This window comes from Pseudomonas sp. LBUM1657, assembly GCF_059716075.1.
In genome coordinates this window covers 4,027,293-4,140,105 of sequence record NZ_CP166799.1, presented here as the reverse complement: position 1 = coordinate 4,140,105, position 112,813 = coordinate 4,027,293, and the positions used below count along the sequence as shown (strand labels likewise).

Sequence of the window (112,813 nt, the reverse complement as noted above, 5' to 3'; positions counted from 1 at the left end):
AATCAGACGTTTGATGTCGGTTTGTGCGAAAGCCAGGAACGCACCGTAGAAAATCCCGATCAGACCCAGGGTCATGGCGATCGGCGCAAACTCGGCCGAAGCGTTCGGGAACAGCGGCAGGGCGAATCGCAGCAGACCGTAGGCAGCCGTTTTCAACAAGATACCGGCCAGGTCGACGGAACCCGCGGTCGGCGCCTGGGCGTGGGCGTCAGGCAGCCAGGAGTGGAACGGCACCACTGGCAGCTTCACCGCGAAGGCGATGAAGAAGCCGAGCATCAGGATGTACTCGGTGGTCAGCGACATCTTGGTTTTCAACAGGTCGGCGTAGTTGAACGTAATCACGCCGGTGTCGTTGAAGTTGACCAGTACCAGGCCCAGGATCGCCACCAGCATGATCAGGCCGGAAGCCTGAGTGAAGATGAAGAACTTGGTCGCCGCGTAGATCCGGGTTTTCTTGCCATCCGAAGAACTGTGACCCCAGAGCGCGATGAGGAAGTACATCGGCACCAGCATCATTTCCCAGAAGAAGAAGAACATGAACAGGTCGAGGGCAAGGAACACGCCGACGACACCGCCCAGGATCCACATCAGGTTCAAGTGGAAGAAGCCAACGTGACGTTGGATCTCTTTCCACGAGCAGAGTACCGAGAGGACACCCAGCAGACCGGTCAGCATGATCATCAGCAGCGACAGGCCGTCGAGGGCCAGGTGCACGCTGATGCCGAAGCGCTCGATCCAGATGTGCTTGAACTCCCGCACCCAGGTCGGATCGGCGCCAGGCGCCGGGGCGAATGAATAATCACCGTTGGCCCACAGCCAGAGGCCGAGAGCGAGCAACAGGGACATGGTGATCAGCGCAATCCAGCGGGGGAGGGTAGCGCCGAAGCGCTCACCCATCCAGCACAGCAGGCCGCCGATGAAGGGGATCAGGATTAGCCAAGGCAGAATCATGACGGGCTCAATTCCTTTCGCAAGTTCGCAAGGTTCATATCAGACCGCTACCAGCACGATGGCGCCGATGACCAGCACGGAGCCGGCAGCCATGGAGGCCGCGTACCAACGCAGTTGACCGGTTTCGGTACGGCTCAGGGCGGAGTGACCGCCTTTGGCCATACGCGGGATCAGACCGATGGTCTGGTCGAGCGGGTCTTTGCGCAGTACGTGGCTGATCGCAAGGTAGGGCTTGACGAACAGTTTGTCGTAGATCCAGTCGAAGCCCCAGGCAGCGAACCACCAGGCCGAAAGGAAGCGGCCGATGCCGCTGTTGGCGATAGCAGTGACGAAACGACGCTTGCCGAGGAACAGCATCGCGGCCAGCAGGATACCGGCCAGGGTGATGGCGCCCGAAGCGATTTCCAGACTGTGCTTGGCGTCGCCGCCGGCATGGCCGACGCTTTCCGGCAGCACGCCATGCAGTGGCGGAACGATCATCGCGCCGATGGCGGTGGACAATACGATCAGCACCGACAGTGGCAGCCAGTGAGCGATACCGTGGCCTGCGTGCGCTTCGGTCTTCGCTTCACCGTGGAACGCGATGAAGATCAGGCGGAAGGTGTACAGCGACGTCATGAACGCACCGACCAGACCTGCGTACAGCAGACCGTGGTTACCGCTGGCAAACGCTTCCCAGAGGATTTCGTCCTTGGAGTAGAAGCCCGCGGTCACCAGTGGCAGGGCCGCCAGGGCCGCGCCGCCGACGATGAAGCTGGCGTAGGCCAGTGGCAATTTCTTCCACAGGCCGCCCATCTTGAAGATGTTCTGCTCGTGGTGGCAGGCAACGATCACCGCACCGGAAGCAAGGAACAACAGCGCCTTGAAGAAGGCGTGGGTCATCAGGTGGAAGATCGCGCCATCAAACGCGCCCACACCCAAGGCCAGGAACATGTAGCCGATCTGGCTCATGGTCGAGTAGGCGAGGATACGCTTGATGTCGGTCTGAACCAGTGCCGCAAAACCGGCCAGCACCAGGGTCACACCGCCGACGATGCCAACCAGTTGCAGGATGTCCGGCGCCAGGGCGAACAGGCCGTGGGTACGGGCGATCAGGTAGACACCAGCGGTCACCATGGTTGCGGCATGGATCAGTGCCGAAACCGGGGTAGGACCGGCCATCGCGTCCGCAAGCCAGGTTTGCAGTGGCAGTTGCGCGGATTTACCGACAGCGCCGCCCAGCAGCATCAGCGTCGCCATGACCATCCAGAAGTCACCCGCCTGGAACTTCTGCGGTGCCAGGACCAGCAGTTCCTGAATGTTCAGCGTGCCCAACTGTTGGAACAGGATGAACAGGCCGATAGCCATGAACACGTCACCGATACGGGTCACGATGAAGGCTTTCAGTGCGGCGTTACCGTTGTTGCGGTTGCTGTAGTAGAAACCGATCAACAGGTACGAGCACAAGCCCACGCCTTCCCAACCGAAGTACAGGAACAACAGGTTATCGCCCAGGACCAGGAACAGCATGCTGGCGATAAACAGGTTGGTGTAGGCGAAGAAGCGCGAGTAACCGGCTTCACCGCGCATGTACCAGGACGCGAACAGGTGGATCAGGAAGCCGACGCCGACCACCACACCAAGCATGGTCAGGGACAGACCATCCAGGTACAGCGCGAAGTTCGGCGTGAAGCCTTCCACCGCCATCCACTGCCACAACACCTGGGTGTAGTGGCCGCCTTCCGGCGGGGCGACGTTGAATTGCCAGATCACATAAGCAGTGACGATGGCAGACAGGCCAATGGAACCGACGCCGATCAGCGCGGCCAGGTTTTCCGAGATGCGTCCACGGGAGAACGACAACAGCAGGAAACCAATGAGAGGGAATACGAAAGTCAGATAGAGAAGATTCATCCGCGCATCTCGCTGGCAGCGTCGATATCGAGAGTGTGGAAGCGGCGATACAGCTGCAACAGAATCGCCAGGCCAATACTGGCCTCGGCGGCTGCCAGGCTGATCACCAGGATGAACATGATCTGTCCATCCGGCTGCCCCCAGCGGCTACCGGCAACGATGAATGCCAGTGCGGAGGCATTCATCATGACCTCCAGGCTCATCAGCACGAAGAGAATGTTGCGGCGGACCATCAGGCCGACCAGACCGAGGCAGAACAGGATGCCGGCAACGGCCAAACCATGTTCGAGAGGGATAGCAGGCATGAGTTACTCCTTCGCCTCGTTACGGCCCAAATGGAACGCCGTGACGGCTGCGGCAAGCAGCAGCATCGAGGCGAGTTCGACCACCAGCAGATAAGGACCGAACAGGCTGATGCCCACGGCCTTGGCGTCTACGGTGGTGTGACCGATGGCCTGACCGCTGGCGTCGCTGAACAGCACGTACAGCAGTTCGATCAGCAGCAGGGTGCCGAGGGCGACCGGGCCGAGCCAGATGCCGGGCTTGAGCCAGACGCGCTCTTGCTGAACCGAGGCCGGGCCCAGGTTCAGCATCATCACCACGAACACGAACAGCACCATGATGGCGCCGGCGTAGGCGATCACTTCCAGCACACCGGCGAACGGTGCGCCGAGGGCGAAGAACGTCATGGCCACGGCGATCAGCGAAATGATCAGGTAGAGCAGGGCGTGCACAGGGTTGGTGTTGGTGATCACGCGAAGCGTGGACACAACAGCGATACCCGATGCGAAATAGAAAGCGAATTCCATCTTTCTTCCTTAAGGCAGCAAGCTCTTCACGTTGATCGGTTCGGCTTCATTCTGCGCGGCGCCTTTGGGCTTACCGGCAATCGCCATACCTGCAACACGATAGAAGTTGTAATCAGGGTTTTTGCCGGGGCCGGAGATCAGCAGATCTTCTTTCTCGTAAACCAGGTCCTGACGTTTGAACTCGGCCATTTCGAAATCCGGTGTCAGCTGGATCGCGGTGGTCGGGCAGGCTTCCTCGCAGAGGCCGCAGAAAATGCAGCGCGAGAAGTTGATGCGGAAGAAGTCCGGGTACCAGCGACCGTCTTCGGTTTCAGCTTTCTGCAGCGAGATGCAACCGACCGGGCACGCCACGGCGCACAGGTTGCAGGCTACACAACGCTCTTCGCCATCAGGGTCGCGGGTCAGGACGATACGCCCACGGTAGCGCGGCGGCAGGTACACGGCTTCTTCCGGGTACTGCAGCGTGTCGCGCTTGCGGAAGGCATGGCCGAAGATCATCACCAGGCTGCGAAGCTGAGTGAAGAAGCCATGCACGATGTCAAATATGTACTTCATGATTCTCTATCCTCACTGAGCCGCGACGGCGGGCGTGTTGAGCAACACGATCGCAGCGGTCACCAGCATGTTGACGAGGGTCAGCGGCAGGCAGAACTTCCAGCTGAAATCCATCACTTGGTCATACCGTGGGCGCGGAATCGAGGCGCGCAGCAGGATGAAGATCATGATGAAGAACGCGGTTTTCAGCGCGAACCAGATGAACGGGATCTGCGGCAGAATGCCGAACGGACCGTGCCAGCCACCGAAGAACAGGGTCACCAGCAGCGCCGAAATCAGCACGATGCCGATGTACTCTCCGACGAAGAACATGCCCCATTTCATGCCGGCGTATTCAATGTGGTAACCGTCGGCCAGTTCCTGTTCCGCTTCCGGTTGGTCGAATGGGTGACGGTGAGTCACGGCGACGCCAGCGATGAAGAAGGTCAGGAAACCGAAGATCTGCGGAATGATGAACCACAGGTTCTGGGCTTGATATTCAACGATGTCGCGCATGTTGAACGAGCCGACCTGGATCACGATGCCCATCAGCGACAGGCCCATGAACACTTCGTACGACACGGTTTGCGCAGAGGCCCGCAAGCTGCCCAACAGGGCGAACTTGTTGTTGCTCGACCAGCCGGCGAACAGCACCGCATAGACCGACAGACCGGCCATGGCGAAGAAGAACAGGATGCCGATGTTGATATCCGCCACGCCCCAGGTCGGGGTGATCGGGATGATCGCGAAGGCAATCAGCAAGGCGCTCATGGCCACGACCGGTGCCAAGGTGAAGATCATCTTGTCGGCGAACGGCGGGGTCCAGTCTTCCTTGAAGAACATCTTGATCATGTCGGCCGCGATCTGGAACGCGCCGAACGGGCCGACGCGGTTCGGACCGTAACGGTCCTGCCAGAGGGCGAGCAAACGACGCTCGACCCAGCTCAGCAGCGCACCGCAGACCACCACGGCGAGCAGAATCACCACGGCCTGGATGACCGCGATGATGATGTCGATCACTTCAGGAGTGAACCAGGTCATAGCGCTGCCTCCTGCAGACCGTCAACGGTTTTGCCAAAGATCGCAGGCGGAATGCCGGCGATACCGGCCGGCAATGCAACCAGGCCGGCACCCAACTCTTCGTTGATGCGCAGCGGCAGACGCAAGGTCTGACCCGCCACGCTCAAGCTCAGCAGGGCGCCGTCATTGACACCCAGGCGGTCGGCTTCGGATTTGGCCAGCGACACGTAAGCGGCCGGGATGCGTTCCTGAACCGGAGCGGCTTTGGAAGAGTTTTCTTCGCTGCCGAACAGGTGGAAGAACGGCACAACCTGCCAGGTGCCTTGAGCCGGGTTGAACGCACGCGGAACACTGGCGAACCAGTTCAGCGAGTCACCGGTGCTTTCGATCAGGCGGGTGCCCGGGTCGCCAGCGCGGATGTGACCACCGACTTCGTCCTGGAACTTGTTCCAGGCCTGCGGCGAGTTCCAGCCCGGCGACCAGGCGAATGGCACTTGTTGACGCGGCTCGACCGAGCCCGAGTAACCTTCCATGGAGAACGAGAACGCGGTGTCGTTATCCTGGGAGGTACGCGGTTCGTGCACGCTGATGTCGGCGCGCATGGCGGTACGACCGGAGTAACGCAGCGGTTCGCGCGCCAGTTTCAGGCCTTTGATACGGAACGCAGCGGACGGTGCGGCCTCGACGATGCGTGCCAGTTGCGGCGTGCTTGCAGCAACGGCAGCGGTGACGTGGTCCAGTTGGGTCCAGTCGATCGGCTGGTTCAGCAGGGTCGCGCGCAGGGCATGCAGCCAGCGCCAGCCTTCGTGAACCAGAATGCTCGCATCGAGGTAAGTCGGGTCAAACACCTGGAAGAAACGCTGGGCGCGGCCTTCCTGGCTGACCAGCGTACCGTCGCCTTCAGCGAAGCTGGCGGCTGGCAGAACCAGGTGCGCGCGATCGCTGGTGGCGGTCTTCTGATGGTCTGCAACGATTACCACTTTCGCGGCGGTCAGGGCAGCATCGACACGGGCTTTGTCGGTACGGGTGTACAGATCGTTTTCCAGCACGACGATAGCGTCGGCCTTGCCGTCAATCACCGCTTGCAACGCGGCATCAACGGAGTCGCCACCGAGCATGGCCAGGCCGAGGCTGTTGGCCTCAGGCACGATCAGGCTGATGGAACCGTTCTTCTCGCGCAGCTTAAGAGCTTTGGCAATGTTTGCAGCCGCTTCGATCAGTGCCTTGGAGCCCAGCGAGGTGCCGGCAATGATCAGCGGACGCTTGGCCGCGAGCAGGGCGTCGGCGATGCGCTTGGCCAGCTCCAAAGCTTCAGCGTCCAGGCCTTCAACAGCAGGTGCGCTGGCGTCGAGGGCGTGAGCCACGGCGAAACCGATGCGGGCCAGGTCGTCCGGTGCAGCGTGTACGCATTCTTCAGCGATGTCGTCGAGCTTGGTTTCAGCCAGGCTGGCGATGAACAGCGGGTTCAGCGCGTGCTGGCCGATGTTTTTCACCGCGGCGTCGAGCCAAGGCTGGACGCGCATGGCGTCGGCCATGTCTTCGGCCTTGCCTTTGACCGATTGACGCAGGGCCAGGGCCATGCGCGCAGCAGTCTGGGTCAGGTCTTCACCGAGGACGAAGATTGCGTCGTGGTCTTCGATGTCGCGCATGTTCGGGATCGGCAGCGGGCTGTCTTTGAGCACCTGCATGACCAGACGAATGCGTTCCAGCTCGGTCGCTTCGATACCGGAGTAGAAGTGCTCGGCGCCGACCAGTTCGCGCAACGCGTAGTTGCTTTCGAGGCTGGCACGGGGCGAGCCGATACCGACGATATTGCGACCGCGCAGCAAATCAGCGGCTTTATCCAGCGCTTCGTCGAGCGTCAGCTTGGCGCCATTGGCCAGCAGTGGCTGACGTGGGCGATCCTTGCGGTTGACGTAGCCATAGCCGAAACGGCCACGGTCGCACAGGAAATACTGGTTCACCGAACCGTTGAAACGGTTTTCGATGCGACGCAGTTCACCGTAACGCTCGCCCGGGGAAATGTTGCAACCGCTGGAGCAGCCATGGCAGATGCTCGGCGAGAACTGCATGTCCCACTTGCGGTTGTAGCGCTCGGAGTGAGTCTTGTCGGTGAACACACCGGTCGGGCAGACCTCGGTGAGGTTGCCGGAGAACTCGCTTTCCAGGGTGCCGTCTTCAACGCGACCGAAGTACACGTTGTCGTGGGCGCCGAATACACCGAGGTCGGTGCCGCCGGCGTAGTCCTTATAGAAGCGCACGCAGCGGTAGCAAGCGATGCAGCGGTTCATTTCGTGGGAAATGAACGGGCCCAGTTGCTGGTTCTGGTGGGTACGCTTGGTGAAGCGATAACGGCGCTCGTTGTGGCCGGTCATCACCGTCATGTCTTGCAGGTGGCAGTGACCGCCTTCCTCACAGACCGGGCAGTCGTGGGGGTGGTTGGTCATCAGCCATTCAACGACGCTGGCACGAAACACTTTCGCTTCTTCGTCGTCGATGGAGATCCAGCTGCCGTCGGTGGCGGGGGTCATGCAGGACATGACGATCCGACCACGCTTGTCGTTCTCATCGGTGTACTGCTTGACCGCGCACTGGCGGCAAGCGCCAACACTGCCAAGGGCGGGGTGCCAGCAGAAATAAGGGATATCGAGGCCTAGCGACAGACATGCCTGTAACAGGTTGTCTGCCCCATCGACTTCGAGCTCTTTGCCGTCTACGTGGATAGTGGCCATGGTTCAAAGTTCTTCGTTGGCCCGGTGTCAGCGGGCGTGGCTAATGGAATCTTGTTGTTCGTCCGAATCCAAACAGCCCATAAAAGGCGTCATCGAACGAAAGGCGAAGGGCACGGACCCTTCGCCTTTTTAAAGCGTTAAGCGCCGACTACGATCGGCCTTGCCAGAGGCGGGACGACGGCGCTGGTAGGCGCGATGCCGGCTTCGAACTCATGGCGGAAGTATTTGATTGCGCTGCCCAACGGCTCCACGGCGCCCGGTGCGTGAGCACAGAACGTCTTGCCCGGGCCGAGGAAACCGACCAGACCCAGCAGGGTCTCGATATCACCGGCTTGCCCTTCACCGTTCTCGATCGCGCGCAGAAGCTTGACGCTCCATGGCAGACCGTCACGGCACGGGGTGCAGAAGCCGCAGGATTCGCGGGAGAAGAACTCTTCCATGTTGCGCAGCAAGGACACCATGTTGACGCTGTCGTCCACCGCCATGGCCAGGCCGGTACCCATGCGGGTGCCCACTTTGGCGATGCCGCCGGCGTACATTTGTGCGTCCAGGTGTTCCGGCAACAGGAAGCCGGTACCGGCGCCGCCTGGCTGCCAGCACTTGAGCTTGTAACCGTCGCGCATGCCGCCGGCGTAGTCTTCGAACAACTCGCGACCGGTGACGCCGAATGGCAATTCCCACAGGCCGGGGTTCTTGACCTTGCCGGAGAAGCCCATGAGCTTGGTGCCCATGTCTTCGCTGCCTTCGCGGGCCAACGATTTGTACCAGTCCACGCCGTCGGCAATGATCGCCGGCACGTTGCACAGGGTTTCAACGTTGTTCACGCAGGTCGGCTTGCCCCACACGCCAACGGCGGCAGGGAAGGGTGGCTTGGAGCGCGGGTTGGCGCGGCGGCCTTCGAGGGAGTTGATCAGTGCGGTTTCTTCACCGCAGATGTAACGCCCGGCGCCGGTGTGGACGAACAGCTCGAAATCGAAGCCGCTGCCCAGGATGTTCTTGCCCAACAGGCCCGCGGCCTTGGCTTCTTCCACGGCACGGTTCAGGTGCTTGGCGGCGGTGGTGTATTCGCCACGCAGGAAGATGTAGCCACGGTAGGTTTTCAGCGCGCGAGCACTGATCAGCATGCCTTCGATCAGCAGATGGGGCAGTTGCTCCATCAGCATGCGGTCTTTCCAGGTGTTCGGCTCCATTTCATCCGCGTTGCACAGCAGGTAGCGGATGTTGATGGATTCGTCCTTGGGCATCAGGCCCCACTTCACGCCCGTGGGGAAGCCTGCACCGCCGCGACCTTTGAGGCCGGCGTCTTTCACGGTCTGGACGATGTCGTCCTGCGCCATGTCGGCGAAGGCCTTGCGCGCAGCGGCGTAACCGTTCTTGGCCTGGTACTCGTCGAGCCAGACGGCTTCGCCATCGTCACGCAGACGCCAGGTGAGCGGGTGAGTCTCGGCCGAACGCTTGATGCGGTTGGCAGGACCGAAGGAAGTCAGGGTCATACGTAGCCCTCGAGCAATTTGGCAACGCCGGCAGGCTGCACATCACCGAATGTGTCGTCGTCGATCATCAACGCCGGCGCCTTGTCGCAGTTGCCGAGGCAGCAGACCGGCAGCAGGGTGAAACGACCGTCGGCGGTGGTCTGACCCAGGCCGATGCCCAGATTGCTCTGGATCTCGCTGACCACGGATTCATGGCCGCCGATGTAGCAGACCATGCTGTCGCAGACGCGAATGATGTGGCGGCCGACGGGTTGACGGAAGATCTGGCTGTAGAACGTGGCCACACCTTCAACGTCGCTCGCCGGGATGCCGAGAATCTCGCCGATGGCGTAGAGCGCGCCGTCAGGCACCCAACCACGTTCCTTCTGGACGATCTTCAAGGCTTCGATCGACGCCGCGCGCGGGTCTTCGTAGTGATGCAGCTCGTGCTCGATGGCCGAGCGCTCGGTTTCGCTCAGGGCGAAACGGTCTGTCTGGATAAGCGTGCTGTTCATGCTTAGCGGTCCACGTCGGCCATAACGAAATCGATACTACCCAGGTACGCAATCAAGTCCGCGACCATGCTGCCTTTGATCACCGAAGGGATCTGCTGCAAGTGCGGGAAGCTTGGGGTACGAATCCGGGTGCGGTAGCTCATGGTGCCGCCATCGCTCGTCAGGTAATAACTGTTGATGCCCTTGGTCGCTTCGATCATCTGGAAGGATTCGTTGGCCGGCATGACCGGGCCCCACGAAACTTGCAGGAAGTGCGTGATCAGGGTCTCGATGTGCTGCAGCGTGCGCTCTTTCGGCGGCGGCGTGGTCAGCGGGTGATCCGCCTTGTACGGGCCTTCCGGCATGTTGCGCATGCACTGCTCGATGATCTTGATGCTCTGGCGCATTTCTTCGACGCGCACGATGCAACGGTCGTAGGCATCGCCGTTGGCCGCCAGCGGCACTTCGAACTCGAAGTTCTCGTAGCCGGAGTATGGACGGGCTTTACGCAGGTCGAAATCGCAACCGGTCGAACGCAAGCCTGCACCGGTGACGCCCCATTCGAAGGCTTCTTTGGTGTTATAGGCGGCAACGCCGATGGTCCGGCCTTTGAGGATGCTGTTGTCCAGGGCGGCTTTCTGGTATTCGTCCAGACGCTTTGGCATCCACTCGACGAAGTCTTTCACCAGTTTTTCCCAGCCGCGCGGCAGGTCGTGAGCGACGCCACCGATGCGATACCACGCCGGGTGCAGACGGAAACCGGTAATGGCTTCGATCACCGTGTACGCCTTCTGGCGGTCGGTGAAGGTGAAGAACACCGGAGTCATGGCGCCGACGTCCTGGATGTAGGTGCCCAGGAACAGCAGGTGGCTGGTGATCCGGAAGAACTCGGCCATCATGATGCGGATGACGTCGACCTTCTCGGGCACCTTGATGCCGGCCAGCTTCTCGACCGAGAGCACGTACGGCAGGTTGTTCATCACGCCGCCGAGGTAATCGATACGGTCGGTGTACGGGATGAAGCTGTGCCAGGACTGACGCTCAGCCATCTTCTCGGCACCACGGTGGTGGTAGCCGACGTCCGGTACGCAGTCGACGATCTCTTCACCGTCCAGCTGCAGAATGATGCGGAACGCACCGTGCGCCGAAGGGTGGTTTGGGCCGAGGTTGAGGAACATGTAGTCCTCGTTCGGACCGGAACGCTTCATGCCCCAGTCTTCAGGCTTGAAGCGCGCGGCTTCTTCCTCGAGCTGTTGCTTGGCCAGGTTCAGGGTGAACGGGTCGAACTCGGTGGCGCGGGCCGGGAAGTCCTTGCGCAGCGGGTGACCTTCCCAGGTCGGCGGCATCATGATACGGGTCAGGTGCGGGTGACCGGCAAAGTTGATGCCGTACATGTCCCACACTTCACGCTCGTACCAGTTGGCGTTCGGCCAGATGCCGGTAACGGTCGGCACGCTAAGGTCGCTCTCGGACAAGGCGACCTTGATCATTACGTCACTATTACGTTCGATCGACATCAAGTGATAGAACACAGTGAAGTCGGCGCCGCTTGGCAGGCCTTGACGCTTGGTGCGCAGACGCTCGTCCACGCCGTGCAGGTCATAGAGCATGACGTACGGCTTGGGCAGGTTGCGCAGGAACGTCAGGACTTCGACGAGTTTGGCACGGGCAACCCAAAGCACCGGCATGCCGGTGCGGGTAGGCTGGGCGGTGAACGCCTCGGGGCCAAAACGGTTGTTCAGTTCGACGACCACATCCTGGTCGTCTGCCTTATAAGGCGGGATGTACAGAGCACTGCCTGTAGTCATGGTTATTTATCGCTTTCGGTCAACGTAAAGAATGAAGCCAGTGTCTCGTTCTATAAAAGAAGCAGATCTGGATCAGACTTCGTCGGGGCTGCGCAGGTTGGTGACTGCGATTCGCTGTTCGCGGCGCTTTTCCTTTTCGGAAGGCATCTCGGCGCGATACACGCCTTGATCACCAACGACCCAGGAAAGCGGACGACGCTCCTGTCCAATCGACTCCTGCAACAGCATCAAGCCTTGCAGGAAAGCCTCAGGGCGGGGCGGGCAGCCAGGCACGTAGACGTCCACGGGCAGGAACTTGTCCACCCCTTGAACGACGGAGTAGATGTCGTACATGCCACCGGAGTTGGCGCACGAACCCATGGAGATGACCCATTTAGGTTCGAGCATTTGCTCGTAGAGACGCTGAATGATCGGCGCCATCTTGATGAAGCAGGTACCGGCGATAACCATGAAGTCCGCCTGACGCGGCGATGCCCGGATAACCTCGGCGCCAAAGCGCGCGATGTCGTGGGGCGCCGTGAAGGCGGTGGTCATTTCCACGTAGCAGCACGAAAGACCGAAGTTATACGGCCACAGGGAGTTCTTGCGCCCCCAGTTGATCGTGCCGTTAAGCACGTCTTCGAGCTTGCCCATGAAAATGTTTTTGTGGACTTGATCTTCTAACGGATCGGAAACGGTTTCCCGTTCGCCAATCGGATACTGCTCGTTAGGAGCATCGGGGTCGATCCTGGTGAGATTGTATTGCATTGCCAAAGCCTCATTGTTTCAGCTTCGCCTGCCGCTTGCGACGAGCTTCCGGAGCCCAGTCAAGGGCGCCCACTCGGAACAGGTAGACAAGACCTGCCAACAGAATTGCTATGAAAACGAGAGCTTCGACGAATCCGGTCCAGCCGCTTTCGCGGACGGACACAGACCAGGCAAAGAGAAAAAGGGCTTCGATATCGAAGATCACGAAGAGCATCGCGACCAGATAGAATTTGGCTGAGAGCCGCAAGCGGGCGCCACCTGTAGGTAGCATGCCGGACTCGAACGGTTCGTTTTTGCTGCGGCCCCAGGCTTTTGACCCAAGGAGGCTGGAGACGCCAAGCATGAAGGCGCAAAGGCCGACGACGCCCAGAAGGAAAATGGCAAAGCCCCAGTTGTGGGCCATGAGTCCTGTCGCTTCGGGCATGCTGGTAATCCTTAACAGAGAGCAAAGGTCTCTGAGCTTGAAAAAGAAACAAAGCAGTGACGATATGTCGCAGCAATCAATCCCGCTGATTTTATGGCTAAACACCGTGCAAGTAAAATTCCTATAGCGAAATTATTTATAGGAATAAGGACATAACGCCTCTTCAAAGCCCCGCAGCCCATGCGTTGCGGGCATTAGCCGGGATTTCATCAATAATGTTTTGTAGGGAATGTAACGAACATAGTTGCGGCTAAATGATAATCAATATTGTTTGCGGTGGTTTTGAAACTGTTTAACGGGTTTATGGTTGGGAAGTTGTCTTATATGCGCGTTACTGCAAGTAGCGGGCGGTGTCGTTTTACCTCGTTTTCCTGATCGCGAAAATGCTCTGGATCAAGGTTTTTCCTTCAGGTCGCCGCCGAACCTTGTGGGAGCGGGCTTGCTCGCGAAGGCGGTGGGTCAGTCAATAGAGATGTTGAATGATAAACCGCCTTCGCGAGCAGGCTCGCTCCCACAGGGGACTGTGGTGTCTGCTGAATCGCAGGCAAAAAAACGCCCCGAACCAGTCGGGGCGTCAGATGTGCGGCGTTGCGGTTAGCTTTTTATTCGGTCCGCAACGGCCGTTTGTTCAGGCGAAGCAGATCAGTGGAACTGTTCTTCTTCAGTCGAACCGGTCAGTGCGGTTACCGAAGACGAGCCACCTTGAATCACGGTGGTCATGTCGTCGAAGTAGCCGGTGCCCACTTCCTGCTGGTGAGCCACGAAGGTGTAACCCTTGGCGGCGTCAGCGAACTCTTGCTCTTGCAGCTTCACGTAGGCAGTCATGTCGTTGCGGGCGTAGTCGTGCGCCAGGTTGAACATGCTGTGCCACATGTTGTGAATGCCGGCCAGGGTGATGAACTGGTGCTTGTAACCCATGGCGGACAGTTCGCGCTGGAACTTGGCGATGGTCGCGTCGTCCAGGTTTTTCTTCCAGTTGAAGGAAGGCGAGCAGTTGTACGACAGCAGTTGGTCCGGGTATTCCTTTTTGATCGCTTCGGCGAAGCGACGAGCTTCGTCCAGATCCGGCTTGGCGGTTTCACACCAGATCAGGTCGGCGTACGGCGCGTAGGCCAGGCCGCGAGAGATCGCCTGGTCCAGACCGGCGCGCACTTTGTAGAAGCCTTCCTGGGTACGTTCGCCAGTCACGAATGGCTGGTCGTACGGGTCGCAGTCGGAAGTCAGCAAGTCAGCAGCGTTCGCGTCGGTACGAGCCAGGATGATGGTCGGTGTGCCGGCAACGTCAGCAGCCAGGCGAGCAGCGGTCAGCTTCTGAACGGCTTCCTGGGTAGGAACCAGTACCTTGCCACCCATGTGGCCGCATTTTTTCACGGAAGCCAGTTGGTCTTCGAAGTGAACGCCGGCGGCGCCTGCTTCGATCATGCTCTTCATCAGCTCGTAAGCGTTCAGTACGCCGCCGAAACCGGCTTCGGCGTCAGCCACGATCGGAGCGAAGTAGTCGATGTAGCCTTCGTCGCCCGGACCTTTACCGGCTTTCCACTGGATCTGGTCAGCGCGACGGAACGAGTTGTTGATGCGCTTGACCACGGTTGGAACCGAATCCACCGGGTACAACGACTGGTCCGGGTACATCGATTCTGCGGAGTTGTTGTCCGCAGCGACTTGCCAGCCCGACAGGTAGATCGCCTGGATACCGGCTTTGACTTGTTGCACAGCCTGGCCGCCGGTCAGGGCGCCCATGCAGTTGACGAAATCTTTCTCAGGACGGAAGGATGGCTTGGCGCCCTGGGTGACCAGGTTCCAAAGCTTTTCGGCGCCCAGTTTTGCAAAGGTGTGCTCAGGTTGAACCGAGCCACGCAGACGGACGACGTCAGCAGCGGAGTAAGCGCGTGTCACGCCTTTCCAGCGTGGGTTTTCAGCCCAATCTTTTTCGAGGGCTGCAATTTGCTGTTCGCGTGTCAGTGCCATGGAGATAAACCTCGTCGCGTCTTTAATCGAAAGTGGTTCTGGGTGGACAATTCCTGCGTGCCAAGTACGCATTTAGAGGTGCGTAAAAGGCTGCTCGCTGACCAGAAGCTTAGGTGGTCAAGTCGGATTCGGCGGGGTTGGCGACGGGATGAACGATGGGCTCGAGGGGAAGTGAGCAGGTAAGGGCGAACTGGCGAGCGCATTCGGGCGTCGTGGGCCTTGGTGCAAACATCAGTGTGGAGCCGGGTTACCTAATTACGCTTCCGTCCCTCGGGACAACTTCGTTCCAGTCGGCAACCTCGTCAAACACACCTTGTGGGCGGTACAGACACGAAGCGGCTCGCGGGGTAGGTGCGAACGGCGCTTCGAAGGCCCTTGCCAGGGCCCCTGATTAGCGGGAGCGAGGCCATCATGCCTTTGCTTTTTTGGATCGTCAAACGTTTTGTAGTGCTTTTTTTGTGGCACTACATCTTTGGTCTAATACGACTAATCAGTCAGATTTCGGTGGTTTAGTCCAAAGTATCGACTTTCACCCGCAAGGTCATGTCATCCCGTCCCTGGGTCGAGTAGCTGCGGGTTATGGCCTGTTTGTCAGCCTGAGTCTGGCGATTTACGCCGGCCAGGGTGATCCACTCGCCGAGGCGTCCCGTGACAGTTGTGTCGGTGCTTTGCACGTTCACTACATCGGGACGTTCCTGGCTAACTCGGTCACGGTTGGTACTGATCGACAGGTGAACGATTTCGCCGGTAACGCTGGCCGTGACGTAGAAACCCTGAGTCACGTTGCGGTATTCGGTCTGGCTGCGTAAATCACCGTAGGAGTCGGTCTGGGTGCTGGTGAGCGGCACGCTTTGACCGACCTGGATCAGGGCCGGTGCGCCTTCGCTGGCCTGGATCTGCTGGATCCCGCCGTCGCGGCTTTCGGTGCTGCGATTGATGATTTGGGTCTGACTCGGTTTGGCACCGTTCACGGAGTAACCCTGATCGCCCTGAAAGTTGTTTTCGTTGGTGTCGACCGTGATCAGCAGGCGCTTGGGGGCGGTGTCAAGTTGCGCGATAAGGGCCTTAAGTTCGTCGATCCTGCGCTGTTCTGCATTGACGATGAGCTGGTTGCCGTAGGCGCTGACCTGGCCATCCTTGCCGATGAAATCCTGCGCCATCGGCAGCATGTCGGTGCTTGTGCGGTAGTTCAGGGGCACGATCTCGGTGGCGGCCATGACCGAAAAACTGCAGGTCAGCAGCAGCGTGGTGAGCAGGGTGCGTAGGGACATGTCCGTTATCTCCGACTTTTAATCACTTGATATTGCCAGTTTGTCGGCCCGGGGTGGGGCAAGTTGAATCGTAGACAGCAAAACGCCCCGGCATCGGTCGATGGCGGGGCGTTTTGTGGTGTTGTCCATCGCCTTCGCGAGCAAGGCCGCTCCCACATTGGCTCTGTGCCGTTCACAGATCAAGTGTGGGGGCGGGCTTGCTCGCGAAGGGCGCGCCACGGTCTCAAACCGAATGACGCACCATGTCTACATGCGGAATCCCTGCTTCCAGGAATTCCTCACTGACCATGCTGAAGCCCAAGCGCTCATAGAACGCCGTGGCCTGTACTTGCGCGCTCAGCATCTGCTGCTTCAGCCCGCGCTTTTCGGCTTCGCCGATCACCGCTTGCATCAGCGCATCGCCGACATTCAAGCCGCGCCAATCCTTGAGCACCGACACCCGGCCGACGTGACCGTCGGGCAGCAGGCGGGCGGTGCCAATCGGAAAGTCGCCTTCGAGCGCGAGGAAATGCACGGCGCCCTGGTCATCGGCATCCCATTCCAGTTCAGGTGGAACGGACTGCTCGGCGACGAACACCGCTTCACGAATGCGCCGGATCTCGGCGTTGTCCTTTTGCCAGTCTGCGACACGTACGTGAATCTTATTCATCGGCAAACCCCAGGCTTCCTTGCTTGATCAGTTCACACAGCAGGCCGCGACCGTCTTCGTCGCTGAGCCAGTCGCCAAGGTTGTCGACGTGCAGCGCGTCGGCGGCGCAAATCATTTTCAGCAACTCGCGCAGTTTGCCCGGCAAGTATCGGCTCTGGCCGCTGGCGAACAGCAGCAGGTCGTCATCGACTTCGGACCAGGCCAGGCGCGCGCTTGGATTGCGGATCAACACCGCGCCTTGCTCGAGGCTGGCAAGCAGGTCGTCTTCTTCGATTTCTTCCGGGCCAACTACCAGCTCCGGGTAGCGCGGCTCGGTCATGAACTGGCCGAACCAGGTCAGCAACAGGCGCTCGTCGCTCATGTGCTCGGCCAGCAGGCTTTTCAGGCGATCGAGGGCGTCGTGCTGGATCTGATGTGGATCGACCGCAGGCTGGGCGTCGGCGTCGGTGTAACGCTCTTCGTCCGGCAGGAACTGGCTGAGGAAGTCGGTGAAGTGCGTGAGTACTTCAGCGGCGCTCGGTGCGCGGAAACCAACAGAGTAAGTCATGCAATCCTCGACGGCCACGCCGCAATGGGCCAGGCGTGGTGGCAGGTACAGCATGTCGCCCGGCTCCAGAACCCACTCGTCGGTGGCTTCGAAGTCGGCGAGGATGCGCAGGTCGGCGTGTTGCAGCAGCGGGCTCTCGGAATCGCACATCTGGCCGATTTTCCAGTTGCGCTTGCCGTGGCCTTGCAGCAGGAACACGTCGTAGTTGTCGAAGTGCGGACCCACGCTGCCACCTGGGGCGGCGAAGCTGATCATCACGTCGTCAATGCGCCAGCTCGGCAGGAAGCGGAAGTGCTCCAGCAATTCACTGACTTCCGGCACGAACTGGTCGACCGCCTGAACCAGCAGGGTCCACTCGCGCTCCGGCAATTTGCTGAATTCGTCTTCGGCGAACGGGCCGCGGCGCAATTCCCAAGGGCGCTCGCCGTGCTCGATCACCAGGCGCGATTCGACTTCTTCTTCCAGCGCCAAGCCGGCCAGTTCGTCAGCGTCGATCGGGCTTTCGAAATCAGGAATCGCCTGACGAATCAGCAACGGCTTTTTCTGCCAGTAGTCGCGCAGGAATTCCCGGGCAGTGATACCGCCCAGAAGTTGAAGAGGAATGTCAGGATTCATGTGTAACCTATTGAAAAAAAGCACTTTTCAGACGGGAATAAAAACGCCCGGCGCTGCCGGGCGTCTCAAACGGGTAAAGCGGTCGATCAGATGCGCTTGGCTTGCTCTACAGCGTTACCGATGTAGTTCGCCGGGGTGAGCAGCTTCAGTTCGGCCTTGGCGGCGGCTGGCATGTCCAGGCCGTCGATGAAAGTTTGCAGTGCTTCAGGGCTGATGCCCTTGCCACGGGTCAACTCTTTCAGCTTTTCGTACGGGTTTTCGATGTTGTAGCGACGCATGACGGTCTGGATCGGCTCGGCCAGAACTTCCCAGCAGGCGTCCAGGTCAGCGGCAATCTTCTGAGCGTTCAGCTCAAGCTTGCTGATGCCCTTGAGGCTGGCTTCGTACGCGATCACGCTGTGGGCGAAGCCGACACCGAGGTTGCGCAGGACGGTGGAGTCGGTCAGGTCGCGCTGCCAGCGGGAAATCGGCAGTTTGCTCGCCAGGTGCTGGAACAGTGCGTTGGCGATACCCAGGTTGCCTTCGGAGTTTTCGAAGTCGATCGGGTTGACCTTGTGCGGCATGGTCGACGAACCGATTTCGCCAGCGATGGTGCGCTGTTTGAAATAACCCAGGGAGATGTAGCCCCAGATGTCGCGGTCGAAGTCGATCAGGATGGTGTTGAAGCGGGCGATCGCGTCGAACAGCTCGGCGATGTAGTCGTGCGGTTCGATCTGCGTGGTGTACGGGTTGAAGCCCAGGCCCAGCTCGTCTTCGATGAAGGCGCGGGCGTTGGCTTCCCAGTCGATCTCAGGATAGGCCGACAGGTGAGCGTTGTAGTTGCCAACAGCGCCGTTGATCTTGCCCAGCAGCGGAACGGCAGCGACTTGAGCGATTTGACGCTCCAGGCGGTAAACCACGTTCGCCAATTCTTTGCCCAGGGTGGTTGGCGACGCCGGTTGGCCGTGGGTGCGCGAAAGCATTGGCACGTCAGCGAAACGGATGGCCAGTTCGCGGATAGCTTCGGCGGTCTGGCGCATCAGCGGCAGCATCACGTCATCACGGCCTTCACGCAGCATCAGGGCGTGGGACAGGTTGTTGATGTCCTCGCTGGTGCAGGCAAAGTGGATGAACTCGCTGACGTTGGCCAGTTCCGGCAGCTTGGCCGCTTGCTCTTTGAGCAGGTATTCGATGGCTTTGACGTCGTGGTTGGTGGTGCGCTCGATCTCTTTGACGCGCTCGGCGTGCTCCAGAGAGAAGTTTTCCGCCAGGGTGTTCAACACCGCGTTGGCTTCGGCGGAGAACGCCGGCACTTCGCTGATGGCAGGGTGAGCGGCCAGGCGCTGGAGCCAGCGCACTTCAACCAGAACGCGAGCACGGATCAGACCGTATTCGCTGAAAATTGGGCGCAGGGCCTGGGTTTTGCCGGCGTAGCGGCCGTCAACAGGGGAAACCGCAGTGAGCGAAGAGAGCTGCATGGGGTGTTCTCGGACAGTCGGGCAACGAAATGGGGCGCGTATCATACATGAAAAAATCCGCCGGTCCGTTGCCAACTGACCAGCGTATTACGCGTTACAGACTACAAAACGGTGTTGCGGGCGCGATTCAGCTGCTGCGCATCAGCGGGTAAAGCTCTTTAAGCAATTTGCGACGACTGATCACCAACTGCCAGCGGTGGCCGCCCAGCTGCCGCCACAGGCGTGCCGAACGAATCCCGGCCAGCAACAGGGCGCGGATCTTCGAGGCATTGCTCGGTTGCTGCAGGTTGCGCATGTCGCCGTGGACCTGAATCCGCTGGCGCAAGGTACTCAGGGTGTCCTGATACAGCGCGCCGCAGGCCGCGATCACGTTTTCGTGAGCCGGGCCGAAGTGCTCGACCTGGGACTGAATCTGCGGCAGACGCTTGCCGATCTCGTCCAGCATGTCGTCGCGCTTGGCCAGTTGACGCTCCAGGCCGAGCATCGCCAGCGCATAGCGCAGCGGTTCGCGCTGAAGGGTGCTGGGGTCGCGCTCCAGCGCGCCGATCAGCGCCCGGTAACCTTCACGCAGATTGATGTCGTCACCGCCGTAGACTTCAAGAGTGTCCTTGGGATCACGAATCAGCAGGCTGCCGAGCATGCAGGTCAGTCCGGCTTCGGTGGTCTGGCCGGTCTTGGCAATCTTGTCGACCAGTACGGCGGCGAGAAATACGCCGCCCAGCGCCGTCAGTTGCTCCTGAGTCGGGTTCATTGCTGCTCGCCTTGAGAAGTACCCTTGCTCGTCCACGGTTCGGCAATTTCGATCACGCCGCCGCCGAGGCAGATTTCGCCGTCGTAAAACACCACGGACTGGCCTGGGGTGACCGCGCGTTGCGGGTCATCGAAGGTCGCACGGTAACCGGTGGCGGTTTTTTCCAGCGTGCAGGGCTGATCGCTTTGGCGATAACGAACTTTCGCGGTCAACCGGCGCGGCTCGGTCAAATCGATCGGATTGACCCAATAGATGTCCGAGGCGAGCAGGGCGCGGGAGAACAGGTATGGGTGATCATTGCCCTGGCCAACGATCAGCTCGTTGTGTTCCAGGTCCTTGATCAGCACGTACCACGGCTCGTCACCAGCGTCTTTCAAACCGCCGATACCCAGGCCCTGACGCTGGCCGATGGTGTGGTACATCAAGCCGTGGTGACGGCCGATGACTTCACCTTCGGTGGTCTTGATCTCGCCCGGTTGGGCTGGCAGGTATTGCTTGAGGAAGTCGCTGAAGCGGCGTTCGCCGATAAAGCAGATCCCGGTGGAGTCCTTTTTCTTCGCGGTGGCCAGGTCGTGTTTCTCAGCAATCGCGCGCACTTCGGGTTTTTCCAGCTCGCCGACCGGGAACAGGGTCTTGGCGATCTGTTCACCGCCGACGGCGTGCAGGAAGTAGCTCTGGTCCTTGTTCGGGTCCAGGCCCTTGAGCAGTTCGGTGCGGCCATCGATATCGCGGCGACGCACGTAGTGACCGGTGGCGATCAGGTCGGCGCCGAGCATCATGGCGTAGTCGAGGAACGCCTTGAACTTGATTTCGCGGTTGCAGAGGATGTCCGGGTTCGGCGTGCGGCCGGCCTTGTATTCGGCCAGGAAGTGCTCGAACACGTTGTCCCAGTACTCGGCGGCGAAGTTGGCGGTGTGCAGCTTGATGCCAATCTTGTCGCACACGGCCTGGGCGTCCGCCAGGTCATCCATGGCGGTGCAGTATTCCGTTCCATCGTCTTCTTCCCAGTTCTTCATGAACAGGCCTTCCACCTCATAACCCTGCTCGATCAGCAGGAGAGCGGAAACGGAAGAGTCCACGCCGCCGGACATGCCGACAATGACGCGCTTCTTTTGTGTGTCAGAAGGGGCTGGATCACGCATAGGGATTCAATGAGTGTCTTGAAAAAGGACGCGATTCTAACAGGCCGGAGCCCGCAAGGCTAAAGAGAAGGGCGGATCAGTTCGAGGCCGAAGTGTTTGCCGTCCAGATAATCATCGATACAGCGGATGATTAACTCACTGCGCCAGTTTGCGCGCTGTGCCAGCAGTTCGTCACGGGTTAGCCATTTCGCGCCGACAATGCCGTCGTCCAGCTGATAGTCGGGGTGATGTTTGACCGGTTTTGCGGTGAAGCACACTCGCTGGTAGGTCACTCCGTTGCTGGGCGCAGTGTAAAGGTAAATGCCCACGACGCCCGTCGGCTCGACGTCCCAGCCGGTTTCTTCCAGCGTTTCGCGCACGGCGGCTTCGATCAGGGTTTCGTCCGGGTCGAGGTGGCCGGCCGGTTGGTTGAGTACCGTTCGTCCGTGCTTGGTTTCTTCGACCATCAGGAAGCGGCCGTTGTCTTCGACGATGGTGGCGACGGTGATGCGGGGTAGCCAATCCATAGGACTTCCTCGATTTAAATGTTGGTATGCGGTCAATGTGGGGCGGGCTTGCTCGCGAAAGCGGTGGGTCAGTCGATAGAGAGGTTGAATGATAAACCGCATTCGCGAGCAAGCCCGCTCCCACATTTTTCCCGTGTTCACATTGAAGGCCACAAACAGAAACCCCGGCACTGGGCCGGGGCTTCTTTGCAGCCTTACAGCCTTAAACCAGCGCGGCGATCGCGGTGTTGAAGGTGTTGCTTGGGCGCATGGCCTTGCTGATCAGCTCGGCATTGGCGTGGTAGTAACCGCCGATGTCCACTGGCTTGCCCTGAACGGCGTTGAGCTCGGCAACGATGGTTGCTTCGTTCTCGGTCAGGGTCTTGGCCAGTTGGCCGAACTGCGCTTGCAGTGCAGTGTCTTCAGTCTGGGCGGCCAGGGCCTGGGCCCAGTACAGCGCCAGGTAGAAGTGGCTGCCGCGGTTGTCGATGTTGCCGACTTTGCGCGATGGCGACTTGTTGTTGTCCAGGAACTGGCCGGTGGCCTGATCCAGGGTCTTGGCCAAAACCAGGGCTTTAGGGTTGTTATAAGTAACACCCAGATGCTCAAGGGAAGCGGCCAGTGCCAGGAACTCACCCAGGGAATCCCAGCGCAGGAAGTTCTCTTCCAGCAGCTGCTGAACGTGCTTCGGTGCCGAACCGCCAGCGCCGGTTTCAAACAGGCCGCCGCCATTCATCAGCGGAACGATCGACAGCATCTTGGCGCTGGTGCCCAGTTCCATGATCGGGAACAGGTCAGTCAGGTAGTCGCGCAGTACGTTGCCAGTCACCGAAATGGTGTCGAGGCCTTCGCGAGTGCGGTCCAGGGTGAACTTCATCGCGTCGACTGGCGCCATGATGCGGATGTCCAGGCCGGAGGTGTCGTGATCCTTCAGGTAAGCCTGAACTTTCTCGATCACTACGCCGTCGTGAGCGCGCATTGGGTCCAGCCAGAAAATCGCCGGGGTGCTGCTGGCGCGAGCACGGTTGACGGCCAGTTTGACCCAGTCCTGGATCGGCGCGTCTTTGGTCTGGCACATGCGGAAGATGTCGCCGGCTTCAACCGACTGTTCTAGCAGGGTGCGACCAGCGCCGTCGGAAACCCGAACCACGCCGTTGGCCTTGATCTGGAAGGTCTTGTCGTGGGAGCCGTACTCTTCAGCTTTTTTCGCCATCAGGCCAACGTTCGGCACGCTGCCCATGGTGGTCGGATCGAAGGCGCCGTGCAGCTTGCAGTCTTCGATCACCGCCTGGTAGATGGTCGCGTAGCAGCGATCCGGAATCACTGCCTTGGTGTCGTGCAGCTGACCGTCGGTGCCCCACATCTTGCCGGAGTCACGGATCATCGCTGGCATCGAGGCGTCGACGATGACGTCGCTCGGCACGTGCAGGTTGGTGATGCCTTTGTCGGAGTTGACCATGGCCAACGACGGACGAACGGCGTAGACCGCCTGGATGTCCGCTTCGATCTGAGCTTGCTGCTCGGCAGGCAAAGCCTTGATGCGAGCGTACAGGTCGCCGATGCCGTTGTTCAGGTTGAAGCCGATCTGTGCCAGCACGTCAGCGTGCTTGGCCAGTGCGTCTTTGTAGAACTCGGCAACGATCTGGCCGAACATGATCGGGTCGGAGACCTTCATCATGGTGGCTTTGAGGTGAACCGACAGCAGCACGCCTTTTTGCTTGGCGTCTTCGATCTCGGCGGCGATGAAGCTGCGCAGAGCGTTTTTGCTCATGACCGCGCAATCGAGGATCTCACCGGCTTGCACGGTGGTTTTTTCTTTCAGGACGGTGGTGGTGCCGTCTTGAGCGATCAGTTCGATTTTGACGGCGTCAGCGGCGTCGATCAGGGCAGCTTTTTCGCTGCCGTAGAAATCGCCGGTGCTCATGTGCGCTACGTGCGACTTGGAGTCCGCAGCCCAGGCGCCCATTTTGTGCGGGTGTTTACGCGCGTAGTTCTTGACCGACAGCGGGGCACGACGATCGGAGTTGCCCTCGCGCAGGACCGGGTTAACGGCGCTGCCCTTGATCTTGTCGTAGCGCGACTTGGCGAGCTTGTCGGCGTCGCTGGTCACTGTTTCCGGGTAGTCCGGCAGTGCGAAGCCCTGGGCTTGCAGTTCCTTGATCGCGGCTTGCAGCTGCGGAACCGAGGCGCTGATGTTCGGCAGCTTGATGATGTTGGCTTCAGGCGTAACGGCCAGGTCGCCCAGTTCGGCGAGGTGGTCGGCTACGGCTTTGTCACCCAATTGCTCGGGGAAGCTGGCCAGGATGCGCCCTGCAAGAGAGATATCGCGGGTTTCCACGGCGATATCAGCGGAGGCGGTGAAGGCCTCTACGATAGGCAACAGTGAATAGGTGGCGAGGGCGGGAGCTTCGTCGGTGAAGGTATAGATGATCTTCGAGCGGGTGGGCATATTCGGATTAACTCTCTCTTCTTTGCTAAAGCGTGCGCAGAAAAACTCGAGGGGCGCCGGGTAAGCGCGTTCGTTCAAAGTCATCCATGAGCCGAATGTCGAGGTTTCTTCGCGGTGATGTTGGGTGCATCAGTCGAGCGTCAAGCGGGTGGACTGCGGTAACAGTCCGGCTTTTTCAGGCCTAAAGCCTCGTAATAGAAAGGTCGGCCGTCGTGACTCTGTGGTCAGCGGCCGGCATTATACATAGGTAGCTGGCAATCTGCCGATGGTTCACACACAACGATTCTCGTCCATTGGTCTAAAGGTCGCAGGGGAGCACGGGGCGTAGAGTCTTGCACCGTGCTTGAGTTTGGCGCTTTTCCCTTTGCTTTCAGGCTTGTACGCCGTGAACTGTGTAGCTTTGCGGCAGATGGATGGAACATAGGGTTTGCGTGCCGATTTAACTGGGGTACGCTCGAACGAAGCCAGATGTTCAATCCAAACAATGGAGTTCAGCATGGGATACAAGAAGATTCAGGTTCCAGCCGTCGGCGACAAAATCACCGTCAATGCGGACCATTCTCTCAATGTTCCTAACAACCCGATCATCCCCTTCATCGAAGGCGATGGTATTGGCGTTGATATCAGCCCGGTCATGATCAAGGTTGTCGATGCTGCTGTTAAGAAGGCTTACGGCGGTGATCGCAAAATTTCCTGGATGGAAGTCTATGCCGGGGAGAAAGCGACTCAGGTTTACGATCAGGACACCTGGCTACCTCAGGAAACCCTGGACGCGGTCAAGGATTACGTGGTTTCCATCAAGGGCCCTCTGACCACCCCGGTCGGCGGCGGCATCCGTTCGCTGAACGTGGCCCTGCGTCAGCAACTCGATCTGTATGTGTGCCTGCGCCCGGTGCGCTGGTTCGAAGGCGTGCCTAGCCCGGTCAAGAAGCCAGGCGACGTCGACATGACGATCTTCCGTGAGAACTCGGAAGACATTTATGCCGGTATCGAGTGGAAAGCCGGTTCGCCGGAAGCGACCAAGGTCATCAAGTTCCTTAAAGAAGAAATGGGCGTTACCAAGATCCGTTTCGACGAAAACTGCGGTATCGGCGTCAAGCCGGTTTCCCTGCAAGGCACCAAGCGTCTTGCGCGCAAGGCCCTGCAGTACGTGGTCGACAACGACCGCGACTCGCTGACCATCGTGCACAAAGGCAACATCATGAAGTTCACCGAAGGTGCCTTCAAGGAATGGGCCTACGAAGTGGCCGCTGAAGAGTTCGGCGCGACCCTGCTCGACGGCGGTCCGTGGATGCAGTTCAAAAACCCGAAAACCGGCAAGAACGTTGTCGTCAAGGACGCCATCGCCGACGCCATGCTGCAGCAGATCCTGCTGCGCCCGGCCGAGTACGACGTCATCGCGACCCTGAACCTGAACGGTGACTACCTCTCCGACGCCCTGGCGGCCGAAGTGGGCGGTATCGGTATCGCGCCAGGTGCCAACCTGTCCGACACCATCGCCATGTTCGAAGCGACCCACGGTACTGCGCCGAAGTACGCCGGCAAGGACCAGGTCAACCCGGGCTCGCTGATCCTGTCTGCAGAGATGATGCTGCGTCACATGGGCTGGACCGAGGCCGCTGATCTGATCATCAAGGGCACCAACGGCGCGATTTCGGCCAAGACCGTGACCTATGACTTCCACCGTTTGATGGAAGGCGCGAAGCTGCTGTCTTCTTCGGCGTTTGGTGATGCACTGATCTCGCACATGTAAGCGAATTCAGATGTAACAAAAAACCGCCCGACTCAAGTGATTGAGCTGGGCGGTTTTTTATGACTGGATGATCGGTGTGTCAGGTCAATTCGGTTTCTTGTGAATTGGCGGCGGTGGAGGCTGCTGCTGCCTTGGCTGCAGTGTCTTCTATTTTAACCGCATGCAGACCCTTTGGACCCTGGATGATCTCAAAGGTCACGGCCTGTCCGGCTTTCAGGGTTTTATAGCCGTCCATGTCAATCGCCGAGTAGTGGGCGAAGAGGTCTTCGTCCTTGCCTTCCTCGTTGATGAAGCCATACCCCTTGGCATTGTTGAACCACTTGACCTTGCCGACTGCCATGCTCATATCCCTCTGCAACAGACTCCATCACTGGAGTATCATCCAGTTCATCCGCAGTCATTTCTCAGAAATAAGATTGACTCCGCGGACCTTTTTTACCCACTGTGGGCTCTATTGGTTGTAACACCGTTCTGCCGATAGTCAAGGTGACCAGGCAGTCGGAGTTGAAAACGACGTTGGCCGCCCCCACCACTGTATTTGCACAACTGACGAACCTTTCTTTCCATGCATGCAATCAGCCAGATTCGACTAACATTCAATCAGGATCGCCCGACTCTCCAAAAAGATCACCCGGAGGTACACGACGACGATTCCGCAGGCATTGCTGTTCAGGAGGCTAAGCCTGCTTTACAGGCGCCGCCGATGTACAAGGTGGTTTTGTTCAACGATGACTACACACCGATGGATTTCGTCGTCGAAGTGCTCGAGGTGTTTTTTAACCTGAATCGCGAGCTGGCGACCAAGGTCATGCTGGCCGTCCACACAGAAGGACGGGCAGTATGTGGAGTGTTTACCCGCGACATCGCCGAGACGAAGGCCATGCAGGTCAACCAGTACGCCAGGGAAAGCCAGCATCCGCTACTCTGTGAAATCGAGAAGGACGGTTAATCGCCGACCACTTGGGTATGAGGTGAAGCTATGTTAAACCGCGAGCTCGAAGTCACCCTCAATCTTGCCTTCAAGGAGGCTCGTTCGAAGCGTCATGAATTCATGACCGTCGAGCATCTCCTGCTGGCCCTATTGGACAATGAGGCTGCCGCCACCGTTTTGCGTGCCTGCGGCGCAAACCTCGACAAACTCAAGCATGATCTGCAGGAGTTCATCGACTCCACGACGCCATTGATCCCCGTTCATGACGAGGATCGTGAAACCCAGCCAACCCTGGGCTTCCAGCGTGTTCTGCAGCGTGCTGTCTTTCACGTACAGAGCTCGGGCAAACGCGAAGTGACTGGCGCCAACGTGCTGGTTGCGATCTTCAGTGAGCAAGAGAGTCAGGCAGTGTTCCTGCTGAAACAGCAGAGCGTTGCGCGCATCGATGTCGTCAACTACATCGCTCATGGCATTTCCAAAGTGCCGGGGCATGGCGATCACTCTGAAGGTGAGCAAGATATGCAGGACGACGAGGGCGGTGAGTCTTCATCTTCAGGCAATCCTCTGGATGCTTATGCCAGCAACCTCAATGAACTCGCGCGCCAGGGTCGTATCGATCCGTTGGTAGGCCGTGAGCTGGAAGTCGAGCGTGTCGCGCAGATTCTGGCGCGTCGCCGCAAGAACAATCCGCTGTTGGTGGGCGAGGCGGGCGTGGGTAAAACCGCGATTGCCGAAGGCCTGGCCAAACGCATTGTCGACAACCAGGTGCCGGACCTGTTGGCCAACAGCGTGGTGTATTCCCTCGATCTGGGGGCCTTGCTGGCCGGGACCAAATACCGCGGCGATTTCGAGAAGCGCTTCAAGGCGCTGCTCAATGAGCTGAAAAAACGTCCGCAGGCGATTCTGTTCATCGATGAAATCCACACCATCATCGGTGCGGGTGCCGCATCCGGTGGCGTCATGGATGCCTCGAACCTGCTCAAGCCGCTGCTGTCATCCGGTGATATCCGTTGCATCGGTTCGACCACGTTCCAGGAATTTCGCGGGATCTTCGAGAAGGACCGTGCCCTGGCCCGGCGCTTCCAGAAGGTCGATGTGTCGGAGCCGTCGGTGGAAGACACCATCGGCATCCTGCGCGGCCTCAAAGGTCGTTTCGAAGCGCACCACAACATCGAATACAGCGATGAAGCCCTGCGCGCCGCTGCTGAACTGGCCTCGCGTTATATCAACGACCGGCACATGCCGGACAAGGCCATCGACGTCATCGACGAGGCGGGCGCCTATCAGCGTCTGCAGCCAATCGAGAAGCGCGTAAAACGCATTGAAGTGGCGCAGGTTGAGGATATCGTCGCGAAAATCGCGCGGATTCCGCCAAAACACGTCACAAGCTCCGACAAAGAGCTGCTGCGTAACCTTGAGCGTGACCTGAAGCTGACGGTCTTTGGTCAGGATGCCGCGATCGACTCGCTGTCGACTGCGATCAAACTGTCCCGCGCCGGTCTCAAGTCGCCTGACAAGCCTGTCGGTTCGTTCCTGTTCGCAGGGCCTACCGGTGTCGGTAAAACCGAAGCGGCGCGTCAGTTGGCCAAGGCGTTGGGGATTGAACTGGTTCGCTTCGACATGTCCGAGTACATGGAGCGCCACACCGTATCGCGTCTGATCGGTGCACCTCCTGGCTATGTCGGGTTCGATCAGGGCGGTCTGCTGACCGAAGCCATCACCAAGCAGCCTCATTGCGTGCTGTTGCTCGATGAGATCGAGAAGGCGCATCCGGAAGTCTTCAACCTGCTGTTGCAGGTCATGGACCACGGTACGCTGACCGATAACAACGGGCGCAAGGCGGATTTCCGTAACGTGATCGTCATCATGACGACCAACGCCGGTGCCGAAACCGCAGCCCGTGCTTCGATCGGTTTCACCCATCAGGACCACTCGTCCGATGCGATGGAAGTGATCAAGAAGAGCTTCACGCCGGAATTCCGTAACCGTCTGGACACCATTATCCAGTTTGGTCGCCTCAGCCATGAGGTCATCAAGAGCGTGGTGGACAAGTTCCTTACCGAGCTTCAGGCGCAGCTGGAAGACAAGCGTGTGCAGCTGGAAGTGACGGACGCGGCGCGCAGCTGGCTGGCCGCGGGTGGCTACGACACGGCAATGGGCGCTCGACCAATGGCGCGTTTGATCCAGGACAAGATCAAGCGTCCGCTGGCCGAAGAGATCCTCTTTGGCGAACTGGCCGACCATGGCGGCGTGGTTCATATCGACCTGAAGGATGGCGAGTTGACCTTCGAGTTCGAGACCACGGCTGAAATGGCCTGACGTTTACCGCAACAAAGCAAAAGGCGCCGAAAGGCGCCTTTTTGCTGTCTTGAAGAAACTCTCAAATCCCTTGTGGGAGCGGGCTTGCTCGCGAAAGCGGTGGCTCAGCTTGCATCAATGTTGAATGTGCCGCCGTCTTCGCGGGCAAGCCCGCTCCCACATTGACCGGGTGCGGCCTACAAATCCTGGACAAACAAAAACGCCCGGCATAAACCGGGCGTCTTGTATTGACTTGATTAGCGAGCGCGGTAAGTGATGCGCCCTTTGCTCAAGTCATAGGGCGTCAGCTCGACGCGCACTTTGTCACCGGTAAGAATACGGATGTAGTTCTTGCGCATCTTGCCGGAAATATGCGCGGTTACGACGTGCCCATTTTCCAACTCCACACGAAACATGGTGTTGGGCAGGGTGTCGACGACAGTGCCTTCCATTTCGAAGCTGTCTTCTTTCGACATGCAGTAAAGCCCTCGGTGTCCAATGAATGGCCCGGTGCAACTGCGCCAGGCAAAAGCGGCGTGCATTGTGCCCGAAAAAGGGGGTTTAAGCCAAGGGGTTTAGGGGCTGCTCTAGTTCAGGATGACCCAGCGCTGATTAATCAGCAGTTCGATAGGTCGATATTGGGTCTTGTAGCTCATTTTTTTGCAGTTTTTGATCCAGTAGCCGAGGTAGACCGCTTCCAGCCCCAGGCGCCGGGCTTCGGCGATTTGCCAAAGGATCGCGTAGCGCCCCAGGCTACGACGTTCTTCGGCGGGCTCGTAAAACGTATAAACCGCCGACAGACCGTTGGGCAGCAAGTCAGTGACGGCGACGGCCAGCAGCCGTCCGTCGAGGCGGAACTCGTAGAATCGGGAAAACGGCAGGTCACGTACCAGGAACGTCGAAAACTGATCGCGACTCGGCGGGTACATATCGCCATCGGCATGCCGCTGTTCGATGTAGCGCTGATAGAGATCGAAATACTCTTCACTGAACCCGGGTTTGGCCGGGCGCACTTTCAGGTCAACGTTGCGTTTGAAAATGCGTTTTTGCTGACGGTTGGGTGAAAACTGCGCCACAGGAATGCGTGCCGGGACGCAGGCATTGCAATTCTGGCAATGGGGACGGTAGAGATGATCGCCGCTACGACGGAAACCCATTTCCGACAGGTCTGCGTAGACATGCACATCCATGGGCTGACTAGGGTCGAGGAACAAGGTCGTGGCCTGCTCCTCCGGCAGATAACTGCAAGAGTGGGGCTGAGTGGCATAGAACTTCAAACGCGCCAACTCGGTCATGATCAACCCTCGGGGATAAGCTTTGAATTAAGTGTAAGCCACACGCGCAAAAGTCGCTCAGCAAACCCAGGTGGCACGGCTGGGTTGATCCAGATGCTGCGCAAGGTAGCCGGCAAACTCGCGGCGGGGAATCGCCCGGGCGCCGAGACTGTGCAGATGGTCGGTAGGCATCTGGCAATCGATCAGCACGAAACCCGAGTCTTTCAGATGTCGCACCAGTGTGGCAAAGCCATATTTCGACGCATTATCGGCTCGACTGAACATGGACTCGCCAAAAAACAGTTGCCCCATCGCCAGGCCGTAGAGCCCGCCGACCAGTTCGCCCTGGTCCCAGACTTCCACTGAATGCGCGTAACCGCGTTTGTGCAACTCGAGGTAGGCGGTCTGCATCGCGTCGGTGATCCAGGTGCCGTCGGCGTACTCCCGGGGTGCGGCACAGGCACCAATGACCGAGGCAAAATCCCGATCGAAGGTCACTTGATAACGTTGTTGTCGCAGCAATTTGTTCAGGCTGCGCGAGACGTGCAGTTCGTCGGGAAATAGAACGGTGCGCGGGTCCGGCGACCACCAGAGAATCGGCTGGCCTTCCGAAAACCACGGAAAGCAGCCGTGGCGATAGGCCTGGATCAGACGATCAGCGGAGAGGTCGCCGCCCGCAGCCAGCAATCCGTTGGGATCGCGCATGGCTTTTTCCAGCGGCGGGAAGGTCAGGGTATTGCGTTGTAACCAAGTCAGCATGGCATCCGGGCTTGCAGAAGGGGAGGGCGGTGGCGGGCGGTTGGGCCCACCGTGAAGTTTGCCGTCAAACGACAGGAATGTCGTCGAGGTATTTCTCGGCATCCAGTGCGGCCATGCAGCCGGCCCCGGCAGACGTGACGGCCTGGCGATAAACATGGTCGGCCACGTCGCCCGCGGCGAACACGCCTTCGATTTCCGTGGAAGTGGCATCGCCTTCGCTGCCGCCCTTGACCAGCAGGTAGCCGTCACGCATGTTCAATTGGCCCTGAAACAGGTCTGTATTGGGCTTGTGGCCGATGGCGATGAATACACCCGTCAGTGGCAACTCGCTGGTTTGACCCGTGTGGCTGTCCCGCAGACGGGCGCCGGTCACGCCGCTGGCATCGCCCAGGACTTCATCCAGATTCTGGTTCCAGTGCAGGCGGATATTGCCGTTGGCCGCTTTTTCGAAGAGTTTGTCCTGAAGGATCTTCTCCGAGCGCAATTTGTCGCGCCGGTGAATCAGGTGGACCTCTTTGGCGATGTTCGACAGGTACAGTGCTTCTTCAACGGCGGTGTTGCCGCCGCCGACCACCGCGACTACCTGATTGCGGTAGAAGAAACCGTCGCAGGTGGCGCAGGCCGAAACCCCTTTGCCGGCAAACGCCTCTTCCGATGGCAGCCCCAGGTATTGCGCCGAGGCGCCGGTGGCAATAATCAGCGCATCGCAGGTGTAGGTGCCGCTGTCGCCGATGAGTTCGAACGGGCGCTGCTGCAACTTGGCGGTGTGGATATGGTCGTAAACGATCTCTGTGTCAAAGCGCTCGGCGTGTTTTTGCATGCGTTCCATCAGCACCGGCCCGGTCAGGCCTTCGACGTCGCCGGGCCAGTTATCGACTTCGACGGTGGTGGTCAGCTGGCCACCTGCCTGTATGCCGGTAATGACAACGGGCTTGAGGTTGGCGCGGGCGGCATAAACGGCTGCGCTGTAACCGGCAGGGCCGGAACCCAGAATGATCAGGCGGGAATGCTTCGCTTCGCTCATAAAAACACCTCATAAGCCTTTGTCACAAAAGAGAATGCATGCTCAAATTGAATCGCGCGCAATGGGCTTTTGGCTATGCTACACCCAAGGGTCACAAGCATGGCATCGGGCGAACAAACCCGTACAATGCCTGTCTGTAACCGTGCTTGTAACAAAATAAGCAGTGCATGCCGTGTTTATAAAAACCGGGGCACAGTGTTAAAAGTAGTCCCGGTTGCGTCGGTTAACTTTTTTTACCTGCCTGGATTGGGCAGTTTTTTATAGTCATTCAACAGATGGACGCGCCACAGGCGCAGGAAAAGAAGCGTTTTGAAGAAATCCACCGCAGCACCTAAACCAGCCGTCGTTCCGCTCTGGCGCCAGCAATTGCACTACCGACTCAAGGAAGGTGCGTTGATCGCCATCGGTGCCTTGTGCCTGTTCCTGATGATGGCCTTGTTGACCTATGGCAAGGACGATCCGGGCTGGAGCCATAACAGCAAGATCGACGACGTGCAGAACTTCGGCGGTCCGGCCGGCTCCTACAGCGCCGATATCCTGTTCATGGTGTTGGGTTACTTCGCCTACATCTTCCCGCTGTTGCTGGCGGTCAAGGCTTATCAAATCTTCCGTCAGCGCCACGAGCCGTGGCAGTGGAGCGGCTGGCTGTTCTCCTGGCGTCTGATCGGCCTGGTGTTCCTGGTGCTGTCGGGCGCAGCCCTGGCCCATATCCATTTTCACGCGGCGACCGGTCTGCCGGCCGGCGCGGGCGGTGCGCTTGGCGAAAGCCTCGGCGACCTGGCCAGGAACGCCCTGAATATTCAGGGCAGTACGCTGTTGTTCATCGCTCTGTTCCTGTTCGGTCTGACGGTGTTCACCGACCTGTCGTGGTTCAAGGTGATGGACGTCACGGGCAAGATCACCCTCGACCTGCTGGAACTGTTCCAGGGCGCGGCCAATCGCTGGTGGGCCGCCCGGACCGAACGCAAGCAACTGGTCGCCCAATTGCGCGAAGTCGACGATCGCGTGCATGACGTGGTGGCGCCGACCGTCACCGACAAACGTGAACAGGCCAAGGTCAAGGAACGCCTGATCGAGCGCGAGCAAGCCCTGAGCAAACACATGTCGGACCGCGAGAAGCAGGTGCCGCCGGTGATTGCGCCAGCGCCACCCAAGCCCGCCGCACCCAGCAAGCGTGTGGAAAAAGAGAAACAGGCGCCACTGTTCGTCGACAGCGCCGTCGAAGGCACCTTGCCGCCGATCTCGATTCTCGATCCTGCGGAAAAGAAGCAACTCAATTACTCGCCTGAATCCCTGGCTGCGGTTGGCCACTTGCTGGAAATCAAGCTCAAGGAATTCGGCGTTGAAGTCTCGGTGGATTCGATTCACCCGGGCCCGGTGATTACCCGTTACGAAATCCAGCCAGCGGCAGGCGTCAAGGTCAGCCGCATCTCCAACCTGGCGAAAGACCTGGCACGTTCCCTGGCTGTGACCAGTGTGCGTGTGGTGGAAGTGATTCCGGGCAAGACCACCGTCGGTATCGAAATTCCTAACGAAGACCGCCAGATCGTGCGTTTCTCCGAAGTGCTGTCGACCCCTGAGTACGACAACTTCAAGTCACCGGTCACGCTGGCCCTGGGTCACGACATCGGCGGCAAGCCGGTGATCACCGACCTGGCGAAAATGCCTCACCTGCTGGTGGCCGGTACGACCGGCTCCGGTAAGTCGGTGGGTGTGAACGCGATGATCCTGTCGATCCTGTTCAAGTCCGGCCCGGAAGACGCCAAGCTGATCATGATCGACCCGAAAATGCTTGAGTTGTCGATCTACGAAGGCATTCCGCACTTGCTGTGCCCGGTCGTGACCGACATGAAGGACGCGGCCAACGCCCTGCGCTGGAGCGTGGCGGAGATGGAGCGCCGCTACAAGCTGATGGCGAAGATGGGCGTGCGCAACCTGTCGGGCTTCAATGCCAAGGTCAAGGAAGCCCAGGACGCCGGCACGCCGTTGACCGATCCTTTGTACAAGCGCGAAAGCATTCACGACGAAGCGCCGCTGCTGACCAAGCTGCCGACCATCGTCGTGGTCGTCGACGAATTTGCCGACATGATGATGATCGTCGGCAAGAAGGTTGAAGAACTGATCGCTCGTATCGCCCAGAAGGCCCGTGCCGCCGGTATCCACTTGATCCTCGCGACCCAGCGTCCGTCGGTCGACGTGATCACCGGGCTGATCAAGGCCAACATTCCGACCCGTATGGCGTTCCAGGTATCGAGCAAGATCGACTCCCGGACCATCATCGACCAGGGCGGCGCCGAGCAACTGCTGGGCCACGGTGACATGCTCTACATGCCGCCGGGCACCAGCCTGCCGATCCGTGTCCACGGTGCCTTCGTTTCCGATGACGAAGTTCACCGGGTGGTCGAGGCCTGGAAACTGCGCGGCGCGCCGGAATACAACGACGAGATTCTCGCTGGCGTCGAAGAGCCCGGTAGCGGCTTTGATGGCGGCAGTGGCGGTGGCGACGATGATGCGGAAACCGATGCGCTCTATGACGAAGCCGTGCAGTTCGTGCTGGAAAGCCGTCGTGCGTCCATCTCTGCGGTTCAGCGCAAACTGAAAATCGGCTACAACCGCGCCGCGCGCATGATCGAAGCCATGGAAATGGCCGGGGTCGTGACGTCCATGAATACCAACGGTTCGCGTGAAGTCCTGGCGCCTGGCCCGGTACGCGACTGAATTGATTGAAACGCGGTGGCGTAATGACGCGCCATCGCACCCCCACGAATGTTCAAGAGGACTCCCATGCGTCTTATCCGCATGCTGTTGCTGCCGGTACTGGCTTTGACCACGCTTTCGGCCCACGCCGATGACAAGGACGTGGCGCGTCTGACCCAATTGCTGGAAAAATCCCAGACCCTGACCGCACGTTTCTCCCAGTTGACCCTCGATGGCAGCGGCACTCAATTGCAGGAAACGGCCGGGCAAATGTCCTTGCAGCGTCCGGGCCTGTTCTACTGGCACACCGACGCACCGCAAGAACAGCTGATGGTCTCCGATGGCAAGAAGGTTTCCCTGTGGGACCCGGACCTGGAGCAGGTCACCATCAAGAACCTCGACCAGCGTCTGACCCAGACCCCGGCGCTGCTGCTGTCCGGCGACGTGTCCAAGATCAGCCAGAGCTTCGACATCAGCGCCAAGGAAGCCGGCGGCGTGATCGACTTCACCTTGAAGCCGAAAACCAAGGACACCCTGTTCGACAGCCTGCGTCTGTCGTTCCGCAACGGCCTGGTCAATGACATGCAACTGATCGACAGCGTCGGTCAGCGCACCAACATCCTGTTCACCGGCGTGAAGGCCAACGAGCCGATCCCGGCGTCCAAGTTCAAGTTCGACATCCCCAAGGGTGCCGATGTGATCCAGGAGTAAGACGCAGAACCTGTGGGAACGGGCTTGTGGTGTCCAATTCCTAATTGATCGGCATCAGGACCCAGTGAGGTTTCATAAGTAGTGATGGACCTGTTTCGCAGTGCCCCGATAGCTCAGCCCTTGGCCGCCCGTTTGCGAGCGGCCAATCTGGACGAGTACGTCGGTCAGGAACACGTGCTCGCTCGCGGTAAGCCTTTGCGCGAAGCCCTGGAGCAGGGTGCCCTGCACTCGATGATTTTCTGGGGGCCGCCGGGCGTGGGCAAGACCACTCTGGCGCGGCTGCTGGCGGAAGTCTCGGATGCGCACTTCGAAACGGTTTCGGCGGTACTGGCCGGGGTCAAAGAGATTCGTCAGGCGGTGGAAATTGCCAAGCAGCAAGCCGGGCAGTACGGCAAGCGCACGATTTTGTTCGTCGACGAAGTGCACCGCTTCAACAAATCCCAGCAGGACGCGTTCCTGCCGTACGTCGAAGACGGCACGCTGATCTTCATTGGCGCGACCACGGAAAACCCCTCATTCGAACTCAATAATGCGTTGCTCTCCCGGGCTCGCGTCTACGTGCTCAAAAGTCTAGACGAAGCGGCCCTGCGCAAGCTGGTGCATCGCGCGCTGACCGAAGAGCGTGGACTGGGCAAACGGCAACTGACCCTCAGCGATGAAGGCTTCCAGATGCTGCTGTCGGCCGCCGATGGCGATGGCCGACGTTTGCTCAACCTGCTGGAAAACGCCTCGGACCTGGCCGAAGACAACAGCGAGATTGGCGTCGAGCTGCTGCAAAGCCTGCTGGGCGATACCCGCCGGCGTTTCGACAAGGGCGGCGAAGCGTTTTACGACCAGATTTCCGCGCTGCATAAATCGGTGCGTGGCTCCAACCCCGACGGTGCGTTGTACTGGTTCGCGCGCATGATCGATGGCGGCTGCGACCCGCTGTACCTGGCCCGGCGCGTGGTGCGCATGGCCAGCGAAGACATCGGCAACGCTGACCCGCGTGCCCTGAGCCTGTGCCTCGCTGCGTGGGAAGTGCAGGAGCGCCTCGGCAGCCCCGAAGGCGAATTGGCGGTGGCCCAGGCCATCACGTATCTGGCCTGTGCACCGAAAAGCAACGCGGTGTACATGGGCTTCAAAGCCGCGATGCGCAGCGCCACCGAACATGGTTCGCTGGAAGTGCCGCTGCACCTGCGTAATGCGCCGACTAAGCTGATGAAGCAACTGGGTTACGGTGACGAATACCGTTATGCCCACGATGAACCGGACGCCTACGCCGCTGGCGAAGATTACTTCCCGGAAGAACTTGAACCACAACCGTTCTACCAGCCTGTGCCCCGCGGCCTGGAGCTGAAGATCGGTGAGAAGCTCAACCACCTCGCGCAACTTGACCGACTCAGCCCCCGGCAGCGGAGAAAATAGTGATTCGTACGATTCTTGCGGTGTCCGTGGCCGGTATCGCTGGTACATTATTGCGTTTCGCCGCCAGCAACTGGGTCAGCGCCAATTGGCCCCGACACTTTTATACGGCGACGCTGGCCGTCAATCTGGTGGGCTGCCTGATCATCGGTGTGCTTTACGGGCTGTTTCTCACGCGCCCCGAAGTGCCGATCGAAATCCGCGCCGGCCTGATCGTCGGTTTTGTAGGCGGTCTGACGACCTTTTCATCCTTTTCACTGGATACGCTGCGCCTGCTGGAAACCGGGCAGGCACCGATAGCCTTCGGTTATCTGGCCATCAGCGTGTTCGGCGGGCTGTTCGCCACTTGGGCCGGCCTGTCCTTGACCAAACTTTGATAAACGAGAGACCGACATGCTCGATTCCAAACTGTTACGTGGCAACCTTCAGGACGTAGCGGACCGCCTGGCATCCCGTGGCTACACGCTGGATGTTGCGCGCATCGAAGCGCTGGAAGAACAGCGCAAGACCGTCCAGACCCGCACCGAAGCACTGCAGGCTGAACGTAATGCGCGCTCCAAATCCATCGGTCAGGCCAAGCAGCGTGGCGAAGACATCGCGCCGCTGATGGCCGACGTCGAGCGCATGGCGAACGAGTTGAGTGCCGGCAAAGTCGAGCTCGACGCGATCCAGACCGACCTGGACTCGATCCTGCTCGGCATCCCGAACCTGCCGCACGAGTCCGTGCCGATCGGTGACGACGAAGACGGCAACGTCGAAGTGCGTCGCTGGGGCACCCCGACTGCCTTCGATTTCCCGATTCAGGACCACGTGGCCCTGGGCGAGAAGTTCGGCTGGCTGGACTTCGAAACCGCCGCCAAGCTGTCCGGCGCCCGTTTCGCTCTGCTGCGCGGCCCGATCGCCCGTCTGCACCGTGCCCTGGCGCAGTTCATGATCAACCTGCACACCAGCGAACACGGCTACGAAGAGGCCTACACGCCTTATCTGGTTCAGGCGCCAGCGCTGCAAGGCACCGGTCAACTGCCGAAGTTCGAAGAAGACCTGTTCAAGATCGCTCGCGAAGGCGAAGCCGATCTGTACCTGATCCCGACCGCCGAAGTGTCGCTGACCAATATCGTGGCCGGCGAGATCGTCGATTCGAAACTGCTGCCGATCAAGTTCGTCGCGCATACGCCGTGCTTCCGTAGTGAAGCCGGCGCATCGGGTCGCGATACCCGCGGCATGATTCGTCAGCACCAGTTCGACAAGGTCGAAATGGTCCAGATCGTTGAGCCATCGACTTCGATGGCCGCGCTGGAAGGCCTGACCGCCAACGCCGAGAAAGTCCTGCAACTGCTGGAACTGCCTTACCGCACCATTGCGTTGTGCACCGGCGACATGGGCTTCAGCGCGGTCAAGACCTACGACCTGGAAGTGTGGATTCCGAGCCAGGACAAGTACCGCGAGATTTCCTCGTGCTCCAACTGTGGCGACTTCCAGGCCCGCCGTATGCAAGCGCGGTTCCGTAACCCGGAAACCGGCAAGCCTGAACTGGTCCACACCCTGAACGGCTCCGGTCTGGCGGTCGGTCGTACCCTGGTGGCCGTGCTGGAAAACTACCAGCAGGCCGACGGTTCGATCCGTGTGCCGGACGTATTGAAGCCGTACATGGGTGGCCTCGAGGTCATCGGCTAAATGGACTATCTGCCGCTGTTTCATAACCTTCGCGGCAGTCGTGTGTTGGTCGTCGGTGGGGGGGAGATTGCCTTGCGCAAATCCCGCCTGCTGGCCGAAGCCGGTGCGCTGCTGCGGGTGGTCGCGCCTGAAATCGAACCGCAACTGCGCGAATTGGTGGCCGGCAGCGGTGGCGAGTGCCTGTTGCGCGGTTATCTCGAAGCGGATCTGGATGGTTGCGGGCTGATCATTGCCGCCACCGACGACGAGCCGTTGAACGCGCAGGTCTCCGCCGATGCCCATCGGCGTTGCGTGCCGGTCAACGTGGTGGACGCGCCGGCCCTGTGCAGCGTGATCTTCCCGGCGATCGTCGACCGTTCGCCGTTGATCATTGCGGTATCCAGCGGCGGCGATGCGCCGGTGCTGGCACGGTTGATTCGCGCCAAACTGGAAACCTGGATTCCTTCCACCTACGGTCAACTGGCTGGTCTGGCGGCGCGTTTCCGCAGTCAGGTCAAACGTCTGTTTCCGGATGTGCAGCAGCGCCGGGCGTTCTGGGAAGATGTGTTTCAGGGCCCGATTGCCGATCGGCAACTGGCCGGGCAGGGCGCCGAAGCCGAGCGCTTGATGCTGGCGAAAATCAATGGCGAAGCGCCTGTCGCCACTGGCGAAGTCTATTTGGTGGGCGCAGGGCCGGGTGATCCTGACCTGTTGACCTTCCGCGCCTTGCGTCTGATGCAGCAAGCCGACGTGGTGCTGTACGACCGTTTGGTAGCGCCCGCAATCCTGGATTTGTGCCGTCGCGATGCCGAGCGCATTTATGTCGGCAAGCGTCGCGCCGATCATGCCGTGCCGCAGGATCAGATCAACCAGCAATTGGTGAATCTGGCCAAGCAGGGCAAGCGCGTGGTGCGGTTGAAGGGTGGCGATCCGTTCATCTTCGGTCGCGGCGGTGAAGAGATCGAAGAGCTGGCGGCCCATGGCATCCCGTTCCAGGTCGTGCCGGGGATCACGGCAGCCAGCGGTTGCGCGGCGTATGCCGGGATTCCGCTGACTCACCGCGATTACGCGCAGTCCGTGCGGTTCGTCACCGGCCACCTTAAGGACGGTTCTACCGATTTGCCGTGGGCCGACCTTGTTGCACCGGCGCAAACCCTGGTGTTTTACATGGGACTGGTGGGCTTGCCGATTATCTGCGAGCAACTGATCAAGCACGGTCGCGCGGCGGATACTCCAGCGGCGTTGATCCAGCAGGGCACCACGGTCAATCAGCGGGTATTTACCGGCACGCTGGCCGACCTGCCACGGCTGGTGGCGGAGCATGAGGTGCATGCGCCGACATTGGTGATCGTTGGGGAAGTGGTGCAACTGCGCGAGAAACTGGCGTGGTTTGAAGGGGCTCAGGCGCAAGTCTGAAGACCGAGTTGCTGCCTTCGCGAGCAAGCCCGCTCCCACATTTCGACCGAGTTCTATCTAAAGAATGCGGCTAAATGTGGGAGCGTACTCGCTCGCGAAGGGGCCCTCTAATTCAGTACGAGTTCCAGATCAGCCTTTGTTATTGCGCCAAACCCCTTTCCCTCTCAACCGCTCCCGATCATGGGCCGCGGTGAAATCCTGAGCCGGCCCTTTGGGCACAATACCCGTCGGATTGATGGTCTTGTGGCTGCCGTAGTAGTGATTCTTGATGTGCTCAAAATCCACCGTCTCGGCAATCCCTGGCCACTGATAAACCTCCCGCAGCCAGTTCGACAGGTTCGGATAATCGGCAATCCGCCGCAGGTTGCATTTGAAGTGCCCGTAGTACACCGCGTCGAAGCGAATCAGCGTGGTGAACAAGCGGATATCCGCTTCCGTCAGGTACTCGCCCGTCAGATAACGATTGGCGCCCAGCAGCTGTTCCAATCGATCCAGCTCTGCAAACAACTCATCGAACGCTTGTTCATAAGCCTTCTGCGATGTGGCAAACCCCGCACGGTACACGCCGTTGTTCACCGCCGGATAAATCCGCTCGTTCAACGCATCGATCTCGCCCCGCAACGGCGCCGGATAGAAGTCCAGGTCGTTGCCCGTCAACGCATCGAAGGCGCTGTTGAACATGCGGATGATCTCCGCCGACTCATTGTTGACGATGCGATTCTGCTGTTTGTCCCAGAGCACCGGCACGGTGACGCGGCCGGTGTAGTCGGCGGTATCGGCGGTGTAGCGCTGGTGCATGAAATTGAAGTGATCGAGCTTGTCGCCGGTGGAACCCAGGTTCTGGTCGAAGGTCCAGCCGTTTTCCAGCATCAGCCAGCTGACCACCGACACATCGATCAGGCTTTCGAGGCCTTTGAGTTTGCGCAGGATCAACGTGCGATGGGCCCACGGGCAGGCCAGGGACACATAGAGATGATAGCGACCGGCCTCGGCCGCAAAGCCACCGACACCGCTCGGGCCGGGTTTGCCGTCGACGGTCACCCAGTTGCGACGCTGCGCCTGTTCACGCTGGAATGCGCCGTCCTTGCTGCTTTCGTACCACTGGTCCTGCCAGCGACCTTCAACTAACAAACCCATTTCGAGACTCCTCAACCGATAAGCGTTGGAGAGGAGTCTATTCGGATAGGTTCGATAAAAAAGCGCAAAGGTTGGGCGGTTATGATCGGTTAAATCGATCTGTTCCGTGCGTCCCAATACTGTTGGGCGGTGTCGAAGGCTTGCTCACGGGTCTTGCCGAGGCCGCGCAAGGCCAGGGCCATGGTCGAGATCAGGGCCATTTGCGGGTAGCTGTCGACCACGTCGCCGCGCCACACGGCTTTCAAATGCTCGGGCTCGAGGCTGGCCGGTTTGACGTGGCGATGGCTCGACAGTTGCGGCCATTCCTCATCCCAGCTTTCGCCGCCGGTGGTGCCGTACAGATGACTGTCGGCGTCCGGATTGATCTCGATCTCGCCGCCATCGCCTTTCACCACGATCGCGGTGTCGCCAAGAAGGCCGCTGGCATCGCGGTGTACGGCTTGGTAACCCGGATGGAAAATACTTTGCAAGCCACATCGGGCGCCCAGCGGATTGAGTATCCGTGCCAGGGAATGGATCGGCGAGCGCAAGCCCAACGTATTGCGCAGGTCGATCATTCGTTGCAGCTGCGGCGCCCAATCGACCAGCGGCATAAACGCCAGGCCATTATCGAGCGCTGCGCCCACCTGTTGCCAGTTGCGGCACAACGGAATGTTCAACGCATCCAGCAGTTGCTCGCTGTACAGCCGGCCCGCCGTGTGTGCGCCGCCGCCATGCATGAAGACACGCACGCCGTTCTGCGCCAGGCACTTGGCCGCCAGCAGATACCACGGCAGATGACGCTTCTTGCCGGCATACGTCGGCCAGTCCAGATCGACGGCCAATGCCGGTGGGTTCAAGCGTTCACGCAAGGCTTCGGTGAATCCCGCCATTTCCTCAGCGCTTTCTTCCTTGTGGCGCAGCAGCATCAGGAACGCGCCGAGCTGGGTGTCCTCGACCTTGTCGTCGAGCACCATGCCCATGGCCTCGCGGGCTTCATCGCGGGTCAGGTCGCGGGCGCCGCGCTTGCCTTTGCCGAGGATGCGCACGAACTGGGCGAATGGGTGCTCGGCAGGCGTTTGGAGGGTCAGCGCTGGATAATCGGTCATAAGCAATTCGTCGGTTTGGGCAGGCCCGCCAGTTTCGCGGCGAGTTTGGCAGGGGTGCCTTTGAACAGTCGGTTCAGGTGCAGGCTGTTGCCTTTTTCCGGACCGAGTTTTAACGCGGTGTATTTGATCAGTGGACGAGTCGCCGGAGACAGCTGGAATTCGTCATAAAAACTACGCAGCAATTCGAGGATTTCCCAGTGTTCAGGGCTCAGCTCGATGTCTTCCGCCGCAGCCAGGGCGCTGGCCACCTCAGAGGACCAGTCGCTCAGTTCGACCAGAAAACCGTCCTTGTCCAGCTCGATGGCGCGAGCGCCGACCGTCAGGGATTTCATAGCCAGCTATTGACCTTGTCGTAGTGAATCGACAGCTCGACGAAGGCCGGGTAATCGATGGCCGTGGTCCAGTCTGGAGCGACCACTGCCCGGGCCTGAGCATCTTCGGCCAGCACGAACAGCTTCAAGTTGCGGTCCTTCAGCGCGCTGAACGGCGCGGTGCCAGGCTGCAACGCATAGACCGCGTCACCGGTCAGCAGCAGCGCATCGTCAGCGCCGATCACGCGCAGGCAACTGGTCAGGCGGTCGTCGCCGAACGGGGAATGAGACAACACATGCAAAGTCGACATCAGAGGGTGATCACCTGGTCGTAACGGTCAATAAGTGCGGTGATTTCATGGGCGGCCAGCACCTGGGCTTCTTCAAGCGACAATGTTTTCGGGTCCAGACCCCGTTCGGCCGCACTGTCGCCACAGACGAACAGGTCTTCGACACCAAACATCGGCAACGCTTGCAGGTTGGCGCTCAGGTCTTTCTGTTGCAGGGCCTTGGCGTCCTGTTTCGCGGCGAGCTGGAACACGCCGTCATCGAGAAACAGCAGGCCGATCGGCAGATCGAAGGCGCCGCCGGCCAGTACGATGTCCAGCGCTTCCCGGGCGTTCGGCCCGGACCAAGGTGCCTGGCGGCTGATGATCAATAAGGATCTGGGCATTTCACGCGCCTCCAAAACAGATCAGGCGGTCGGCATCCTGCACTGCATCATGCAACTGGCCCAGGCCGGACAATTCCCATGGAGCGCTGACTGCCACGGCTTCGCGCTGATAGCGCCCGGCTTCCTCTTCATTCAGCACGCCACGGCGCAGGGCGGCGGCGATACACACGACGCCATCGAGTTGATGCTCGGTGACAAAAGTGCGCCATTGCTTGGGCAAGTCCTGCTCATCCTGCGGCGTTACCACGCTACCGGAGGCGTTGTAGACGCCGTCCTGATAGAAAAACAGCCGGACAATCTCATGCCCGCCGGCCAGCGCGGCCTGGGCGAACAGCAAGGCACGGCGCGAGGAGGGCGCATGGGCGGCGGAAAACAGCGCGATGGCGAACTTCATGACGGACTCGATCAGCAAAACTGCGGCCATGATAATGCTTTATCGGCGGGGCAGCGAAGTGCGTTTGTTCGGAGACCGAGTCGCTGCCTTCGCGAGCAAGCCCGCTCCCACACTCGACCGAGTTCTTTCTGAAGAATGCGGTCAAATGTGGGAGCGGGCTTGCTCGCGAAAGCGGACTGTCAGGCGCCGCTCAGCGCGGCATGTACCCCAACTGCCAACGCCGCGGAATCTTCAGCGACAGCAGCCCCAACGCCCCGGCCAGCAGGCCACTGACAAACAACGCCTTGAGCCCCAGATGATGTTCCAGCACGGCGCCGAGTATTGCGCCGGCAAACATCCCGGTCCAAGGGATCAATTGCACGCGCCAGCCGTTGCGCCGCTCGCCGAGCATCCAGCGCCCAAGCCCGCGACCGAAGCGCGACAGCGCGCCAGTGACGTAGGTGAGGCCGACCGGCAGGCCGTTCACTTCTTCCACGGCGGCATTGAGCATGCCCATGGCGATGATCGCCGCCAGCAGCGCCGGCAATTGTTCTTCATAGGGCCAGGCCGCGGCACCGCAGAGCAGCGTGGCGATGCACAGCAGCAGGGGCAGCGCGCGGCGGCCGCCGAGACGGCTGACGACGATGCCCAGGGCGTTGCCGATGATGAACGTGGCCACGAGGATCGTCAGGCGCAGGGTCAGGCCCATATCGCCGTCGCTGATCGCCACGGCGAGGCGGGTGGTGTTGCCGCTCATGAACGAAACGAAATCGCCGCTGGCCATGAAACCGATGGCATCGGTCATGCCGGCGAGCACCGAAAGGCTGGCTACCAGCGACATGCCAATGCGCCCACGCCATTTCTGGGTGTGCAGATGGCCCGGACTGGCACGGGAAGTTGAGGCGGATGGCAACATCGGCGAAGTCGTCCTCAGGCAGCGACCGTCAGGGTCACTTACTCAAACCATATAACTCGCAATACTCCAGCCAGTCCATACCGGCCATTTCGGCCACTTCCTTGTGCACTTCCAGGCGCTGGGCCTGGTAGTCGTCGTCCGTTGCGGCGGTCAGTTGCAACGTCAGCTCCCAGGCAAACAGCCCGAGGCGCTCGGCTTCGGCTTCGAAGGCTTCATGCAGGCGTTCGTCGCGATACTGCGCGGCGGTCTCACCCTTGGCCTGAGCCAACAGCGGGTTGAGGTTGTCGAGTTCCTCGCGCAGTTGAGGGCGCTCATCGAGAAACCTCTTCAGCGCCTGTTCGTGTTGCTGTTCGGTTGCCGCCATGGTCGCTCCTTGAGGATGGGTTACGAAGACTGCTTCTTGCTGGCCTTGGCCGCTGCCGCCAGACACTCGAGGGCAAACTGCTCGGGATAAGTCATCTGGATCGGCGTGGTTTCGCCTTTGACGGTTCTTTCGCCGTCGAGGATGTAACGAATCCGCTTGTCGGTGACGCCGATTCGCTTGGCGATCCAGGAAGGCGTCTGACCGATCTGGCTGATCAGCTTGTCGGCGTATTCAGCGGTTGGTTTGTAAAACTCGGCATTGGGTGTCATGGGACTTCCAGAAAAAATGGGCGAAGCGGTGTTTATGGCGCGACAGGGTGCGCGAATCGTCACGCGGTGTCGCGGTATAAATGAAGTAAAGCAGAACGATACGCCGTGCCACGGTGATACAGTCCGCTTTTTCTTGATGAGCGAACGCAATGCGAATTCTGATAGTGGCGCTGGCCGCAACGTTGCTGGCGGGATGCGCGGGCTCGGCGATGAACGATGCTCGCACTGGAACGCCGTACAAAACCCTGACCTCGGACAAACCTGAAAAAGTCGTGGCGCAGTGCGTGCAGTTTTCCTGGCAGGACGAGGCGGTGTTCGGTGTCGACGCCGGGGCTTACCTGCAGCCGCGCGAGAAGGGCGGGACGACGGTTTACACGCGTTCGGCGGAGTCCTTTGTGGACGTGACCACCGATGCCTCGGGCACGGTGTTGAGCTATTACGCGCAGAAGGATGACTTTGTCGCCAAGCGCCGGTTGGCGGCGTTGGCGACCTGCCTCTGAGGCCAACGCAGTACCCTGTGGGAGCGGGCTTGCTCGCGAAGGCGGCGGGTGAGTCGACATCAATGTTGAATGAAAAACCGCTTTCGCGAGCAAGCCCGCTCCCACAGGTTTTGCGTCTTGATTATTAGGCCAGGCGCTTCTGGAAAAAGAAACGCTTATGCCCCGGCGGGTAGTCGACGATCTGGCCCAGTTCGCTGTAACCGAGCTTCTGGTAAAACCCCGGCGCCTGGAAGTCGAAGGTGTCGAGCCAGATCCCGATGTAACTCTTCTCCCGTGCCAGGTCTTCGGCCATTTTCATCAGTTTCGAACCCAGGCCTTGCCCCCGGGCCTGTTCCGGCACTGACAGCAGCTCAACGTATAACCATTGATAAAACACCCGGCCATACAGGCCGCCGAGAATCTGGTCATTGTCGTCGCGTACCAGCAAGGCCACTGGCTCCGGTACGGTGACGCCGGCCTTTGAGGCGTTATAGGCGCGTAACGGCAGGATAATCGCCTGGCGCTCTTCATCCGTGGGGTTTTGCGTCAGTTCGATTCGCAGGTTCATGGCAATGTCCTTATGGCGGTGAAGCCGCAGCCTATCTCGCTCGCCGCGTTTGATCCATCCCCTGAAGTGAAGCGGAACCGGCACCCGCGCGCAGATGTCTAGCCTCAAGAGCGTCATTTCAGAACGCGGCCTATGAGGATAGCCAGTGAATATTTTTGAAGCCTTGCGCGAAAGCCATGACCGCCAGCGTACCTATGCCGACGCGCTGATCCAGACCAGCGGCGACACTCCGGAACGGGTCGAAGCCTACAAGCAGCTCAAGTCCGAACTCCAGGCCCACGAAACCGCTGAAGAGCGGCATTTCTACATTCCGCTGATGGAGTTCGATAACGGCGTTGATCTCAGTCGTCATGCGATTGCCGAACATCACGAGATGGACGAAATGATGGAAGAACTGGACGAGACCGAGATGTCCAGCCCGGCCTGGCTGGCGACTGCGAAGAAGCTGTCTGAAAAGGTCCATCACCATCTCGAAGAGGAAGAGCAGAAGTTCTTCCAGATGGCCGGCAAGCTGCTCGACGACAAACAGAAAGAGACGCTCGCGGGGCAGTATGTGAAGGAGTACAAGGCGCAGCTTTCTTGACGGCGTTTTCGCCTAACATGTAAGCCTTCTAACGAAAAAAGGAACGCGTTGTCATGTCGAACACAGCCGAACGGGTCAACATCCTCGAGTCCCAGGTGTTGTCCCACGACTGGTACTTGCTCAAGAAAATCACCTTCGATTACCAGCGCAACAACGGCGAATGGCAACGCCAGACCCGCGAGGTCTACGACCGCGGCAATGGCGCGGCGATTCTGCTGTTCAACCGTGAAAAGAAAACGGTCGTGCTGACCCGGCAGTTCAGGTTGCCGGTGTTCGTCAACGGCCACGACGGCCTGCTGATCGAAGTGGCGGCCGGGCTGCTCGATGGCGCGACGCCTGAAGAGCGCATCCGCGAAGAGGCGGAGGAGGAAACCGGCTATCGCGTGCACCATGTGCAGAAGGTTTTCGAGGCTTACATGAGCCCAGGCTCGGTGACCGAAAAACTGCACTTCTTCGTGGCTGAATATGACGCTGCTTCGAAGGTCGGTGACGGCGGTGGTCTGGAGGAAGAGACGGAAGAACTGGAAGTGCTGGAGTGGTCATTCGACGAGGCGCTTGCCGCGTTTTACCGCGGGGAGATCTGCGATGCGAAGACCATCATGTTGTTGCAGTATGCGGCGATGAAAGACCTTTTCATGGCGTAAGCCGTCCTGTAGCGAAGGGGCTTGTTGTGGCGGGGGGGCAAGCCCCCTCGCTACAAGGGTATTGCGCCTCAGGTCGCAAACAAATCACCCGTCCGGCTAACCCCCGACCACTCGCAGCCTTCCAGCGTCAGCAACAATTCCTTCGCCTCAAGCCCACCGGCAAACCCCGTCAATTTCCCTGAAGCGCCAATCACCCGATGACACGGCGCAACAATCGATATCGGGTTTTTGCCGTTCGCCGCACCCACCGCCCTGACTGCACTGGGATTGCCAATCTGTTCGGCAATCTGGCTGTAGCTGCGCGTCTGTCCGAACGGAATGGTCAGCAGCGCTTGCCAGACTTTCTTCTGAAAGTCCGTCCCGGAAAAATCCAGATCCAGGTCGAAACGGTTGCGTGTGCCGGCGAAGTATTCACTCAGTTGTAGGGCGGTGCGCACGAGAATCGGGTTGTCCGGGGCTTCGCTCATCGGGCCGAGGCGAACGCGACCGGGTTTGTCGTTTTCCCAGAGGATGGCCGCCAGTCGCGAACCGTTCGCCACCAGCTTCAGCTCGCCGACCGGCGACAACAGGGTCATGCAGGTGTAAGTCATGCCGGCGGACTCCCGGGAAGTGCGAAACAGAGGGCAAGCATACTGCCTCGGCGGGGAGGCGCAATACGCAATCCCAGCCATACTTCGTACTGCTCTTGGAGCGTTCTCTCTGTCTTCGTGCAGAGCCTAAAAACAAAAAGAGACCGACTCATGAAGTTCGAACCTTTTGCCAAATCGCTGATTGCAGCCTCATTGGCGCTTAGCTGCCTGATGGCTCATGCGGCCTCCGTGGCCCCGGTCGCGGCCGAAAACGGCATGGTGGTCACCGCCCAGCATTTGGCCACGCATGTGGGTGTCGATGTGCTCAAGAACGGCGGCAATGCCGTCGATGCCGCTGTTGCGGTGGGTTATGCGCTGGCGGTGGTGTATCCCGCAGCGGGCAACTTGGGCGGCGGCGGCTTCATGACCATTCAACTGGCGGACGGGCGCAAGACCTTCCTCGACTTCCGCGAAAAAGCACCGCTGGCCGCGACTGCCGACATGTACCTCGACAAAGAGGGCAACGTCATTCCTGAATTGAGTACCCGTGGCCACCTGGCCGTCGGCGTGCCGGGCACCGTGTCCGGCATGGAACTGGCCCTGCAGAAATACGGCACCAAACCGCGCAAGGAAGTGATCGCCCCGGCCATCAAGTTCGCTGAAGACGGTTTCGTACTGGAGCAGGGTGATGTCGAATTGCTGGAATACGCCACCGATGTGTTCAAGAAGGACATGCGCGATTCCGGCTCAATCTTCCTGAGCAACGGCGAGCCGATGCAAGTCGGGCAGAAACTGGTACAAAAAGACCTCGGCAAAACCTTGCGGGAAATCTCCGAGAAGGGCGCCGACGGTTTCTATAAAGGGTGGGTGGCCGATGCCATCGTCACCTCCAGTCAGGCCAACAAGGGCATCATCACCCAAGCCGACCTCGACAAATACAAGACCCGCGAACTGGCGCCGATTGAATGCGATTACCGTGGCTATCATGTGGTTTCGGCACCGCCACCCAGCTCCGGCGGCGTGGTGATCTGCGAGATCATGAACATTCTCGAAGGCTACCCGATGAAAGACCTGGGCTATCACTCGGCCCAAGGCATGCACTACCAGATCGAAGCGATGCGCCACGCCTACGTGGACCGCAACAGCTACCTGGGTGACCCGGATTTTGTGAAAAATCCGATCGCTCATCTGCTGGATAAAAACTACGCGACCAAGATCCGCGCCGCCATCGACCCGCAAAAGGCTGGTGTGTCCCGCGAGATCAAACCGGGTGTAGCGCCACACGAAGGCAGCAACACCACCCATTACTCCATCGTCGACAAATGGGGCAACGCGGTGTCGGTGACCTACACCCTCAACGACTGGTTCGGCGCCGGGGTCATGGCCAGCAAAACCGGGGTCATCCTCAACGATGAAATGGACGACTTCACCTCGAAAATCGGCGTGCCGAACATGTACGGTCTGGTGCAGGGCGAAGCCAACGCCATCGCGCCCGGCAAGGCACCGTTGTCGTCCATGAGTCCGACCATCGTCACCAAGGACGGCAAAGTCGTGATGGTCGTTGGCACCCCCGGCGGCAGTCGCATCATCACCGCCACCTTGCTGACTATGCTCAACGTGATCGACTACGGCATGAACATCCAGGAAGCGGTCGACGCCCCGCGTTTCCACCAGCAGTGGTTGCCGGAAGAGACCAACCTGGAAACCTTCACCACCAGCCCCGATACGGTGAAGATGCTCGAAAGCTGGGGGCACAAGTTTGCGGGACCGCAAGATGCCAACCACATCGCGGCGATACTGGTTGGCGCGCCGTCGTTGGAAGGCAAGCCGGTCGGCAAAAACCGCTTCTATGGCGCGAACGATCCGCGGCGTAATACCGGGTTGTCACTCGGTTATTGAAGGTTGTTTTTGATAGGGGACGGAGCTGTTTTTCGTCCCCCGATCCTCTGACTTTTCAAGGAAGGACTCATGACTACTGCACTGCTGATAATCGATGTCCAGCAAGCCTTGTGCACTGGCGAGTACGAATGCTTTGAGATCAAACGCGTCATCGACAACATCAATGCCTTGAGCGCCAAAGCCAGGGAAGCAGGCATTCCGGTCATCCTCATCCAGCACGAAGAAGAGGGTGACTTGTTGCAACACGGAGCCAAAGGTTGGCAATTGGCGGACGGACTGGAAACGTCACCCCAGGACCTGCGTGTGCGCAAAACCACACCGGACTCTTTTTATCAGACCCACCTGCGGCAACTGCTGCTAAAGCAAGAAGTCGACCGCTTGATCATCTGCGGTTTGCAAACCGACTACTGTATCAACGCAACCGTTCGCCAGGCCTTGTCACTGGGTTATGACGTGGTGCTCGCCGCCGACGCCCACTCCACGGTCGACAACGGCAACATGGCCGCCGACGACATCATTGCCGAGCACAATAAAAAGTTGGCGCGCCTCACCGGCGCGGTGTCCCGCATCGACGTCATTCCGACTAGCGAAATCCGTGTTAAACCCGACAGCGTCCGTTAACCAACAATAGTGTTTCATCGCTCACGATTCCCGCCGCGCTGCCGATTCTCTTCATGCCCCCTGCAAGCCCCGGTTTTTCATCGGGGCTCGATGGCGCGGGGGCGCGAAACCCGCTTGCCTCCCTGAATCGAAAATCGGACTGATCACAATGACCGGAGTCGTCATGAAACACCTGAAACTCGCCTGCCTGTTGCTGGCAACCACTGCGCTGTTTGGTTGCGCGACCAGCCGCTCGGTGGTGGGCATCGATACGCCTCAAGCCGCGAACGGCAATGGCCAGAAAGTCGCTATCACGGTGCTCGACGAGCGCCGCTTCGAACTCAAGCCTGACGTTCCCGAGATCCCGTCCCTCAAGGATGGCGAAATCACTGACAAAACCATCACCGAGCGTGCCATCGCCCGTAAACGCAACGGCTATGGCATGGGCCTGGGTGACGTGTTGTTGCCAGAAGGCACCAAGCTCAGTGACCTGATCGCCAAGAGCATCGCTGCAGCCTATGGCCAGAAGGGCTATCGCGTCGTCCAGAGCGGTGAAAAGACTGCTGATACCCAAGCCGTCACCGTCCACGTCATCGAATTCTGGTCCTGGATGTCGCCAGGTTTCCTCACCGTAGGCGTGAACAACAAGGTTCACCTGAAAGTGGAAACGGGCAACGCATCCCCGGTTGTCGAAATCGTGGGGCACAATCGTGAAGGCGTGCAGGTCGTTACCGAAAACGACTGGAAGGTAAGCACCCAACAAGGTTTGAAAACCATCACCGAGAAGATGGCAGAAAACCTCTAAGAAACACTCAACACAACGGGCACTCGCGAGGTGCCCGTTTTGCTTCAATCTGTCTGGTTACCTGGCACACCGCTTTCGCGAGCAAGCCCGCTCCCACATTTGTATGGGGTCGCTACGGATACCGGGCTGGACGCTTTTACCGCGCCTGTGGCATGGTCAAAAAAAATGACGGCCATGCAGTGGATAGGTTCAGAACAATGAAGGAGGGTGATGAAGTTGGCATCGAGACGTCGATGGCCACGCTGAAAGCGTTCAATCGTTGCGTGCTTCACCTCGGGCGCCTGGCTCGAGAGCGCGGGGCATCGCAATTCATCGCCGACGGCCTGCAGGCCTTCCGGGAACTGGTGCCCTTTGCGTCGGCCTGGTGGGGCGAGATGTCTACTTCAGACGCCAGCGCTCCCCCCAAAAGCTGGATGCACGGGCGGATCAATCTGCCTGAATCGTTTGCCGCCGAATGGCACATGAGTGCGGGCAGCGACAAATTCTCCCATGACACCTTGAGCCAGCCCGGTGAGGTCATCCGCGACAGCGGCTTTACCGACCCCCATGAAGCCGTGGATGCCTTCGCGCGGCGCCACGATCTCTATCACCCGATGTGCATCACCTTCGAGTTGCCCGAAAGCGGTTTGATGTTCTTCGTCTGCCTGTACCGTGGCGTCGATGCAGTGGCTTTCAGCGATAGCGAAGCCGGTTTGTTTTCGGCGTTCTGCGACCACCTGTTGCAGCTATGGCGCTTTCAAGTGCAAGACATGATCCGCTTCGATACCGGCAGCGGCGCGACGGACTTTGGTGTTGCGCGGCTGGACGGCAGTCTGCTGTACGTGGGGGCCGGGCTGTGCGCAGTCATTCAGCGTGAGTTGCCCGGATGGAGCGGTTCAATGCTGCCCGCGGAGGTGATCGCGCAACTGTCAATGGCGCCCTGCGTCATGCGCCTGGGACGCTGTGCACTGACCCTGAGTCCCAACGCCGAGCATGTCATCCTGTCACTGGAGACACAGTCCCGGGGGGCCGTGCTTGCACCACGGGAACGGACGGCGGCCATGCTGTTCGCCGCTGGCCACTCCTATAAAGAGATTGCCAAGATCCTCACGTTGAGCCCCGCCACTGTGCGCACTTACCTGCGCAACTGCTACTTGCAGCTCGGTGTGAAGAGCAAGGTGGAACTCGGTTCTGCTCTACGTTCGCCCGCGCCATTGGCCGACGCAACGCGCCGCGATTAAGCCTGAAAAACTGTCCGACCCTCCTCATTTGCGGAGGTCCGTAGTGATGCGGCGCTCTATATCGTGTGCCCTGCATATCAGGGGTTGCACGGCAGTCTGTTCGGGCCACTTCCAAAACTATAAAAACAGAGGTGAGGCAGTTGAAACTTTCCAGGCTATTTATCGCCGTTGCCACGACAACGGCCTTTTCCAGCATGGCGCTGGTGGGGTGTCAGACACACATCTCGACACCCGCCGACATGGTGATGCGCAACGGTTATGTGTACACCGTCGACGGCCAGGACTCCGTGCAGCAGGCGATCGCCGTCACGGGCGGGAAGATCGTCTATGTGGGCAGCGATGAAGGGGTGGCTTCGTACATCGGCACGCAGACTCAGTTGATCGATCTGGCAGGGCGCATGTTGATGCCGGGCTTTATCGACGCGCACATGCATCCGGGGGATGGCGGCCGCGCCATGACGTTGTGTGACCTGAAGTACCAGACGATGACCCGCAAGGTTTTCCAGGAAACCATTCAGGCGTGCCTGGATGCCGACAAGGATAAGGGCCCCGATGTCTGGCTCGAAGTGGGCAGCTGGGACCGCATGGGCATGACCGGACTCGACGGTGATCCTGACAAATCGACGCTGGACGCGCTCAAGACCAAGCGCCCGATTCAGGTCCGTTCCACTGATTTCCATACCGTGCTGACCAACTCTCGCGGCTTGGAAGTCGCCGGCATCAACAAGCACACGGCCAATCCGAGTGATGGCAAGTACATACGCGACAGCGCCGGCAACCCGACGGGCATCGGCGAAGACGGTGCGGCCGACGCCATGGCCGCCGTGGTGCCGCCGGCCACCGACGCCGAGAAACTCAACCAGTCCCGCGCGGCGCTTGATGCCATGCGCCAGCAAGGCATCACCAGCTTCTTCGATGCCTTGTCGGGCCCGGAGAATGGCAAAGCGTTCACCACCCTGCAGCAATCGGGCGAGCTGACTGCCCGGGCCTTGCTGGCGATCAAGCTGGACCCTGGCGCCGCCGCAGCCGACCCGGCGAAGACCATCGCCGAGGCCAAGGCATTGGCCGACACCTACGACCAGGGCGAAGCGAAAGTCGCGCCGGGGGTGAGCATGCGCCACGTCAAGTTGTTCATGGATGGCATCATCAACGCGCCGGCCGACACAGGCGCCATGTTGACCCCGTACTTGCACAACACTGGAACCGAGGGTGCGCCCAAGTGGACACCTGGCAAGAATCGCGGTGAGCTTTACTTCCCGGCGCAAGTCCTTAATCCGTTGCTGAAGCAGGCGGCACTGGCGGGTCTCGACCCGCACCTTCACGCCACCGGAGACCGCGCGGTGCGTGATTCACTGAACGGCATCGAATACGTGCGTCAGCAACTTCCGGGTAACGGTTTTCGCCCGGCCATCACCCACGCCGAATCGGTGGACCCCGCCGACTATGCGCGCTTCAAGGCGCTGGACGTGACCGCCACCATGTCCTTCCAGTGGGCTCAGCAGGCGCCGTCTACGGTTGATGGCACCAACGAACATCTGGGGCCTGCGCGTTTTGCCCGCATGGAGCCCTCGGGCAGCATCAGCCGCGCGGGTGGCCGGGTTGCGTATGGCAGCGACTGGCCGGTGGATCCGCTCGACGAGTTCCTGGCGCTGAAGATCGGCGTCACCCGCTCGGGCGATCCGCTGAACCCGCACAGCTATGGCCCCAAATATGCAGGCAGGCTCAATGCCGACCCGGCGTTGTCGCGCTCTGATGTGCTGCGCACCATCACCATGAACGCCGCCGAGCAGCTGAAGCTGGACGCGGTCGTTGGCTCGGTCGAGGTGGGCAAGTTCGCTGACTTGATCGTCCTGGATAAAAACTTCATGCAGGTGCCCGAGGATGAACTGGCGCGCAATGATGTGCTGCTGACCGTGGTGGGCGGCAAGGTCGTGTGGGCCAAGGCGCCGTTTGTGGGGCTTGAACAACGAAAGGCGCACGTCGCGGCTACTGAACAACAATAAAAGCACTCAAAACGCGATCCATGTGGGAGCGGGCTTGCTCGCGAAGGCGGTTTATCATTCAACATTGATGTCGACTGACCCGCCGCTTTCGCGAGCAAGCCCGCTCCCACAGGTTCTGCGTCTTAACTGGCAATACCGTCTGCCCCCTCAGAAGAGAACACAACAATGACCAAGGTCAGCGATAGTCAGCAGCGAAGTCCCCTGATCGAGACTCGTTCGATCGATTACATTCCCGAGGCCGAGCGACATGGCAGCCTCTACAGCCAGTTCACCCTGTGGCTTGGCGCCAACCTGCAGATCACGGCGATTGTCACCGGGGCGCTGGCCGTGGTGCTGGGCGGCGATGTGTTCTGGTCACTCATTGGTTTGCTGATCGGCCAGGTGCTGGGCGGTGCGGTGGTTGCCCTGCACGCGGCGCAAGGGCCGAAGCTCGGGTTGCCGCAGATGATCTCCAGCCGTGTGCAGTTCGGCGTCTATGGCGCAGCCATCCCGATCGTGCTGGTGTGCCTGATGTACCTCGGTTTCAGCGCGACCGGTGCGGTCCTGTCCGGGCAGGCGATTGCCCAGTTGATCCATGTCAGCGACAGCGCCGGCATTCTGATTTTCGCCTCATGCATCGCGTTTCTGACGATCTTCGGTTACCGGGTCATTCACCTGGTCGGCAAGGTCGCCAGCGTGTTGGGCATCATTGCCTTCGTCTATTTGTTTACCCGATTGATGACGCTCAACGACATTGGTCTGTTGCTGGAAAACCGCCATTTCGGTTGGAGTACTTTCCTGTTGGCAGTGTCGCTGTCCGCGTCCTGGCAGATCGCCTTTGGCCCGTATGTGGCTGACTACTCACGTTACCTGCCGAGCAAGACCTCGTCCTGGAAAACCTTCGCCGCCGTCGGCTTGGGAACGGTGCTGGGTGCCCAGGCTTCCATGGTGCTGGGGGTGTTCGCCGCGGCGCTGGCGGGCACCAACTTCCGCGGTCACGAAGTGGCGACCATCGTCGGGTTGGGCAGTACCGGCGTGATCGCTTCGCTGCTGTACTTGAGCGTGGTGTTCGGCAAGGTCACGGTGTCTACCCTCAATGCGTACGGCAGCTTCATGTGCGTGGCCACCATCATCAGTGGCTTCCGAAGTCGTCTGGAAATCACCGCCCGGCAGCGCATGCTGTTTGTGCTGGCGATAGTCGCGGCGTCCACCACGCTGGCGCTGCTGGGGCAGTACTCGTTCCTGAGCACCTTCAAGTACTTCATTCTGTTTCTGCTGACCTTCTTCACGCCGTGGAGCGCGATCAACCTGGTGGATTATTACTTCATCAACAAGGAGCGCTATGACATCCCGGCGCTGTCCGACCCGGCGGGTCGCTACGGTCGCTGGAACGTATTGGGGATCAGCGTGTATGTCATCGGCGTGTTGATCCAGTTGCCTTTTGTCGACACCCACTTTTACTCCGGGCCAATGGTCGCGCAGCTGGGCGGTGTGGATATTTCCTGGATCGTGGGGCTGGTGGTGCCGGGCATTCTCTATTACTGGCTGGCCAGGACTTCGGCGCTGACGGTGTCGGTGGAGCGGGATTCAAAGGCCTGAAGCCACTCACGCATTAACGTTCGGGGAGGTTCCAGCGCTCGCGAAAGTGCGCGTATTCCTCCTCGGGCAGTTGAATCAGTAGCGGGGCCTGGCGAGGGTCCAGCCAACTGAACAAACGCGCAATGTCCTCCTGATCCATGGCGGTGCAACCAAGCGTCGGGGAGGCGGGGTCGCGCCAGATGTGGAAGAAAATGCACGAGCCTGAGGCGGGGGAGGCGGGTGTGTTGTGTTCGATGAAAATGCCTTTTCGATACAGCACATCCATGCTGCGCATGTGTTCGGAGCTGTTCCAGTCCCTGGCTGTCGTCGACCCGTCGACCAGCTCGTTGTAGCGTTTGGAATGACTGTCATCCACGCATTCGGTGGTGGATGTCAGCGCCAGGTAAGGCAGTTTGGTGTCGGCTGTCGAGTCGAAGCCAAACGCCGTTCCAAGCTTGAATATCCCGGCTGGCGCGGCTCCATCACCTTCACGTTTGATCGGGCCTTCGCGTTGATCGACGGGGGTGGCACCCTTGCCCCAGGCCAGTCCACTTTTGCCCAACACCACCGGGAACGACGCTTCGTATTTGCGAAAGATTTTGCCCTGCCGTTCGTAGCGCTGGGCGGTCCCCTGGATGTCAGTCCAGCTTTTGCTGGTGACCACAATCAGCTGATTGCTGGTATCGAGAACGGCGCTGGACGCCAGCGGTGTAATGGGGAAATCCATGACGTTCTTCAACGTCTCATCCCGGGTGTATGTGAAGTGCCACCATTCGGCTGAGTAGCCGGTAAACCCCTCTTTTTCCATGGCACGGGTGAGCCGCTGACGATTTTCCCGGGCTGTCGCGTTGATCAACGCACTGTTCGTATGCGCCCGCTCATCGAAGCAATCGAAACCGGTGCCCATATCGAGTGCGCCGTCGCGCCAGCGCTGCCCATAGGGGGCGGTGCAGTCGGCCAGCGCCGCTGAGGGTGTCCAGGTGTCGGCCGGTAATGCCTGCGGACCTGTCAGGGTCAGGTCAACGGTGCTGCCTTTGGAGTGATTCGACACCCGTGCCACATAACCCAGGCGCCAGAAGTCCTGCTTGTTTACGCGCGGATAAAATCCAGCCTTGCGCGGGTCACCCGGTTCCGTGGCGAAGCGCCCCATATCCGCGACGGCTCGACTGGGGCGATAGCAATCAAACACCTTCAAACCATAGCCTTGGGAGCGCAGTGCGGTTTGCACGCGGGCGAGGGCCTGGGCGGCTTCCTGCGACAACAGGCACTCCGCGGCCGCGTAACCGTCGAGGGGGTGCCCGGTGAAGTTGTGGGCGCTGGCATAGCGAATGTCTTGCTCGATACTCGGATCGATCGTACGCACGTACACCATGTGTTCTGGCTTTGGTTCGGCGTCGGCGATGCTCAGGAATGGCATCAACAAGAACATGGGAATGATTTTGTAGAGAGGGCGCATGGCATGCTTCCAGGGAATGCGGGTGCTCAAACCGGATCGGTTGACAGTACAACAATGGGGCCGGGGCAATCCTGAAAAAGATTGCTAGGCTGTAATCCTTCCCCCGACTCAGCCCGATCAGTGGAGCACCTTCATGGCTATCCAGGCCCTTCGCGCCGACGCAACCCACATCGACACAATCGCCAACCTGTTCGACGCCTATCGTGGCTTCTACGGCCAGCCCTCGAATCTGCCGCAGTCCCGCGATTTCATTGCCGAGCGCATCGCCCGTGACGAGTCGGCGATCTTCTTCGCCCAGGACGCCAACGGCGAAGCGTTGGGTTTCGTCCAGTTGTACCCGACGTTCTCCTCCATCGATGCGAATCGAGCCTGGCTGCTCAGCGACCTGTTCACCACACCGGCCGCCAGAGGGCGAGGGGTCGGCACGCTGCTGATGAACACCGCCCGCGCCTTTGCGCTGTTGACCGGCGCCAAAGGCATGGTGCTGGAAACCGCTACGGACAACGACGGGGCGCAACGGTTGTATGAGTCACTGGGCTATGTGCGCGATACGGGTTACTACACCTATTGCCTCGATTTGAAACAAGGCTGAACCCGCGCCACCCTTATGTCAGCTCGCGCAGGAATGTTCCTTGAGCCTTGGCGCACGTGAGGATGCGGTAGCGGGTGCTGCGAGACACATCACGGTCTCCAAAGCGCTCATACACCCCTTGGAACACTTCGCGATTCAATGCCGGCTGCTCAAGCGCCAGGTAGCGTTCACAGCATTCGTTGTAGTGTTCAACCGAGATGAACCGCCTGAACCAGAAGCGATAGAAGTAGCCGAGCAGAAAGCCCAGGCTGAAATCGCGATCCAGCACCGAGTGCGCACAGCATTCGAAGTCGATCAGCCGCAGCCTGCCATCGGGGCCGATCAGGATGTTCTTGGGGTGGGGGTCCATGTGAACAAACCCTTCGGCGAGCATCTGCGCAAACAGGTGGAAGATCTCCATCAGCAGCGTTTGCGCGTGGTCGGGTTGAGCGATCAGTCGTTCATCGACGCTGCAATGATTGTCGAAAAAATTGACCAGCAAATATTCTTCTTTCAGAAAGGGAAAACGCCCGCGGTGACCGAATGCCGCCACTCTTGGCGACGCTTCCGACTTGCCGGACACAACGGACAGATTGATGAATTCGTTGGTCAGGTCATGCAGGCCGAACACGCGCTTGAGGCCCAGATAATTCTGCAGTTGTTTTTTCCAGTGTGTCAGTCGGTTGTGTTTCAACACCCATTTGCGCTGTCCCTCCAGCAAGAAAACACTGCGGGTTTCCTCAGGGATATCCAGCAACGTGTGCTGCCCAGGCTGGGCAAAAAACCGCTGAAGCACCGTAACCAGTTCGTTCTGATGCGGCGGATCGAAATGGAAGGTGACGTCAGCAATTTTTTGCTGATTCAGATGAGCAGTAAGGTGCCTGAGGTGACGCATGTGTTGCCCCTGTCAGTTATTTCCGGACTACAAACGGCGGCAAACGAGCACGACGCCTCGTCGTTATCGGCATGACTTTGCATTCCCTTACTGGCAGAGGCTATTTTTTGCTGACGCTTTCACTGGTGATACCAATTGGCCATCTCATCCGTTAAAGTGTGCGCCGCTCGAGAAACGGATCCCGGGCATTTTTCTCATGGAGTCAGTCAGTGAATTACCTCACTAAAGTTGTTGCCGTTGCCCTGTTCGGTCTGGTTTTGGCGGGTTGCACCGGTGCCCCGATGAACACCCAGCACTACGACAGCAACCAGTACACCGTCGTGGGCCACAGTGAAGCGAGCGCCACGGGCCTGTTGTTGTTTGGTGTCATCCCGATCCGCCAGAACAGCCGTTTTGTGCGTGCGCAGGACGCGGCGATCAAGGCCAAGGGCGGTGATGCCATGATCAACACTCAAGTGCAGGAAAACTGGTTCTGGGCCTGGGTCCTGACCGGCTACACCACCAAGGTCTCCGGTGATGTGGTCAAGCTGAAAAACATTCAGTAAGCACAGGCTGGCGAATGTGTGAAAAAGCCCGGTTCAACCGGGCTTTTTCGTCTCTGGCATTTGGCGGTTTGTGCGACCCGCGGTTCAAGGGCAGCCGTTTGTATTGCAACGTATCCGCCGCGCCGCCAGCTACCTTCACATACAAAACCGGGGGTTGTGCGACATTTGCACGATACATGGCGGCTTCTAAATGGCACCACCGCAAACGCGGCAAACCCTACAGAGCCTTACCGTGCGCAACAGGAGAAATCCAATGTCTCATAACAACACCCGAAAAGCCGCTGGCATGTTCGGCGTCGCCCTGGCCGCCGCACTCACCGCGTTCGCCGGCTTGTCTCAAGCTCAAGAAGTGAAGCCCGCCGAGGCGGCCCCTGCGTCGAAAAGCTGGCAGACAGGGATTCACCGCACCGACCTGGCGCGCCGGGATCTGGACGTCGCCGGACGTGAGGTGATTCAGGTCCGCGTTGATTTCGAACCGGGTGTCGCTTCGCCCAAGCACTCCCATCCAGGGGTGGAAATGGCCTATGTGATCGAGGGCACGTTTGAGTATCAGCTCGAAGGCCAGCCAACGGTCACGCTCAAGGCCGGCGAATCCTTGTACATCCCTGCCGGCACCGCGCATGTGGCGACCAATATCGGGAAAACCAAGGCGTCCGAGCTGGCGACCTACATCGTGAAGAAAGACACGCCGCTCGTCGTGATCCAGAAGTAATCGACGTGCCGACGGCCTGGCGAACCGCTGCGCCAGGCCGTCGGCAGGTACTGATGGGGTAGCCTTGCGGCAATAGTACATTTGCGTCCTGCCGCGTTTGCCCTTGGTTGAAATCGATCTAAAAATCCCGGCCCACGGTTTGAAGCTTTTGCTATCCTTCAACGTGTAGGTGAAGACGCAGACTGATGCGCAAGAGGATAGCGAGGACACGTGGGGCGACGTTCCGAAGGGTACACGGTTAGAAAGATCTCCGCGCTGAGATCCAGCCCTTATGCCGTGTGAAGCAGAAGAGCACAAAACTGTTCTGTCAGAGTCCTGATAAACCTTGTAAGCCGGAGACCAGCACCGGCCACCTACTCAAATTTCAAAGCCCGCCTTGTGCGGGCTTTTTCATGCGTGCTCGTCAGGGGCGACCTCGGTCCCCCACACATTTTGCGTCCTGAAATTGCGATTTCGCACCGCTATCGTCTAATATACGTTTCATATGCATTTCATATTGGATTGAAACTGTGGGCATCGTAAAAATTTCAGAAGATATGCACGAGAACCTGCGCGTCGCCAGCCATGCGCTGAGTCGCTCGATCAATGCCCAGGCCGAGCACTGGATGCGCATCGGGATGCTGGCGGAGTTACACCCCAACCTGGATCACAGCGACATCAGCCGCTTGCTGATTCGTGCCGAACAGGCAGGCGGCCTCGATTTGAACCAGCTTTGCGCACTCGCGGATGTTTCGCTTAACGCTTCGCAGGCGGTATCGGGAGTCAAGCAATGAAGGCCGACGTCCCGATCAATACCCCGCAACAAATCGCCCAGTCACGCGTCGCGGGCATGCTGGCCGCCGAGGTGTTGGCCATGATTACACCCCACGTCAAGGCGGGGGTGACCACCGATGAACTCGACCGTCTCTGTCACGACTACATCGTCAATGTGCAGAAAGCCATTCCGGGCAATGTCGGCTATCACGGGTTCCCGAAAACCGTGTGTGCGTCGGTCAACCAGGTGGTCTGCCATGGCATTCCTTCGGCCAAGCCGCTGGTGAATGGCGACATCGTGAATATCGACATTGCCGTCATCAAGGATGGCTGGTACGGCGATACCAGTCGCATGTACTTCGTCGGCGAACCCGCCCCGGAAGCGCGACGTCTGGTCAAAACCACCTATGAAGCCATGTGTGCCGGTATTCGCCTCGTCCGTCCGGGCGCTACCCTGGGCGATATCGGTCATGCCATTCAGAGCGTGGCCGAACGGGATGGCTTCAGCATCGTGCGCGAGTACTGTGGCCACGGGATCGGCAAGGTGTATCACGATGCGCCGCAGGTCCTTCATTACGGTTATCCGGGCCAGGGCCTGAAACTGAAAACCGGCATGATCTTCACCATCGAACCGATGTTGAACGCCGGCAAACGCCATGTGAAAACCCTCGGTGACGGCTGGACGGTGGTCACCAAGGATCATTCACTGTCGGCCCAGTGGGAGCACATGGTGGCGGTTACCGACGACGGCTTCCAGGTGTTGACGCCCTGGCCTGACGAGGTCGATGAGTATCCCGCCATCGTTTAGGCGCTACTCATAAATCAGCAGGCTGACGCCGCCCTCACGCTCGTTTCGGCAGCTTCCAGTCTGGCCGGATGAAATGGCAGGTGTAGCCGTTGGGATAGTGTTCGAGGTAGTCCTGATGTTCCGGCTCTGCCTCCCAGAACGGGCCGGCGGGAGCTATTTCAGTGACGACCTTGTCGGACCAGAGGCCCGAGGCATCCGCGTCGGCCACGGTGTCCTCGGCGACCCGCTTCTGCTCATCGTCGAGGTAGAAGAGGGCAGAGCGGTAGCTCATGCCCACATCGTTGCCCTGGCGATTTTTCGTCGTCGGGTCGTGGATCTGGAAGAAAAACTCGAGGATCTTGCGATAGCTGGTCTGGTCCGGGTCGAACTTGATTTCGATCGCTTCTGCGTGTGTGCCATGGTTGCGATAGGTTGCATCAGGCACATCGCCGCCGGTGTAGCCCACGCGGGTGGACACCACGCCGGGCTGGCGCCTGATCAGATCCTGCATACCCCAGAAGCAGCCGCCGGCCAGAATGGCGGTTTCAGTTCGCGTCGTCATGTTACGGTCACTCCCGTCAGTGAATTTGCTCTTGAGTGAGCCACTCGGTTGATGCGCCAGGCAATAGGGGCTCGCCTGGCACTGTAGTCGTTATCTGCGCCTTACGAGGTGAGGACGTTCAGGACGACTTCGATGTTACCGCGTGTCGCCTTGGAGTACGGGCAGATTTGGTCGGCGGCGTGGGCCAGCTCTTTCCCGACATTGTCCGTTAAACCTGGCACGCGAAGCGTCAGCCGGGCCTGAAGAAAGTAGTCCTGACCGGTCTGGCCCAGATCGACTTCGATATCGACGGACAGGTCGGGTGGAAGCGTCACCTTCATCTGTTTGGCCGCGAGTTCGACGGCGGCAATGTAACAGGCCGACCAGGCGCCCGAGTACAGTTGTTCTGCGGTCGGGTGCGGCACGATGGCGGTGAACGCGTGGGCCAGTTTTGCGTTGCCGGGTGAGGAAAGCTGGATGTCGAGGCTGCCGCTATGGCCACGGGAGGCACCGCCTGCGTTGTTGAAAGTGGTGTGGGTTTTGCCTGTAACCAGGACTTTTTCGATCTTGCTCATAATGGTCTCCTGAAAGTTTGGATGATTGGTGTTTCGTATGCGTTTATATCGTATGCGTCATATGAGATGCCTTAGAGCTGTCAATCAAGGTCATGCATGCCATTCCGTAATGGACCGTTATGGCCACTTAAAAGTGTAGTCAGCGCTGTTGAAGGTCGTGTGCCTTATGTCTGACCACAGCAGGACAGGCCTCGGCGCCTGCCCCGTTGATCGAACGCTTTAGCGCATCCGCTTGAACACACGCTCGATACGATCAAGACCCCACTCAAGTTCGTCGAGGGTGATCGACAGCGGGGGCGCCACACGCAGCACGTTTTCGTGGGTTTCGCGGGTCAATACGCCCTCCTGCAGCAAGGCCTCGCAGTAAGGTTTGGCCGGGCGATTCAACTCGATACCGACCCATAAGCCGCGACCGCGCACTTCTACAATCGCAGGCTCGTTGAAGCCTTGCAGGCGTTTGATCAAGTGCTCGCCCAGGCGCGCGCTGTTTTCAATCAGGCCTTCTTCGTCCAGCACCTTCAAGGCTTCAAGACCGATGGCCGCGGCCAGCGGATTGCCGCCGAATGTCGAGCCGTGGCTACCGGGATCGAACTGATCGAGAATCTCCCGCCCGGCGACGAATGCGGACACCGGCATGATCCCGCCGCCCAACGCCTTGCCCAGAATCAATGCGTCAGGACGAATCCCCTCGTGTTCGAAGGCGAACCATTTTCCGGTGCGCCCCAGGCCCGATTGAATCTCGTCGAGTATCAGCAGCGTATTGGTTTCATCACACAGCTTGCGCAGTTCACGAAGAAACCCGGCCGGGGGCACGCGAATACCCGCTTCGCCTTGGATCGGTTCGATCAGCACCGCACAGGTTTGATCAGTGATGGCGTCACGAAAGCTGGCGATGTCGCCGAAGCGTGCTTGTTTGAACCCGCCACAAAACGGACCGAAATCGGCCTTGTACGCCGGTTCGGAAGAGAAGCCGACGATGGTGGACGTACGACCATGGAAGTTATTGTCGGCAACCACGATTTCAGCCCGATTCGCCTCGATGCCCTTGACCCGATAACCCCAGCGCCGCGCAGCCTTGATCGCCGTCTCGACTGCCTCGGCGCCGCTGTTCATCGGCAGCGCGCCGGCAAACCCGGTCACCCGGCACAGTGCTTCCAGAAAGGCGCCCAGGGGCTGGCTGTAGAAGGCGCGGGACACGACGCTGATCTTGTCGATCTGGGCCACCGCGGCCTCGCGAATCCGTGGGTGAACATGACCGTGACTGACCGCGGAATACGCCGACATCATGTCCAGGTAACGCTTGCCCTGTTCATCGATGGCCCACACCCCTTCGCCTTGAACCAGGACAACGGGCAGCGGTGAATAGTTATGCGCACAGAAGCGGTTTTCCCGCTCGATCGTACTGACAGGGTTCATTTTCAATTTCCTGAAACGTTGAATTTGGATGCGATGCTTTCAGGCACCCAGGAGCTTGCCGCTGCGGATCGGTACAGGTCCGGAAACCCGGCCCAGTGGATCACCCGGTTTGACGTAGCGGATCTCGCGTCGCATATAGAGCACGCCAGTGGTGTGGCTGCTGATGGTGGTCGCGTCGCCGGTCTGCGGATCGACAATGTCGAACAACGCCTGACCCGCCTCTACGCGACTGCCGACGGGCACGCGATGTACAAGGATGCCCGGCGAGCGGGCGTAAAACTGTTCGCTGCCGGACAGCGGCGTGGCCGGGTTGAGCAGCGGTGGCAGGGGAGAGGGAATGCCTTCGATGGCCCCGCGGTGAATCAAATACTCGATGATCGCGGCGGCGTCTTGCTCTGCCACTTCGTAGGAGACATCACGCTGTCCGCGATGCTCTACCGTCACGGCAACCGTGCCGTTGGGCACCGGGAACGTCTCACCGAATCGGCCTTGCAGATTGGTCCACAGCAGGCACAGGGCTTCATCGAACGAGTAGCCCTGAGAGTCGTTGGCCAACAGTGAAACCTTTGCCCCCAGATAACGCGAAAGTGGCTCCACTTCGCTCCAGATTTCTTCGCCGGTGTAGACATGAATGGCCGCTTCACGGGAGCAATGCAGGTCGAGCACCACGTCCGCGTCGTGGGCCAGCAACATCAGCGTGCGTTGCAACGAAGCGTATTCGTCCATCGGCTCCCAGTCAGTGAGGCACTCGCGCCACGCCGAGCGAATCACTCTGCGGTTGCTGTCGATGTCTTGCCCGAGCGCGCCTTCGATCTTCTGCGCGATCTCCTGATGATGGACCGGGAAATTGCGGTTGTAATTGCGCCCACTGGCCAACTCGAAACGCCCACTCAGCGCGCCCATGACGTACTGACTCAGCCCCACCGGATTGGCCACCGCCACCAGAACGATTTCGTCCTTGAGCCGGTTGGCTTTTTCCAGGGCAACCAGGTGCCGGCGCAGCAGCGTCGCCACCAGCATGGCGGGAATCTCGTCAGCGTGCAGGGCGGCTTGAATGTAGATCTTGCGGCCCTGGCCAACCGGCCCGTAATGCTCGCTGTCGAGGTGCCTGTGGCTGCCATGTGTCGCCTGAAGCAAGACGTGTTCGCGATGTTCCATAAAGTAAAACTCTCGAGTTCAAAAGTAGGACGGCCACCGGGTGAATCATAAAGATCCGCTCTGGATCGCCGTAAGGGCGGCCCCGGCTATCCCGATCGGTCAAATCGATCAGGCGGCGAAAATCAGTTCATCTCTATTTGCGACGTCGCCGTCGGCCAGGTACGAAACCCTGGCTGACGGCGCATCGAAATCGGCAGGATCAATCGCCTACCACAGCGCCAGGGTGTAACCGAGGATGAAGCGGTTTTCGTTGGTGTCGTTGTAGTAGTTGCCGTTGTTCTGAGCGTTGCGCCAGCGCACCGAAACACCTTTGAACGGCCCGCCCTGAATGACGTAAGAGATATCCAGATCGCGCTCCCACTCGCGCCCCTCGCCATCGAAGCCAATGATTTCGGCCTGATCGCCTTTGGCGTAGCGCGTGGAGAATTTCAGGCCCGGTAACCCGAGCCCGGCGAAGTCGTAGTCATAGCGCGCGTGCCAGGCACGCTCCTTGGTCTGGGAGAAGTTGCCCAACTGGTACTCGGTGAAGAGATACGAAACCGCACCATCAACGTAGGTAAACGGCGTGCTGCCCAGTTGCTTCTGATAGCCGCCACCGATGCTGTGCCCACCCAGAGTCCAGGTCAGTCGCGTACTCAAGGCACGGTTGTCGACCTTGCCGGCCAACCCGGCGCCGTCTTCATCGGCATCGAAATAGCGCACGTCGGTTTTCAGCGTTCCGCCACCGAGGGCGAAGCTGTGTTTCAGGCCGGCATACTGCTGCTGGTAAATGCTGTCCAGCTGAGCGTAGTGGTAGCTCAAAACCGTATTGGGCGTGAGTTTGTAATCGCCACCGGCGAAGCGGAACTCATCGCTGGCAACGCTTTTGTAGGCCTTGTTTTGCGCCGTCAGGCGCATGTCTTCGTAGTCGGTCGAATCACGGTCCTTGGCCTGATCGAGCTGGCCAAGGTTCAGGGTCAGGTCCTTGATGTCGCTGGAAATGAGCTGGGCGCCGCTGAACGACTGCGGGAACAGACGGCTGGTGTTGGGCTGCAACGTCGGCAAGTCGGGTACCAGATAGCCAACGCGCAGTTCACTCTTGGCCAGGCGCGCCTTGCCGGTCAGCCCGAGTTTGGAATAATCATCGTACGCGCGCTTGTCGCTGCCGCGATTGAGCAGGCCGGTGCCGGAACGATCAGGACTGGAATCCAGCTTGATCCCCAGCATGCCCACCGCGTCCACACCAAAACCGACCGTTCCCTCAGTGAAACCGGACTTCACATCGAGGATAAAACCCTGGGCCCACTCTTCACGCTTGGACTGCGTGGATTCTTCACGGTAATCACGATTGAAGTAGTAGTTCTTCATGTCCAGGGACGCACTGCTGTACTTCAGAAACTCGGCGTGGGCCATGTGTGGAATGAAGCCAGTACCGGCGATGCTCACGCCGGTCATTAATTGAGTCAGGGATTTTTTCATGTTGTTAGCTCCTGGCAGATCAATGGTTAGGGGATGTTTTCTTGTTTTTCAGACATGGCTTCGCCGTCCGCGCAAATCGTGGATTTGCGCGACGGTGAAGCTGGGGTCTGGTTAGATCACTGCAGCAACGGGGCTAGGTCGAATGCGATAACCGCCGCCTTCGAGTTTTTCCAGTGGGCTGGCCGCGGCCAGCAGTTTTCGGGTGTACGGATGTTGCGGGTGATCAAAGATCTGATCCCGTGAACCCATCTCGACCACTTTGCCCTGACTCATGACCGCCACCCGATGGGCAATGCGCTCCACCGCCGCCAGGTCGTGTGAGATGAACAAACAGGCAAAGCCGTACTGCGCTTGCAGTCGCTCGAACAGTTCCAGAATCTGTTTCTGGATGGTCATGTCCAGCGCCGAAATCGGCTCGTCGGCGATCACCAAACGAGGGTGGCGCACCAGCGCACGACCGATCGCCACCCGCTGTCGCTGGCCACCTGAAAGCTGATGGGGGAAGCGGTCGACGAAATGGTCGGCCAGACCGACGTCGATCAACGTTTTGCGCACCCGCTCGCGACGTTGTTCGGCATTCAGGTTTGGCTCGTGGCGCAGCGGCTCGGCGATGATTTCGCCGATCTTCATCCGCGGATCGAGGGACGAAAACGGGTCCTGGAAAATCATCTGGCACTGCAGCCGATGTTCGCGGTTACCGGCCTTGAGAATGTCGACACCCTGGAAACGGATCGCACCTTCACAGGGTTTCACCAGGCCAACCACTGCGCGGCCCAGGGTGGTCTTGCCCGAACCACTGCCACCGACCAGCGCCAGGGTTTCTCCTGCAGCGATGCTCAAACTGGCCGAATGCACGACCCGTTTGAATTGGCTGCGACCCCAGAAACTGCGCGGTCCCGGATGTTCGATGCAAATCCCATCCACCTCCAGCAGAGGGCGCTCGCTTGGGGGCAAGGGCACCAGATCGCCGCGCCGGGGCAGGGCTTCGAGCAACTGTCGGGTGTACTCGGCCTGGGGCGCCAACAGGATGCGTTCGATGCTGCCTTGCTCCACGGCTTTGCCATCGCGCATGACCACGACCTTGTGGGCATAGCGCGCCACCAGCGACAGGTCATGGCTGATGAACAGAATGGCCGTGCCTTCTTCCCGGGTCAGGTCCAGCATCAGCTTGAGCACGTCCAGTTGCGCCAGGCAATCCAGCGCCGTGGTCGGTTCGTCGGCGATCAACAAGGCTGGTCGCAGCAACATCACCGACGCGAGCATGATGCGTTGGCGCATGCCGCCGGAGAACTCGTGGGGATAGGCCGCCAGGCAACGCTCGGCGTCGCCGATGCCGATATGGCCGAGCATCTTCAGGCTGCGTTCGCGGATTTCTTCCTCGTTCATATCGGTATGCAGGCGCAGGCCTTCAGCCATCTGCTGGCCGATGGTCAGCGACGGGTTAAGCGAGACCATCGGCTCCTGGAACACCATGCCGATCTTCGCCCCACGGATACGGCGCAGTTCTTCGGTGGTCAGCTGATTGAGATCGCGCCCTTGAAAGCGTACCGCGCCACCACACTGCTCCAGCGGTGGCGGCAGCAGGCCGATGGCCGCGCGCGCCGCCATGGTCTTGCCACTGCCGGACTCGCCCACCAGCGCCACGATTTCACCCGGTGCGATGGTGAAACTCAGGTCGTCCACCGCCAGCGCACCTTCCGGGCCCACCCGAATACTCAGGTTTTCCACTGCCAACAAAACATCGGAGGCCGACATGATCATTTCCTCATCCGCGGGTCGAGACGATCGCGCAGTGCATCGCCAGAAAGGTTGAAGGCCAGCAACGACAGGGCAATGCAGACGCCGGGAAACAACCCGAGCCAGCTGGCGGTGGCGATGTAGGGACGGCTCGCCGCAAGCATGTTGCCCCACGTCGCGGCGGGTGGCGGCACGCCCAGGCCAAGGAAGCTCAGGGAGCTTTCAGCGAGAACGGCCCAGCCGAACATGCTGGTGGCCAGCACGCAGATCGGTGCCACGCAATTGGGCGCGATATGCCGCAGCATGGTGTACAGCTCAGAGTTGCCGATCACTCGGGATGCCTCTACGAACTCTTTCTCGCGCAACGACAGCACGGTGCCGCGCACCACTCGCACCACCGATGGCGTATACGCCAGGCTGAGGGCGAAGACGATGCCGTACAGGCTTGGGCCAATGATCGCCATCAAACCCAGCGCCAGCAGGATGCCGGGGAATGCCAACAAGGCGTCGTTGATCATCATCAGGATGCGATCGACCCAGCCGCGCATGAACCCCGCAAGCAACCCCAACAGGGTGCCGGCGATGACGGCCAGGCTGACCGTCAGCCAGCTGATCCAGAGACTGGTATGCGCACCGATCATCAGTCGGCTGAGCACGTCGCGACCGTATTCATCCGTACCCAGCCAGTGCTGGGCGGAGGGCGCCTGCAAACGTGCCATCAGGTTCAGCGCCAAGGGATCGGACGGCGTCCACACCAGGCCCAGCAGCGCGGTGGCCAGTAACAACACAAGCAGCGCGCCGCCGATCATGCCGTTCAACGGCAACCTGCCTCGCGAGCGACGGCGCGGTACGGCGGCCGGCAGCACGGGGACGGTGTAGGGAGGAGGGGAAACGGGCTTGTTCATAGCTTGACCCTGGGATCGAAGAGCGGATAGAGAAGGTCGACCAGCAAATTGACGAGCACGTAGACGAAGGTCACCAGCAACAGGCAGCCCTGCAACACCGGGTAGTCCCGTGCATAAATGGCATCCACCATCAGGCGACCGATGCCCGGCAGCGTGAACACGGTTTCCAGGACCGCGATGCCGCTGAGCAGGTTGCCGAGGATCAGGCCGATCAGCGTCAGGGTGGGCGCGAAGGCATTGCGCAGGGCGTGTCGCCACAACACCGCCCGCTCGGACAGGCCCTTGGCGCGAGCATGGGTGATGTATTCCAGACGCAGCACTTCGACGGCACTGGCGCGCGCCATGCGGGTGATCGCGCCGAGTTCGACCAGGGTCAAGGTGACAATCGGCAAGACGATGTAGCTGAGTGCCTGCCACGGGTCGTCATGAAAGGCGACATAACCCACCACCGGCAACCAGCCGAGCTTGATCCCGAACCCGTACAACAGCAGCAGCCCTAACCAGAAACTGGGGATCGACAGGAGCAAGGTCGCGCCGGCCACCACACCGAAATCCATCCCGCTGTTCTGCTTCCACGCCGCCAGCAATCCCAGCGGTACGGCGATCAACGCGGCCAGCAACACCGACACCAGAACGATACTGGCGCTCACGCTGAAGCGGTCGAGGATCAACGGCAACACCGCTTGATTGGTGGTGATGGAGAAACCCAGGTCACCACTGAGCACGGCCTTGAGCCAAATCACGAACTGCATGACCAACGGCTGATCCAGGCCCAGCGCTTCGCGCGCGGCGGCCAGGCTGTGGGCGTCGGCCATATCGCCCAGCATCAGCAGGGCAGGGTCGCCGGGCACCAGACGGATGATGGCGAACACCATCAACGAGATCAGCAGCAACGTGGGCAATGACATGGCCAGCCGCTGCAAAATGAAACGCATCATGATCAGAGTCTCCCGGCTTGCAGGTTCACGGTCCACAGACGTGGCTTGGAGACGGGCCACGGACGAAGTCCCTGCACGTAATCGCGATGCGCCGAGATCGAGTTGCCGTTGTACATCACGATCAGCGGCACATCCTTGATCATCTGTTGGTGCAGTTGATCAAACAGCGCCTGACGCTTGGCCGGGTCCGACTCGCGCATGGCTTCTGCCAGCCACTCCCGGGCTTGCGGGTTGTCCCAGACCTTGCGCGGCTCCTTGTTCTTGTCGCCCGTGACCGAGTCGAAACTCAGGGCCGGGTCCAGGCGTTCCGAGTAAGGAAAAGCCATCATCTGGAAGTTGCCCGACTGATAACGTTCAAGCTGCGTCCCCCATTCCAAGGTTTCCAGCACGAGATTGATTCCGCTCTCCTTGGCCATGGCTTGAGTGAAGACCCCCATGTCGAAGATCGAGGGATAGCGTTTGTTCACCAGCAGTTTGATCGGCTGACCTTTGTAACCGGCCTCGGCGAGCAGGCGCCGTGCCTTGACCGGGTCATAGCCATAACCCTTGTCCTCTACGGCCTGGTGATATTTGCTGCCGATGGCGACCATTGACGGGTTGGCCCTGGAGCGGTTTTCCGTCAGGGCCGCGACGATTTGCGTGGTGTCCAGCGAGTAGGCGATGGCTTCACGCAAACGCACATCCTGAAGCAGCGGGTCACGGGTCTGGAACAACAAGGCACTGATCGACATGGTGCCGCTGGAGGAAATCTTCACCTGGGGTATGGCCGCCAGTTCGTTGGCATCCATCGGCGTTACGTCCACCAGCAGGTCGACGTTCTTTGACAACAGCGCAGCCTTGGCGGCGGCCGGGTCGGGGATGACCATGAACTTGATGCGATCCAGCGTCGTCGATTTATTGCCGGTGTAGCCGTCGGGACTGGCTTCCCCGCGCGGGGTGTAATCGGCGAAGCGCAGCAGCTCGATCGATTGACCCGGTTTCCATTCGCCCAGCTTGAACGGCCCGGTGCCAATCGGTGCTTTCCAGGCGCCCGCGACCAGCGAATCGGGATGGACGATCCCGCTGCCGCCACATTCGGGCAGCGCCGTGCTGGCGAGGAAAAGCCCGCTCGGTCGATCGAGGGTGAACACCACGGTCAGCGGGTCGGGCGCCGAGATATCGACAATTTTGCTGCCGCCATTGCCATCAAACGCGCCGAGGCACCGCCATTGGGTTTTCGGATCGAGGAAGCGGCGCCAGGTCCACACCACTTCAGCGGACGTCAAAGGCGCCCCGTTCTGAAACTTCACGCCTTCGCGCAGATGGAAGGTGTAGCGCAGGCCATCGTCGGATACCTGCACATCCTTGGCCAACAGAGGTCCTACGCTGGCATCTTCGCGAAAGGCCACCAGACCTTCAGTCAGGTGCAGGATCACGGCATCCGAGTTGGTGTCACGGTTAACGCCCGGCTCGGTGCTGCGAATGTCCGCGTTCAAGGCCACGGTCAGCGTGTTGTCTGCCCAGGCGTTGGCTGTCAGAGCGGCCGAGAGCCCGCCGGCGAGAAGAAATGCTTTGTTCATTATCAGGAACCTTTGGCTGTCGGCCCGGACCGTTGGCAGGACCTCGAAACAAAGGCACGGCCGGGCACATGATGATTTTTCTTGTTTTAAACGCCTCCCGACGCAGGCCTGGAGGCGTTTTCACATCGGATGTCGTTGTTGTTTTGAGTGCGTGTCTTGCGCCGTTTGAAGGTATTCATGTTGAGTGGGACGGATCTTAGGGGGAGGGCAAGCACGTGAGAAGAACGAACCAGACGATCGTGTTCGGTATTTCCGGCCACCCCCCGGCAAAATCATCGGCTTTGCGAATCAGACGCCCGTCGTACGGGGCTTTGCCCGGGGAGACTCACCGTGCATGATTCACATTGACCGATCACGATCACTTGGATCGATAGCATTTTTGGCCATCCGTTCGGATAAGCTTCGGCCAAATCGATCATCGTATTGCCCATGCACCCAGAGGTTGCCTTTCATGACGCTGGTTCATCTTCGTGCCTTCTGCTCGGTTGTCGAGAAAGGCAGCTTTCGTTCGGCGGCGCGGCAATTGGGTGTGGCCCAGAGCACACTGACCCAATCGATACAAAGCCTGGAAAAAGAGCTGGGTGTCACCCTGTTGGCGCGCTCCAATCAGGGCATTAACCTGACGGCCGCGGGCGAAAGCTTTCTGACCCGGGCGCGCTCGATCACCATGGACTGCGATCGCGCCGTGCAAGACATTCAGCAATGGAAAGGCGAGCCGGAAGGGCAGATCGCCCTGGGCGTCACGGCTGAGCCTCTGGCAGAGTTGCTGATGCCGGTGTTCAGCAGTTTCACGCGCAAGTTTCCCAAGGTGCAGGTTCACGTCGCCAGCGGTTCGACGAAAATGCTGATCGAGAAGATCCGCGACGGCCGGCTCGACTTCGTGTTGTGCCCACTGGCGCCCAATGTTACTGATATCGACCTGGCCATCGAGCGCCTCTACAGCTCCGATGCCAGCATCATTGCCCGCAAGGGGCATCCACAAGCCCACGCCCGTTCCGTACGCGAGTTGACCGACTGTCAATGGATCAGCGTCCGTCCCGCGGGTGTCGTGGGTGGCGCCGAGAACCGATTGATCGAATTGTTCAGGGCTCAAGGTCTACCTCCACCGAAGATCGCCATCACCGCCGACTCGTTGCTGGAAATCCTGCACATCGTGTCCGAGTCGGATTACCTGACCATCGAACCGCGCATGCTGCCAGGCATGAAACTGTTTTCTTCGTCGCTGATCAGCATCCCGATCCGCGAGCCGCTGGCCTCGCGGGACGTGTGCCTGATCAGCCGCCGAACCTCGCCGTTCACCCAGGTCACCCAGGAACTGACCAGCATGCTGATTTCGTATTCGCGCCTGGTCCATCGAGCCAAAGGCTGACCACTCGCTCGTTTCCGTTCACTTCATAAGAGACCCTGACTTTCATGCCTGCGCTCACTACCTTGTCGTCCGTCGCACCTCTCCCAACAGCCGATGACGGACTGCTCCGTGGGACGGCCAGCGAAATCGGGATCGATCCTGATCGCGTCATCGCCTTTCTCGATGATGTCGAAGGCGCCGGGCTGGATTTGCACGGGATGATCCTGCACCGCCATGGCAAGGTTGCGGCCGAAGGCTGGAAATGGCCCTACACCCCGCAACGCCCGCGAATCCTGCATTCCGTGGCGAAAAGTTTTACCGCGTGCGCCATCGGTCTGGCGCGGGACGAAGGCTTGCTGCGTTTGAGCGATACGGTCATCTCGTTCTTCCCAGAGCATGTACCTGCGCACATCGATCCGAAATTGCCGCGCATGACCGTCGAACACCTGTTGACGATGCGCACCGGCCATCAAGCCAACACCTCCGGATCGGTCTGGCGCTCCATCGCTAGCAGCTGGATCACCGAGTTTTTCAAGATCCCGCTGGTCCATGAGCCCGGCGAGCAGTATGTCTACACCAGCGCGGCCAGCTACATGCTGTCGGCGATCGTGAGCAAAGTGACCGGCCAGACCATGCATGAATACCTGCGTCCTCGCTTGTTCGAGCCGTTGGGCATCGCCGACGAGCACTGGGACATCGGACCCGACGGCATCAACCCGGGCGGCAACGGCCTGACCGCCACCCCGGTGGCCATGCTCAAGCTGGGTATCCTTCATGCCCAAGGTGGCATGTGGGAGGGCCAGCGCATTCTGTCGTCCGAATGGGTGCAGGCCGCGACCCGCCCGCAAGGCGGCCCCGACAGCAAATACGGTTATCACTGGGCGATCAAACCCCGGGATGCGTACTGTGCCGTGGGCGTTTTCGTGCAAATGTCGATCGTCTTCCCGGCTTCCGGTGCGACGCTCGCAGTGGTCGGCGCGATGAAAAACTCGGCGCAAATCATCCCGCACATCGAACGGCATTTCCCGGCAGCCTTTCACCACGCCGGTACTGCGGCGGATGAGGCGGACCAACGCCTGATACGACGGCTGGAAGCGATGCGTCAGGTTCCGGTGTTGGTATCCGCAGGCCTCTCGCCGTTCAGCGCTCCCGTCGCCGTCGAGGTCGATGTAGACGACAACAACCTGGGCGTCACTCGGCTCGCGTTTGCCTTCGAGCAAGACACGTTGATCGTGCAACTGACCGACCACGGGGGAACTCATCGCATTGTCGTCGGGCTGCATCGTTGGCATCAGGGCACCACAGATATGCCGGGCAGCGAACTGCATCATGGCTACACCTTCAAGGACGAAGCCGTCATCGCTGGGGCATGTTGGCTCGATGATACGACGCTGGAGATGCAATGGATTTACGTCGCCAGCGCATTCCGCGACACCGTCCGCTGCACCTTCACAGGCGACTCGGTGACATGGACGCGCAAGGTCAACGTCAACAGTGGTGCGCTTGAGCAGCCAACGCTGCAGGGCAGGCGCGTGAGCTAGATTCACCAACCGGCGCAGCCCGTCGCCAAGGCAGGCTACGCCGAGCGCTCGGGTTAAACCAGATTGATCGTGATGTCGATGTTGCCACTCAGTGCCTTGGAGTACGGGCACCGCAGGTGTGCGTCATCCACCACCGCTCGTGCGACAACGGGGTCCAGGCCCGGAAGGCTGACATTGAGGCGCGCCTGGAGGAAAAAGGCGTCTTCGGTCTTGCCCAAATCCACTTCGGCATCCACAGCGATGTCGCTCGGCAGGGTCACCTTCATCGCGGCAGCCGCTTTGCCCATCGCACCGATGAAGCACGCCGACCAACCGGCAGCCAGCAGTTGTTCGGGGTTGGTGCCGCTGCCCGAGGAGCCAATAGGGGAGAGCTTGATGTCCAGACGACCATCGGAGCTGCGCGATGCGCCGTCGCGGCCGCCGGTGGTGTGTGTCTTGCCGGTATAAAGCACGGTGTCGATTGCATTGATCATGGAGGGCTCCTGTTAAGGTTTTGGGCTTTTCACCCTTGATATCGCAGAGCGCTCGCTTTGCGACGGAGCCCACTTTTCCACTTTCATGTACTGCGCATGTGTCCTGATCCGGTGTTTGTGTATCGCTGTGTAAGATCCTTGGAGAACATACAGACCGATACAAATCACCCTGTCGCCGGATACTTCGCAGATACATCGTCGTGGCCAAATCTCCTGACCCCGAAGAGGTTCATCCTGTCGCGGTGGAAAACGGCCTGTCGCTACCGGATGCGCTACGGGATGCCCGTGTTCCACTTTGCAGTGAGTCTCCTCCAGAGGGGTTGCCGTTTTGGCATGATCCGCATGGCCTGGCCGTGCACCGTATCCGGAGAAACACCATGTCCCGTATCTCGAAAAACACTCGTGTTGGTTTGATCGCCGTCGCCCTGGCCGGCGGCCTCAATCTGGCCTCTTCCGCCTTCGCCGCTGAAGCGCTGCCACAAGGCTATCAACTGGCTTCCGCGACCAAAACCAGCGAAGGCAAGTGTGGCGAAGGCAAGTGCGGTGAGGGCAAGTGCGGTGACGCCTCCTTCGCGCGCACCGACACCGACGACGACAGCCGTGTTTCGCGCAAGGAATTCCTGGCCGTGGCCCCCACCCGCGGTGCGGATTTCGACGTGATCGACGCTGACCATGACGGCTACCTGTCCGAGGCCGAAACCTACAAATACATGAAGAGCGTCTACAGCTCCAACGGCAAGGAAGCGCCTACCGAGCTGTTCACGCGCCTGAGCAAGGCTCGCGACTGAGTCGACCTTTCTACCACCGCTCTCCTTGTGCCTTTGGCCGGGGAGGGCGGCTTGCCATTCAAACCCCTCCCTCCCGGATCGCTAATCGCCAACCTGACCTCGGTTCGATAGCGACTCGATAATGCGGCATTGTTCGATAACGCCACCCTGGCAGCAAACGTTGAGACGCGCTAACTCCGTCTCTAACCCTTGCAAATCCCGGATACGCATTCGCACCTGCTCTAATTGCCCTTCGACTTTGGCGTCCACGCCAGCGCAGGATGCGTCGCGTCGATCAGCGAAGCCCAACAGCTCACGAATGTCATCAAGGCTGAATCCCAGTGCGCGGCTTCGGCGGATGAACAATAGTCGGTCGCGCTCCTCATCCGTGTAAAAGCGATAGCCCGATGGTGATCGTCCGGCTGAGGGCAGCAGCCCTGACTGCTCGTAATAGCGGATCGTTACCGCCTTGGTATCGGTCGCCTTCGCCAAGGCACCGACCGTGTAAGTGGCCGCACTCATTTCGCTTGACCTTATAGTCGCTAGAACCTTCATTCTACTCACTTCAGGCGATGAACAAATCCGTGCGCGCCCTGACCACCACGACAAAAAGGGCTTTGATCCGATGCAAACCACACACCCACCGCGTCAATCCGGAGTTTGGGCGCTCTTGCTCTGTGCATGGCTGCTCGCCCTTGTCTCCACACTCGCCGTGTTGTTCGTTGGCGAAGTCATGGGGCAAGTGCCTTGCGTTCTTTGCTGGTTTCAACGTGCATTCATGTTTCCCCTCGTCCTGGTGCTGGGTGTTGCTTGCTGCATGTCGGACGCGGGCGTTTGGCGTTATGCATTGCCTTTAGCCGTAATGGGCTGGTTGATTGCGCTGTATCACAACCTGCTTTATTTCGGATTGATCCCCGAAAGCATCAAGCCCTGTGGTGTCGGCCCGTCCTGCTCTGGCGCTGACATGACCATCTTCGGTGGTGTTGCGCTGCCGTTGTTATCGCTGGGCGTATTCAGCCTCCTGATCCTTCTTCTTGTTCTCATCCGCCGGAGATTTACCGTATGAGCAGACGCACCGTCGTCCTCGCCATCAGCGCCCTTGCCGTGATCGGCTTCGCAGCCGCTGCATTTTTCTATGATCGTGCAACCACGGTGCCCCAGGCCACCGCACCCGTGCAGGAAAACAGCGCTCTGGTGCGCTTTCACTCGCCAACCTTTGGCCCTGCCAATGCACCGGTGACGATCGTCGAGTTCTTTGACCCGTCGTGTGAAAGTTGCCGCGCCTTCTATCCCATCGTCAAAAAGATGATGTCCCAGCACCCGACCGATGTTCGTCTGGTGCTGCGCTATGTGAAGCTTCACGTAGGGTCTGAAGAAGCCATCCGGCTTGTGGAGGCCGCGCGCAAACAGGGCGTATTTGTGCCGGTACTTGAAGCTGTCCTCGAGGCTCAACCGCAGTGGCATGATGATGCTCAGGCAGCCGCCGCATGGGACGCTGCTGCCAAGGCAGGCCTGGACGTGGCCAAGGCTCGAGCGGAAATGATGTCGCCGGATATCACCGCCACGATAGAAAAAGATGCCGCCGATGCGAAAACCGTAGGTGTACGGGGCACGCCGACATTCTTCGTCAACGGCAAGCCGCTGACCAACTTCGGTGCCCAGCAGCTCTACGATCTGATCTGGAGCGAGATTAACCAGCCGCGCTAGTCACAAGCGGCAATGCTGCAAAAGGCGTGGCGATCGCGATAATGCGCTTGACCTTATAGTGGCTATAGGGTGTTCACTCTTCACCCTATCGTGTGGAGAGTGACCTTATGAAAAGCTGTTGCGGTGATCAGCACACACCTGGAAGTCAGGCCGGCGTGGAGGTTTTTGATCCGGCTGCTCCTGCGGGTTGTTGTGCATCTGCCGCAACATCGCCATCCGCCTTGTACACCCTGGCCGAACCGAGCCAACCGGTCGCCCCGGTTGTCAGCGATCTCTTTACCGACGCGTGCTGCCCGTCATCCGGTGCGCAGGGCGCAAGCGCTTGTACAGCAAAAGTGTCGCCCACCACCGTCGGTGACAACGCTCGATTCAGCAGTTTCCGCATCGGTCAGATGTGCTGTCCTTCCGAGCAGACCATGATCGAGGGCAAGCTCGGCAAAATGGGCGGGATTCAGAAACTGGAATTCAACATGATGAACCGCACCCTGGGCGTCTGGCACCAATTGCCGGACACCTTGGGTATCGAAGCGGCGGTGTCATCGCTGGGCATGCATGCCGAACCGTTGACGGCTGACAGCAAGGCACCCGATGCCGCACAAGCCGAGTCTCAAGCGGCACCACCGCGTAAAAGTACTTGGTGGCCATTGGCGCTGTCCGGTGTTTCAGCGGTCGGCGCGGAAGTCTTGCACTTCACTAACTCGGCTCCTGAATGGGTAGTCGCGGTCGTCGCCTTGTTCGCCATCGCACTCTGTGGCCCGACGACGTACAAGAAAGGCTGGATATCGCTCAAACATCTCAACCTGAACATCAATGCCTTGATGAGCATCGCGGTGACGGGCGCCGTGTTGATCGGCCAGTGGCCGGAAGCGGCGATGGTCATGTTCCTGTTTACCGTTGCCGAAATGGTCGAGGCCAAGTCGCTGGATCGTGCGCGCAACGCGATCAAGGGTTTGATGGACTGGACGCCGGAGCGAGCCACCGTGCGTCAGCCGGACGGCAGCTGGCTGGAAGTCGATGTGAAAACGGTCGAGATCGGCGCACTGGTTCGGGTTCGCCCAGGTGAACGTATCGGGCTGGATGGCGATGTCGCTTCCGGCAACTCTACCGTCAATCAGGCGCCCATCACGGGGGAAAGCCTGCCCATCGAGAAAACGGTCGATGATCCGGTGTATGCCGGCTCCATCAACGAATCCGGGTCCTTCGAGTACCGCGTGACGGCTGAGGCCGGCAACACCACGCTGGCGCGAATCATCCACGCGGTGGAAGAAGCGCAAAGTACACGGGCACCGACCCAGCGGTTCGTCGATCAGTTCGCCAAGGTTTATACGCCAGCGGTGTTCTTCTTCGCCGTTGCCATTGCGGTGTTTCCGCCCTTGTTCATGGGCGGATTGTGGACGGACTGGATCTATCGCGCCCTTGTACTGCTCGTGGTTGCTTGTCCTTGTGCGTTGGTTATTTCCACACCGGTGTCCATCGTCAGCGGTCTGGCGGCAGCGGCTCGCAAGGGGATTTTGGTCAAGGGCGGCGTCTACCTGGAAATCGGCGCGAAGCTGAGCTTCGTCGCGCTGGATAAAACCGGAACGATCACCCACGGTAAGCCGGTTCAAACTGATTACCTGCCGATGATCGAAACTTCTGACGTTGCTCCTCAGATTGTTGCCGCCAGCCTGGGTGCGCGCTCGGATCACCCGGTCTCGCAAGCCATCGCCAGGCACGAGTCCCTCGACGCATCGCCGTTCAAGCAGGTCGAGAACTTTGAGGCCCTTCCCGGTCGTGGGGTGAAGGGCATGATCGAAGGGCAGCTCTATCACTTGGGTAATCATCGCCTGATCGAGGAATTGGGGTTGGGTACGCCGCAGCTGGAAGCCTCGCTGAATCAGCTGGAGCGTCAGGGCAAAACGGTGGTGGCGTTGACCAGTGCCACTCAGGTCTTCGCGCTGTTTGCCGTGGCCGATACGGTGAAGGATTCCAGCCAGACCGCGATCCAAGAACTGCACGCACTGGGCATCAAGACCATGATGCTCACGGGCGACAACGCCCACACGGCGCAGGCCATTGCTCAACGAGTCGGAATTGATGAGCCGCGAGGAAACTTGCTGCCTGCCGACAAGCTGGCTGCCATTGGTGAGTTGCAGAGCCGTAATCACGTGGTAGGGATGGTCGGTGACGGAATCAACGATGCACCGGCCCTGGCCAAGTCCCAGATCGGTTTCGCCATGGCCGCCGCGGGTACGGGAACCGCCATCGAAACCGCTGATGTCGCGCTGATGGATGACGACCTGCGCAAAATCCCGGCGTTTGTTCGCCTGTCACGCCAGACCGCTACGATTCTCAAGCAAAACATTTTCTTTGCCTTGGGGATCAAGGCCGTGTTCCTGGTGTTCACCCTGATGGGCTTGGCCACCATGTGGATGGCGGTGTTTGCAGATGTGGGAGTCAGCCTGTTGGTCGTGCTGAATGGGCTGCGCCTGTTGAAAAAATAGTCCGGAGGCTGAGCATGAAAGAGAGGTTGCATGGCGCAATTCGTGAGGGCTTCAGCGAAGCCCGTGTAGCGATTCGTTCCCGGGATTATGGGCGCGCTTACCATTGGCTCGAGCGCACCCACATCCTGACGCAGCGCCGCCCCCTGCTACATGCAAAATCCCACGTCTTGATGTTGTACGTGGGCATCAGGGCACAAGATCCCCGGGAGGTTTTGGGACAAATACCACGTGTCATCGCTGCACTGCTATTTTCAAGAGTCTGGGTGCCTCGGGGGAACACCGGTCGCGCCCGAATCAGCGCTTTTCAGGTGATGCCTCTCTCTCCGGAACTGGAATCTCTTCTTGACGAAGAGTGACCCGCAGACGGTCTTCTGAGCAGTTGCCGCACCCTTTCACCCACATGGAGAGTCATATGAGCGCTGGTCATAGTCACGGTCAAGCTCGTGCAGGACACGAGAAAAAATTGTGGATCGCTCTGGCGTTAACGACCAGCTTCATGATCGCGGAGGTCATTGGAGCTTTCATTACCGGCAGCTTGGCGTTGTTATCTGATGCGGCTCACATGCTGACCGATTCCACTGCCCTGGCTATTTCATTGATCGCAATTCAGATCGCCAAACGCGCGGCGGATAAAAAGCGGACATTCGGCTATGCACGATTTGAGATCCTCGCAGCTGCTTTTAACGCGATTCTGTTGTTCATGGTGGCGGTGTACATCTTGTACGAGGCTTATCAGCGGTTTAAAACTCCGACAGAAATCCAATCGACCGGCATGTTGATCGTCGCGGTGATAGGGCTGGTTGTGAACCTTGTTTCAATGCGATTGCTCATGTCTGCCAGTGCCGAAAGCCTCAACGTAAAAGGCGCGTACCTGGAAGTCTGGAGCGACATGTTGGGCTCCATAGGCGTAATAGGGGCGGCATTGATCATTCGTTTTACCGGATTGACTTGGGTTGACTCGATCGTTGCCGCAGCCATCGGCCTGTGGGTGCTTCCCAGAACCTGGGTTTTGCTCAAAGAAAGCATGAACATCCTGTTGCAAGGGGTTCCGGATGGTATCGATATCGCTGAAGTGGAGGCGAGCATCAGGGCGGTTGAAGGCGTTGAGGATATCCATGATCTGCATATCTGGGCCCTGACCAGCGGCAAGAATGTCATGAGCGCGCACCTTGTCATCCAGCGTTCCTCCCGTGCCGAGCAAGATATATTGGCTGAGGTGACTCGACTGATGAGCGAGGCATTCCATATCAGCCATACGACTCTTCAATTAGAGAACTCGCAGTTTCATGCCGGGCTCGAAGAAAACGAAGGCATGCAGCACTAGAGCGGGATCTTGCGAGCATCCCATGTCAGGGGAGGGCGGGTTATACAAGCTTGATGCGGGCATTTACCCTTGAACCTTTCTAGCCTGTTGCCAGGTGGTCTGTCCGTCGAGGTTTGGGAAGCTCAGCCTGAAAACGGTCATGCTGCCGGGCATGCTTTGAACGTCCGCGGTTCCCTGATGGAGGCTCATGATCGATCGAACAATGGCCAAGCCAAGACCGGTACCCCCTTCTGCACGTGAGCGACTGGTGTCGACCCGATAAAAGCGGTCGAACAAGTGCGACAGATGCTGAGGCTCGATTCCCGCACCAGGGTTGCCGACGAGTAGCGAGACTTGTTCGGCATGGTTTTCGATAATGATTGAAATGCATTGTCCGGCCGGGCAGTGGCGTATCGCGTTGGACAACAGATTGGATATTGCTCGTTGAATCATCAACCTGTCGCCAATGGTCTTGCCGTTTCCGGTGACGCTCAGGCTGATCCGTTTTTCTTCCGCAGACAGTGAAAACAGATCGATGACTTTCAGCGCTTCATCTTCCAGGGTAATGGTCTCGAACGGGACAAGCGCGGCGGGGTGACTGACCTGAGCAAGGAAGAGCATATCCGTGACAATTCGGGTGACACGCCCCAACTCTTCGGTGCATGACTCCAGCACTGCTTTGTACTCTTGTGCCGGCCGATCCCGAGACAGGGTTACCTGCGCCTTGCCCATCAAATTGGTGATGGGTGATCGTAGTTCATGGGCCAGGTCATCGGAGAACTGCGACAGCTGCTGAATACCGCTGTCGAGTCGGTGCAGCATGAAGTTGATGCCGTGAGCCAGCTCACTGAGCTCCTGAGGCATTTTAACCACCGAGAGTCGATGGCTAAGGTCCTGGGCCGAGATCATGGCGGCCACCTTGCGGAACTCTCTCAGCGGCGACAGCCCTCGCTGCACCACGGCCCAGGCACTTATTCCGATCAGTATCAGTAAAAGCGGCAGGGCAATAATCGTCGACCGAAGATACGCGCTGAGCAGTGCTTCATCGTTTGCACAATCCATCGACAGCAATACCGGAACGCTCATGCCGTTCTTTAACCGGATGAGCCTGGACGCGGTAAGAAAGTGTCGACCCTCACCATCGGAATGGGTGGAGTATGAAATCTTGTCGACAGCAGCCGTTGCAGCCTTCAACTCGATCCGCGGATTCGACAAACCCGCCCCGAACTTCAGTAAGGGCGTCCTGAGGTTTGCGAGGTCATAAATGGCCAGGTTCAGATTGTCATGCCCCATGACTTGATCCAGCAGCGAATGCGGTTTCAAGTTTACGTCGGCGGTGTCCTCGTAGAGTGAGAGGCTGTGTTCAACCTGCTCCATTTTCTTTTCCAGGCTGTTTTTTGCCAGTTTGTCCAGCTCATGCGTCAGCGCGATAAAGGCCAGGACAGCCAACAAAACCACCAGCAATGCCCCCAGAATACTGACTGTCAAACCCAGGCGCATCGACAGACTCGCCGGCTTCATTCGCGTGCCTCCAGCACGTAACCAACACCGCGTAGGGTGTGGATCAATTTGTTGTCGAAGGGGTCATCGATTTTGGCTCTCAGCCTACGGATTGAAACCTCGACAACATTGGTGTCGCAGTCAAAGTTCATGTCCCAGACCAATGAAATGATTTGGGTGCGAGAAAGTACTTCTCCGGTCTGACGCATCAGCAGGTGCAGAAGCGCAAACTCCTTGGTCGTCAGGTCTATGCGCTGAGCACCACGGAAAGCACGGTGGCGACCTTGGTCGAGTTCCAGATCGGCGACCTTGAGTACCTGCGGAACAGGAATGTGCTCGCTGCGCCGCATCAAGGTTCGTACCCGTGCCAGTAGCTCGGGAAATTCAAATGGCTTGACCAGATAGTCATCTGCGCCTAAGTCCAAACCACGGATCTTGTCCGCCAAACGCCCTCGAGCCGTCAACATCATGACCCGGGTATTACTGCTTTGGCGAAGATGCTCAAGAACACCCCAGCCATCAAGTTCCGGAAGATTAACGTCAAGTATTACCAAGTCATAGATATGTTGGCGCGCCAGATGAAGTCCATCTGCACCCGTCACCGCGCGGTCGACAATGTAACCACTTTCTGTCAGCCCCTGATGCAAGTATTCGGCAGTTTTAGGCTCGTCCTCAACTACAAGGATTCGCATGATATGTCACCCTTATTAATAGCAAAAAATAATTAGTTGACTCAGAAAAGTTAGTATTTTTTGTAGGGTTTTCTGACCGTAATAATAAAACTTTAAACGCTTGGTAGTTCGCGGCCCCGATGCCCGACCGCTCGGTAACGATTATCACCTTAAAGCCTGTAGCGGCTTTAGGGTCAAGCGCAAAGCCTTGTTTTTTAAGCCTTCAGCCAGGCTCTTGCGACACCATGTCGCATGTAATGTAATTAAACTGATCGATGGAGAGACGGCGTGCATGGTTGTCGAACTTCGACAAGTGCTGTTCGGCAGATAGTCGAGGGGTATTTGTTTCGTCATATTGCCGACTGTATTCGTCTGTTCTTTAACACCTCTCATGTTAGTGCAAAAAATACACCCTGAGCGCTGGATAACATATTTGTAATTCTTCAGTCACCTTGCTGATAAGTGCAGAACTTTACATTAATGCATAGAGAATATTCGCGTTATAGGAACTATGAAATTGCCTTGGCATAGAAAGTTAACTGCACCAATAAAGGCCTTACGGGTAGTAGGCTTTAGTTGTATGTTCTCACTGGTCGACACCAGTTTTGCCGCAGTTTCGTCTTCGCAGACTCTGACCATGGATCAAGCACTGCAGACGGCGTTTGCGAACAATCCCGACTTGGCGGCCGCACAGTGGGAAACAGGCATTGCTCAAGGAGATCGACAGCAAGCAGGTCTGATCCCCAATCCCGAGCTGTCCTGGGAGGCTGAAGATACTCGCCGAAATTCGCGCACTACGACAGTGATGATCAATCAGCCGATTGAGTTGGGTGGCAAGCGTGGGGCCAGGATAGAAGTTGCCAGCCGAGCTCAGGATGCGGTTGGAATTGAACTGGAGCGCAAACGCAATGTTTTGCGAGCCGACGTCATCCAAGCGTTTTACAACTCCTCCACGGCCCAGCAACGATCACTCTTGGCACGTCAATCTCTTGAGCTCGCCGAGCGAGGCGTGCGTGTTGCCCAGGGGCGTATCGAAAGCGGTAAGTCCTCTCCCGTGGAGGGGACGCGTGCAAAGGTTCAACTGTCGCAAGTGCGCCTTGAGCTGAGAAGAGCTGAGCGGGACGAGGCGAATGCCTATCAGCAACTCGCTCAAGTAATGGGGGCACCTTTACCTGCATTCGTGTCTGTGGGGGATGCTGGCCGGCCGATGCCAGCGGTGCCGGAGCCTTCACGGCTGCTTGAACGCATCGGTGAAACGGCGGAGCTACGGTTGGCAAAGCTGCAAATTGATCAGCGTGAAGCATCCCTTGGCCTGGAGAAAGCACAGCGGATTCCGGACCTGACCGTGAGTGTCGGCAGCCAATACGATGAGCGTGAACGCGAACGGGTGAATGTCGTTGGGCTGTCCATGCCCATCCCGCTGTTCAACCGTAACCAGGGCAACGTACTGGCAGCCGCCCGCCGGACCGATCAGGCCCGCGACCTTCGCAATGCCAGTGAGTTGCGTCTGCGCACAGACATCCAGACCACGCTGGATCAGTGGATGACGGCGAATACTGAAGTCGCGTCGTTCAATCAAACCATCCTGCCTGCCGCGCAAAGTGCCGTCGATACCGCTACGCGCGGTTTCGAAATGGGCAAGTTCAACTTCCTGGACGTGCTCGATGCGCAGCGCACCTTGATCAGCGCACGTACCCAATACATCCAGGCCATTTCCGAGGCGACAGACGCGTGGGTACGCATCGAGCGAATTTTCGGCGACGTCGACCAGCTCACTCGTACCCCTTGAATTTCAAACAACACTTTTTTACCGCTGCTCAGCATCGCAGTGTCACGACATTCCGTGACTGCCGACTGAGTTGCGCAGGGAGTCTCCATGGAAAAAAAACAAATCCTTGTCACCGCACTGACCCTGACGGTGGGCATAGGAATCGGTTCGCTCTGGATGGGCTACACGTCGGCACCGCCCACCGAAGTTCTGGCTCAAGAGGAGGCCGGGCACGACGATCACGGTGACGAAGAGGGTAAGACGTCGACTGAAGACAATCATGCCGAAGGCGAATCGGAAGAAGGTCACCTGACACTGAACGATGAGCAGATCAGCTCGGCCGGCATTCAATTGGCAGAAGCCAAGGCGCAGAGCATCAGTCTCTCATTGCCCTTTCCTGGAGAAATTCGATTCGATGAAGATCGCACTGCCCATGTGGTGCCCCGAGTGCCGGGAGTCGTCGAGTCGGTACATGTCAATCTCGGCGAGCCGGTGAAAAAAGGACAACTGCTGGCCGTTATCGCCAGCCAGCAAATTTCTGACCAGCGCAGTGAGCAAGCTGCAGCACAACGACGTGTGGAATTGGCGCGCACAACTTACGCGCGTGAGCGCAAGTTATGGCAGGACAAAATCTCTGCCGAACAAGACTACCTCCAAGCTCGCCAGGCCCTGCAAGAAGCTGAAATCGCCCTCAGCAATGCCCGGCAGAAAATCAGCGTACTCAGTGGCAGCTCGGTGGCCAGCGGTGGCAACCGGTATGAGCTGCGTGCGCCGTTCGATGGTGTCGTGGTGGAGAAACACTTGGGCATTGGTGAGGTTATCAGTGAAACCACCAATGCCTTCACGCTCTCGGACTTGTCGCGTGTGTGGGTAACGTTCGGCGTTTCTCCCAAGGATCTGAACAAGGTGCTGGTGGGCAAGGCTGTCACGGTCAGCGCCCCGGAACTGGACGCTGAAGTCACAGGCACCGTGGCCTATGTCGGGAATTTGTTGGGCGAACAGACCCGTACAGCAACAGTGCGCGTGACCTTGGCCAATCCACAAGGCGCCTGGCGTCCGGGGCTGTTCGTGACCGTGTTGGTTGACACCGATACTCGGCAGACGAAAGTCGCCGTGCCAGAAGCGGCCCTCCAGACGGTCGAGGATAAACCAACAGTGTTCGTTCGGACGGATGACGGGTTCAAGGCGCAACCGGTGGTGACCGGTAGCCGTGCGGGAGGGCTGGTCGAGATTACGGAGGGCCTGGAGCCCGGTGTCCAAGTCGCGGCCGTCGGCAGCTTCATTCTGAAATCAGAGCTGGGTAAAGCCTCGGCTGAACACGCCCACTGATCCGCCACTTCCACGAGAAGGTTCTCATGTTCGAACGCCTGATCCAATTTGCCATCGAGCAACGCATCATCGTGCTGCTCGCGGTTCTACTCATGGCTGGCCTCGGCATCGCCAGCTACCAGAAGCTGCCGATCGACGCTGTCCCCGACATCACCAACGTCCAGGTGCAAATCAACACGGGGGCCGCAGGTTTTTCTCCGCTGGAGACTGAGCAGCGCATCACTTTCCCCATCGAAACCGCCATGGCTGGCTTGCCAGCTCTTGAGCAGACGCGCTCGCTCTCACGCTCGGGCCTGTCGCAAGTCACGGTGATCTTCAAGGAAGGCACCGACCTGTTCTTCGCCCGGCAATTGGTCAATGAGCGATTGCAGGTGGCCAAGGAACAATTGCCCGAGGGCGTGGAAGCCGTCATGGGGCCGATCTCTACCGGCCTGGGTGAGATTTTCCTGTGGACGGTCGAGGCCGAAGAAGGTGCCGTCAAAGAAGATGGCAGCCCCTATACGCCGACCGACCTGAGGGTGATCCAGGACTGGATTATCAAACCTCAGCTGCGCAACGTTCCCGGTGTCGCCGAAATCAACACCATTGGCGGGTTCGCCAAGGAGTACCAGATTGCACCCGATCCAAAACGTCTGGCGGCCTACAAACTGACGCTGACTGACCTCGTGACAGCGCTGGAACGCAACAACGCCAACGTCGGCGCTGGCTATATTGAGCGCAGTGGCGAACAACTACTGATTCGTGCGCCCGGCCAGGTGGCGACGACCGATGACATCGCCAATATCGTGATGGCCAACGTCGATGGCACCCCGATTCGCATCAAGGACGTGGCGACCGTGGATATCGGCCGTGAACTGCGCACTGGCGCGGCTACCGAAAACGGTCGTGAAGTCGTGCTCGGCACGGTGTTCATGTTGATCGGCGAGAACAGCCGAACCGTGTCTCAGGCGGTTGCCGTGAAGCTGGAGCACATCAATCGATCACTGCCCAAAGGGGTGGTGGCGGTCACCGTATACGACCGCACCAACCTCGTGGACAAAGCGATTGCCACGGTCAAGAAGAACCTGATTGAAGGCGCGATCCTGGTCATCGCGATACTGTTCCTGTTCCTGGGCAACATTCGCGCCGCACTGATCACCGCCATGGTTATTCCTTTGGCCATGCTGTTCACCTTCACCGGCATGTTCACCAACAAAGTCAGCGCCAACCTGATGAGTCTTGGCGCGCTGGACTTCGGCATCATCGTCGACGGCGCGGTGGTGATTGTCGAAAACGCGATCCGGCGTCTGGCGCATGCTCAGCAGCACCATGGACGAATCCTCACACGCTCCGAACGCATGCATGAGGTGTTTGCAGCAGCCAAGGAAGCACGCCGCCCGCTGATATTCGGCCAGTTGATCATCATGGTCGTTTATTTGCCGATTTTTGCCCTGACCGGTGTCGAGGGGAAAATGTTCCACCCCATGGCGTTCACTGTCGTGATCGCCTTGCTCGGCGCCATGCTGCTGTCCGTCACGTTTGTTCCTGCGGCCATTGCCATGTTCGTGACTGGCAAGGTCAAGGAAGAGGAAAACATGATCATGCGTGGGGCGCGTCGTGTGTATGCGCCCGCGCTGGATTGGGTCATGGGCCATCGACCGCTGGCATTCGCCATGGCTCTAGGCATCATCGCGGTGTGCGGCGTGGTCGCCAGTCGAATGGGCAGTGAGTTTGTACCGAGCCTCAGCGAAGGGGATTTCGCCTTGCAAGCATTGCGCGTACCGGGTACCAGCCTGACGCAATCGGTAGACATGCAGCAGCGTCTTGAAAAGCTTGTGCTGGCAAAAGTACCGGAAGTCGAGCGGATATTTGCTCGTACAGGTACCGCAGAGATTGCCTCCGACCCGATGCCACCGAACATCTCCGACAGCTACGTGATGCTCAAGCCGAAGGATCAATGGCCTGACCCGAGTAAATCCCGAGAGGCATTGATAGCCGATATCCAGACCGCTACGGCTGCAATGCCAGGCAGCAACTATGAGCTTTCCCAACCCATTCAGCTGCGTTTCAACGAGTTGATTTCCGGTGTGCGCAGTGATGTGGCGGTCAAGGTCTTCGGGGATGACATGGGCGTGCTCAATAGCACCGCTGCGAAAATTGCCGCGTCCATGCAGAAGGTCAATGGAGCCTCCGAGGTCAAGGTCGAGCAAACCACCGGGCTTCCTGTGCTGACCATCAACATCGACCGCGACAAAGCCGCACGTTACGGTCTGAACGTTGGCGACGTACAAGACACCATTGCGGTGGCGGTCGGTGGCCGCCAAGCCGGCACGATGTATGAAGGCGATCGGCGATTCGACATGGTGGTGCGTTTATCCGACGCCATGCGCAAGGATGTCGATGGGTTGTCCACGTTGCTGATTCCGGTACCGGCGCTGCTGAATGGCAACGCCGACAAGATTGGCTTCATTGCTCTTTCAGAAGTGGCGACGCTCGATCTGGTATTGGGGCCGAACCAGGTCAGTCGTGAAAACGGTAAGCGTTTGGTGATCGTCAGCGCCAACGTGCGTGGACGGGATATTGGCTCGTTTGTACAGGAAGCCAGTAGCGCGATTGATCAAGAGGTGCAGGTCCCGGCAGGTTACTGGACCAGTTGGGGTGGGCAGTTCGAGCAGCTCCAATCAGCTGCCAAACGTCTGCAGATCGTCGTCCCGGTCGCGCTGCTCCTGGTATTCGCGCTGCTATTCATGATGTTCAACAATCTCAAGGACGGCTTGTTGGTGTTCACCGGAATCCCATTCGCGCTGACAGGTGGAGTCATGGCGTTGTGGCTGCGTGACATTCCACTGTCGATCTCGGCGGGTGTTGGTTTCATTGCGTTGTCGGGCGTGGCGGTGCTGAACGGTCTGGTGATGATTTCTTTCATCCGCAATCTTCGAGAGGAGGGGCATTCGTTGAGTTCTGCGATCAATGAAGGTGCCCTGACCCGGTTGCGCCCAGTGTTGATGACCGCGCTGGTGGCCTCCCTTGGCTTTATTCCGATGGCACTGGCCACCGGAACCGGGGCAGAGGTCCAGCGCCCACTGGCGACTGTTGTGATCGGGGGCATCCTGTCCTCGACTGCGTTAACCCTGTTGATACTGCCTGCGCTCTATCACTGGGCGCACCGTCGAGACGAGGAAGAAGCCGAAGAAGAAATAACAGCCACCGTATAGTTCGATGAATTTAAAGCCGCTTCTGATATTCAGAGGCGGTTTTTTTATGCCGGTAATAACGGATATGTAATCTTGGCGCCACCGTGTTGATAGGTTCGGATTGATACCCTGACAGCGTTTTCTATATGAGGTGTCAGAATGAAACTTACTCAACTATTTGCTCTCACAGGCGCATTGGTGCTTTCTTCGGTTGCTTTGGCGGAAGGCGGAGGGGATAGAACTTTCGAGAAAATGATGGCGGCGAAGGATCTGGCCGTGGAGAAGTATGTAGCGAAAGAAGGCAAAAGTGTCCCCGTGGTGTCAAGTGATGCTAAAGATGAGACGACTAAAATGTAGTGGTGCTGATTATAAAAAACCGCTGCCGGTTTCCGGTGGCGGTTTTTTTTGTGACTTGATTACACATTGGTAATCCAGATGCCACGCCGTCGCAATGTACGAATTGATATCCTCGTGCCAGGTAATATATGAGGTGCAGGATATGAAACTTACGAACATCATGGCTTTCGCTGGAATTCTGGCAATCTCTTCAAATGTAATAGCTGAGGGGGGAGGGGACAAGGCCTTTGAAAGAATGATGGCTGCTAATGCTAAAGTCATGGAGCAGTACGCCATTGACCAGGGCAAGAATATCCCTGTAGCGAAGCAATACGAGTATGGGATGAAGGTGGATGTTGTAAAGGTGGTGAGTGTCGTGCGGCCAACGAACGTCTGCGCAGTAGTGCCCGCCGCCATGACCTATGAAGACTCCGAAGGGCAGCTGAATACGCTGACATACACAGTGGCAGGGGAGTGCCGTAAACAAGGCGGTTAGCCGCTACGATGATGCAGGACGGATTAATAATGCTCGACCTGTCTCATTACTTTGAGGTGTCGGGCGTTTTTATATAACTGAGTTTTGACAGGCAAAAAAAGACGTCCCGAGGGACGTCATAAAAATTCACCTCTTCCAAAGGAGCAAAGGCGCTTCCAAAGGTGAATGGGTATTTCAACTGAGCAACAATGAGTTCAGATTTTCACAGACTAGTTACTCATCTATAGACAGCCAGCCAGATGCGCTAGCTAGCGTCCTATCAACTCCCGATAAGTATAAATAACTCAATCTAACGTGGAGATGATTGAATAATGACATTTTTGTAACTTTTCGGAGAGAACGGGATGTTCGAACAGCGAATCATCCCGTTCGATATCACAGAATCGCTAATGGGTATTCGACAATCACACGAACTTCATCCAGGTCTGATTCGAATGCGGTTGCGCGAGTGTTAGCTTGGCGCAGGCGGAAAGACATGTCTTTCAAGGAGCCTGTCTGAACGACGTATTTCACCTCTATGTCGCGCTCCCAACGTTTCTGGTCGGTCAACGGGTTACCGTCGGCATCACGTCGCATGTAGGTCGCGTTGGCGTTGGAGTAATCAGCGTCAGTGCCACGACCGTAACGTGTCATGAAGGTCAAGCCGGGCACTCCGTAGGCGCTCATGTCGAGATCGTAACGAACCATCCAGGAGCGTTCTTTCGGCGAGTTGAAGTCGCTGTACTGGATTGAGTTGTCAAGAAAGATAGAGTCGGACTGGCGCAGATAGTCGAAGTCGTCGTCACCATTATTTCGCTGGTGGGAAAGTGCAACCGAGTGTGCGCCATACTTCACGCCCACTTTTCCGCTCCAGATATTGTTGTCGAACTCACCCAGCAGTTTTTTGCCTTCATCAACCGCTTTGTAGTAGTTCACGCCGCCGAATACCGAAAGCTCATCCGTCAATTCGTAATTCAACCCCGTGCCAGCATAGTATTGATTCCAGGCGTCTTTGAGACGGCTGGAGTAAAGACTGATGATGACGTTTTTGTTCAGGTTATAGTCGCCACCAAAGTAGCCGACCCAAGGCGAGTTTACTGGCCCCGCATAGAATGTCGCGAAGTTATCGCGCATATTGCTGGATACGGGTTGACTCATGGCGTGCAAACGACCGCCCTGAACCGTCAAGCCTTCAATGCTAGTGTTCGTTGCCGTCACACCGGTGAAACTTTCTGGCAGAAGCCTCGAGTCGCCGGCAGCAACAACAGGGTTGGATGGGAATACGTCACCGACTTTTACTACGGTATCAAATGCGCGAATTTTTGCCGCGCCACCCACTTTGGTGTATTCGTCCCTTGCCTCTCCTTCGCTATTAACGGGGAGTACGTCGAACGAACTACGACCGCCATTACGGCCGTCACCCGTGTCAAGTTTCAATCCGATCATGGCGAACGCATCGACGCCGACACCTACTGTGCCCTGAGTAAATCCAGACTCGAACTTACTGATAATAGCGTGTGCCCATGCTTCAGAATAACCATTGCCCGTTGGGCTTGATTGGCCGTTGCGATGATCCCGGTTGAAGTAGTAATTGCGGTTAAGCACGGTAAGGCTGCTGTCTTCGATAAACCCCCCGGCCTTTTCCTCCGCTAACACCATGGACGGCCCGGCACTGACAACCACGGCTAAAGCGGCCATCGAAAATTTTGTATTGTTAACCATTAATCACTCCTTAGGTTCGGCAGAACTAGAAAGCTCTTCGGCTGGAATTATTGTTTACGGGAAGCATGCGGCGTCTCCCGTATCGTCGCCGAGTTGTATCGTTGCAATCTGGAGATAACGAGGACATGATTGAAACATTACAATTTAGTAATGTTCATCTGCTTTCTTTAATAATTGACTCGCGTGCAGGCGCTTGCTTTTTTATTTGGTTTGTTTCCATAACTCTTTTAGTTGACGGTGCGGAAACCTCAATTTCCCCGACGTCTTGGGAGAGGATTTCGTTGCTGTAGATTCGACGGGAATCCCGGCCCGTCACGCCGTGGAAGGTGACCGCCGCGAGAGCTTTATCCTGTCAGTTCTTCATTCCACAACCCTGAAGCACAAGCGTACTGACGTTCCCTGCTGTTCGCGGCTGGTCAGGCTGACTTCTCCACCAAAGCTTTCCATGATCTGCTTCACCATGATCAACCCGATACCCAGCCTGCCTTGCTTGGTGGTGTAGAAGGATTTGAACGCCATCATTTCCTGCTGCCGGGACATACCTTCCCCGGTGTCATCAATGGTCAGGTACAGCCATTGGCGGCTCTCATCCAGCCTCGATTTGATGGTCAATAAACCGCCTCCTGGCATCGCCTCGATGGCATTGGCAATCACACTGTTCATCATCTGTGAAAGCAAAATCGGATTGCTGACGACCCGGGGCGCGGGGTCATTAATGAACTCGACCTGGATTCTCGATTGGGTCAGTTGCGGGCTGAAGCTGTTCAGCGTGGTCTGAACCACCTCCATCGGCTCCACCAGTTCGGCCTCTCCACGGATCGGGCGCAAGCACAGCAGGAGTTCATGCACCCACTTCGACATCCGATCCACCTGGCTGACAATATCGGCAATGTTCTTCCTGGCAGGTTGGCCGTCCATGTCGTTTGCCAATTCTGCACTTGAGCGGATGCAGGCAAGGGGATTGCGAAGACTGTGGGCGACCGCCGTGGACATTTCCACGAGGCCCACGTAGGTCTTGTTGGCAACGAGCTGGGCTTCCTGTGATGCCAACAGGATCGATGCCCGGCGGACAATCCAGTACAACCCGAAGTACAGCAGCAGACCGCCAATGGCCGTCGACAGCCAGATGATCAAATGGCCGCGATCGAGTCTTTCGATCAGGTCGAACGGTTCCTTGTAAATTTCAACCACCGCCAGCGTATTCCCCAGGTCATCTACCAGGGGGATGTAGCTCTCGATGAAGAACATTTTCGGGGGATGCAGAAATTGCTGCTCGGCGCGGACTTCATCAACCCCACTGTATTTGGTGGAAACCCGGTCTTTAGAGCTGAAGGCCGCTTCAAGCGCTTCGTCGTTCAGAAATTTTTGTCCGATCAACTGCGGATTGGTTGACCAGACCACCGTCCGAAGCGGGGAGTAAATGGAGATCAAGAGTGAGTCCGGGAGATGCGCAAGGTGGTCCAGAAACTCGGAGCGCGCACGCTGGCGGTTCTGCGCCATTTCTTCCGACAGCATTCCATACTCGATGGGGGCCAGAACATCGCCCATCTTCATTCCAGACAGTCCGTGATGTCGTATCTCACCTTTTGCGATGGTCTGGATAAATTGCGCTGACAACATCGCGTCGCGCTCAAGACTCTCGGTTACCAGGAAACGCGTCGACACAGAGCCCAGCCCAACAGCGATGGCGCTAATGAGAATAAAACTGATAATCGAAAACCAACGCAGAAGATTGAATTGCCGGGTGGGCGTTATTGAACTAGCCGCTTCTCGATGCAAACGCTTGAACAATGCTGATGGTGCATTCATGGAGAGAACCCTGTGGTGTGCTGCATAACCCTATGCAACGGCTTGAATCTCTCACCAGAGCTTAGGCGATGGTTCAGCATTCTCTACAGCAAAAATCGTGCGATGAGCAGCAAGCGCTGAGGTATCACGTCACACATTGATGCCGATCATCCATCGAGCACTGACGAATGGAGGTTATCGCCCGTATTGGCACGGCGTAGAAAAGAAAAGTTGGCTGGCAAACATTGGGTGGGGGGCCTGTGAAGCTTGCTCCACGTGACACGCAGCTTCGTGCCCAGGAGGCCCACAGAGGGGCTTCCAGCGATTCATGGCAAGGTTGATCAAGAGTGGCGTCTTAACGCGACTTCAATACAAGCCACCAGCGCCTCAGTATTGAAAGGCTTGGGGAAATAGCCTTCAGGTTTCCGGGCATTGGCGCTGAGCGCTGGCGGCATGCCCGGCTTTCCGGTGATGAAAATGGTGGGTATGTGAATTTCCCTCGCGGCCAGTTCTTCGTACATCTGTGTACCGCATATACTTTTAGTACATGGGGGTGGCCCCTTCATAACAGGGTATGTTTTTGCCGGGTCGAGCCTGGACCAGCAAACGTTATTCATCGTGCCTTGAGTCTGTCAGTGGAGTTCAGCAGGTTCGAAAGGTGCCTCGCCGACTTCAAAAAAACAGGGCAACGGAACGAGGTGGATGAACAGGTTATGGGCGTGATCGCCATGCGTCTGTCGTACATGAGGACAGCTCGAGCATGCGTTGGCTGGGGGCGTTGATACCTTGGTCTAGATATTTAAAACACTAATGAATACGTGGCGATGGCGTCGCAAGGAAGAGTGAGAGCCGAACGCGCGCCGCTCGACTTGCCTTCACAGGAGCTTTCCATGGTCTGGCGCGCCACCGCGCACAACGATCCGGGTGAGCGTTGGTTACGCTCGCGGTTCTGCGCTTTTTTTTCTGAGCCGGTCAGACTGCAGGCGCTGCCCAATGCTGTCGGGGCATTGTGGCAGCGCAGCCATCCATCGCATGACGGTGCTTCGCCCAAGGCGATGCTACGTGATCAGCCTTTGCTGGCGGCCAGGTAAGCGCCAAGGCGTTGGCCCATTTGCTCGCCCAAGGCTTGCAAACCACTGAAGGGACGGACCATTACTTCAAATTCAATGATCTTTCCTTGCTCGTTGAATTTGATCATGTCGATACCCTTTAACGCTTTTCCGCTGACGGTGGCGCTGAACTCCAGCACGACGCTCAACCCGTCTGCCGTCGCCAGTTCCCGGTGATAGGCAAAATCCTCGAATACTTCGATGACCGTGTTGAGAATCGTCGATACCACGGCCGCGCCCGGATACGGCGTGTGCGCCATCGGCGAGCGGAATATCGCCTGCGGGTCCAACAACTCGGGCAAGGCGCTCAAGTCGCCCTTGCGGATCATGTCGTGCCACTGTTTCAAGGATTCTGCAGCGTTGGGATGCAGGTTCAGTTCAGACATTTTCAACTCCTGTATTTTTGTTGTTCTGCAAGCGTCGGGTGGTGTGAATTGGTTTTTCGAAAGTACTGATCAATGACTTCGGCCGCATCGTCAGCCCACAGACTGTACATCGATGGGCCGGGATGGAAACCATCGCGTGCCATCAAACCAACCACGGGTGTCAACCGGGTTGTCAGCATCGTACAGTGAGCATTGCGCTCGGCCAGGTCGGCGAGATGCTGGTTGAAGCGGCTGGCCCGAGTTCCCAGGTACCAGCGCAGCGGCTGCGGCAGTGCGGGAAACAGATGCATGGGCGGAAGAGGGGAAATGACAATCTGCTTCACTTCGTATTTTCCGCGCAGCAGGTCGATCAACTGATGTTGTCGAGCGACCCACTGCTCAGCCGTCAGGGTGCTGGTGACGTCGTTGACGCCGATAGACAGCAGCGCCACATCGAAGGCTTCTGGCGCGTTGTGTTCCAGCAGTTCCAGTAGTGCTTGCGAGTCAAGACCGGATCGGGCCCAGAGTGTCCACGACACCCGGTAATCAACGGCCAGCCGGCTGACCAGTCTTCCGCTGAGTGCTTCATCCTGCGTCGAGGCCCCGACTCCGGCTGCGGCGCTATCCCCCAGAATCAGCAGCCGCAGGTCAGCGCCACTGCCGACCACGCCCTGGCGTTCGCCTTCGGCTTCCGGCAGCTTTGGCGTTGTCCAGCGGGTGTAGCGGCCCTGCATGAGCAACAAGGGGCCGAGCATGATTCTGGCGAAGGCTTCAGTGTTGCTCATGCGGTGGTTCTCGACTGTCATCGATCAACGACACACAACTCCCCGGTGGCGCGTATCAGTGCCTGACCATGCAGCGCATCCTTGATCAGACTGGCTCGTTCCTTGGCCAACCAGACCGGGCAGTCCGGGTCAACGCGATAGGGCGCGAAGGCGGCGTATTGCTGCAACAGACGGTTTTGCAACTCGTCCAGCCGTGGCCGGATTTGCTTGTTGAGGTCCGGTCGTGGCGTGTCAGGCGCCTTGTGCGCCGCTTGCCATTGAGCGAGTAGCCCGTACTGCACCAACTTGTTGGCTTCGATCTGTGCGGCAATCAATTCGGCGACGTCTTGCGGATTCAGCTTGCGCTGAACGGCCAGCTTTTTGGCGTTAGCGATGACCTGCGCTTCCCGGGCACTGTCCTGGATCGGTTTGCCACTGTCCCACTTGGTCAGCGCCACCAGATCTGCAATGCCCAGGCGTTCGTTCATCGTCACCAACAACGGCAGCAAGGCATCCGGCGCCGGGGCGGGCGTGCTCGCCTGGGCGCCGCAAGCGAATAAGCCGAGTACGGCGCAGGTCAGCAGTTGCGGCAAGCGTGGGGAGCGGGGCATGGGTAAAACCTCATGGGGCACGGGATTTACAATCGGGTGATATGTATCACAGGTTCGGCCTTTTGTATGAGTCCGGTGCCTAGCGAGCATGACTGCGTGTCTCTGCCAGTATCCGCGCGGCATCTCGCGCCGGGGGCAAGCCGAACACGCGGGCGTAATCGCGACTGAACTGGCTGGCGCTTTCATAGCCGACATCGAAAGCCGTGCTGGTGACGCTTCTGGCATTGGCAACCAGCAGCGTCCGGGCCTGAAGCAGCCGGACGCGTTTTTGGTATTGCAAAGGGCTGAGTGTAGTGACGGCTTTGAAATGGCGGTGGAACGCTGAGACGCTCATTGATGCTTTCTGCGCCATTTCCTCTACCCGCAGCGGTGTGGCGAAGTCGCGACGGATCCACTGAATGGCCAGGCTCACTCGCGCCATGGCCGTGTCGGGCGCGGCGATCTCGCGCAGCATCCAGCCGAGCGGTCCTTGCAACACGCGATAGAGAATCTCCCGTTCATAAACAGGACTCAGCGCAGGGATATCCGCCGGCCGGTCCATCAATCGCAGCATGCGCACCCAGGCATCCATCAGCTCGGGCGTGACCGCTGCCACTGAGAAACCGGCCTCCTGTTCATGCCGCCCGACGGGTTTTGGCAGGTCCGCCAACAAGGTCGCCAGCACGGCAGGATCAAGCGTCAGGCTGACGGCGAGATAAGGTTCGCCGGTCGTTGCCGGGTGCACATTGCCGACCGCCGGCAGTTCAATGGACATCACGAAGTAGGTTGCCGGGTCATAGCGCAGCGTACGATTGCCAACCGTCATCGATTTGCTGCCTTGCAGGATCAGGTTGATCATCGGCTCATAAACCGCGGCCAACTGATGCGCAGGGATCGCGCCCTGGATCATCGCCACGCGTGGAATGCCGGTCTCGGTACGCCGGTTTTCAGCCCTGGCGGCGAGGGTTCTCAGTTCATTCAATTGGTTTTCCATAGACAGGCATCTGACCGCAGGGGCAGGCACGACGCAAGCGAAAAGCAGAAACAGGCAGGATTGGAGTAGAAACGGCTGCGTTCGCATCGAGATCAATCGCTACCGTGGTGGCTCACCGTTACATCATCTGAATCAGTGAGGCGTCTTCCATGCTCGATCATATTTTTATCTCGATCAGCGACACCCATCGCTCCGTCAATTTCTACACCGCGGCGCTTGCACCGCTCGGGATTACCCATCAACTGGATTACGACGGCAAAGACGGTCCGCCGGGCCATCCGGACCTCAAGGGATTCGGCGCGCAAGGTCGGGTGTTTTTCTGGCTGCGTGAAGGTGTAGTGGAGGGACGCGCCGCTCACATCGGTTTTGTGGCAACGAGCAGGGAGGAGGTCGATGCTGCCTATGCCGCCGCCATGAACGCAGGCGCTACCGACAACGGCGCACCCGGCGCACGGCTGCATTACGACGCCAATTACTACGCCGCCAACGTGCTCGACCCGGATGGGTACAGCATCGAGTTCGTCTACAAAAACTGGCAGCACCCACAATGAGCAAACTTCTGATTTATGGCGCGACAGGCTATACCGGTCGGATGGTCGCGGCGCAGGCAAATTCAGCGGGGCTGGACTTCGAGATCGCCGGACGTGACGCAGCAGCGTTGGCGACACTGGCTCGGCAGCTGGAGGTGCCTTACCGCGCCTTTGCTCTGGATACTCAAACAGCGGAAGCCTTGAGCGGTATCACCGTCCTGCTGAACTGCGCCGGACCCTTTGTGCATACGGCGCAACCGTTGATGCAGGCCTGCATCAAGGCCGGGGTCGACTACCTCGATATCACCGCCGAGATCAACGTGTATCGACTGGCCGAGCGGTGGGGTGAGGAGGCCGGCGTGATGCTTTTACCTGGCGTCGGCTGGGACGTGGTACCTACCGACTGCCTCGCCATGCACGTCGCTCGGCGCGTCGAGAACCCGCAATCACTGCGTATCGCGCTTCAGGTGGCAGGTTCCATGTCGCGAGGATCGGCAAACAGTGTCAGCGAGATCATCGGTGCGGGGCTGATGGCGCGGGTTGGAGGCGTACTGGTTCCTGCCCCCGATGCCCAACCGCGGCACTTTGATTTCGGCGACGGGCCCGTGCTCTGCGCGCCGCTGTCGTTCGGTGACTTGATCACGGGCGGGCGGTCGACGGGTATTCCTGACATCGCCATGTTCGTGCACATCAGCGGCGACGCTTTCCCCGAGGGCGACCTGTCGCAACTGCCCGATGGTCCCGATGAGCAAGAACGCACCGCGCACCGGGCGCGCGCGGTGGCCGAGGTGACGGGGGCTGACGGTCACGTTGCGCGGTCGGTCATTGAGACCCTCAACGGCTACTCCTACACACCACTGGCCGCTGTGGAAGCGGCGCGTCGTGTGCTGGGTGGCGAACGACGTTCCGGATTCGAAACGCCGGGTCGTTTGTTTGGTGTCGAATTTGCTGAGAGCATTGCGGATACGCGGATCATTGATCTTTAAGGTGTGTGGTGCGCGCCCAGCAGACGCTCAACCTGCGCCAGTTCCCAGGTGCTGAGCAAACTGACCGGGTCGGTGCCGTAACGTTGCCAACTGTCGAACTCACCCTCGCGGCCGTCCGGGCTCTGACAACGTTGGCAGTGGCGCAGGTGATTGCCATCGAAATCGAGAGTCAGGCGCCAGCCCTCGATGTCGACTTGTACGTGGCCGGGTTTTGCGTGTTCGTCGACGCGCTGCAACGGGCGAATGCCCAGGGCGGCGTCTCGCAGTTGCTGGTAAACCTCGCGGGCGCTCAGGGGGTGCACAGATGTCTCCGGTGAGTCGATGGCATATGTCGCATCGGGTTGCACAGGATAGACGATCGTATTATGGAAATGAAAAAGCCCGGCTTGTCAGGCCGGGCTTCTTGTCAGGTACTTCTTTAAGGTTATTCATTCATACAGCGCGGCTTTCGATCAAACGATCCGAACCACCTTCGGCGACGCGGCGTTCGATCAAGCGATCGGAACCACCTTCAGCAACGCGGCGTTCGATCAGTCGATCGGAACCACCTTCAGCAACGCGGCGTTCGATCAGACGATCGGAACCACCTTCAGCAACGCGGCGTTCGATCAGACGATCGGAACCACCTTCAGCAACGCGGCGTTCGATCAAGCGATCGGAACCACCTTCAGCGACGCGGCGTTCGATCAGACGATCCGAACCACCTTCAGCGACGCGGCGTTCGATCAGACGATCGGAACCACCTTCAGCAACGCGGCGTTCGATCAGACGATCGGAACCACCTTCAGCAACGCGGCGTTCGATCAAACGATCCGAACCACCTTCAGCCACACGACTTTCAATCAGACGATCCGAGCCGCCTTCAGCGACAACCGGGTGAGCAGAGGTAGCGGCGAAAGCGTTAACTGCAAAAACCGAGAAAGCGATGCTGAGGAGGGTTTGGCGTTTCATGATGGTGTGCTCCGGGGTGTAGTTGTTTGGTATGGATGCGATGTTACGCCCCGGAGTTTTTAAGAGAACTTCATTGAGTTGATGGTGACTATCGACGGCGACAATGGATGGTGGTGTTCATTCTGAGTGATGGCCTCTGGCTACGCGTTGCTTGATCGAAATTTCGCTTTGAGCACTGTTGTGCCTGCGCATCCTGAAATTTCATTGCCCGGTGTGCACTCTGATCTCGGCGGCGGCTATCGTGACCTGGTGGAGGAGTGCGTGCTGGTGAATCCAATGCAGGCACTGACGGTGCCGCAGGCTACGGATATTCGAACCACTTCGATATACCTCGATACCCAGCGGCAGAAAGCGTGCATGGTGGCCGATGGGTGGCCGGAGTCGATGCTGGACATTGTAACTCCGACGCCGAGCGCGGCGCCTGACTGGGAGCAGGAGAAGACCGGGCCGAAAAAGCTTAGGGCGTATGCCGGCTTGCAACTCAAACGTTCGGTCAGTGGCAAGCTGGCGGTGGTGTATCTGCGCTTGATGCATAAATTGGCGAAGGAGAAAGGTGTGCAGTTCAGAGAGATCCCCGGTACTCCGGAGTACGCCATCCCTTCAGATCTTCAAGCTTTCTGTGACAGAGTCCTCGCAGGGACATACAAGCCAGAGCCGTCCGAAGAAGAGCTGCTCAGACTGAAATACATCCATACATCTGCCAATTGGAATAATCCAATAGGGGGAAGCCGCGAACAGGGTATTACCCTTCGCTACACCAACGCGCCGACTGAGGACGGTATACGGGTGCGTCATCCTCATGTAGCCGACTCCTCTTGGAGAACATTCTGATGCGCGCATTCTTTGTTTCGGGCTAGCTCCTGGTGGAATCGTACAGGTGTGGGTTTTAGACAATTGCATGAAATCGGTAAAGGTTGCTCGAGCTCAGGCGGAGATTGAGCCGCTAGGGCCGAGCCAGGGTAAAAATGAAGGGCGGTATGCCTATCCCGTCAATGAAATGTCGAAACGCTACATCCAGCAATTCGGCATCCCATACGGCAGCTGGTAGCCCCAACACACAAACAAAAAAACGGGCGCCTCCACGGCGCCCGTTTTCATTCAGCCCAAGCAAACATCAACCCTGACGCGACCCCTCATCGTCAAAAATCGCCTCGATGGGCAGCTGAAAAACCCTGGCGATTTGAAACGCCAACGGCAGGCTTGGATCATACCGGCCGTTTTCAATCGCGTTGATCGTTTGCCGTGAAACATTCAGTCGAGCCGCCAGGTCGACCTGCGACCACTTCAGATCGGCACGCAGTTCTTTCAATCGGTTTTTCATTGATAGCGGCGTCTGGCAATCATGAGACCGATGATCCACATCAACCCCATCACCGGCCACACCATCAGCCATGAGAGATGTGGAAACCCGACATTCTCCAGAAAGCCATAGCTGAAGGTCAGCAACGCGGAGGCGGCAAACGCAAAGCCGAGTGCCTCGAACTGAATGCGCAAATGCATTTCGTCCATGCGCCGTAGATTGCGCACGATGGCCCAGCACATCAGGCCGGCCGGTATCACCGGAGCCAGCGTGATGGCAATGCGCAGAGGCATGCCGAAGTTGTCCTGATGCTGCAGCAGCGTCAGCGATACGATCAAAAAAGCCGTGTACAGGACCAGCGCAGAACCCAATTCGAAATAGTACCGTCTCATTTTCCATCATCCTTATGTAAAACGTCCTTTACATAGTCATCGAAGAAATTACGGATGTAAAGGTCGCTTTACGTAAATAGTTCTAAGCAGCGCTCAACTTGAAACGCTTCACTCGTCGGCTACACCGCTCAGCCAGAACCGCCGGGGTATGCTGGATCTCTTAAGCAATCGAGGCTCTCCAGGAAACCGGACCGCTCCAACCGTCCCGGTCTGCAAGGCTTTCCTGCGAGGTTTTATGCTCGGGTCGGGAGGATAAATCGATGCACGACTATTACGATTTGGGCACCTACAGTCGCCCGGTGACGACCAACTCGCCCCAGGCCCAACGCTGGTTCGATCGTGGTTTGGTGTGGTGCTACGGCTACAACCACGACGAAGCCATACGTTGTTTTCAAAAGGTGATCGAACACGACCGCAATTGCGCAATGGCCTACTGGGGCATCGCCTACGCCTCGGGCCCGAACTACAACAAGCGCTGGGATGCGTTCATCGAGCAGGAGTTGAAAGAGGCCGTGGCCCAGGCCCGATTGGCGACGCAAACCGCGCTGGCGCATATCGATACCGCATCGCCGGTGGAGCAAGCGCTGATCCGCGCGCTGGAGCAACGCTACCAGGCCGATCAGGCGACCAGTCTCGAGCAACTCTTTACCTGGAACGATGCCTACGCGGCGTCCATGCGCGATGTCTACAAAGCCTTCCCCGAAGATCCCGACGTTGTTGCGTTGTTTGCCGAAGCGATGATCGACCGCACACCCTGGCTGTTGTGGGACCTGAAAACCGGTCAACCAGCGCCGGGTGCCGACACCGTTGAGGCGGTGGCCGTGCTCGAACGCGCGCTGCAGCGAATGGAGCAGCACGGCGACGCGCCGCACCCCGGCGTGCTGCACATGTACGTGCACACCATGGAAATGTCGCCCTACCCGGAACGGGCGTTGCGCGCCGGCGATGTCCTGCGTGACCTGGTGCCGGACGCCGGACACTTGCGCCACATGCCGTCGCACATCGACGTGCTCTGCGGTGATTATCGTGGCGCGATGATCACCAACAGCCGGGCGATCCAGGCCGACAGCAAATACCTGGAGCAGGAAGGCCCCATCAACTTCTACACCCTGTACCGAAGCCACAACTACCACTTCAAACTCTACTCGGCGATGTTCCTCGGGCAGTACCAACCGGCCCTGGAAGCCGCCGATCAACTGATCTCGACCATTAAGGAAGAACTGCTGCGCGTGGAGCAGCCACCCATGGCCGACTGGCTGGAAGGCTTCGTGTCGATGAAGGTCCACGTGCAGATACGCTTCGGCAAATGGCAGGACATCCTCGCCACCCCGTTGCCGAGCGACCAGACGCTGTACTGCGTAACCACGGCGATGCTGCATTACGCCAAGGGCGTGGCCCATGCGGCCTCCGGGGACGTAGCCGCCGCGGAAACCGAACAGCATCACTTGATTGAAGCCTGGGCCCGGGTGCCCGAAACCCGTTACATCTTCAACAACACCTGCATCGACATTCTGGCGGTGGCCGATGCCATGCTGTGCGGGGAAATCGAGTACCGCAAAGGCAACTACGACTGCGCTTTCGCCCACCTGCGCCAGGCGCTGTCACTGGACGACAACCTGCCCTACGACGAACCATGGGGCTGGATGCAACCGGTCCGGCATGCGCTGGGCGCGCTGCTGCTGGAGCAGGGCAGGGTCGAAGAAGCCTTGCAAGCGTATCGGGCTGATTTGGGGCTGGATAACACACTCAGCCGCGCGTCCTGGCACCTGGACAATGTGTGGAGCCTGCACGGCTACGTGGAGTGTTTGAAACGGCTGGGCCGGGACGAGGAGGCGGCCGCTGCCCGGATTCGCCTCGAGCTGGCGATGGCTCGGGCGGATGTGGAGATCAAGGCGTCGTGTTTTTGCCGGGTGGGGGAGCGGTGCTGCGAGTAATGCTCGGCAGCGCCGGACGAGGCTTCACTCAGTCAATGAAGGCTCATTCACTTCGCGAACGAAAAAACCCGGTTTGTCATTAGGGACTACTTTAAAGCTATTCATTCATGTCGCACGGTTTTCGATCAGTCGATCTGAACCCTGGGAAGAAGTGTGGGCATTCACCCTTCGGCGACTGCAGCCGATAGCTTGATATGCAACCGTATTGCCTCAATGAACAGCAGGAATTTATGCCAAACGATCTCCCTTCTATCGCCTGCTCTGTGGCCAATCACTCAAGCGTGGCACTGACACGTGCCTCTCTGTTCAAGTTTGTTGGTCTTTTGGCAGGCGTGTTTTTACTCGCCAGCTATTCACTTGTTTATCTCGCGCATGATTTAGACCGTGCGGAGGAGGTTGACAGTGCTTTTTACACAAAAAAGGCCATGGAGTCGCTGGAAAAATCTCTGCGTTCAACCGTCAAGGATTATGCGTTTTGGGGAGATGCCTACAAACATCTGCATATTGAAGTAAACGCTGACTGGGCATACGTACGACAAAACATTGGGACAACGCTTTTCACGGAATTTGGATTTTCGGGAGTGTTTGTCGTCAATGACGTCAATCGCACTGTTTACTCTGTGGTCAAGGGTGAGCTGAAATCGGTTGAAGTCGAAGAATGGCTCTCGCAGCCCATTGCCGCCATTCTTGATAAAGCTCGTGAAGGAGCGGAAACAGAAACGCCGATAACAACGTTCATCGATATGGGAGGAGTACCAGCCATTGTCGCGACAGCGGCTATTACGCCGGGAACTGATCCGACAGTGGTACCTGATGACAGGCCGCCCTCGGTGTTGATTTTCGTAGACATTCTGGACAGCGCCAAACTCGAGCTGATAGGCAAGGATTACGGGGTAAATGGCCTGCGCATCGCCACCTCCGGCGACAAGGGCGAAACGTCCATCCTGCCATTGGGCGAGAACGGTACTGCGGGCAGTTTGCATTGGAGTCCGTCCAGGCCAGGTCAGCGGTTATTAGCGCTAGGGTTGCCATTGGTCGGCATCGCCGCGCTGTTGGTGTGCCTGATGACCTGGGTCATTTTGCGTCGCACGACCGCTGGTGCGCAGGCGCTTGACGCCAGCTTTGCATCGCTGAAAAGCAGTCAGGCCGCTCTCGCCACCAGCGAAGCGCGCTTTCGCGATGTCGTTGAAGCCAGCTCGGACTGGGTATGGGAAATAGACGCTGGCTGGCGTTTCACCTACCTATCCGAGCGATTTGAGGTTGTCACGGGTCTCTCCAGGGACGCTTGGATTGGTGCGGCGATGGATGATCTGCTGCATACAGAGTTAGGCACGTTATCTCAGTGGCTCAGCATTCCTAACCGTCGCCCGGATATCAGTGTTCAGTGCCGCTACGTCGATACTAAAGGCCAAGAGCGAATTACCCGACTGTCGGCGAGACAAATGGCAGGTCATGGATTCCGAGGTACTGCAACTGACGTCACGGAAGAAGTCGAAGCCCGTCGGCGAATCGAATTTCTCTCACAACATGACTCCCTGACCGGGCTTCCCAACAGGACACGGCTACAGGAGTTTCTTGACGGTAAACTCAAGGCTTTGCCGACGGTAGAACAACCACTGGTCATGCTCAGCCTGGACCTTGATCGATTCAAGCCAGTGAATGATCTACTGGGGCATGCGGCAGGTGATCGGGTACTTAACGAGGTGTCGAGCCGCCTGGCTGACTGTGTTCGCCACGGGGATCTTGTCGCCCGGGTCGGGGGTGATGAGTTTGTGCTGATTCTCACCGATATGAGCTCCCAGGAAGAAGTCGAGGCTCTGTGTCGCCGCCTGATCGAGTCCATCGAGCGACCTATTGAGATTGATGAGCAGGAAGTGTTCATCAGCGCCAGTATCGGAATCTCGATGGCGCCAAATGACGCTTGCGAGGCTACTGAGTTGCTTCGCTATGCCGATATCGCGTTGTACGAAGCCAAGTCCGGAGGTCGTAATACATGGCGCTTTTACGCGGGCGACATGAACGCGAAGATCATTGAACGTCGCCGTTTGGAAAGCGACCTGCGTTTCGCGATCAAACACGGAGAGCTGCGGCTGCATTACCAACCGCGTTATCGCATCACTGACGGTCACATGGTCGGCGCCGAAGCGTTGGTGCGGTGGCAACATCCTGAGCGTGGTTTGATAACACCAGACACGTTTATCCCTATTGCTGAAGAAAGCGGGTTGATTCTTTCCCTGAGCAACTGGGTAATCGATACCGCCTGCAGGTATGCCTCGCGGTGGCCGGAAAGCCTGTTCGTGTCAGTTAACCTTTCACCCACCGAATTCAAGCGAGGCAATTTGGTAGAGCGCGTCCAGAAAATACTTTTCGAATCTGGAATCGATCCTGCCCGAGTAGAACTGGAAATTACCGAGAGCGTCATGCTCGAAGATGCCGAAGGCGCGCTTGAGATAATGCGTACGCTCAAACGCCTCGGTGTGCGCATATCCATGGACGACTTTGGAACAGGATATTCTTCGCTGAGCTACCTGCGCACATTCCCTTTCGATGGCCTGAAAATAGATCGCAGCTTTTTAAACAGGCTGGGTGAAAGTGAGGATGACAAGACAATCATCCAGGCTATCGTGGGCTTGGGCCGCGCGTTATCACTCACAGTTACTGCAGAGGGCATTGAAACAGCCGAGCACCTGAAGTTGCTCAAAGCAGTGTCGTGCGACGAAGGTCAAGGCTATTTCCTGAGCCGTCCGCTAGATGCTTGCGCGTTCAACGTTTTGGTGGGAGTCAAAGAAAGTACAGGCACCAAAATCAACGTTTAAGAGGCAGTGCAGCACCGTCGAAGTTGACTGTCGTCCTCAGGGCTCGAAGCTGTCAGCCCTACGGCTTAGGTCCAGTTGTACCCACGGCTTGCGCATGAGACGGTCGAATAATGAAGGCTAGTTTCGTTTTCAACTAAGCTCAAGTTTTGGCGGACATTGCCATAAGAATGGAAGCAGCCACGTCTACATGAGGTAGCGCATGAGCAATTTACCGCCAGCAAGCCCGGAACATCCTGAAGCCTTTGCACGCGTGATTACCGTACCCAAGCTCATGCGCTGGAGCAAAACAATACCCAGCAGGTGGGCGCGCTATGGTCTGGTCACCGTACTGCTGGCTATCAGTGGTTTTGCGGTGTGGTCTTCAATTGCCACCGGACGCCTGGGGCAGGAGGCGATCGCCTCTAGCATGCTGTCCGATCACTACACAGTGGCTGCGACTGCCGTGGCAGCCGTCGAGTCTCTGGAACGTAAATATCGACTGGACCCTAGTCCGAAGGTACGTCGTAAATTCAACACTGTCGTAGCTCAACTGACCATTGCACTTGAGCATATACAACGTTCCGGATCGCCTGCAGACCAGCTCCTTGTCGAGGAAGTTGGCTTGGCGCTGACTCTCTACCTGGAAAGCGTCAACAAGTTGTTCGATGCCGTCGATCGTGGAGATGATGCGAAAGTGCGCTGGATCGACAACGAGGAGGCCGATCCGCGGTTCGAAAAAATTGAAAAAGTCGTCCTGCAAGCAGCAGTCGATCACCACCGGGAGTCTATCGGGGCGCTGGAAAAGTTGCGCACGCGAGAGTCCTTCAATGCCAATAGCACGCCCATCGTTTTTTTTGCCGGGCTGCTTCTCGCCGCCCTGTTCGCCCAAGTGCTGCGGCGCACTCGTGTCGAACTCGACAGTCAACGCAAGGACGCTTTACACGCTTCGCTGCATGACAAGCTCACCGGGCTGGCCAACCGTACCCTCCTGGCCGACCGTTTCGAGCAGGCACTGCGCCTGGGGCGTCGCCAAGGAACAACCACAGCCCTGTTGCTGATCGACCTTGACCGATTCAAGGAAGTCAACGACACCCTGGGGCACCACTACGGGGACTGCCTGCTCGACCAGATCGGCAAACGGCTGATCAGTGAAGCACGGGAAATCGATACGGTCGCCCGGTTGGGAGGCGACGAGTTTGCCATCCTGTTACCGGCTGTGGAGGGCTTGGATGGCGCTTTGACTGCTGCGCTACGGTTGCACACCGCGATCACCGCATCGTTCGAAATCGATGGGGTCGAGCTCGATGTCGAGGCCAGCTTCGGAGTAGTGGTTTCGGGGCTGCACGGTGACGATCCTTCGACGCTCATGCAGCGCGCCGACATCGCCATGTATGCAGCCAAGAAGCAGGGCAAGGGCATTCTCGCCTACGACCCCGGATCGGATCGGCGCTCTCCGGAACGCTTGGCAATGCTCGGCGAACTGCGGCGTGGTCTGGACCGCGGCGAGTTATTCCTGGATTACCAGCCCAAGGTCCGCCTGAGCACAGGAGAAGTCACCGGAGTCGAGGCATTGGTGCGCTGGCAGCACCCGGTACGCGGCCTGGTGCACCCGGATGAATTCATTCCGTTTGCCGAACACACCGGGATCATAGGCTCCCTGACTCAATACGTGCTCAACCTCGCTCTGTCTCAAGTGCGGGCCTGGGCCGACGCCGGGATACGCATACCGGTTGCCGTGAACATTTCTGCACGCAACCTGCTGGATGACAAACTGGTGGCTCAGATTGTCGACCTGCTTGAACACCACAAACTGACCCCAGATATGCTCGTGCTCGAAGTGACCGAGTCCGCCATCATGCTCGATTCCTATGCTGCTCGTACCATTCTGACGCAACTCCATACGCTGGGCATTCATATTGCCATCGATGATTTCGGCGTCGGCTATACCAGCCTGGCTCAGTTGAAGGACCTGCCCATCAGCGAACTCAAGATCGACAAATCCTTTGTACTGGCCATGCAAAGCAATCAGGCCAACGAGCTAATCGTACGGAGCGTCGTCGATCTTGGTCACAATCTTGGCATGGCGGTCATCGCCGAAGGCGTAGAAACAGCCGAGCTGCTTGATGCACTGGGTGGTTACCATTGCGACATGGCCCAAGGTTTTCACGTTTGCCGACCGGTAAGCGCCGAGGCGTTCATGCAGTGGTATGAAGAGCGAGGGTGCAAGTAGCTCAACCGTCTCTCATCAACTTGCCGGAAACGGAGTCAGCCGGCACGCTTTGTGAGTGCGCACGAAAAAGCCCGGCTTGTCAGGCCGGGCTTATTGTCAGGTACTGCTTTGAAGTCATTCATTCATGCCGCGCGACTTTCGATCAGGCGGTCGGAGCCACCTTCGGCAACGCGGTTTTCGATCAGACGATCCGAACCATCAGCGGCAACGCGGTTCTCGATCAAGCGATCCGAACCATCAGCGGCAACGCGATTCTCGATCAGGCGATCCGAGCCATCAGCGGCGACACGGTTTTCGATCAGACGATCCGAACCATCAGCAGCGACGCGGTTTTCGATCAGGCGATCCGAACCATCAGCGGCGACACGGTTTTCGATCAGACGATCCGAGCCATCAGCAGCAACGCGATTCTCGATCAGGCGATCCGAGCCACCTTCAGCCACACGACTTTCAATCAGACGATCCGAGCCGCCTTCAGCGACAACCGGGTGAGCAGAGGTAGCGGCGAAAGCGTTAACTGCAAAAACCGAGAAAGCGATGCTGAGGAGGGTTTGGCGTTTCATGATGGTGTGCTCCGGGGTGTAGTTGTTTGGTATGGATGCGATGTTACGCCCCGGAGTTTTTAAGAGAACTTCATTGGGTTGATGGTGACTATCGACGTGGGCAATGGATGCGGACGGTGCATCAGGCCTCGCTGATCTTACTGACACTGGTCACCTGACCATTCCAGACCATCTCGTAATGAGCTGTCTGAATAATGGAAACAACAGGCCTCGGCGTCATCAGCGCCCAGCAGTAACTGTCCTGCATGCGCACCGAGTTATAACGCAGGCCGGGACAACCAGCATCTCTGACGGACTTCCCCAAGCGGCGGGAATGCGTGTAATCGTCTGGATCGTACACAGGATCAGTCATCGGAATAGCCGCCGCATCTTTCATCGCGACATTCACAAAAGAACAGGACAACCCCCGGAAAACAAACCGCTCATAGTTGAGGCTTGGCACATTCGACCAATACAGACTCTGGTGATGCCGCACTTCGGCCAGCGCCGTTTCCATGGAGTCCGCCAAATACAACACCCCAAAACTGCCATCGCTGAACCGCGAACCTGCCGGGTTAACGTGGGTAAAAGGCGCTGTCGCGTAGGAGCAGCCAGGAATACCGAACGGGATCTCACGTCGTGGAATCAACTCAAGGCGACCCACTTCATTTTTCAGCCTGGGGTTGGTGAGTTCCTGTATTTGGTACAGCACTTCAAACTCGTCTGCGTCCGCGACGTCATCAAACAACGCCACCGGTGGAAACTTTGAATTGACCAATCGATAGGCCTGTAGCGACTCACCGGCAAGCTCTGGCAGCTCGCCCAACATCACCATTGCGCGCCTCGCAGCACGTCGATGCGCCGAAAGGTTTCATACAGCGAAATCATATCGCCCTGCGACATGATCTCGAGCGGGCTACGCCCATTGAAAAACTCGTTGTTATTGGCCATCGACGGGAAACCGTAGACGTTTTCCGGGTTGTCGAAGACCAGGCGCAGCGCGGCGTGGATGTTGAGCACAAAACTGATGCGCTGCATCTGGTCCGAGTCCAGCGCCACGGCCCAATCGGGATCGCGCTGCCGGGCGCGGGTGTAGGTGCTGCGAGAAATGCGCAGGATACGGCAGGCCTGTTCGCTGGATGCGCCCCACTTTTCGAGGATGCCAACAGCGGCGCGCAGACCTGTCACGCACTGGCTCTTGGTAAAGGCTTGTTCCTGAAGGGCAACGGCCATGGTCAATACCTCACGTTGAATCTATAGATTCAAATGTATGCAAATAGAATCTGTAGAGCAAGGTCGGCGCGACCAGTGGAGTACGACAGTCCCATGTACGAGGGGCTTGGGCATCGATGGGAGGGCTAGGAACCAACATCCTCAATAGCGTCTAAATTTTATAAAGATATCCCCCGCACTGAAGGAACGACTCATGCTCAGATCTCGCTCATTGATTGCAGCTATTACATGTCTTGCGTTGGTCTCCGGCTCTGCTACTGCATTGGCCGATCCTGGTAATGGAAAGGGCCAGGGAAACGGCAAGGGAAATCCACAAACCAGCCAGGGCCATGGCAACCAGGGAGGTCATGGAAGCAAAGGTCAAAATTCCGGGGGCGGCGATTGGAATAATGGACCAAGCATCAATCGCGGAAGCATTCTCGGAATTGTTGGCGGTTACAGGGACTACTGGAGCCCCGGACCTGCGTTGCCACCCGGCATTCAAAAGAACCTCGCGCGAGGCAAGCCTCTTCCACCGGGCATCGCCAAAAAACTGGATGGTCGGTTGGTCGGGAGACTGCCTCATTATGATGGATACGAATGGCAACAAGCTGGCACCGACTTGATACTGGTGGCGCTGGCAACCGGGCTCATCTATGAAGTTCTCAACGGGGCTTTTGATTAACGCTTGAGTGGCGAATGTGAAGATCGACGCATCGCTGTCGTTGGATGCGTTACTGGTGAAACGTGCGCCCCAGCGCAACCAGGCGTATGGCAATCGGCGGCAAGCGCTGGCTGCTCAGGGCAAGGGTTTCGACATCGTCTGCCGTGTTTTGCGCAATGCTTTGCACTGACTGCAAGCGCCCGACGATTTCGAAGCTCGCCGTGGATTGTTCGCGGGTCGTGGTGACGATGCGCCCATTGAGTTCATCGATGTGCGAAATGTCGCTGCCCACCGCCCGCAACATCGCTGCCGCCAGTTGGCTGTCTTCGACACAGCGCTCCACGCCTTCGCGACTGTCATGCATGGCCTCGACGGCTTTGCGGCTGCCTTGCTGCAAGGCCTCGATGATCGTCCGGATTTCCTTCGTGGAAACGGCCGTCCGTTGCGCCAGGCTGCGCACTTCATCCGCCACCACGGCAAAGCCCCGGCCTTGCTCACCGGCGCGGGCGGCTTCGATGGCGGCGTTGAGGGCCAGCAGATTGGTTTGCTCAGCAATACTGCTGATGACCTCCAGGACCGTACCGATTTGCTGCGCCTGTCCCGCCAGCACCTGTACGGTTTCGTTCGTGCCTTTCAGGCGTGACGCCAACTGCGTGATTTCATGCTGGGCGCGGTTCACACTTTCCTGTCCCCGCGTGATTTGCACACTGGCCTGGCCGGCGTGTTCAACGGCATGCTCGACGTGAACGGCAATATGCCCCATCGCATCTCCCATTCGCTGCATTGAACCCGTCATCTGCGCAATTTCCGTCAGCTGATGCTTCGCCCCTTTCTCCAGCGTATTGCTCGCCTTGGCCAGCTCCTGGCCC

Annotated in this window: 111 protein-coding genes and 1 pseudogene (1 of these 112 running past the window's edge); 45 read left to right on the top strand and 67 right to left on the bottom strand. The window is 58.6% G+C overall.

Translation table 11 applies throughout. The annotated features are described in order from the left end of the window. From nuoM to ACA055_RS19100, 21 genes are all read right to left on the bottom strand, one after another. Positions 1-951, bottom strand: the 5' portion of a protein-coding gene (gene nuoM, locus ACA055_RS19200; protein ID WP_497680089.1) for an NADH-quinone oxidoreductase subunit M. The gene continues 582 nt to the left of window position 1, outside the view; the window shows 951 of its 1,533 coding nt (coding positions 1-951); it begins with the start codon at positions 949-951; its stop codon lies off the left edge, out of view. 39 nt (positions 952-990) lie between these two features. Further along, entirely contained in the window at positions 991-2,844 is a 1,854-nt protein-coding gene (nuoL, locus tag ACA055_RS19195; protein WP_497680088.1) for an NADH-quinone oxidoreductase subunit L, read from the bottom strand. After that, positions 2,841-3,149: an NADH-quinone oxidoreductase subunit NuoK gene (gene nuoK / locus ACA055_RS19190; RefSeq protein WP_007905077.1), complete on the bottom strand. Its 309-nt coding sequence runs from the start codon at positions 3,147-3,149 to the stop codon at positions 2,841-2,843. The genes nuoL and nuoK overlap by 4 nt, the downstream gene beginning before the upstream one ends. Before the next feature lie 3 nt (positions 3,150-3,152). Beyond that, positions 3,153-3,653, bottom strand: a complete 501-nt coding sequence (gene nuoJ / locus ACA055_RS19185; protein ID WP_497680087.1) for an NADH-quinone oxidoreductase subunit J — start codon at positions 3,651-3,653, stop codon at positions 3,153-3,155. A gap of 9 nt (positions 3,654-3,662) precedes the next feature. After that, positions 3,663-4,208, bottom strand: a complete 546-nt coding sequence (nuoI, locus tag ACA055_RS19180; RefSeq protein WP_177331423.1) for an NADH-quinone oxidoreductase subunit NuoI — start codon at positions 4,206-4,208, stop codon at positions 3,663-3,665. 12 nt (positions 4,209-4,220) lie between these two features. After that, positions 4,221-5,228, bottom strand: coding sequence for an NADH-quinone oxidoreductase subunit NuoH (gene nuoH, locus ACA055_RS19175; protein ID WP_497680086.1), 1,008 nt, complete (start codon positions 5,226-5,228; stop codon positions 4,221-4,223). Beyond that, positions 5,225-7,939: an NADH-quinone oxidoreductase subunit NuoG gene (nuoG, locus tag ACA055_RS19170; RefSeq protein WP_497680085.1), complete on the bottom strand. Its 2,715-nt coding sequence runs from the start codon at positions 7,937-7,939 to the stop codon at positions 5,225-5,227. Before nuoG ends, nuoH begins: the two co-directional genes overlap by 4 nt. Before the next feature lie 137 nt (positions 7,940-8,076). Then, complete coding sequence (gene nuoF, locus ACA055_RS19165; RefSeq protein WP_017339604.1) at positions 8,077-9,432, bottom strand: NADH-quinone oxidoreductase subunit NuoF; 1,356 nt, start codon at positions 9,430-9,432, stop codon at positions 8,077-8,079. Beyond that, positions 9,429-9,926, bottom strand: a complete 498-nt coding sequence (gene nuoE, locus ACA055_RS19160) for an NADH-quinone oxidoreductase subunit NuoE (protein WP_008146039.1) — start codon at positions 9,924-9,926, stop codon at positions 9,429-9,431. The genes nuoF and nuoE overlap by 4 nt, the downstream gene beginning before the upstream one ends. Before the next feature lie 2 nt (positions 9,927-9,928). Then, positions 9,929-11,713: an NADH-quinone oxidoreductase subunit C/D gene (gene nuoC, locus ACA055_RS19155; RefSeq protein ID WP_497680084.1), complete on the bottom strand. Its 1,785-nt coding sequence runs from the start codon at positions 11,711-11,713 to the stop codon at positions 9,929-9,931. Between the two features lie 72 nt (positions 11,714-11,785). After that, the gene (locus ACA055_RS19150; RefSeq protein WP_007946424.1) at positions 11,786-12,460 is read right to left on the bottom strand and encodes a NuoB/complex I 20 kDa subunit family protein; all 675 of its coding nucleotides are present in this window, start codon (positions 12,458-12,460) and stop codon (positions 11,786-11,788) included. 10 nt (positions 12,461-12,470) lie between these two features. Then, positions 12,471-12,884, bottom strand: coding sequence for an NADH-quinone oxidoreductase subunit A (locus tag ACA055_RS19145; protein ID WP_003223812.1), 414 nt, complete (start codon positions 12,882-12,884; stop codon positions 12,471-12,473). Positions 12,885-13,526: 642 nt separating this feature from the next. Then, on the bottom strand, positions 13,527-14,852 hold the full coding sequence (gene aceA, locus ACA055_RS19140) for an isocitrate lyase (RefSeq protein ID WP_149418015.1): 1,326 nt from the start codon (positions 14,850-14,852) through the stop codon (positions 13,527-13,529). Between the two features lie 509 nt (positions 14,853-15,361). Continuing rightward, a complete protein-coding gene (locus ACA055_RS19135) occupies positions 15,362-16,123 on the bottom strand; it encodes a secretin N-terminal domain-containing protein (RefSeq protein ID WP_497680083.1) in 762 nt (253 codons plus the stop codon). 223 nt (positions 16,124-16,346) lie between these two features. Beyond that, entirely contained in the window at positions 16,347-16,772 is a 426-nt protein-coding gene (locus ACA055_RS19130; RefSeq protein WP_497680082.1) for a GNAT family N-acetyltransferase, read from the bottom strand. Continuing rightward, the gene (locus tag ACA055_RS19125) at positions 16,765-17,934 is read right to left on the bottom strand and encodes a ribosomal protein uL16 3-hydroxylase (protein WP_497680081.1); all 1,170 of its coding nucleotides are present in this window, start codon (positions 17,932-17,934) and stop codon (positions 16,765-16,767) included. Before ACA055_RS19125 ends, ACA055_RS19130 begins: the two co-directional genes overlap by 8 nt. 86 nt (positions 17,935-18,020) lie before the next feature. Next, on the bottom strand, positions 18,021-19,391 hold the full coding sequence (purB, locus tag ACA055_RS19120; protein ID WP_497680080.1) for an adenylosuccinate lyase: 1,371 nt from the start codon (positions 19,389-19,391) through the stop codon (positions 18,021-18,023). 127 nt (positions 19,392-19,518) lie between these two features. Continuing rightward, positions 19,519-20,142 (bottom strand): high frequency lysogenization protein HflD, encoded by a 624-nt coding sequence (gene hflD / locus ACA055_RS19115; protein WP_461960512.1) that lies wholly within the window; start codon positions 20,140-20,142, stop codon positions 19,519-19,521. Beyond that, on the bottom strand, positions 20,139-21,284 hold the full coding sequence (mnmA, locus tag ACA055_RS19110; protein WP_497680079.1) for a tRNA 2-thiouridine(34) synthase MnmA: 1,146 nt from the start codon (positions 21,282-21,284) through the stop codon (positions 20,139-20,141). Before mnmA ends, hflD begins: the two co-directional genes overlap by 4 nt. Before the next feature lie 59 nt (positions 21,285-21,343). Further along, complete coding sequence (locus ACA055_RS19105; RefSeq protein WP_497680078.1) at positions 21,344-21,790, bottom strand: NUDIX hydrolase; 447 nt, start codon at positions 21,788-21,790, stop codon at positions 21,344-21,346. Between the two features lie 202 nt (positions 21,791-21,992). Continuing rightward, complete coding sequence (locus ACA055_RS19100; protein ID WP_497680077.1) at positions 21,993-24,218, bottom strand: NADP-dependent isocitrate dehydrogenase; 2,226 nt, start codon at positions 24,216-24,218, stop codon at positions 21,993-21,995. A 496-nt stretch (positions 24,219-24,714) separates the two neighbouring features. On the opposite strand from ACA055_RS19100, the gene icd reads away from it, so the two are divergent. After that, positions 24,715-25,971: an NADP-dependent isocitrate dehydrogenase gene (gene icd, locus ACA055_RS19095; protein ID WP_497680076.1), complete on the top strand. Its 1,257-nt coding sequence runs from the start codon at positions 24,715-24,717 to the stop codon at positions 25,969-25,971. 79 nt (positions 25,972-26,050) lie between these two features. Here icd and cspD read toward each other — a convergent pair whose 3' ends face one another. Next, positions 26,051-26,311 (bottom strand): cold shock domain-containing protein CspD, encoded by a 261-nt coding sequence (cspD, locus tag ACA055_RS19090; RefSeq protein WP_497680075.1) that lies wholly within the window; start codon positions 26,309-26,311, stop codon positions 26,051-26,053. Between the two features lie 225 nt (positions 26,312-26,536). On the opposite strand from cspD, the gene clpS reads away from it, so the two are divergent. Beyond that, positions 26,537-26,920, top strand: coding sequence for an ATP-dependent Clp protease adapter ClpS (clpS, locus tag ACA055_RS19085; RefSeq protein ID WP_030130931.1), 384 nt, complete (start codon positions 26,537-26,539; stop codon positions 26,918-26,920). A gap of 30 nt (positions 26,921-26,950) precedes the next feature. Continuing rightward, the gene (clpA, locus tag ACA055_RS19080; protein WP_497680074.1) at positions 26,951-29,221 is read left to right on the top strand and encodes an ATP-dependent Clp protease ATP-binding subunit ClpA; all 2,271 of its coding nucleotides are present in this window, start codon (positions 26,951-26,953) and stop codon (positions 29,219-29,221) included. A 236-nt stretch (positions 29,222-29,457) separates the two neighbouring features. Here clpA and infA read toward each other — a convergent pair whose 3' ends face one another. The 4 genes from infA to trxB all read right to left on the bottom strand — a co-directional run bounded on the left by infA (position 29,458) and on the right by trxB (position 32,257). Beyond that, positions 29,458-29,676 (bottom strand): translation initiation factor IF-1, encoded by a 219-nt coding sequence (gene infA, locus ACA055_RS19075; protein WP_002553999.1) that lies wholly within the window; start codon positions 29,674-29,676, stop codon positions 29,458-29,460. A 111-nt stretch (positions 29,677-29,787) separates the two neighbouring features. Further along, positions 29,788-30,495 (bottom strand): arginyltransferase, encoded by a 708-nt coding sequence (locus tag ACA055_RS19070; RefSeq protein WP_497680073.1) that lies wholly within the window; start codon positions 30,493-30,495, stop codon positions 29,788-29,790. A gap of 57 nt (positions 30,496-30,552) precedes the next feature. Beyond that, entirely contained in the window at positions 30,553-31,233 is a 681-nt protein-coding gene (gene aat, locus ACA055_RS19065; RefSeq protein ID WP_497680072.1) for a leucyl/phenylalanyl-tRNA--protein transferase, read from the bottom strand. Positions 31,234-31,297: 64 nt separating this feature from the next. Next, entirely contained in the window at positions 31,298-32,257 is a 960-nt protein-coding gene (gene trxB, locus ACA055_RS19060; RefSeq protein ID WP_497680071.1) for a thioredoxin-disulfide reductase, read from the bottom strand. A 309-nt stretch (positions 32,258-32,566) separates the two neighbouring features. Here trxB and ACA055_RS19055 point away from each other — a divergent pair, with 309 nt between their 5' ends. The 6 genes from ACA055_RS19055 (at position 32,567) to cysG (ending at position 40,138) form a co-directional block, all read left to right on the top strand. After that, complete coding sequence (locus ACA055_RS19055) at positions 32,567-34,975, top strand: DNA translocase FtsK (protein WP_497680070.1); 2,409 nt, start codon at positions 32,567-32,569, stop codon at positions 34,973-34,975. Positions 34,976-35,041: 66 nt separating this feature from the next. Beyond that, entirely contained in the window at positions 35,042-35,665 is a 624-nt protein-coding gene (gene lolA / locus ACA055_RS19050; RefSeq protein WP_059406617.1) for an outer membrane lipoprotein periplasmic chaperone LolA, read from the top strand. Between the two features lie 84 nt (positions 35,666-35,749). Then, the gene (locus tag ACA055_RS19045; protein ID WP_253405776.1) at positions 35,750-37,072 is read left to right on the top strand and encodes a replication-associated recombination protein A; all 1,323 of its coding nucleotides are present in this window, start codon (positions 35,750-35,752) and stop codon (positions 37,070-37,072) included. Next, the gene (gene crcB, locus ACA055_RS19040) at positions 37,072-37,446 is read left to right on the top strand and encodes a fluoride efflux transporter CrcB (protein ID WP_497680069.1); all 375 of its coding nucleotides are present in this window, start codon (positions 37,072-37,074) and stop codon (positions 37,444-37,446) included. Before ACA055_RS19045 ends, crcB begins: the two co-directional genes overlap by 1 nt. A gap of 16 nt (positions 37,447-37,462) precedes the next feature. Next, on the top strand, positions 37,463-38,743 hold the full coding sequence (gene serS / locus ACA055_RS19035) for a serine--tRNA ligase (RefSeq protein WP_497680068.1): 1,281 nt from the start codon (positions 37,463-37,465) through the stop codon (positions 38,741-38,743). Further along, positions 38,744-40,138, top strand: coding sequence for a siroheme synthase CysG (gene cysG / locus ACA055_RS19030; protein ID WP_497680067.1), 1,395 nt, complete (start codon positions 38,744-38,746; stop codon positions 40,136-40,138). 129 nt (positions 40,139-40,267) lie between these two features. On the opposite strand, the gene ACA055_RS19025 is transcribed toward cysG, so the two are convergent. The 9 genes from ACA055_RS19025 to ACA055_RS18985 all read right to left on the bottom strand — a co-directional run bounded on the left by ACA055_RS19025 (position 40,268) and on the right by ACA055_RS18985 (position 45,269). Next, positions 40,268-41,275: a glutathione S-transferase family protein gene (locus tag ACA055_RS19025; RefSeq protein ID WP_497680066.1), complete on the bottom strand. Its 1,008-nt coding sequence runs from the start codon at positions 41,273-41,275 to the stop codon at positions 40,268-40,270. An 89-nt stretch (positions 41,276-41,364) separates the two neighbouring features. Continuing rightward, complete coding sequence (locus ACA055_RS19020; RefSeq protein ID WP_497680065.1) at positions 41,365-42,363, bottom strand: glycosyl transferase family protein; 999 nt, start codon at positions 42,361-42,363, stop codon at positions 41,365-41,367. Further along, a complete protein-coding gene (locus ACA055_RS19015) occupies positions 42,360-42,695 on the bottom strand; it encodes a TusE/DsrC/DsvC family sulfur relay protein (protein ID WP_497680064.1) in 336 nt (111 codons plus the stop codon). The genes ACA055_RS19020 and ACA055_RS19015 overlap by 4 nt, the downstream gene beginning before the upstream one ends. Continuing rightward, the gene (tusB, locus tag ACA055_RS19010) at positions 42,692-42,985 is read right to left on the bottom strand and encodes a sulfurtransferase complex subunit TusB (RefSeq protein ID WP_497680063.1); all 294 of its coding nucleotides are present in this window, start codon (positions 42,983-42,985) and stop codon (positions 42,692-42,694) included. Before tusB ends, ACA055_RS19015 begins: the two co-directional genes overlap by 4 nt. Next, positions 42,985-43,347 carry a sulfurtransferase complex subunit TusC gene (gene tusC, locus ACA055_RS19005; protein WP_497680062.1) on the bottom strand — a complete coding sequence of 121 codons (363 nt, stop codon included), beginning with the start codon at positions 43,345-43,347 and terminating at the stop codon, positions 42,985-42,987. Before tusC ends, tusB begins: the two co-directional genes overlap by 1 nt. Before the next feature lies 1 nt (position 43,348). Continuing rightward, a complete protein-coding gene (tusD, locus tag ACA055_RS19000; RefSeq protein ID WP_497684450.1) occupies positions 43,349-43,741 on the bottom strand; it encodes a sulfurtransferase complex subunit TusD in 393 nt (130 codons plus the stop codon). A gap of 190 nt (positions 43,742-43,931) precedes the next feature. Further along, entirely contained in the window at positions 43,932-44,636 is a 705-nt protein-coding gene (locus ACA055_RS18995) for a YoaK family protein (protein ID WP_497680061.1), read from the bottom strand. A gap of 34 nt (positions 44,637-44,670) precedes the next feature. Continuing rightward, positions 44,671-45,000 (bottom strand): DUF6388 family protein, encoded by a 330-nt coding sequence (locus tag ACA055_RS18990; RefSeq protein ID WP_497680060.1) that lies wholly within the window; start codon positions 44,998-45,000, stop codon positions 44,671-44,673. 20 nt (positions 45,001-45,020) lie between these two features. Then, entirely contained in the window at positions 45,021-45,269 is a 249-nt protein-coding gene (locus ACA055_RS18985; RefSeq protein ID WP_150714095.1) for a hypothetical protein, read from the bottom strand. Positions 45,270-45,418: 149 nt separating this feature from the next. Between ACA055_RS18985 and ACA055_RS18980 the strand changes: the two genes are divergently transcribed. Then, positions 45,419-45,769, top strand: a complete 351-nt coding sequence (locus ACA055_RS18980; RefSeq protein WP_497680059.1) for a hypothetical protein — start codon at positions 45,419-45,421, stop codon at positions 45,767-45,769. A gap of 124 nt (positions 45,770-45,893) precedes the next feature. Here the strand turns inward: ACA055_RS18980 and ACA055_RS18975 are convergent, their stop codons facing one another. Continuing rightward, positions 45,894-46,316, bottom strand: coding sequence for a GNAT family N-acetyltransferase (locus ACA055_RS18975; RefSeq protein ID WP_497680058.1), 423 nt, complete (start codon positions 46,314-46,316; stop codon positions 45,894-45,896). Positions 46,317-46,461: 145 nt separating this feature from the next. Here ACA055_RS18975 and ACA055_RS18970 point away from each other — a divergent pair, with 145 nt between their 5' ends. Further along, positions 46,462-46,899, top strand: coding sequence for a hemerythrin domain-containing protein (locus ACA055_RS18970; RefSeq protein ID WP_497680057.1), 438 nt, complete (start codon positions 46,462-46,464; stop codon positions 46,897-46,899). A gap of 53 nt (positions 46,900-46,952) precedes the next feature. Continuing rightward, on the top strand, positions 46,953-47,543 hold the full coding sequence (locus ACA055_RS18965) for an NUDIX domain-containing protein (protein WP_497680056.1): 591 nt from the start codon (positions 46,953-46,955) through the stop codon (positions 47,541-47,543). 68 nt (positions 47,544-47,611) lie between these two features. On the opposite strand, the gene ACA055_RS18960 is transcribed toward ACA055_RS18965, so the two are convergent. Beyond that, positions 47,612-48,133, bottom strand: a complete 522-nt coding sequence (locus tag ACA055_RS18960; RefSeq protein ID WP_497680055.1) for a methylated-DNA--[protein]-cysteine S-methyltransferase — start codon at positions 48,131-48,133, stop codon at positions 47,612-47,614. Between the two features lie 150 nt (positions 48,134-48,283). On the opposite strand from ACA055_RS18960, the gene ggt reads away from it, so the two are divergent. The 6 genes from ggt (at position 48,284) to ACA055_RS18930 (ending at position 56,217) form a co-directional block, all read left to right on the top strand. After that, the gene (ggt, locus tag ACA055_RS18955; protein ID WP_497680054.1) at positions 48,284-50,011 is read left to right on the top strand and encodes a gamma-glutamyltransferase; all 1,728 of its coding nucleotides are present in this window, start codon (positions 48,284-48,286) and stop codon (positions 50,009-50,011) included. A gap of 69 nt (positions 50,012-50,080) precedes the next feature. Continuing rightward, a complete protein-coding gene (locus tag ACA055_RS18950; RefSeq protein ID WP_497680053.1) occupies positions 50,081-50,632 on the top strand; it encodes a cysteine hydrolase family protein in 552 nt (183 codons plus the stop codon). A gap of 163 nt (positions 50,633-50,795) precedes the next feature. Beyond that, positions 50,796-51,416, top strand: coding sequence for a YajG family lipoprotein (locus ACA055_RS18945; RefSeq protein WP_497680052.1), 621 nt, complete (start codon positions 50,796-50,798; stop codon positions 51,414-51,416). 197 nt (positions 51,417-51,613) lie between these two features. Then, positions 51,614-52,636, top strand: a complete 1,023-nt coding sequence (locus ACA055_RS18940; RefSeq protein ID WP_497680051.1) for a helix-turn-helix transcriptional regulator — start codon at positions 51,614-51,616, stop codon at positions 52,634-52,636. Positions 52,637-52,776: 140 nt separating this feature from the next. Next, complete coding sequence (locus ACA055_RS18935; RefSeq protein ID WP_497680050.1) at positions 52,777-54,639, top strand: amidohydrolase; 1,863 nt, start codon at positions 52,777-52,779, stop codon at positions 54,637-54,639. A 165-nt stretch (positions 54,640-54,804) separates the two neighbouring features. Further along, positions 54,805-56,217 (top strand): purine-cytosine permease family protein, encoded by a 1,413-nt coding sequence (locus ACA055_RS18930; protein ID WP_497680049.1) that lies wholly within the window; start codon positions 54,805-54,807, stop codon positions 56,215-56,217. A gap of 13 nt (positions 56,218-56,230) precedes the next feature. Here the strand turns inward: ACA055_RS18930 and ACA055_RS18925 are convergent, their stop codons facing one another. Next, positions 56,231-57,652 (bottom strand): M15 family metallopeptidase, encoded by a 1,422-nt coding sequence (locus ACA055_RS18925; protein WP_497680048.1) that lies wholly within the window; start codon positions 57,650-57,652, stop codon positions 56,231-56,233. Between the two features lie 133 nt (positions 57,653-57,785). On the opposite strand from ACA055_RS18925, the gene ACA055_RS18920 reads away from it, so the two are divergent. Next, positions 57,786-58,244: a GNAT family N-acetyltransferase gene (locus ACA055_RS18920; RefSeq protein WP_497680047.1), complete on the top strand. Its 459-nt coding sequence runs from the start codon at positions 57,786-57,788 to the stop codon at positions 58,242-58,244. Between the two features lie 13 nt (positions 58,245-58,257). Here ACA055_RS18920 and ACA055_RS18915 read toward each other — a convergent pair whose 3' ends face one another. Next, complete coding sequence (locus ACA055_RS18915) at positions 58,258-59,118, bottom strand: phosphotransferase (protein ID WP_497680046.1); 861 nt, start codon at positions 59,116-59,118, stop codon at positions 58,258-58,260. Between the two features lie 209 nt (positions 59,119-59,327). On the opposite strand from ACA055_RS18915, the gene ACA055_RS18910 reads away from it, so the two are divergent. From ACA055_RS18910 to map, 4 genes are all read left to right on the top strand, one after another. Next, complete coding sequence (locus ACA055_RS18910; RefSeq protein ID WP_497680045.1) at positions 59,328-59,663, top strand: hypothetical protein; 336 nt, start codon at positions 59,328-59,330, stop codon at positions 59,661-59,663. A 253-nt stretch (positions 59,664-59,916) separates the two neighbouring features. Further along, entirely contained in the window at positions 59,917-60,375 is a 459-nt protein-coding gene (locus ACA055_RS18905; RefSeq protein WP_497680044.1) for a cupin domain-containing protein, read from the top strand. Positions 60,376-60,884: 509 nt separating this feature from the next. Beyond that, positions 60,885-61,148, top strand: coding sequence for a ParD-like family protein (locus ACA055_RS18900; RefSeq protein WP_497680043.1), 264 nt, complete (start codon positions 60,885-60,887; stop codon positions 61,146-61,148). Then, the gene (gene map, locus ACA055_RS18895; protein ID WP_497680042.1) at positions 61,145-61,936 is read left to right on the top strand and encodes a type I methionyl aminopeptidase; all 792 of its coding nucleotides are present in this window, start codon (positions 61,145-61,147) and stop codon (positions 61,934-61,936) included. The genes ACA055_RS18900 and map overlap by 4 nt, the downstream gene beginning before the upstream one ends. A gap of 34 nt (positions 61,937-61,970) precedes the next feature. Here map and msrA read toward each other — a convergent pair whose 3' ends face one another. The 9 genes from msrA to ACA055_RS18850 form a co-directional block, all read right to left on the bottom strand. After that, positions 61,971-62,477 (bottom strand): peptide-methionine (S)-S-oxide reductase MsrA, encoded by a 507-nt coding sequence (msrA, locus tag ACA055_RS18890; protein WP_497680041.1) that lies wholly within the window; start codon positions 62,475-62,477, stop codon positions 61,971-61,973. A gap of 101 nt (positions 62,478-62,578) precedes the next feature. Beyond that, positions 62,579-63,031, bottom strand: coding sequence for an Ohr family peroxiredoxin (locus ACA055_RS18885; protein ID WP_497680040.1), 453 nt, complete (start codon positions 63,029-63,031; stop codon positions 62,579-62,581). Between the two features lie 219 nt (positions 63,032-63,250). Further along, positions 63,251-64,447: an ornithine--oxo-acid transaminase gene (gene rocD / locus ACA055_RS18880; protein ID WP_497680039.1), complete on the bottom strand. Its 1,197-nt coding sequence runs from the start codon at positions 64,445-64,447 to the stop codon at positions 63,251-63,253. Between the two features lie 39 nt (positions 64,448-64,486). After that, the gene (locus ACA055_RS18875) at positions 64,487-65,605 is read right to left on the bottom strand and encodes a succinylglutamate desuccinylase/aspartoacylase family protein (protein ID WP_497680038.1); all 1,119 of its coding nucleotides are present in this window, start codon (positions 65,603-65,605) and stop codon (positions 64,487-64,489) included. 207 nt (positions 65,606-65,812) lie between these two features. Beyond that, positions 65,813-67,063, bottom strand: coding sequence for an OprD family porin (locus ACA055_RS18870; RefSeq protein ID WP_497680037.1), 1,251 nt, complete (start codon positions 67,061-67,063; stop codon positions 65,813-65,815). 111 nt (positions 67,064-67,174) lie between these two features. After that, positions 67,175-68,818, bottom strand: a complete 1,644-nt coding sequence (locus tag ACA055_RS18865) for an ABC transporter ATP-binding protein (RefSeq protein ID WP_497680036.1) — start codon at positions 68,816-68,818, stop codon at positions 67,175-67,177. Positions 68,819-68,820: 2 nt separating this feature from the next. Continuing rightward, on the bottom strand, positions 68,821-69,705 hold the full coding sequence (locus ACA055_RS18860) for an ABC transporter permease (RefSeq protein ID WP_497680035.1): 885 nt from the start codon (positions 69,703-69,705) through the stop codon (positions 68,821-68,823). After that, positions 69,702-70,643, bottom strand: a complete 942-nt coding sequence (locus tag ACA055_RS18855) for an ABC transporter permease (protein WP_497680034.1) — start codon at positions 70,641-70,643, stop codon at positions 69,702-69,704. Before ACA055_RS18855 ends, ACA055_RS18860 begins: the two co-directional genes overlap by 4 nt. A gap of 2 nt (positions 70,644-70,645) precedes the next feature. Further along, positions 70,646-72,202 carry an ABC transporter substrate-binding protein gene (locus ACA055_RS18850; RefSeq protein WP_497680033.1) on the bottom strand — a complete coding sequence of 519 codons (1,557 nt, stop codon included), beginning with the start codon at positions 72,200-72,202 and terminating at the stop codon, positions 70,646-70,648. A 451-nt stretch (positions 72,203-72,653) separates the two neighbouring features. Between ACA055_RS18850 and ACA055_RS18845 the strand changes: the two genes are divergently transcribed. Together ACA055_RS18845 and ACA055_RS18840 are read left to right on the top strand one after the other, a co-directional pair. Continuing rightward, on the top strand, positions 72,654-73,571 hold the full coding sequence (locus ACA055_RS18845; protein WP_497680032.1) for a LysR substrate-binding domain-containing protein: 918 nt from the start codon (positions 72,654-72,656) through the stop codon (positions 73,569-73,571). Positions 73,572-73,615: 44 nt separating this feature from the next. After that, entirely contained in the window at positions 73,616-75,091 is a 1,476-nt protein-coding gene (locus tag ACA055_RS18840) for a serine hydrolase domain-containing protein (protein WP_497680031.1), read from the top strand. Positions 75,092-75,144: 53 nt separating this feature from the next. Here ACA055_RS18840 and ACA055_RS18835 read toward each other — a convergent pair whose 3' ends face one another. Next, positions 75,145-75,564 carry an organic hydroperoxide resistance protein gene (locus ACA055_RS18835; protein ID WP_497680030.1) on the bottom strand — a complete coding sequence of 140 codons (420 nt, stop codon included), beginning with the start codon at positions 75,562-75,564 and terminating at the stop codon, positions 75,145-75,147. Positions 75,565-75,941: 377 nt separating this feature from the next. Here ACA055_RS18835 and ACA055_RS18830 point away from each other — a divergent pair, with 377 nt between their 5' ends. Further along, a complete protein-coding gene (locus tag ACA055_RS18830) occupies positions 75,942-76,352 on the top strand; it encodes an HvfA family oxazolone/thioamide-modified RiPP metallophore (RefSeq protein ID WP_497680029.1) in 411 nt (136 codons plus the stop codon). Between the two features lie 81 nt (positions 76,353-76,433). Here the strand turns inward: ACA055_RS18830 and ACA055_RS18825 are convergent, their stop codons facing one another. Beyond that, positions 76,434-76,853: a MerR family transcriptional regulator gene (locus ACA055_RS18825; protein WP_497680028.1), complete on the bottom strand. Its 420-nt coding sequence runs from the start codon at positions 76,851-76,853 to the stop codon at positions 76,434-76,436. A gap of 103 nt (positions 76,854-76,956) precedes the next feature. On the opposite strand from ACA055_RS18825, the gene ACA055_RS18820 reads away from it, so the two are divergent. From ACA055_RS18820 to ACA055_RS18800, 5 genes are all read left to right on the top strand, one after another. After that, positions 76,957-77,397, top strand: a complete 441-nt coding sequence (locus ACA055_RS18820; RefSeq protein ID WP_497684449.1) for a disulfide bond formation protein B — start codon at positions 76,957-76,959, stop codon at positions 77,395-77,397. Continuing rightward, positions 77,394-78,038, top strand: a complete 645-nt coding sequence (locus ACA055_RS18815; RefSeq protein ID WP_497680027.1) for a DsbA family protein — start codon at positions 77,394-77,396, stop codon at positions 78,036-78,038. Before ACA055_RS18820 ends, ACA055_RS18815 begins: the two co-directional genes overlap by 4 nt. Positions 78,039-78,430: 392 nt before the next feature. Further along, positions 78,431-80,521 (top strand): heavy metal translocating P-type ATPase, encoded by a 2,091-nt coding sequence (locus ACA055_RS18810; RefSeq protein WP_497684448.1) that lies wholly within the window; start codon positions 78,431-78,433, stop codon positions 80,519-80,521. Between the two features lie 14 nt (positions 80,522-80,535). Further along, on the top strand, positions 80,536-80,877 hold the full coding sequence (locus ACA055_RS18805; RefSeq protein WP_497680026.1) for a DUF3703 domain-containing protein: 342 nt from the start codon (positions 80,536-80,538) through the stop codon (positions 80,875-80,877). Between the two features lie 56 nt (positions 80,878-80,933). Next, positions 80,934-81,845, top strand: coding sequence for a cation diffusion facilitator family transporter (locus ACA055_RS18800; RefSeq protein WP_497680025.1), 912 nt, complete (start codon positions 80,934-80,936; stop codon positions 81,843-81,845). A 63-nt stretch (positions 81,846-81,908) separates the two neighbouring features. Here ACA055_RS18800 and ACA055_RS18795 read toward each other — a convergent pair whose 3' ends face one another. Both ACA055_RS18795 and ACA055_RS18790 read right to left on the bottom strand, forming a co-directional pair. Further along, positions 81,909-83,345, bottom strand: coding sequence for a heavy metal sensor histidine kinase (locus ACA055_RS18795; protein WP_497680024.1), 1,437 nt, complete (start codon positions 83,343-83,345; stop codon positions 81,909-81,911). Further along, positions 83,342-84,016, bottom strand: coding sequence for a heavy metal response regulator transcription factor (locus tag ACA055_RS18790; protein ID WP_497680023.1), 675 nt, complete (start codon positions 84,014-84,016; stop codon positions 83,342-83,344). Before ACA055_RS18790 ends, ACA055_RS18795 begins: the two co-directional genes overlap by 4 nt. A gap of 559 nt (positions 84,017-84,575) precedes the next feature. Here ACA055_RS18790 and ACA055_RS18785 point away from each other — a divergent pair. The 5 genes from ACA055_RS18785 (at position 84,576) to ACA055_RS18765 (ending at position 91,097) form a co-directional block, all read left to right on the top strand. Next, on the top strand, positions 84,576-85,784 hold the full coding sequence (locus ACA055_RS18785) for a TolC family protein (protein ID WP_497680022.1): 1,209 nt from the start codon (positions 84,576-84,578) through the stop codon (positions 85,782-85,784). 87 nt (positions 85,785-85,871) lie between these two features. Next, positions 85,872-87,092: an efflux RND transporter periplasmic adaptor subunit gene (locus tag ACA055_RS18780; protein ID WP_497680021.1), complete on the top strand. Its 1,221-nt coding sequence runs from the start codon at positions 85,872-85,874 to the stop codon at positions 87,090-87,092. A gap of 26 nt (positions 87,093-87,118) precedes the next feature. Then, complete coding sequence (locus ACA055_RS18775) at positions 87,119-90,286, top strand: CusA/CzcA family heavy metal efflux RND transporter (protein WP_497680020.1); 3,168 nt, start codon at positions 87,119-87,121, stop codon at positions 90,284-90,286. Between the two features lie 138 nt (positions 90,287-90,424). Beyond that, positions 90,425-90,622 carry a co-regulatory protein PtrA N-terminal domain-containing protein gene (locus ACA055_RS18770; RefSeq protein ID WP_497680019.1) on the top strand — a complete coding sequence of 66 codons (198 nt, stop codon included), beginning with the start codon at positions 90,425-90,427 and terminating at the stop codon, positions 90,620-90,622. Positions 90,623-90,764: 142 nt separating this feature from the next. Continuing rightward, a complete protein-coding gene (locus tag ACA055_RS18765) occupies positions 90,765-91,097 on the top strand; it encodes a DUF2790 domain-containing protein (protein ID WP_497680018.1) in 333 nt (110 codons plus the stop codon). A 375-nt stretch (positions 91,098-91,472) separates the two neighbouring features. Here the strand turns inward: ACA055_RS18765 and ACA055_RS18760 are convergent, their stop codons facing one another. The 3 genes from ACA055_RS18760 to ACA055_RS18750 form a co-directional block, all read right to left on the bottom strand. Next, a complete protein-coding gene (locus tag ACA055_RS18760) occupies positions 91,473-92,798 on the bottom strand; it encodes an OprD family porin (protein ID WP_497680017.1) in 1,326 nt (441 codons plus the stop codon). Positions 92,799-93,158: 360 nt separating this feature from the next. Continuing rightward, positions 93,159-94,607, bottom strand: coding sequence for a sensor histidine kinase (locus ACA055_RS18755; protein ID WP_497680016.1), 1,449 nt, complete (start codon positions 94,605-94,607; stop codon positions 93,159-93,161). Positions 94,608-94,927: 320 nt separating this feature from the next. Then, the gene (locus ACA055_RS18750; protein ID WP_497680015.1) at positions 94,928-95,107 is read right to left on the bottom strand and encodes a response regulator; all 180 of its coding nucleotides are present in this window, start codon (positions 95,105-95,107) and stop codon (positions 94,928-94,930) included. 369 nt (positions 95,108-95,476) lie between these two features. Between ACA055_RS18750 and ACA055_RS18745 the strand changes: the two genes are divergently transcribed. Next, on the top strand, positions 95,477-95,677 hold the full coding sequence (locus tag ACA055_RS18745; RefSeq protein ID WP_497680014.1) for a hypothetical protein: 201 nt from the start codon (positions 95,477-95,479) through the stop codon (positions 95,675-95,677). Here ACA055_RS18745 and ACA055_RS18740 read toward each other — a convergent pair. The 4 genes from ACA055_RS18740 to ACA055_RS18725 form a co-directional block, all read right to left on the bottom strand. After that, a complete protein-coding gene (locus ACA055_RS18740) occupies positions 95,653-96,081 on the bottom strand; it encodes a nuclear transport factor 2 family protein (protein ID WP_497680013.1) in 429 nt (142 codons plus the stop codon). The two genes, ACA055_RS18745 and ACA055_RS18740, sit on opposite strands and share 25 nt — an antisense overlap. 2 nt (positions 96,082-96,083) lie before the next feature. After that, the gene (locus ACA055_RS18735) at positions 96,084-96,845 is read right to left on the bottom strand and encodes an SGNH/GDSL hydrolase family protein (RefSeq protein ID WP_497680012.1); all 762 of its coding nucleotides are present in this window, start codon (positions 96,843-96,845) and stop codon (positions 96,084-96,086) included. 17 nt (positions 96,846-96,862) lie between these two features. Further along, positions 96,863-97,435: a chorismate mutase gene (locus ACA055_RS18730; protein WP_497680011.1), complete on the bottom strand. Its 573-nt coding sequence runs from the start codon at positions 97,433-97,435 to the stop codon at positions 96,863-96,865. 79 nt (positions 97,436-97,514) lie between these two features. After that, the gene (locus ACA055_RS18725; RefSeq protein WP_497680010.1) at positions 97,515-98,408 is read right to left on the bottom strand and encodes an AraC family transcriptional regulator; all 894 of its coding nucleotides are present in this window, start codon (positions 98,406-98,408) and stop codon (positions 97,515-97,517) included. 149 nt (positions 98,409-98,557) lie between these two features. Between ACA055_RS18725 and ACA055_RS18720 the strand changes: the two genes are divergently transcribed. Together ACA055_RS18720 and ACA055_RS18715 are read left to right on the top strand one after the other, a co-directional pair. Further along, positions 98,558-98,959 carry a VOC family protein gene (locus ACA055_RS18720; RefSeq protein WP_497680009.1) on the top strand — a complete coding sequence of 134 codons (402 nt, stop codon included), beginning with the start codon at positions 98,558-98,560 and terminating at the stop codon, positions 98,957-98,959. Then, on the top strand, positions 98,956-99,924 hold the full coding sequence (locus tag ACA055_RS18715; protein ID WP_497680008.1) for a saccharopine dehydrogenase family protein: 969 nt from the start codon (positions 98,956-98,958) through the stop codon (positions 99,922-99,924). Before ACA055_RS18720 ends, ACA055_RS18715 begins: the two co-directional genes overlap by 4 nt. On the opposite strand, the gene ACA055_RS18710 is transcribed toward ACA055_RS18715, so the two are convergent. Then, a complete protein-coding gene (locus ACA055_RS18710) occupies positions 99,921-100,226 on the bottom strand; it encodes a DUF7693 family protein (protein WP_497680007.1) in 306 nt (101 codons plus the stop codon). The two genes, ACA055_RS18715 and ACA055_RS18710, sit on opposite strands and share 4 nt — an antisense overlap. Positions 100,227-100,356: 130 nt before the next feature. Then, positions 100,357-100,875: a phage infection protein gene (locus tag ACA055_RS18705; RefSeq protein WP_497680006.1), complete on the bottom strand. Its 519-nt coding sequence runs from the start codon at positions 100,873-100,875 to the stop codon at positions 100,357-100,359. A 129-nt stretch (positions 100,876-101,004) separates the two neighbouring features. On the opposite strand from ACA055_RS18705, the gene ACA055_RS18700 reads away from it, so the two are divergent. Both ACA055_RS18700 and ACA055_RS18695 read left to right on the top strand, forming a co-directional pair. After that, positions 101,005-101,706 (top strand): hypothetical protein, encoded by a 702-nt coding sequence (locus tag ACA055_RS18700; RefSeq protein ID WP_497680005.1) that lies wholly within the window; start codon positions 101,005-101,007, stop codon positions 101,704-101,706. Positions 101,707-101,725: 19 nt separating this feature from the next. After that, positions 101,726-101,923, top strand: a pseudogene (locus ACA055_RS18695) (DUF2931 family protein); the annotation flags it as partial. A gap of 66 nt (positions 101,924-101,989) precedes the next feature. Here ACA055_RS18695 and ACA055_RS18690 read toward each other — a convergent pair. Together ACA055_RS18690 and ACA055_RS18685 are read right to left on the bottom strand one after the other, a co-directional pair. After that, positions 101,990-102,196 carry a helix-turn-helix transcriptional regulator gene (locus tag ACA055_RS18690; protein ID WP_497680004.1) on the bottom strand — a complete coding sequence of 69 codons (207 nt, stop codon included), beginning with the start codon at positions 102,194-102,196 and terminating at the stop codon, positions 101,990-101,992. Further along, a complete protein-coding gene (locus ACA055_RS18685; protein ID WP_497680003.1) occupies positions 102,193-102,567 on the bottom strand; it encodes a hypothetical protein in 375 nt (124 codons plus the stop codon). The genes ACA055_RS18690 and ACA055_RS18685 overlap by 4 nt, the downstream gene beginning before the upstream one ends. Before the next feature lie 260 nt (positions 102,568-102,827). Here ACA055_RS18685 and ACA055_RS18680 point away from each other — a divergent pair, with 260 nt between their 5' ends. From ACA055_RS18680 to ACA055_RS18670, 3 genes are all read left to right on the top strand, one after another. Beyond that, complete coding sequence (locus ACA055_RS18680; RefSeq protein ID WP_497680002.1) at positions 102,828-104,501, top strand: hypothetical protein; 1,674 nt, start codon at positions 102,828-102,830, stop codon at positions 104,499-104,501. Between the two features lie 230 nt (positions 104,502-104,731). Next, the gene (locus tag ACA055_RS18675; protein WP_497684447.1) at positions 104,732-107,317 is read left to right on the top strand and encodes a bifunctional diguanylate cyclase/phosphodiesterase; all 2,586 of its coding nucleotides are present in this window, start codon (positions 104,732-104,734) and stop codon (positions 107,315-107,317) included. A 199-nt stretch (positions 107,318-107,516) separates the two neighbouring features. After that, positions 107,517-109,526, top strand: coding sequence for a putative bifunctional diguanylate cyclase/phosphodiesterase (locus tag ACA055_RS18670; RefSeq protein WP_497680001.1), 2,010 nt, complete (start codon positions 107,517-107,519; stop codon positions 109,524-109,526). A 122-nt stretch (positions 109,527-109,648) separates the two neighbouring features. Here the strand turns inward: ACA055_RS18670 and ACA055_RS18665 are convergent, their stop codons facing one another. From ACA055_RS18665 to ACA055_RS18655, 3 genes are all read right to left on the bottom strand, one after another. Beyond that, entirely contained in the window at positions 109,649-110,089 is a 441-nt protein-coding gene (locus ACA055_RS18665) for a phage infection protein (RefSeq protein ID WP_497680000.1), read from the bottom strand. 121 nt (positions 110,090-110,210) lie between these two features. Continuing rightward, entirely contained in the window at positions 110,211-110,903 is a 693-nt protein-coding gene (locus ACA055_RS18660; RefSeq protein WP_497679999.1) for an RES family NAD+ phosphorylase, read from the bottom strand. Further along, positions 110,897-111,301, bottom strand: coding sequence for an antitoxin Xre-like helix-turn-helix domain-containing protein (locus ACA055_RS18655; RefSeq protein WP_497679998.1), 405 nt, complete (start codon positions 111,299-111,301; stop codon positions 110,897-110,899). The genes ACA055_RS18660 and ACA055_RS18655 overlap by 7 nt, the downstream gene beginning before the upstream one ends. 193 nt (positions 111,302-111,494) lie before the next feature. Between ACA055_RS18655 and ACA055_RS18650 the strand changes: the two genes are divergently transcribed. Further along, a complete protein-coding gene (locus tag ACA055_RS18650) occupies positions 111,495-111,965 on the top strand; it encodes an anti-virulence regulator CigR family protein (RefSeq protein WP_497679997.1) in 471 nt (156 codons plus the stop codon). 49 nt (positions 111,966-112,014) lie between these two features. Here the strand turns inward: ACA055_RS18650 and ACA055_RS18645 are convergent, their stop codons facing one another. Next, positions 112,015-112,707 carry a methyl-accepting chemotaxis protein gene (locus ACA055_RS18645; RefSeq protein WP_497684446.1) on the bottom strand — a complete coding sequence of 231 codons (693 nt, stop codon included), beginning with the start codon at positions 112,705-112,707 and terminating at the stop codon, positions 112,015-112,017. Positions 112,708-112,813 lie beyond the last annotated feature (106 nt).

Excerpts from the sequence above, each read along its gene's own strand:
- ACA055_RS19125 (WP_497680081.1), bottom strand. The coding sequence starts at position 17,934 with ATGAATCCTGACATTCCTCTTCAACTTCTGGGCGGTATCACTGCCCGG.
- tusC (WP_497680062.1), bottom strand. The coding sequence starts at position 43,347 with ATGCCCAGATCCTTATTGATCATCAGCCGCCAGGCACCTTGGTCCGGG.
- ACA055_RS18655 (WP_497679998.1), bottom strand. The coding sequence starts at position 111,301 with ATGGCCGTTGCCCTTCAGGAACAAGCCTTTACCAAGAGCCAGTGCGTG.
- ACA055_RS19045 (WP_253405776.1), top strand. The coding sequence starts at position 35,750 with ATGGACCTGTTTCGCAGTGCCCCGATAGCTCAGCCCTTGGCCGCCCGT.
- ACA055_RS19145 (WP_003223812.1), bottom strand. The coding sequence starts at position 12,884 with ATGCCCGAAGCGACAGGACTCATGGCCCACAACTGGGGCTTTGCCATT.
- lolA (WP_059406617.1), top strand. The coding sequence starts at position 35,042 with ATGCGTCTTATCCGCATGCTGTTGCTGCCGGTACTGGCTTTGACCACG.
- ACA055_RS18645 (WP_497684446.1), bottom strand. The coding sequence starts at position 112,707 with ATGGGGCATATTGCCGTTCACGTCGAGCATGCCGTTGAACACGCCGGC.
- ACA055_RS18825 (WP_497680028.1), bottom strand. The coding sequence starts at position 76,853 with ATGAGTGCGGCCACTTACACGGTCGGTGCCTTGGCGAAGGCGACCGAT.
- ACA055_RS18780 (WP_497680021.1), top strand. The coding sequence starts at position 85,872 with ATGGAAAAAAAACAAATCCTTGTCACCGCACTGACCCTGACGGTGGGC.
- ACA055_RS18835 (WP_497680030.1), bottom strand. The coding sequence starts at position 75,564 with ATGATCAATGCAATCGACACCGTGCTTTATACCGGCAAGACACACACC.
- aceA (WP_149418015.1), bottom strand. The coding sequence starts at position 14,852 with ATGGCACTGACACGCGAACAGCAAATTGCAGCCCTCGAAAAAGATTGG.
- ACA055_RS19130 (WP_497680082.1), bottom strand. The coding sequence starts at position 16,772 with ATGAATAAGATTCACGTACGTGTCGCAGACTGGCAAAAGGACAACGCC.
- ACA055_RS18665 (WP_497680000.1), bottom strand. The coding sequence starts at position 110,089 with ATGAAACGCCAAACCCTCCTCAGCATCGCTTTCTCGGTTTTTGCAGTT.
- ACA055_RS18760 (WP_497680017.1), bottom strand. The coding sequence starts at position 92,798 with ATGGTTAACAATACAAAATTTTCGATGGCCGCTTTAGCCGTGGTTGTC.
- ACA055_RS18945 (WP_497680052.1), top strand. The coding sequence starts at position 50,796 with ATGAAACACCTGAAACTCGCCTGCCTGTTGCTGGCAACCACTGCGCTG.
- ACA055_RS19105 (WP_497680078.1), bottom strand. The coding sequence starts at position 21,790 with ATGGATTGGCTACCCCGCATCACCGTCGCCACCATCGTCGAAGACAAC.
- clpS (WP_030130931.1), top strand. The coding sequence starts at position 26,537 with ATGCATGCAATCAGCCAGATTCGACTAACATTCAATCAGGATCGCCCG.
- mnmA (WP_497680079.1), bottom strand. The coding sequence starts at position 21,284 with ATGCGTGATCCAGCCCCTTCTGACACACAAAAGAAGCGCGTCATTGTC.
- ACA055_RS18725 (WP_497680010.1), bottom strand. The coding sequence starts at position 98,408 with ATGGAAAACCAATTGAATGAACTGAGAACCCTCGCCGCCAGGGCTGAA.
- ACA055_RS18860 (WP_497680035.1), bottom strand. The coding sequence starts at position 69,705 with ATGAACAAGCCCGTTTCCCCTCCTCCCTACACCGTCCCCGTGCTGCCG.
- ACA055_RS18685 (WP_497680003.1), bottom strand. The coding sequence starts at position 102,567 with ATGAGACGGTACTATTTCGAATTGGGTTCTGCGCTGGTCCTGTACACG.
- ACA055_RS18795 (WP_497680024.1), bottom strand. The coding sequence starts at position 83,345 with ATGAAGCCGGCGAGTCTGTCGATGCGCCTGGGTTTGACAGTCAGTATT.
- ACA055_RS18830 (WP_497680029.1), top strand. The coding sequence starts at position 75,942 with ATGTCCCGTATCTCGAAAAACACTCGTGTTGGTTTGATCGCCGTCGCC.
- ACA055_RS18870 (WP_497680037.1), bottom strand. The coding sequence starts at position 67,063 with ATGAAAAAATCCCTGACTCAATTAATGACCGGCGTGAGCATCGCCGGT.
- nuoK (WP_007905077.1), bottom strand. The coding sequence starts at position 3,149 with ATGCCTGCTATCCCTCTCGAACATGGTTTGGCCGTTGCCGGCATCCTG.
- clpA (WP_497680074.1), top strand. The coding sequence starts at position 26,951 with ATGTTAAACCGCGAGCTCGAAGTCACCCTCAATCTTGCCTTCAAGGAG.
- ACA055_RS18855 (WP_497680034.1), bottom strand. The coding sequence starts at position 70,643 with ATGATGCGTTTCATTTTGCAGCGGCTGGCCATGTCATTGCCCACGTTG.
- ACA055_RS18920 (WP_497680047.1), top strand. The coding sequence starts at position 57,786 with ATGGCTATCCAGGCCCTTCGCGCCGACGCAACCCACATCGACACAATC.
- ACA055_RS19020 (WP_497680065.1), bottom strand. The coding sequence starts at position 42,363 with ATGACCGATTATCCAGCGCTGACCCTCCAAACGCCTGCCGAGCACCCA.
- ACA055_RS18740 (WP_497680013.1), bottom strand. The coding sequence starts at position 96,081 with ATGTCTGAACTGAACCTGCATCCCAACGCTGCAGAATCCTTGAAACAG.
- purB (WP_497680080.1), bottom strand. The coding sequence starts at position 19,391 with ATGCAGCTCTCTTCGCTCACTGCGGTTTCCCCTGTTGACGGCCGCTAC.
- ACA055_RS18865 (WP_497680036.1), bottom strand. The coding sequence starts at position 68,818 with ATGTCGGCCTCCGATGTTTTGTTGGCAGTGGAAAACCTGAGTATTCGG.
- trxB (WP_497680071.1), bottom strand. The coding sequence starts at position 32,257 with ATGAGCGAAGCGAAGCATTCCCGCCTGATCATTCTGGGTTCCGGCCCT.
- ACA055_RS18785 (WP_497680022.1), top strand. The coding sequence starts at position 84,576 with ATGTTCTCACTGGTCGACACCAGTTTTGCCGCAGTTTCGTCTTCGCAG.
- ACA055_RS18720 (WP_497680009.1), top strand. The coding sequence starts at position 98,558 with ATGCTCGATCATATTTTTATCTCGATCAGCGACACCCATCGCTCCGTC.
- infA (WP_002553999.1), bottom strand. The coding sequence starts at position 29,676 with ATGTCGAAAGAAGACAGCTTCGAAATGGAAGGCACTGTCGTCGACACC.
- ACA055_RS19025 (WP_497680066.1), bottom strand. The coding sequence starts at position 41,275 with ATGGGTTTGTTAGTTGAAGGTCGCTGGCAGGACCAGTGGTACGAAAGC.
- ACA055_RS19100 (WP_497680077.1), bottom strand. The coding sequence starts at position 24,218 with ATGCCCACCCGCTCGAAGATCATCTATACCTTCACCGACGAAGCTCCC.
- ACA055_RS18905 (WP_497680044.1), top strand. The coding sequence starts at position 59,917 with ATGTCTCATAACAACACCCGAAAAGCCGCTGGCATGTTCGGCGTCGCC.
- ACA055_RS19150 (WP_007946424.1), bottom strand. The coding sequence starts at position 12,460 with ATGCAATACAATCTCACCAGGATCGACCCCGATGCTCCTAACGAGCAG.
- serS (WP_497680068.1), top strand. The coding sequence starts at position 37,463 with ATGCTCGATTCCAAACTGTTACGTGGCAACCTTCAGGACGTAGCGGAC.
- nuoG (WP_497680085.1), bottom strand. The coding sequence starts at position 7,939 with ATGGCCACTATCCACGTAGACGGCAAAGAGCTCGAAGTCGATGGGGCA.
- nuoL (WP_497680088.1), bottom strand. The coding sequence starts at position 2,844 with ATGAATCTTCTCTATCTGACTTTCGTATTCCCTCTCATTGGTTTCCTG.
- ACA055_RS19070 (WP_497680073.1), bottom strand. The coding sequence starts at position 30,495 with ATGACCGAGTTGGCGCGTTTGAAGTTCTATGCCACTCAGCCCCACTCT.
- ACA055_RS18680 (WP_497680002.1), top strand. The coding sequence starts at position 102,828 with ATGCACGACTATTACGATTTGGGCACCTACAGTCGCCCGGTGACGACC.
- ACA055_RS18980 (WP_497680059.1), top strand. The coding sequence starts at position 45,419 with ATGCGAATTCTGATAGTGGCGCTGGCCGCAACGTTGCTGGCGGGATGC.
- ACA055_RS18925 (WP_497680048.1), bottom strand. The coding sequence starts at position 57,652 with ATGCGCCCTCTCTACAAAATCATTCCCATGTTCTTGTTGATGCCATTC.
- ACA055_RS18775 (WP_497680020.1), top strand. The coding sequence starts at position 87,119 with ATGTTCGAACGCCTGATCCAATTTGCCATCGAGCAACGCATCATCGTG.
- ACA055_RS18765 (WP_497680018.1), top strand. The coding sequence starts at position 90,765 with ATGAAACTTACGAACATCATGGCTTTCGCTGGAATTCTGGCAATCTCT.
- ACA055_RS18670 (WP_497680001.1), top strand. The coding sequence starts at position 107,517 with ATGAGCAATTTACCGCCAGCAAGCCCGGAACATCCTGAAGCCTTTGCA.
- ACA055_RS18875 (WP_497680038.1), bottom strand. The coding sequence starts at position 65,605 with ATGGAACATCGCGAACACGTCTTGCTTCAGGCGACACATGGCAGCCAC.
- ACA055_RS18650 (WP_497679997.1), top strand. The coding sequence starts at position 111,495 with ATGCTCAGATCTCGCTCATTGATTGCAGCTATTACATGTCTTGCGTTG.
- ACA055_RS18770 (WP_497680019.1), top strand. The coding sequence starts at position 90,425 with ATGAAACTTACTCAACTATTTGCTCTCACAGGCGCATTGGTGCTTTCT.
- ACA055_RS18790 (WP_497680023.1), bottom strand. The coding sequence starts at position 84,016 with ATGCGAATCCTTGTAGTTGAGGACGAGCCTAAAACTGCCGAATACTTG.
- nuoJ (WP_497680087.1), bottom strand. The coding sequence starts at position 3,653 with ATGGAATTCGCTTTCTATTTCGCATCGGGTATCGCTGTTGTGTCCACG.
- ACA055_RS18660 (WP_497679999.1), bottom strand. The coding sequence starts at position 110,903 with ATGGTGATGTTGGGCGAGCTGCCAGAGCTTGCCGGTGAGTCGCTACAG.
- ACA055_RS18815 (WP_497680027.1), top strand. The coding sequence starts at position 77,394 with ATGAGCAGACGCACCGTCGTCCTCGCCATCAGCGCCCTTGCCGTGATC.
- ACA055_RS18940 (WP_497680051.1), top strand. The coding sequence starts at position 51,614 with ATGAAGGAGGGTGATGAAGTTGGCATCGAGACGTCGATGGCCACGCTG.
- ACA055_RS18735 (WP_497680012.1), bottom strand. The coding sequence starts at position 96,845 with ATGAGCAACACTGAAGCCTTCGCCAGAATCATGCTCGGCCCCTTGTTG.
- ACA055_RS18750 (WP_497680015.1), bottom strand. The coding sequence starts at position 95,107 with ATGTACGAAGAACTGGCCGCGAGGGAAATTCACATACCCACCATTTTC.
- ACA055_RS18845 (WP_497680032.1), top strand. The coding sequence starts at position 72,654 with ATGACGCTGGTTCATCTTCGTGCCTTCTGCTCGGTTGTCGAGAAAGGC.
- ACA055_RS18675 (WP_497684447.1), top strand. The coding sequence starts at position 104,732 with ATGCCAAACGATCTCCCTTCTATCGCCTGCTCTGTGGCCAATCACTCA.
- ACA055_RS19015 (WP_497680064.1), bottom strand. The coding sequence starts at position 42,695 with ATGAAATCCCTGACGGTCGGCGCTCGCGCCATCGAGCTGGACAAGGAC.
- ACA055_RS18690 (WP_497680004.1), bottom strand. The coding sequence starts at position 102,196 with ATGAAAAACCGATTGAAAGAACTGCGTGCCGATCTGAAGTGGTCGCAG.
- ACA055_RS18810 (WP_497684448.1), top strand. The coding sequence starts at position 78,431 with ATGTGCTGTCCTTCCGAGCAGACCATGATCGAGGGCAAGCTCGGCAAA.
- ACA055_RS18745 (WP_497680014.1), top strand. The coding sequence starts at position 95,477 with ATGGTCTGGCGCGCCACCGCGCACAACGATCCGGGTGAGCGTTGGTTA.
- ACA055_RS18755 (WP_497680016.1), bottom strand. The coding sequence starts at position 94,607 with ATGAATGCACCATCAGCATTGTTCAAGCGTTTGCATCGAGAAGCGGCT.
- nuoC (WP_497680084.1), bottom strand. The coding sequence starts at position 11,713 with ATGACTACAGGCAGTGCTCTGTACATCCCGCCTTATAAGGCAGACGAC.
- rocD (WP_497680039.1), bottom strand. The coding sequence starts at position 64,447 with ATGAACCCTGTCAGTACGATCGAGCGGGAAAACCGCTTCTGTGCGCAT.
- ACA055_RS18730 (WP_497680011.1), bottom strand. The coding sequence starts at position 97,435 with ATGCCCCGCTCCCCACGCTTGCCGCAACTGCTGACCTGCGCCGTACTC.
- ACA055_RS18700 (WP_497680005.1), top strand. The coding sequence starts at position 101,005 with ATGGCCTCTGGCTACGCGTTGCTTGATCGAAATTTCGCTTTGAGCACT.
- ACA055_RS18840 (WP_497680031.1), top strand. The coding sequence starts at position 73,616 with ATGCCTGCGCTCACTACCTTGTCGTCCGTCGCACCTCTCCCAACAGCC.
- ACA055_RS18975 (WP_497680058.1), bottom strand. The coding sequence starts at position 46,316 with ATGAACCTGCGAATCGAACTGACGCAAAACCCCACGGATGAAGAGCGC.
- icd (WP_497680076.1), top strand. The coding sequence starts at position 24,715 with ATGGGATACAAGAAGATTCAGGTTCCAGCCGTCGGCGACAAAATCACC.
- ACA055_RS18965 (WP_497680056.1), top strand. The coding sequence starts at position 46,953 with ATGTCGAACACAGCCGAACGGGTCAACATCCTCGAGTCCCAGGTGTTG.
- ggt (WP_497680054.1), top strand. The coding sequence starts at position 48,284 with ATGAAGTTCGAACCTTTTGCCAAATCGCTGATTGCAGCCTCATTGGCG.
- nuoI (WP_177331423.1), bottom strand. The coding sequence starts at position 4,208 with ATGAAGTACATATTTGACATCGTGCATGGCTTCTTCACTCAGCTTCGC.
- ACA055_RS18705 (WP_497680006.1), bottom strand. The coding sequence starts at position 100,875 with ATGAAACGCCAAACCCTCCTCAGCATCGCTTTCTCGGTTTTTGCAGTT.
- ACA055_RS18990 (WP_497680060.1), bottom strand. The coding sequence starts at position 45,000 with ATGGCGGCAACCGAACAGCAACACGAACAGGCGCTGAAGAGGTTTCTC.
- nuoF (WP_017339604.1), bottom strand. The coding sequence starts at position 9,432 with ATGACCCTGACTTCCTTCGGTCCTGCCAACCGCATCAAGCGTTCGGCC.
- ACA055_RS18960 (WP_497680055.1), bottom strand. The coding sequence starts at position 48,133 with ATGACTTACACCTGCATGACCCTGTTGTCGCCGGTCGGCGAGCTGAAG.
- ACA055_RS19135 (WP_497680083.1), bottom strand. The coding sequence starts at position 16,123 with ATGTCCCTACGCACCCTGCTCACCACGCTGCTGCTGACCTGCAGTTTT.
- hflD (WP_461960512.1), bottom strand. The coding sequence starts at position 20,142 with ATGAACCCGACTCAGGAGCAACTGACGGCGCTGGGCGGCGTATTTCTC.
- aat (WP_497680072.1), bottom strand. The coding sequence starts at position 31,233 with ATGCTGACTTGGTTACAACGCAATACCCTGACCTTCCCGCCGCTGGAA.
- ACA055_RS18885 (WP_497680040.1), bottom strand. The coding sequence starts at position 63,031 with ATGAGCAAGATCGAAAAAGTCCTGGTTACAGGCAAAACCCACACCACT.
- msrA (WP_497680041.1), bottom strand. The coding sequence starts at position 62,477 with ATGACGACGCGAACTGAAACCGCCATTCTGGCCGGCGGCTGCTTCTGG.
- ACA055_RS18715 (WP_497680008.1), top strand. The coding sequence starts at position 98,956 with ATGAGCAAACTTCTGATTTATGGCGCGACAGGCTATACCGGTCGGATG.
- tusD (WP_497684450.1), bottom strand. The coding sequence starts at position 43,741 with ATGAAGTTCGCCATCGCGCTGTTTTCCGCCGCCCATGCGCCCTCCTCG.
- ACA055_RS18985 (WP_150714095.1), bottom strand. The coding sequence starts at position 45,269 with ATGACACCCAATGCCGAGTTTTACAAACCAACCGCTGAATACGCCGAC.
- cspD (WP_497680075.1), bottom strand. The coding sequence starts at position 26,311 with ATGGCAGTCGGCAAGGTCAAGTGGTTCAACAATGCCAAGGGGTATGGC.
- tusB (WP_497680063.1), bottom strand. The coding sequence starts at position 42,985 with ATGTCGACTTTGCATGTGTTGTCTCATTCCCCGTTCGGCGACGACCGC.
- ACA055_RS18930 (WP_497680049.1), top strand. The coding sequence starts at position 54,805 with ATGACCAAGGTCAGCGATAGTCAGCAGCGAAGTCCCCTGATCGAGACT.
- ACA055_RS18850 (WP_497680033.1), bottom strand. The coding sequence starts at position 72,202 with ATGAACAAAGCATTTCTTCTCGCCGGCGGGCTCTCGGCCGCTCTGACA.
- nuoE (WP_008146039.1), bottom strand. The coding sequence starts at position 9,926 with ATGAACAGCACGCTTATCCAGACAGACCGTTTCGCCCTGAGCGAAACC.
- ACA055_RS18950 (WP_497680053.1), top strand. The coding sequence starts at position 50,081 with ATGACTACTGCACTGCTGATAATCGATGTCCAGCAAGCCTTGTGCACT.
- ACA055_RS18800 (WP_497680025.1), top strand. The coding sequence starts at position 80,934 with ATGAGCGCTGGTCATAGTCACGGTCAAGCTCGTGCAGGACACGAGAAA.
- ACA055_RS18995 (WP_497680061.1), bottom strand. The coding sequence starts at position 44,636 with ATGTTGCCATCCGCCTCAACTTCCCGTGCCAGTCCGGGCCATCTGCAC.
- ACA055_RS18915 (WP_497680046.1), bottom strand. The coding sequence starts at position 59,118 with ATGCGTCACCTCAGGCACCTTACTGCTCATCTGAATCAGCAAAAAATT.
- ACA055_RS18805 (WP_497680026.1), top strand. The coding sequence starts at position 80,536 with ATGAAAGAGAGGTTGCATGGCGCAATTCGTGAGGGCTTCAGCGAAGCC.
- cysG (WP_497680067.1), top strand. The coding sequence starts at position 38,744 with ATGGACTATCTGCCGCTGTTTCATAACCTTCGCGGCAGTCGTGTGTTG.
- map (WP_497680042.1), top strand. The coding sequence starts at position 61,145 with ATGAAGGCCGACGTCCCGATCAATACCCCGCAACAAATCGCCCAGTCA.
- nuoH (WP_497680086.1), bottom strand. The coding sequence starts at position 5,228 with ATGACCTGGTTCACTCCTGAAGTGATCGACATCATCATCGCGGTCATC.
- ACA055_RS18820 (WP_497684449.1), top strand. The coding sequence starts at position 76,957 with ATGCAAACCACACACCCACCGCGTCAATCCGGAGTTTGGGCGCTCTTG.